Source organism: Gordonia spumicola, assembly GCF_009932475.1.
Taxonomy (GTDB): domain Bacteria; phylum Actinomycetota; class Actinomycetes; order Mycobacteriales; family Mycobacteriaceae; genus Gordonia; species Gordonia spumicola.
Map to the genome: position 1 here is coordinate 974,512 of NZ_BJOV01000003.1, position 90,800 is coordinate 1,065,311.

The following is a 90,800-nucleotide window of genomic DNA, read 5'->3' on the forward strand; positions in this document are numbered from 1 at the left end:
CGGCGTCGCCGAGGTAGCCGAGCGGAATCGCGCCCCACCGACCGAGCCACCCCGAGCGGGGGTCCCCCGGTTCGAGGATCTGCTCGTGATCGTCGTCGACCACGCAGCTGCCGGGCGCGGCCGCGAACACGCCGGAGGTGGCAGGCGCCGTGCTCATGCTGATGTTCGACAGCTGCGAGCCCGTCTCCGACGAGCCCGCGACGTCGGCGATCGCCAGGTGCGGCAGCGCGTCGAGGATCCGCTGTTTCACCGGGGCGCTGAGGATCGCGCCGCCGGTGCCCATCATCTGGACGGTCTTCCCGCTGCGGCCGCCGCGGTCGAACTCGTCCATCAACGGGGTGGCGAACGAGTTGCCGACCATGTTCATCAGCATCACGCCCTCGCCGTCGATCACATCCCAGATCGCCTTCGCGTCGAGGCGGTCGACGACGGCCGGGAACACCACCGAGCCGCCGGAGAGGATGCCCGCGAGCGCCACCCACTGGGCCGCGGCGTGCATCAGCGGGGGCGTCGGCAGCACCACGCGCGCCGGCCCCGCCTCGATGAGCTCGACCGCCTCGTCGAGTGTGTCGACCTCGAACAGTCCGGCGGGCATGAACGCTGCGATGGAGCTCAGCAGGATCTCGGCCTGCGTCCACAGCACGCCCTTCGGCATGCCGGTGGTGCCGCCGGTGTAGACGACGTACAGGTCGTCCGGGTCGGGCGACGTGTCTGGTGCGGCGGTGCTCGCGGCGGCGAGCGCGGCCTCGTAGTCGAGCGCGCCGGGCAGCAGTTCGTTGCCCGATTCGTCCGCCACCTGCAGCAACAGCACCGGACGTTGCCGGAGCTCGTCGAGGATCGCGCCGAGCGTCGGTGCGAAGCGAGCGTGGTAGATCACGGCCTTCGCGCCCGCGTCGTCGAGCAGGTAGGCCAGCTCCGCCTCCACGTAGCGGTAGTTGACGTTGAACGACGCGGCGCGCGCGGCCGCCGAGCCGAGCATTCCTTCGAGGTACTCGTTGCCGTTCAGCAGATACAGCGCCACCAGGTCTTGCCCGGTCTCCCACGGCTGCAGATCGGCGCGTTCGGCGTCGATCCCGATCCCGTGCTCCGCCAGAACGTTCGCGAGGGCGTTGACGCGACCCGCGACGTCGCCGTAGCTGAGACGCCGATCGCGGAAGACGATGGCGTCGCGGTCGGGCATCGCGGCGGCGACTGCGGCGAACAGGGTTGCATGATTGAATCTCATCTCGTCACTCCTGGGTATCGGTGATCAGGCGGTTCGGACGTCGACGAGGGCTTGACGCTTCTCCACGCGCACGACGCGCAACGCCTGCTTCAGCGCGTCGGCGAGGTCGCTGCGGTTGCGGACGGTGACGCCGTGACCGCCGGAGGCCGTGCAGTACGACGCGAGGTCCGGCGACGGCGACAGGTCGGAGAACCGTCGTTCCGCGTTCGCGACCGCGGTTCCCGTCGGGTAGGCCAGTTCGGTCGCGCCGTCGACGGCGCCCCAGTTGCTGTTGTTCGCGATGATCGTGAGGACCGGCAGGTCGTGCTTGGCGGCCGCGTGGTGGCAGGCCGCCGGGTTGGCGAACATGTACGCGCCGTCGCCGAGCGTGGCGACGACGGTCCGCTCCGGCGCGGCGAACTTGGCGCCGAGCGCCGCCGGGAGTCCCCAGCCGAGGCCGCCGGACGCCGGCAGGAAGTAGTACGTGCCCGGCTTGGTGCGTCCGAGCAGGTCGGGGTAGGAGACGTACTCGTTGAAGACGATGTCGTCCTCGTCGAGCAGGTCGCCGAGGATCGACGAGATCGCGGCGGGGCTGATCGTCTCGTCGGTGACGGCGGCCTCCTGTGCGCGGAGCGCGTCGACGCCTGCCCGGTAGCCCGCGGCGGTCGCCTGGATCTGCTCGGCCCGCGAGCCGTCGACCGTCCGTTCGTCGAGCGCCTCGATCAGTTCGCTCAGGAACGCCGACGACGACGCACTGACCGTGATGTCGGCGCGGTGCGAGCGGATGGGGTACGCCGAGAACAGCGGGTCGATGCCGACCTGCGCGATGTAGGTCCCGTCGGCGGGAGCCTCCCGCTTGGGGATCCACGGGACGTCGCTCTCCAGGAAGACGATCACGTCGGCCTTCTCGAACACGGGCGCGATCTGGCTGCCGACCCGGTTCGGATGGTCGGACGCGATGTTCAGGTAGCGGGCCCACGGGTCGGCGACGCCGACTGCGAAGCGGGTCGCCAGGTCCTCGAGCAACGGCACGGCCGACGGGTCCTGGCCCGCGGCGGTCGCGACGATCACCGGGTACTCCGCGCCCGCGATGCGGTCGGCGATCTCGGCGACGGCCGCCGGATCGGGCTGGACGACGGACGAGACCGGGGTGAACTCGCGGGTCGCGGGAACCGGCGGCTCGTCGGCGGCCTCGGCGAGCACCTCGCGGGGCAGGGACAGGTAGATCGGGCCCTGCGGTTGCGACGTCGCCATCGACAGCGCGCGGTCGACGACGGCGTCGACCTGGCGGGGATCGCGGAGTTCGTAGTCCCACTTCACGAACTCGCGGACGATGCTGGCCTGGTCGAACATCTCCTGCGACCAGTGGATCGGCAGGTCTCGGTCGCCGACGGCCCCGGCCTCGATGATCGGTGAGCGGCCCGCGGTGATGAGCAGCGGGATCCGGTCGCGAGACGCGTTGGCGACGGCGCAGGCGACGTTCGCCGTGCCCACGTTCACGTGCACCATCAGGACCTGCGGTTTCCCGGTGATGAGGGCGGCTCCGTGCGCCATGCCGCCCGCCAGGTTCTCGTGCGCGCAGATCACCGGTTCGGGCAGTGCGGGCCCGCCGTTCTGCAGGTTGTCGGCGTACGCCTCGACGATGGGAGCGAAGTCGGTTCCCGCGTTGACGAAGAACGATTCGATCCCGTATTCGGCGAGGGCCGCGAGGTACCGGGCGGCGGCGGTGTCAGTCATGAGGTGACCTTCGTTAGATGTCGGATGGAACGGGGAGTCAGGGAGTCGGTGATGGTCGCGAGGTCGCGCCACTGGGCGAGCGGGAGGCCCGGCGCGTCCTCGCAGAGCACCTGGACGGCGACGTGGTCGGCGCCCGCGTCGAGGTGCTGCTGCACGCGGGTCGCGATGTCCGCGACGTCGCCGTGCGCGACGATCGCGTCGACGAGACGGTCGCTTCCGCCGTGTGCGAGGTCGTCGTCGGTGTAGCCGAGTCGGCGCAGGTTGTTCGTGTAGTTGGGGAGCGCGAGGTAGCGGGCCATGAAGCCGCGGGCGACGGCCCTGGCGCGTGTCGAGTCGGTCTCGAACAGGACCGTCTGCGCGGGCGCGAGGAACGCGTCCGCGCCGATGCAGTCGCGGGCCGCCGCGGTGTGCTCGACGGGCACGAAGTAGGTGTGCGCGCCCGATGCCCGCCGCGCGGCCAGGCCGAGCATCCGCGGGCCGAGTGCCGCGAGAAGGCGCCGCGGCGCGACGGTCGGCTGTGCGCCCGCGAACACGCTCGCATCCATCTGATCGAGGTACTCGACCATGCCGCTGTAGGGTTTCGCGCTGTACGGCGACCGGTGCGTGCCCTCCACGAGCGGCTGATGGCTCACCCCGATGCCGAGGAGGAAACGCTCCCCGAACGCCTCGGTGAGCGTGCGCCAGCCTGCGTTCATGGTCATCGCGGTCCGCGCGTGCAGACTCGCGATGCCGGTGGCGACCGTCATCGACCTCGTGGCCTCCAGGAGCAGGGCGGCGCTGGCGAACGGCTCCCGAGCGAACGCCTCGGGCACCCACAGCGCGCCGAAACCGAGGTCGTCGAGTTCGGCGGCCACGTCACGGGACTGCGCCATCGGCAGGACGTCCAACTGGTACGACCAGACGCCGAGCGGCCCGAGGTCGGTGACGGTCGACGTGCTCATGCCGGCAGGAGCCATTCTGCGTTGGTGCGGAAGAACTTGGTGGTGATCTCGTCGCCGAGCGGCTCCACCTTGGCGCGCATCTTGGTCAGGGAGTCCTTGATGCCCTCGACGTGCGGGTAGTCGGTGGAGTAACAGAACACGTCGGCGAGATCGGGGAAGTCGCGGATGTACTGGTCGACGGGCTCGAAGTTGAACGGTGAGATGCGGATGTTGCGACGCACGTACTCCGACGGGCGCATCGAGAACTTCGCGGCCGACGATCCGGGGAACACGTCGACGTACATGTCCATGCGCCTGCTGGCCGGTCCGAGCCAGTGCGCCCCGACCTCCAGGAGTCCCACACGCAGGTTCGGGAAGCGCTCGAAGACGCCGCCGAGGACCATCGCCGACACGTAGTTGTCGACGGCCATGTGGATGGTCGAGAACATCTGGATGGTGTTGTTGGGCAGCTCGGGCGACTGGAACAGGTCGGCGAAGGTCTCGGCGAACGCCCACCGCGAGTCGAGGAAGCCGTACTCGGTGCCGATGTGCAGGGTGACCGGCACATTCGCCTCCTCGAAGAGCCGCCAGAACGGGTCGAGCGCCGAGTGCGCGGGCGAGAAGCCGCCGGGCGGGGTGTCGGCCTGCACGTACACGGCGCGGACTCCGGAGGTGACGAGCTTGGTGGCGGTCGCCATCATCTCGTCGAGGTTCTCGCTGGTGGGGACGATGCCGACCATGCGGATGCGGTCGGGATCCGGCGTCGGACCGCTGAGCACCCAGTCGTTGTACGCCGACAGGAAGCTGGACGTGAACTCCGGCTTCGACATGCCCTCGAGGGTGTCGTTGTCGCCGCCGAACCTCATCTTGAAGCCGAGGTCGTCCATGCCGCCGACCATCATCGCGGCGATCGCGGTGGTCGGGAAGACGAGCTGCCGGTCGATGCCCATCGTGTCGAGGACGTCGGCGCGGCGTCCGAGGTCGATGGCGCTCGGGGCCTTGGGACCCTTGACGATCCAGACGTCGTCGGCGTCGACGGCCGAGACGTCGCCGACGATGTCGGGTTGGTGCATGCACGTGTCAGTCGGATCGGGTCGGAGCTCGTCGGATCGCCGGAGGATCTCCCCCATGATGCGACCCGGCTTGCCGAAGACGTCTTCGAGCAGATGGCCCGGGATCATCTCGTGACTGTCGACGTCGTGCGCACGTACCTGCATCGTTGCCTCCTGCAGCAATTCCTCGTCGGAGCGAGGATCCTGTCGTGATGGGAATCACTAGATAGATTGATCTAGCGGTTCTATTAACCACGACTTCCGATCCGAGGTCAACCCCCTCGTCTGGGCGCGTAGCATCCGCCAGTGACAGCTCCGCGCCGCCGGAGGACGCCCCACGCAGCACCTTTCGGAGCACACATGGACCGCAGCGAGCAGCCCCGACCGACAGCAGACGACGTTCTCGAGGTGGTCAAGCGCTTCGACGCGCTGATCTCGGCGGGCACCAGCGTCCACGGCCACCTGCGGGCCGCGGCGATCATGGCCGACACCGTCGCCGGGGCCGAACGCGCGGGCCGCATGGCCCGGTTCCGTCCGGACGGCTCGATCGCGCCCACGGGCGACGCCGCCGACACTCCCCGCACCGAACAGGCCGTCGAGGCCGGACGCGTCTGGCTCGAACGCGCCACGCCCGGCCCGCTGGACGCCGTGATCGTCGACCGGCTCGCTTTCGCCGTCGGACTCCTCGACGCGCGCAACGACCCGGCGACCGGACTGTCGCTGCTGATCGACGGCGACAAGACGATGGACGAGCGGGCCGCGGGCCTGTCCCGCCTCAACCTGCAACCGGACACACCCGTCAGGCTCGTCGCCACCGACCTCGGCCGGGCCGCATCGGGAATCTCCGCCGCCGTCCCCACCCGCTACGGCATCTTGCAGGCCAGCCTCGACGTGAGCGGCGGCATCGCCCCGACCGGCCGCGTCGGCCTCGGCGAATGGGTGAGGGCCGATCGGGCGCCGGAGTCGTGGATCGGCGCGGTGATCGCGCACCGTCTGACCTCCAGCGACATGATCACCGTCGACGTGGCCGACATCGGCGCCATGCTCGTGCTCGCGCGTGCATACGATCCCGACCAGCCGCATCCCGACGTCGAGACCCTGCGGCATCTCGACGCCAGGTCGGCCGACGTCCTGCGCGCACTCGTCAACGCCCCGAGCATCCGCAACGCGGCCGTCGAGCTGGCGATGCACCACTCGACCCTGCAGGCCAAACACGACAGCCTCACCCGCGTGCTCGGATACGACCCCAGGACCATTCCCGGACGCCTCCGCTACATGACCGCCGAACTCCTCCGCCGCCTCAGCGACGGTTAGGCGTGACCCTTCGACAGGCCCGACAACTGGCGGGCACACCACACCCGATCAGACCCGTTCGGCGGGACTCCGGACGCCGCTGCACGAGTCACGATGGAGTGCGACCTGATGCGAGAACCGACGAAGGAAGCAGACATGAAGGCAGCGGTGCTGTACGGCCAGGAAGACCTCCGAGTAGAAGAAGCTCCGGAGCCGTCGCCCGGACCGGGCCAGATCAAGATCGCGAACGCGTACGCCGGAATCTGCGGGTCGGACCTGCACTATTACTTCGCCCTCGACAGCATCCCGTTCGACGTCCACACACCGCATCCACTGACCGGTGCGACCCTGCCGCAGATCCTCGGTCACGAGTTCTCGGGCACGGTCGTCGAGGTCGGCGAGGGCGTCACCGACGTCGCCGTCGGCGACCGCGGCGCGGTCCACCCGATGGTCACCGCCTGCGGCCAGTGCCCCGGCTGCAGGCGCGGCGCGCCGATGACCTGCCCGCTCATCGGCGCGCTCGGCGCGACGGCCGTCGGTGGCGGACTGTCGGAGTTCGTCGTCGCCAACGCGTCCCAGTTCCACAAGATCCCCGATTCGGTGAGCCTGCGCAACGCGGCCCTCGTCGAGCCGATGTCTGTCGCCTGGCACGGCGTCGCACGCAGCGGCGTCCCCGTCGGTGGAACCGCACTCATCGCGGGAGCAGGCCCGATCGGCATCGGCGCGTGGTTCGCCCTCCGCGCGCACGGCGTCGACAAGATCCTCGTCTCGGAGCCGAGCGCGGAGCGCCGCGCGATGGTCGAGGCGCTCGGCGCGACGGTCGTCGATCCCGTCGAGCGCGATCTCGCCGCCGCGGTCGCCGACCTCACCGGGGGCGACGGCGTCGACGTGGTGATTGAAGCCGCGGGCGCCGGACCGGCGTTCGAGTCCGGGGTCGCGGCACTCGCACCGACCGGCCGCGTGGTGGTCCTGTCGCTGCACGAGCACCCGACGTCGTTGAATCCGACGCACCTGATGATCGCGCAGAGGGAGATCGTCGGGGCCGTCGGCTACGAGGACGGCGAGTTCGACGCGGTGATCGCCGCGATGGCCGACGAGGTCTACGACACCACCGGCTGGGTCGAGGAGCGCACGCTCGACGACATCGTCGACGCCCTCCATCTCCTTCGCTCCGGCGGAGGCTCGAAGATCCTCCTGCGCATCGGCTGATCCCGACCGGCGCCGGACACCCCCACACCGGCGCCGGGACGGTGGACAAACGATGTAGTGTCCACCACTTGCTTCCGCTAAATAGATCGATCTAGTAATGTGGTCGGCACCACACCCGCATCCCGCCCAAGAGAGGTTCCCGAAATGATCAAGATCGAACGAGTCGCCCACGTGGTGATCAAGGTCCGCGACCTGGAGAAGTCGCTCGACTTCTACACCCGCGTCCTCGGACTCAAGGAGATGGGCCGCATCGACCCGGCCGTCATCTTCCTGTCCACCGGGCGCGACCATCACGAACTCGGCATCGCACAGGTCGGCGGCGAGGCGCCCGGCAGCACCTTCTTCCAGGTCGGCATGGAGCACTTCGCCTTCAAACTGCGCAACGACGACGACCTCCGCGAGGCGTACGACACCCTGGTCGGCGAGGGCGTCGAGATCGCCTACACCGTCAATCACGGCGTCACCAAGAGCGTCTACTTCCTTGACCCCGACGGCAACGAGCTGGAGGTGTACTCGGACAACTCCCCCGAGGAGGTCGCGACGTTCGAGAACCCGTACGGCGGCATAGAGAAGCTCGACTTCGCCACCGACCAGCCGTCGCTCATGGACTCCATCATCAAGGCGCAGCAGGAGATGGCTGCCGCCCAAGCTCCCGCCTGACCGACTCCCGCCGCGGCTGCGACCTTCTCGGGTCGCACCCGCGGCGACGTCTGAACTACCCTGGCCGTCAGGGACACCGGGAGGGGACACAGAGCATGCTCGTCGTCGCGCAGATCAGCGACCTCCACTTCCGACACACCGATCCGGACCAGCTCGCTCGGATCGACGCCGTGATGACCTATCTCAACGATCGCTGCGGCGGGGCGTCGGCCATCGACGCCCTGCTCGTCACCGGCGATCTCACCGACGAGGGCCTGCCCGGGCAGTACGACGAAGCCGCCGAGCACGTCGTCACCGACATCCCCACCCTCACTCTCCTCGGCAACCACGACGACCGCGTCGCCTATCACGGTTCCACCGCCCCCGTGAACACGTCGCTGCTGCTCGACGGCCTGCTTCTGCTCGGCCTCGACTCGTCGATCCCCGGCAGTCCGTCCGGTGAGCTGACCGAGACGACCCTCGCCTGGGCCTCCGAGCAGATCGCGGCCGCGGGCGACGTTCCGGTCGTCGTCGCGTTCCACCACCCGCCGGTCGACGTCGGCATGAGATTCATGGACACCATCCGGCAGCTCGAGCCGTCCGGCTTCGAGACGTTCGTGCGCAGGCACCCGACGATCACCGGCCTCGTCTGCGGGCACATCCATTCACCCGGGGTCACGACCTTCGCAGGCGTGCCGCTCGTCACCGCGCCCGGCGTGTCGTCGACGCTCAACCTCGACTTCGAGGGCGACGACGTCCTCAACGACACCCAGCCGCCCGGCATCGCGTTCCACCTCGTCGACGCAACGGGCCGTCTCACCACGCATTTCCGCAGCGTGGTGGTGTGACCTTTCGACTCGCAAGGTCACTACCCCGGAAACTCCAGCTCGCTGAGGAGGTCGAGGAGAGCGGGATGGTCGGGGGCGTGGCGGAGGGCCTCCTGGACGAGGTCGAGGGCGTCGGCGTCGCGGCCGTCGTCGGCGGCGACCGTCGCCGACAGGTGCAGCACCGGGACGAGCAGCCCGATCCAGTTCGCGGCGCGGGCGCGGGCCGCGACGTCGGCCAGCAGCTCCGACGATCGCTTCGGGTCGGACGAGCGGACGATGTCGGCGCGCGCGAAGTCGAGACGGGCCCGCTCGTAGTCCACCGGGGCCGACGTCGCCAGTTCCTCGTACGCCCGGTCCGCGCGCGAGAGATAGGTGTTGGCCGCGGCCCTGTCGCCCGCGAAGTACGCGGTCAGCGCCGCGGTGCGCAGGCAGTCGGCCGCGTCGAAACCGGCTCCTGCCTCCGTGTAGCCCGCGACGGCGGCGTCGAGGTCGGCGAGCGCCTCGGAGAACTGCTGTTGGTCCGCGAACTCGACGGCCCGCGCGGCGCGCAACTGCGCCTGGACCGCGACCGGGACCTGGTCGCCGTAGGCCTCGATGACCTGTGTGAACGAATCCGCCGAAGCCCCCGACCGGCCCGCGGCCGACTGCGCCCGCGCCAACACCTGAGTGCCGTGCATCTGGGCTCCGACATCACCGCGCTCGGCGGTGGCGTCGATCGCCGGTTGGACGAGTTCGATCACCGCGAGAGGGTCCTCGCCGCGCATCAGCATGATGTGCCCGAGGTCGAAGCGGGCCGAGTCGGCCGACGCGGCCTCTCCCTCCACCGTCCACACCGCCAACGCTCGTTCGGCGTCGTCGCGCGCGGAGTCGACGTCGTCGAGGTCGAGCCGAAGCGCCGATCGCGACGCCAGGACGTCGCCGAGGAGCGAGTAGCGCGCGGCGGTCTCCGCCTCGCCGAGCAGGAGCAGCGCGGCGTTCGGATCGGTGCGCGCCGCGACGGCCGCAGCCAACTGCAGGACACCGACCAACTCGGCACGGTACGACATCGCCTGGTCGGCGTCGGTCGCGAGCTCGACCGCACGACGGGCCGCGACGAGTGCGGCGTCGGCGTCCGGAACCGGGTCGAACCCGTCGACGCCCTCGGCCAACTCGGTGAGGACATCCACGCGCAGGCGGATCAGCGCCGACCGCGCGGCGGCCGCGTCGGCGTCGACAGATCCGCTCGCCGCGAGAGCCTCCGGATCGTCGAGCAGCGGGATCTCCCCCGCGTCGACGCGATCGAGGACCGCGAGACCGTCGTCGACGGCCTCCAGGGCTCGCCGCGGATCGAACGGAGCCAACGCCATGCCGAGCAGTCGGGCGAAGTTGGCGCGGGCACCCGCGCTCCACTCCGGATCGGAGTCGGGCCAATCGAGGAGCACGTCGGGCGACGCGCCGCCGCTGTGCACGTCGAGGAGCGCCGCGAGCAGATCGGACTGCGCCGACCACGCCGGGTACTCGCCTCGCCCGCTGTCGGCCACGGCGCGGAGTTCGGCGACGGCCCGCTGCGGATCGGTGCGCCGCAGGTCCCAGGCGAGCATGTGTCGCGCCCGCATCAGGGTCCGGCCCGACAGTTCGTCGAGGCGGCCGGCGAGCGCGTCGGCGCATCGCTGCGACCGGCTCGGTGACGACGACGCGAACGCCGACAGTCCCGAGACGAGTTCTTCGGCCGTCCGCTCCGAGACCGCCTTCACCCTGGCGTCCGCCTTCACGCCCGACGCGGTGGACGCGCGGACGGCGAGGGTCTCCTCGAGCGACGACGACACCGCCGTCGAACCGTTGCGGACGTCGAAGCGCTGCGCCGTCACTCGGGTGCGGTCGGCGAGTTCGGCCGCGACCTCGGACGCCGCGACCGGGCCCGGCATACCGTCGGCGCCGCGGCGGACGACAGTCGTGTCGCCGTCGGTGTCGGCCGCCGACGCGAGAGTCGCGGCCAATGCCGCGGCGAGCCTCGCCTCGGCGAGCGGATTGGGGCAGAGATCGACGGCGTCGAGATTGCGCAGCGCCATCGGCAACGCCTCAGCGAGGGCGTCGACCCGCAGCAGTGCGACCATCGCGTCGGCGATGTGCCCGTAGAGCCGGACCGGACCGTACGTCTCCTCCAACGATGCCGCGGCACGCAGGACATCGTCGCGACGTCCGGCCCGACCCCACGCCTCGATGAGCGCCCCGTAGGTCTCCGCGGGGTAGAAGCCGCAGCGCTCGGCGGGATCGCCGTCGAGGTCGGGCGTCGACAAGGCCTCGGCCCTGTCGTATGCGCCCGCGGCGGCGTACACGGCCCCGACCGTCGCACGCGTGCCGGGGCCGCACGTTCCCGCGGGCGGACGGAAGTCGACGCAGCCGTCGAGGATGCGCACGGCCTCCTCCGGGTCGCCGCGGTGGACGGCGATGTCGGCGTGCAGCGCCGCCTCGACCGCTGGTGCGTGGAATGCGGTGCCACGGACCCGACGGGACCAGTCGTCGCCGATCCCGCGGATCTGGTCCAGCGACAGTTCGGGAACCCCGGTCAGCGAGTCGAGGAGGTCGACGACCGTCGTCTGGAACTGCTCGGACTGCCAGTCGTCCATCACGAACTCGTCCGACTTCGTGTCCTGGATGCGGTACAGCCAGGCGACGAGGGTGAGCACGTCGGTGGTCCGCCCGGCCCAGAGCGCCGAGTACGCGCCTTCGAGGCGGGTGAGGAATCGGAGGTCGAGGTCGCCCGTCTCGTCGGCTCGCGCGATGAGCGACGGGAACGGGCCGAAGTCCTCGTGCCCGAAGCGCGGGTCCCCGTGCCGTGCCATCCACAGGTCGTCGAGGATCTCCGCGACCGCCGGATCCATCTCGGGGTTCGTCATTCGTCGGTTCCCTTCAGTCGGTCGCGGGTCGCCAGATCGGCGAGCAGGGTGATCGCCGAGTCGAGCTCGGATGCCGCGGCCACCCGCACCGACCGCCGCGCCCTGAGCATCGCCTGGCTGTAGACCACGCGGACCAGCGCGCCGGCGACGACGTCGTCTCCCAACTCGGGCAGTCGTTTGACGAGCGGATTCGTCGCGTTCAGGACGAGGACCGGTCGGGTCGGCGGGGTGTCGCCGTCGTCGATGGACGCCAGCGCAGCCAGCCAGGCATCCGGTTCGCCCGACGCCTCGGACAGCAGTTCCGTGCGGTCCTGCGCGATCCGCGCCGAATCGTCCGTGAGCAGCAGCGCGGAGACGGCGTCCGGTTCGAAGGCGCGCAGGCTCACCTCGCAGTCGAACGGCGACACGGCCCGCCGCGCGAGGTGGACGGCCGCGTCGAACTCGGCGCGGAGCTCGGCGTCCGGCGTCGCCAACGCCGAGAGCAGGAACTGCTGACCGATCGGCTCGCAGCTCATCTGCGGATCGGACGAGACGAGCGCCCGGATCACGGCGGTCTCGAACGCGTGACCGGCGTTGACGAGCCCCACCCCGCGTCCGGCGAGGATGTCCGCGAGGATCCGGTAGTCGTCCACGCTGCCCGCGTACCGGATGGTGTCGAATCGGGCGCGGAAGGTCGCGAGCGGCATCGGTCCGACGTTGGTGTCGAACACACAGTGCTTGTCGACGAAGCCCAGCAGCTCGCGGCGATGCGCGGCCAGCGCCTTCACACCCTGCTCGTGGACGTTGAGGAACCGCTCGCGCACCACCGGTCGCGAACCGAGACCGGTCAGCCAGTCCGACACCTGCTCGCCGAGGGACACGGCGACCGCGTCGAACAGGTCGTCGTGAACGAGACCCTCGCGAGACGCGGTCGGTTTGAGCCCGGTCGCGTCGACGACCAGTCGCACGAAGTACGCCCATTCCGGGACCAGACCGGGCACGTCCCCGACCAGCAGCCCCTTCACGTAGACGCGGTGCGTCGCGCGCGCGACGAGGTCCCCGCCGCTGGGACGGACGAACGCCACACCGCGCAGGCCCGCCTCGGGGACGTCGACGTCGAACATCTCGAGCGGGGTGAATCCGAGTTCGTCCTGGCAGAACGCGACGCGCGCGGCGTCGCGACCGCCCGACGGGTCGCCGAACAGCCCCGGCCGCCCGTTGACCTGCTCCCCGTTGACGCGGACCGGTGTCGGGTGCATCGCCGTGTAGTCGGCGGCCAGTGCGCGGACCCGCTCCGGCGCCAGCCACGGCGCGGCGTCGGGCCGGGCGGCGATGCTGACGGTGGTTCCCGTCCGGTCCCGGTCGCCGGAGCGCACCGACACCTGCCCGGTCGACGATCCCGTCCACACGACGGGCACGGCGTCGTCGGCCCGGGAGGACACCTCGATGCGGTCGCCGACGAGGAAACCGCTGAGCAGGCCGACGCCGAACTGGCCGATCTGCGACGTGGAGCCGAAACCGAACGGGTCGCGTTTGCTGCTGGCGCCGATGGTGCCGAGCAGACCCGAGATCGTCTCCCCCGTCATACCTGTGCCATGGTCGGCGAGCGTGAACGTCGAACCGTCCGTGGTGATCTCGATCGGCTCGTCCGCCCGACCCGCCTGCGACTGCGCGTCGATCGCGTTCTGCAACAGCTCGCGGACGTACACGCCGGGGCCGGTGTAGAGATTGGTGCCGAGCACGTCGATCAACGCGCTCAGATCGACGTCGAACACACTGGCGTCATCCATGCGTCGATCGTACGGGGACGCACGTCTGCCGTCGTCTGCCCGACCGGTCGACGTGGAATGTTCCCCGAATCGGCGGTGAAACGTCCCTCCGACCTGAAATCGCCCCGAATCGGGGAACTCTGCGCATCAACTCCGCTCGACGAGCAGGAGAACACTCGCTCGGCCGCCAACAAGTCGCCCCGCGAACCGGCGGGTTCGCGGGGCGATCGTGGTGAAGCGACTCTTACAGCGCGGAGATGATGTCCTCCACGCGGTCCTTCGCGTCACCGAACAGCATCTGCGTGTTGTCGCGGAAGAACAGCGGGTTCTGGACACCGGCGTAACCGGCGGCCATCGAACGCTTGAACACGATGACGTCCTTGGCGTTCCAGACCTCGAGGACCGGCATGCCTGCGATCGGCGAGCTGGGATCCTCCGACGCCGCCGGGTTGACGGTGTCGTTGGCTCCGATGACGAGCACGACGTCCGTCTCCGGGAAGTCGTCGTTGATCTCGTCCATCTCCAGGACCACGTCGTACGGCACCTTCGCCTCGGCGAGCAGCACGTTCATGTGGCCGGGCAGGCGACCGGCGACGGGGTGGATGCCGAAGCGGACGTCGACGCCCTTGGCACGGAGCTTGGCGGTCAGATCGGCGACCGGGTACTGCGCCTGCGCCACGGCCATGCCGTAGCCCGGCGTGATCACGACGGACGACGCGCCCGACAGCAGCTCCGCTGCCGCCTCTGCCTGGATCTCGCGGTGCTCGCCGTAGTCCTTGTCCTCGGCCGGACCGGCTTCGATGCCGAAGCCGCCCGCGATGACGGAGATGAACGAGCGGTTCATCGCCTTGCACATGATGTACGACAGGTACGCACCCGAGGAGCCGACGAGCGCACCGGTGACGATCAGCAGGTCGTTGCTGAGCAGGAAGCCCGAGGCGGCCGCGGCCCAACCGGAGTACGAGTTGAGCATCGACACGACGACGGGCATGTCGCCGCCGCCGATGGAGGCCACCAGGTGCCAGCCGAGGAACAGCGCCAGCGCGGTGATGACGGCCAGCAGGACGTAGCCGGTGGTGTCGTCCTTGGCGTCACGCGCCACATAGACGCCGGTCAGCACGGCGAATACGACGATCGAGCCGACGTTGATGAAGTTCTTGCCGGGCAGCATCAGCGGAGCCGACTTGATCTTGGCCGACAGCTTGAGGTTGGCGACGATCGAACCGGTGAAGGTCACGGCGCCGATGAAGATGCCGATCGCGACCTCGGCGGCGTGGATGCCGGTGAGGGCGCCCGCATCGTCGGGGTTGACACCGTCGAGGTGAGCACCGGTGATGGCGCCGTTCCAGCCGATGAGGACTGCGGCGAGACCGACGAACGAGTGCAGCAGAGCGATCAGCTCGGGCATGCCTGTCATCTCGACGATCTTGGCGCGCCACAGGCCGATCAGGCCGCCGATGACGACGGCGCCGCCCATCAGGCCGATGGAGATCCACTTGCCGTCCAGATCGGTCATGTTGTCGACGGCGAGGGCGATGGTCGCGATGATCGCGACGGCCATGCCGACCATGCCATAGGTGAGGCCGCTCTTGGCGGACTCGTGCTTGCTCAGTCCGGCCAGCGACAGGATGAACAGGAGCGAGGCGACGATGTACGCCGCAACAGTGATCGAGGTGATGTCCATGAGACGTCAGGCCCCCTTGCTGAACATGGCGAGCATGCGTCGGGTCACTGCGAAGCCGCCGAAGATGTTGATGGAGGCGAGCAGGATCGCGATCGCGGAGAGCACGCGGATCGTGGTGTTGTCGGTGGCGATCTGCAGCAGCGCGCCGACCACCACGACACCGGAGATGGCGTTGGTGACCGACATCAGCGGGGTGTGCAGGGCGTGCGCCACCTTGCCGATGACGTAGTAGCCGATGACGATCGCCAGCATGAGCACGGTGAAGTGCTGCGGGATCGGGTCGGGCGCGACGGCGACGACCAGTCCGTACAGGACGATGCCCGCGAGGACGAGGGCGACCTTCTTGCCTGCCGACATCGGAGCCTTGGGCTCGGCGGCGGGCGCGGGCTCGGCCGCGGCGGCCTTCGGAGCCGCGGACACCTGGACGGGAGGCGGCGGCCACATGCCTTCGCCGTCGCGCGTCACCGTGATGCCGCGCTGGACCACATCGTCCATGTCGAGCGTCAGCTCACCGTCCTTGCCGGGGGTGAGGAGCTTGAGCAGGTTGACGATGTTGGTGCCGTACAGCTGCGACGTCTGCGCGGCCAGACGGCCCGCGAGGTCGGTGTAGCCGAGGATCGTGACGCCGCCCTCGGTGACGACCTTCTCGTCGGTGACGGTGCCCGCGGCGTTGCCGCCGTTGGCAGCAGCCATGTCGACGATCACCGAACCGTGCTTCATCCCGGCGACGGTCTCCGGCGACAGCAGCTTCGGCGCGGGGCGACCCGGGATCAGCGCGGTCGTGATGACGATGTCGGCGGCGCGAGCCTCCTCGTCGTACATCGACGCGGTCGCGGCCTCCTGCTCGGCGGTCATCTCCTTGGCGTAGCCGTCGGACGACTTCTCCGCCTCGAAGTCGACGTGCACGAACTCGGCGCCCATCGACTCGACCTGCTCGGCCACCTCGGGACGCACGTCGAACGCGCGGACCACCGCGCCCATCGCGGATGCGGCGCCGATCGCGGCCAGACCGGCCACACCGGCGCCGACGACGAACACGCGGGCGGGCGGGATCTTGCCCGCGGCGGTCACCTGACCGGTGAACATGCGCCCGAACTCGTGAGCCGCCTCGACGACGGCGCGGTATCCCGCGACGTTCGCCATCGACGACAGCACGTCCATCGACTGCGCGCGCGAGATACGCGGGACCGCGTCCATCGCGAGCGCGGTGATGCCCGCGTTCGTCAGCTTCTCGACGAGCTCCGGGTTGCGCGCCGGCGCCATCATCGAGATCAGCACTGCGCCGCGGCGCATACGTGCGATCTCGTCGTCGGTCGGAGCGTTCACCTTGACGACGACGTCGGACGCCCACACGTCGGCCGCGGAGCCGACGCGCGCGCCCGCCTCCGTGAACGCCGCATCGGGCTGTTCGGAACGGGAACCCGCTCCGGTCTCGACGAGGATCTCGTAGCCGAGTTGCTGCAGCTGCCCGACCGTCTTGGCCGTGGCCGCGACGAGCGTCTCGCCCGACTTGGACTCCTGGGGGATGCCGATCAGCATGTCACTGCCTCTCCCGCATTCATTCTGTAGTTCACCTTGATCTGATCGCCGCACCGACGAGACCGGCTGGCACAAGATAGGGGTCGACCACGGGAGCTCCCGCTCCGGAGAACGGTTCCACAGTGACCGGCAAGTGCTTCGTCGAACTCGCGCGATGCGTGCGGGAAACGTGATGTGACCCGCATGATGGAAAACGTGGGACGAACTTAGCACGGGGTAAGAAACACTCGACCGTGCCTGTAAGTCAGATCACAGCACTGAGGCGAGATGCGTGCTGTGAGAAATTCGCCGGGATTACCGAAGCGACCTCGTGCAGCGGATCACCGAGGGACGAGGACCACTGCGCGGCGTGGGTTCGGGCTCTTTGTGGAAGCCGAAACCCCGCCTGAGAGCAGCATAAGGGGACACGCTCCGAGAAGTCGAAACGAGAGCTACCGCGCCCGCGCGGCCGCGTGACGGCCCGCCCGTCGACCGAAGTACGAGCCCTCCCCCAGCTGGGTACCGCTGGCGTAGCCCTTGCCGTCCTGCGCGAGGTTGGCCGCGCAGGCTCCGGCCGCGTAGAGCCCGGCGATCGGCGAGCCGTCGTCGGCGAGGACCTGACCGTCGACCGACGTCGCCATGCCTCCGATCGTGAAGCCCGCGTAGAGGGCCTTGCCGAGCGTCATGTCGAACGCCGCCCACGGCCCCGTGTCCTGGGGTGCGAGGAACTCGGACGCCTTGTGGAAGTCCGGGTCGTCACCCTTCGCGGCGTGCTCGTTGTACCGGTCGAGGGTGGCCTGCAGGGCGTCGCGGTCGAGGCCGAGGCCGTCGGCCATCTCGGAGACCGTCTCCCATCCGTCGATGAACGGGCACAGCGGGAAGTCGGGGCGCTGCATGTGCGCCTCGTCGACGATCAGATAGGCGGCGTGATCGGTCTGGTCCATCACGAATCCCGAGGTCCGCGAATGGTAGGAGTCCTCGGCGACGAACCGCTTCGCCTCCTTGTTCACCGCGAGCCCGGTCAGCAGTTGCGACGGCGGGTAGACGGGCGCGGTGATGAACGCCTGATCCATGTGCTTGAGCTTCGCGCCCACCGAGACGCCCATCCGGATGCCGAGGCCGTCGTCGTAGGTGCTGCCGAGGGTGAACGGCTTCTCGGCGAGCTGCGGCACGTGCTCGGCGACCATGTCGGGGTTCATGACGAACCCGCCCGCCGCGATGATCACCGACGTCGCCTTGATGAAGCCTTCGACGGCTCCGTCCTTGAAGCGCGCTCCGACCACGGCGCCGTCGTCGTCGACGATGAGCGCTCGACCGCCGACCTCGTAGCGGATCGGGACGCCCAGTTCGCCGAGCCTGTCGACGAGCAGCCCGATGACCATGCCCGCACCGCCGGTGTCGCCCGGGACCGGGACCTTGTGCCCGCGCGGGGCGGGGACCGCCTGGTCCTTGTACGGCCACACCTTCTCGTTGCCGGTGAACATCAGGCCCTGGGTTTGCGGCTGGATGACCGCCTTCTCCGGGTAGAACGACCGCTCGAACTGGAAGCCGAGGCCCTCCAGCCAGTCGAAGTGCTCGACGCTGTCGTCGCAGTAGGCCCGGATCTTGTCCGGCTCGGGGTCGCGGGAGACCGCGGTCAGATATTTCGCCATCTCCTCGGCGCTGTCCGCGTGGCCCGTCGCCCGCTGGACGGCTGTGCCGCCGCCGAGATAGAAGTGCCCGCCGGCCATGCAGCTCGTGCCGCCGGCCGCCGCCGACCGTTCGAGGACGATGACGCTCGCCCCCGCCGCCGCGGCCTCCACCGCCGCGCAGCACCCGCCGATTCCCGCGCCGAGGACGAGCACGTCCACGCTGTCCGTGTACTCGACGACGTCGCTCGCCTTGACTGTCTCCGGAATGTCCACGCCACTCATGGACGACAGCCTAGACGAAGTTCTAGAACATGTTCTAGAACTTCGTTCCAGCAAGGACTGTTGCCACAGTGGAAACGAATCAATATCGTTTCCACCATGGCAACGAATGAGACGGGCGGCTCCCTCGACGACATCGCGAACGCGCGGGCGGCACTGCAACGAACGGTCACCCCGTTGTGGATGACCGCGCTGATCACGGTGTTCGGCGCGGCCGTCTTCGGCTTCTTCACCGGAAGTCCCGCCTCCGGCTACTACGGCCTCGCATCGTTCGTGCTGTTGGCGCTGTTCGTGGGGGGAGTGAACGCCGTCCAACGCGGACGCTCGCGCCCTACACCGACTCCCGCGAAGTCGCCCGCCTGGATCACCGTCGTCGCAACGGGTGCCACGGCAGGCTTCATCGGCGTGTCTCTTCGGGACGACCAGACCCACGCGGGCGAACTGTCGCGTTACGCGACGACGTTCACGATAGGCCTCGCCGCGATGATCGGCGGGGTCGTACTCCACCACATCCTCATGCGAAACGACAGCCGGTGACCGACGCGAGATTCGACGAGCTCATCCACGCACGGCCTCGACTCATGATCTGCGCATCGCTGGCCGAGGTGGCGCATGTCCGGTTCGACCTGCTCGCGAAGGCGCTCGATATGAGCGCGCCGACATTGAGCAAACACCTGAGCAGACTGCAGGAGGTCGGCTACGTTCACACGGTCCCCGACACCAGGGATTCGCGCCGTCAGTGGTTGTCGCTGAGTCCGGCGGGTCGGGCGGCCTACGAAGGACATTTCGCCGCTCTCCGGGAGTTGATGCCGTGATCACCCACCGCACGGTGACCGTCGACGACATCGATATGCGCGTCGTCGACCACGGCGAGGGACAGCCGATCGTGCTGTGCCACGGGTTCCCCGGCCTCGGGTACAGCTGGCGACATCAGATCGGCGCGCTCGCCGACGCCGGCTATCGAGTGATCGCCCCCGACATGCGCGGCTACGGCGGGAGCTCCGCCCCGACCGACTTCCGCGCCTACGATCGCCTGCACACGGTCGCCGACATCGTCGGCCTGCTCGACGCCCTCGACATCGACCGAGCCGTGTTCGGCGGCCACGACTTCGGTGCCCACCTGGTGTGGGACCTGCCCGCACGCGTGCCGGACCGCGTCGTCGCGCTGGCACAGTTCAGCGTTCCGCGCGTCGCCCGGACGCCGGTGCGGCCCAGCGTCGCGTTCGAGTACATGGCGAAGCAGCACTTTCTGCACCTGCACTACTTCCAGCGGCCGGGCGTCGCCGAGGCCGAACTCGACGCCCGACCCCGCGAGTTCCTGGCGAAACTGTTCCACGCTCTCAGCGGCGACGGCCGCTATCTCGACTGCTGGGGTTTCCCGTCGGACGGCAACGGCTACCTCGACGTGCTGCCGCAGCCGCCCGCCCTGCCGTGGTCGTGGCTGCCGGAAGCGGAGTTCGACGTCTACGTCGACGAGTTCACGCGCACCGGTTTCACCGGCGGGCTCAACTGGTACCGCGCCGAGGACCTGGTGTGGGAGCAGAACGCGGAGTTCCACAACGTCCCGATCACGGTGCCGACCACGTTCATCGTCGGCGCGCAGGACCCCGTGCTGTCGATGATGGGCGACGACCCACTCGGACAGACCGCGGACCGCGTCCCTGGACTGCGGTCGACTCATGTGATCCCCGGCGCGGGGCACTTCGTTCAGATGGAGGCCGCCGACCAGGTCAATCGGATACTCGTCGACTTCCTCGACGGTCTCGCGCTCAGCGCCACACCCAGAACGTGACGATGCGCCGCGGACCGTCGAAGCCGTATCCGAGGTACACACCGTTGCCGAGCCTGCGGATCTCGTCGTGCAGGCCGCCGAGGCCGCTGCGCGCGTAGTCGATGCGGATCACGCGCCTCCCGTCGATCGCCGAACGCCCGTAGTAGACGTTCGCCGGAAGCGCCTCGCCGCCGAACACCCGGTTGGTGAGCCATCCGCGGTAGAAGTGCTTACCCGCCCATACGCTGCCGATGGCGGACGACGCTCCGGTGTTCGGCCCGCCCATCGGCCGTGCCTGACCGCGATAGACGCCCATCGGGATCGGGCCCGCGTCGGTCGTCCGGAACAGCCGGTCGATGGACGCCTGACTGCAGGTGGTCCGCAGTGCGGACACGCTTCCGCTGCACCCCGGCGCGGCCGCGGCCGTTCCCGGAATCACGACCAGCACCGCCGCGCATCCGGCGACGAGAATCGGCAGGAGTCTCCGAACGGTCATCATGAGCCCTCCAGGCTTCGGCGTACCCGTTCAGTCTGCGCTCCCGTCGCCGATAGGGCCAGACTGTGATCCACCGCCGACCCGCGTATCGAACTGACATACGTAACTATTGTGATCTTAGACATATCAGGGTAGAGTGGATAGCGAAAGAAACAGACACCCGGCAGAGGAGGTGAACACCATGGCGAACATCGAACTCCCCGACAACCCTCTGGACCTCGTGCGGCTACAGGACGAGGTCGCACAGAAGCTCGCGACGGTGTCCCTGTCCGGGCTGTCCGACCGGGAACTGCTCGCCGCCACCGAGGTCAACGAGCGGTCCAATCGTCGTGGAGTCGGCGTGGATGCCCGCCTGTTCGCCGAGGTCTCTCAGCGGGGTGCGTACCGCCTGGCCGGGTCGCAGATGCCCGGCAAGTACCTCGAAGGTCAACTCCGGCTGTCGGCGCGGGCCCGCAAACAGCGCACCGACGCCGCATTGAGCCTGAGCTCGCTGGTCGCCTTCTCCGGCGAACCACTCGACCCCACACTCCCGGCCACCGCGGTCGCCGTCGCCGACGGCGACCTATCCCTCGACCATGTTGCGGAAATCGTCGACGTGATCGACGCGATCCCGGCTGCTATTCCTGCCGACGTGAAGGCCCGCGCCGAAGCCGAATTGGCCGGGGTGGCGCGGACGCTGACCCCCGAACAGACCCGCACCGCGGGCAAACGGATTCTCGCTCACCTCGACCCCGACGGGCAGTTGACCGACGACACCGACCGAGCCCGGAGTCGCGGTGTGACCCTCGCTCCGCAGGATCGGCGACTCATGTCGGCGATCAGCGCCAAACTGACCCCGGCGGCCCGCGCCAAACTTGAGGCACTGCTCGTATTGTGGGCGGCGCCGGGGATGAACAGTCCCGACGACGAGCAGTCGCCGTCCGGATCATCGGCCAATGTCGACCCCGACGCCCTCGCCGCGGCGGCCGAACGCGACACCCGGTCCCAGTCCCAGCGCAATCACGATGCACTGGAGGCGATGTGGACGTTCCTGATCGCCAATGGCGGTCTGGGCGAGGGTGCCTCCCTGTCGTCGCAGCTGGTGGTGACCGCGTCGCTGGATGATCTCGAATCCCGCTCGGGTGTCGCGACCACCGCGACCGGGACTCGTCTGCCGGTCAAGGACCTCGTCGAGATCGCCGGCGACGCGACCCCGTGGCTGGAAGTGTTCGCCACCGCCTCAGCACAGATCCTGTACCTCGGGCGCGGCAAACGCCTGGCGTCCCGGGCTCAGCGGCTGGCGTTGTTCGGCCGCGATCGCGGCTGCACCGCGCCCGGATGCACCGTCCCGTGGTCGCGGACCCAGGCCCATCACATGCCGGACTGGCAAGACGGCGGTCCGACCGATGTGGATCATCTCGGTGGGGCGTGCGGCGGCCACAACAGGTCGGTCTCGACCACACCCGGCGGATGGGAGACCACCATCCTGCAGACCGGGCCCTTCACAGGCCGGGTCGGATGGCGGCCCACCGGCTCGAACGAGCCGTGGAAGGTCAACCACGCGTTGCAGCCGGAGAAGATCCTCCCCACGTACGGCGATCGGGTCACCGAGTCCGGATCGGCCGTCGAAAAGTGGCTGTCCTGCCGGATTCCGGCCCCGCCACCGGGTCCGCCCGTCCCGCCGGGGACGGACGTGGTGCGGCACCCCGCCTGAGACAGGTCAGGCGGGGACACCGTCATGCACTCACACCGAACCGAGACGACCGTCTCACCGAGGGCTCGGCGCACTCATCGCCCGATCGTACGACAGATCCCGGCGAACTCCGGAAACCACCGCGGGAGCGAGGCGATGCCGCGCTATTTCGCGGTATCGATTCGCTCCCGCGGTGGTCTTCCCCGGATCAGGTCCGGCGCGAGCGGAAGCCCCGGAGTCGGAGGCTGTTCGCAACCACGAACACCGAGGAGAGGGCCATCGCGAGACCGGCCATCATCGGGTTCAGCAGCGCCGCGGCCGCGAGCGGCAACGCCGCGATGTTGTAGGCGAAAGCCCAGAACAGGTTGCCCTTGATCGTGGCGAGCGTCTTGCGCGACAACGCGATCGCGTCGACGACCGCCCACAGATCACCGCTGACCAGTGTGAGGTCACCCGCCTCGATGGCTACGTCGGTGCCGGTGCCCATCGCGAGGCCGAGATCGGCCGACGCGAGGGCCGCGGCGTCGTTCACACCGTCGCCGACCATCGCGACCACGCGGCCGTCGGCCTGCAGGGCGGCGATCGCGTCCACTTTGCCCTCCGGCCGGACGTCGGCGATCACGTCGTCGATCCCCACCTGCGCGGCGACGTGACGGGCGGCGCCCGCGTTGTCGCCGGTCAGCAGCACCGGTCGCAATCCCATCCGCTTGAGTTCGGCGATCGCCGCGGCCGACGTCGGCTTCACCGTGTCGGCGACGACGATCACCCCGGCCACCGCGTCGAGGTAGCAGACGACGACGGGCGTCGCTCCACGCGCTGCGGCCTCGTCGACGACGGACTGCAAGCGTGCGTCGAGTTCGCCGAGCGCGTCACTCGGACGCGTCACCGACACGCGAATCCCGTCGATGTATCCCGCGACTCCGGCGCCCGCGAGGTTGGTGAACCTTTCGACCCTTCGACTCCGCTCAGGACGACGCTCGTCCGCTCGCTCAAGGAACGGGAGAGTTACGCCGTCGCCGGAGAACGGGAGAGACACGTCCGCGCCGGAAAGCGCTGAGTGGGCGACGATGGCCCGGCCGATCGGATGTTCCGATCCCGATTCGACGGCGGCTGCGCGCGCCAGCAGATCGTCGACGTCCACTCCGTCGGCCGCGACCACGTCCGTCACGGCCATCTCGCCGGTGGTGACGGTGCCCGTCTTGTCGAGGGCGACGGTGTCGACTCGGCGCGTCGACTCGAGCACCTCGGGCCCCTTGAGCAGGATGCCGAGCTGTGCGCCACGACCGGTTCCGACCATGAGCGCGGTCGGCGTCGCGAGGCCGAGCGCACACGGGCAGGCGATGACCAGCACCGACACCGCCGCCGTGAACGCGAGCGCAGGTCCGCCGCCGACCCCGAGCCAGAAGCCGAGCACGCCGACGGCGATCGCGATGACCGTCGGCACGAAGTACGCGGAGATCCGATCCGCGAGCCGCTGAACCTGCGCCTTTCCGGCCTGCGCGTCGGCGACCATCTTCGCCATGTGCGCGAGGGCCGTGTCGGATCCGACGGCCGACGCCTCCACTTCGAGTCGCCCGTGCGCGTTGACCGTGCCGCCGACCACCCGATCGCCCTCGGCGACCTCGACCGGAACGGACTCTCCGGTCAACATCGACTGGTCCACGGCGGATGCTCCCGCGACGACGAGTCCGTCCGTCGCGACCTTCTCCCCCGGCCGGACGACAAAACGTTCCCCGACCGCAAGGTCGGCGATCGGCACCGTGACCTCGTGCCCGTCGCGGACGACGGTCACATCCTTGGCGCCGACTTCGGCGAGCGCGCGCAACGCGTCCCCGGCACGGAGTTTGGACCGCTTCTCGAAGTAGCGGCCCGCCAGCAGGAACGTCGTGACGCCCGCCGCGGCTTCGAGGTAGATGTTGGACGACCCGTCACCGCGCGACGCGATCAGGTCGAACCCGTGCGTCATGCCGGGCGTCCCCGCGTCGCCCCAGAACAGGGCGTACACCGACCAGCCGAACGCGGCGATCGTGCCGACCGAGATCAGCGTGTCCATCGTGGTGGTGCCGTGGCGCAGGCCGGCGAACGCCGCCCGGTGGAACGGCAACGCACCCCACACGACGACCGGCGCGGCCAAGGTCAACGACAGCCACTGCCAGTTGGTGAACTGCCACGCCGGGACCATCGCGAGCGCGATCACCGGCACCGTGAGGAGTGCACTGACGATCAGTCGCTGGCGCAGGGCGGCCACCTCGACTTCCGCGCGCGACGGCGCCGCGTCGGCCGTGGTGTCGGCGACGACCGGCGTGACCGGCATCGCGTCGTAACCCGCGGCGCGCACGGCGTCGATCAGTTGGCCCGTCGAGACCGACTCGTCATGTTCGACATGCGCCTGCTCGGTCGCGTAGTTGACGGTGGCCGTGACCCCGTCGAGTTTGTTGAGCTTCCGTTCGATGCGGTTGGCGCAGGATGCGCACGTCATCCCGACCAGTTCCAGATCGATTTCCCGATCGGCGGTGAGCTGCGTGTTCATCAGTGACTCCCGTCGTGCATCTGTGTGGTGTGGCCGTCGGTCGGCTCGTCGGACCAGGGCCCGACGGCCGTTCCGACTCCGAATGCGATCCCGAACACCGTCGCGAGCCCGGCGACGAATGCGGCGATCCGCACGCCGGGTCGCGACAGGGCGGTCATCGGACCGAGTAGCCGGCTTCGGCGACTGCTGCGCCGACGGCGGCCGGGTCGAGCGGGGCGTCGCTGGTGATGTCGACTCGGCCACTGGGCACGTCGACGTCGACCTTCCGGACACCCGCGATCTCACTGATCTCCTCGCGCACCGACGTCGCGCAGTGTCCGCAGGTCATGCCGTCGACGGTGATGGTTGCGATCTCGCTCATGATGTTCTCCTTCGAATGGTTGTCCGCGCAGGTCAGGACTTGACCAGGCGGGTGATGGCCTTCATGGCCTCGGCGATCTTCTCGTCGGCGGCCTCGTCGCCCTCGCGGGCCGCGGCGACCACGCAGTGGTTCATGTGATCGGACAGGAGCCCGAGGCTCACCGCCTCGAGGGCCTTCGTCATCGCGGACACCTGCGTGAGGATGTCGATGCAATACGCCTCTTCTTCGACCATTCGCTGCAGTCCGCGCGCCTGGCCCTCGATCAGCTTCAGACGCCGGACGTAGCCCGCCTGATTGCCGATGTAGCCGTGATGACTGTGGTCGCCGCCGTCGTGGTTCTCATGTACCGCACACATCGGCATCTCCTTTCAATACCCCCTACTGGTATCTATTTCTACGCTCCGCGACCGCGTTTGTCTACCCCCTAGAGGTATCCGATCCACGGACGTGGACCCTCGATGCGATTCACTCAGCGGGGGCGGTGGAGAGTCAGGGGAGGCGAGACGCGATGTCGGCCACGGCGGCGGCGACGTCGCGGAGGGCTTCGCGGAGTTCGCGGGTGTCGTCGGCGATCGCCTCGTCGCGCAGGCGATCGGCAGCGCTGCGGACGGCGACCGTCATCGCCTTGAGCTGGTCGCCGGACAGTTCCGGAGCGTCGGGCACGGCGCGGCGCAGAGTCGTCGGCACACCCATGCGAAGGGGATCGTCGTTCGACGAGATCACCTGCAGGATCGACGTCGTCAGCACCGCGTCCGACGACGGCCGGACCTCCATCAGGGACGCGTCCGGGTCGCCGGAGAAGACGACGGTCGTGGCGCCGCCGGGAGCGTCGTCGCCGAGCGACGGCTCGTACGAGTTGTCGACCTTCTTCGGCTTGTGCTTCTGCCGTTTGCCCGACCGGTCGTCCGCGGGCACGAACGACGACGGCCCGGACGTCACGGGCGCGTCGACGACCAGGACCGGTTCCGGGTGCACGGCGACCACGTCGTCGTCCGGGACGGGCACTTCGACGGGCTCCACGTCCAGCACTTCCACCGGGGTGGGAGCGACGGGCTCGGGTTCGGGCAGGGTGACCCACGTGCCGTCGGCGGACGCCGGAACGAACGGTGCGTCTTCGGGCCGGAGCGACGGGAGGTCGTCGAAGAGCCTGTCCATCGCGGTCCGCGAGTCGACGTTGTGCGGCCATCCCGCGGGCTTGGGCAGCGGGGCGAACGTCTCGGTCGGCGGGTCGGGGTCGACGTCGAACGCCGACATCTCCGGATAGGCGGGCGGCGTGTACGCCGACGCCGCGGCCGGCCGACGGTCCATCGGCGAGGCGGGTGTCGGCGCCGGTGGACGCGACTGCGCGAACGCGTGCGCGCCGCTGTGCCCTCGGTAGAACCGACACGGCGTTCCGTCTGGCGCAGCTATCGGGCACGGCTCCTCGTCGCGCAGCATCTGCGACCCCGGAGCGAAGTCGCCCCAGACCAGCCATCGGCGTCGTCCGTGATGAGCCTGTCCGCCGTCGGAGGCGTGCGCACCGGGATGCCCTTCGGACAAGACGCACGACACCAGCCACTGCGCATCCGGGCCGAGCCGGAGGGCGGCGCGTTCGTCAGATGTGGCGACGATCGACGACCAGCACCGTCCACCACTCATGAACACGCCCCTTTCCGGCTGATTCACGCAAGTGTACGGAGGTTGCCGGACGGTATCTAGGAACTCGGCACGGCGCGTTCGCCCGCGGCGACCAACTCGTCGCCACGGAGCACGAACCGACGCGACACCGCGACGTCCGCCGTTGCCGGGTGGTCGTCTCGCTGGTGGCATCCGCGCGACTCCTCGCGGGCTCGCGCCGCCGCGACGATCGCGCGCGCCGTCAGGAGCAGCGCCGCGTCCTCCGCGGTGCGCAGGTCGGTGCGCGGGACACACGGCGCGGCGTCGAGGAGCGCGGCCACCGCGTCGAGCCCAGCCGCGTCGCGGTCGAGCGCGACGTGGTGCGACATGGCGTCCTGCAGAGCCGTCCGATCGCACACCCGGGTCGACCCGAGGTCGGGGACGTCGACCTCGCGAATGTCGCGGTCGGCGCGCGCGGCCGCCTGCACCGCCGCTCGACGGCCCATCACGAGCCCCTCGAGCAGGCTGTTCGAGGCGAGCCGGTTGGCGCCGTGCAGACCGGTGCGGGCGGTCTCCCCCGCGGCGAGAAGTCCGGGCACATCGGTCCGACCGTCGACATCGGTCTCGACGCCGCCGCACAGGTAGTGGGCCCCGGGGACCACCGGAAGGAAACCGTCGACGATGTCGAGTCCGGACGCGCGGACGCCCGCGGTGACGGTGGGGAACCGTTCGGCGAAGCGCTCGACGCCGCGGATGTCCAGGTGAACGCACTCCGCGCCCGTCCGCTCCATCGCGGCGGCGACGGCGCGGGCCACCACGTCGCGGGGCGCGAGATCGCCGAGCGGATGGACGCCTGCCGTCACCGACTCCCCGTTCGCGTCGACGAGCCTGCCGCCCTCGCCGCGGACCGCCTCGCTGACCAGCGTCCGCCGTCCTCGCGCGCCGGGGACGTACAGCATCGTCGGATGGAACTGGACAAACTCGAGGTCGGCGACGGCGGCGCCCGCACGCAGCGCCAGGGCGATCCCGTCTCCGGTGGCTCCCGCGGGATTCGTGGTGGCCGCGTAGACGTGGCCGACACCGCCGGTCGCGAGCAGGACCGTCGGCGCCCAGACCACACCTGCGATGCCGTCGGTCACATACGACGCGCCGACCACCTCGCCTCGGTCGACGAGGACGTCGGAGGCCCAGGTGTCGTCGAGCACCACCAGTCCGGCGGCTCCGGCCGCCTCCCCGAGGGCCTGCTGCACGCGGGCCCCGGTCGCGTCGCCGCCGGCGTGGATGATCCGCCGCACGCTGTGTCCGCCCTCGCGGGTGCGGAGGAACCGTCCGTCCGCTCCGGTGTCGAAGTGGGCGCCCCGGTCGACGAGCTGCCCGACGGCGGGCCAGCCGTCAGCGAGGATCGGGCGGGTCGACACCGGGTCGGTGAGACCGGCTCCCGCGTTCAGCGTGTCCGTGACATGCAGGTTTATCGAATCGTCCGCGATCCGCGGGTCGACGACGGCGATGCCGCCCTGCGCGTAGAACGTGGACGTCGGGTGTTCCGCGTCGTCGGGATTCCAGCGCGGCCCCTTGTTGAGGACGACGACGCGAAGGCCCTGCTCGGCGGCCGACAGTGCGGCGGTGAGACCGGCGATGCCTGCGCCTACGACGATGAGATCGGCGCGTCGCTCGCTGCGTCCGCTCATGGGAATCCTCCTCAACCGGAAGTTATCGACTCGGAATCGAAAACTCCGGTTCACGCTAGCCGCGCCGGGCCCGCCCCGCAACGACGAATCGGACGGGACCCGCGGAACCAACTAGACTCCTCAGGCGTGATGACCGTCGAACCCGACCCGAAGCCGACCCGCGGCGCGCTGCCGACCGTGTCCGCGGTCAGCGAAGTCGGCCGATTCGCGTCGACCTCACTGCACACCGCAGCCGGCGTCGGCCGCCTCGCCGCCGGCACGGTCCGCGGACTCCTGCGCGGCCGGACCCCCGGAGCCACCGACGTCGCCCACGAGGTGCGGCGCACCTTCGAGCACCTCGGACCGACGTACGTGAAGCTCGGCCAACTCATCGCGTCCAGCCCCGGCGTCTTCGGCCCCACCCTGTCCAACGAGTTCGAGAGCCTCCTCGACCGGGTGCGCCCCACCGACTTCGCCGAGATCAAGGCGCTCTTCGTCGAAGATCTCGGCGCCGCGCCCGACGAGGTGTTCGCCACCTTCGACGAGACTCCGATCGCCTCCGCTTCGATCGCCCAGGTCCACACCGCGACACTGCACAGCGGCGAGGAGGTGGTCGTCAAGATCCAGCGGCCGGGCATCGCGGACCGTCTGGCCCCCGACGTCGCGATCCTCGAACGCCTCGCCGGGCTTGTCGAGATCTCCGAGTACGGCCGCATGCTGTCGGCCCGCCACGTGGTGGAGGACTTCGCCGACGGCCTCGGAGCCGAACTCGACTTCCGCAACGAGGCCGCCACGATGGCCGAGTGGTTCGAGTGCCTGCAGCCGGGCCCGTTCGGCGACCGCGTCCGCGTCCCCCGCGTCTACCCCGAGTTCACCACGAAGCGCGTCATGACGATGGAACGCGTCTACGCCACCCGCATCGACGACGTCCGCGCCGTGCGCGCGGCGGGCCACGACGGCGAGGCCCTCGTCCGCAATCTCCTGCTGTCGCTGCTCGACTCGGCGTTCCACGGCGGCCTGTTCCACGGCGACCTGCACGCGGGCAACGTCCTCGTCGACGACGACGGCCTGCTCGTCCTCCTCGACTTCGGCATCGTCGGCCGCTTCGACGCCCGCACCCGCCGCATCCTCCGACAGCTCGTCGTCGACCTGATCGTGAAGCAGGACTACGACTCCGCGGGCCGGGCGATCTTCCTGCTCGGGGCCGTCCACAATCCGGGCTCGACGACCAAGGGCGGCGACGACCTGCGGAAGGTCACGTCGCCGCTGTCGACGACCGAGCTCGGTTCGATGAGCTACACCGACCTCGGCAGGCAGTTGGCCGCGGTCGCGAAGGCCCACGACGCGCGGTTGCCGCGCGAGCTGGTGCTCGTGGGCAAGCAACTGCTCTACGTTGAGAAGTACATGAAGCTGCTCGCGCCCCGCTGGAAGGCGATCAGCGACCGGGAGATCTACGGCTACATGGCCGGGATCATGAAAGAAGCCGAACGTGATCGAAGGAGCCGTCTGAAGTGAAGCGCGTCCTACTCGCACTGCTGGCGTTCTTCGGCGTCGCGTTCATCGCGGCCGGTGTCGTCATCCCGACGTATCTGGTGCCCAAGCTGAAGGTGGTCCCGCTCGACCTCGACATCACGTCGGTCGCGACCACCGTCGCCCCGCAGGGCGAGACCGGCAACCGCTTCCCCGCCGTCATCTTCGACCGCTGTTCGGTCACGAAGAAGAAGGCAGCCGTCTTCGACGCGCATCTCACCCAGCAGCGACGGTCGGTGATCGTCGACCCGTCGGACGAGAATCAGGCCACGCTGCAGTCGGCGCAGACCGTCCGCATCGACCGGGTCCGCGATGCCGCGGGCAAGGAACGCGATCTGACGATGGCGACCGAGGGCGACCGCCCGTGCGACGACGCCCTGCTGACCGCAACCGTCGACCGCGTGTCGGTGGACCGCAAGACGTCGGTTCCGAACGGCAAGGTCAGCTCCCTGCAGTTGGAGGCGGTCCCCGAGGGCGGCAAGGTCGACGACGCCTCGGTGCACATCGACGACCGCAAGGGCTTCCAGTACAAGTTCGGCTTCGGCGTCCAGAAGCGCGAGTACTACTACTACGACCTGCTGACCCGCCAGGACACGGCGGCGAAGTTCGTCGACGAGAAGGTCATCGACGGCGTCACGACCTACCACTTCCAGACCGAGGTCCCCGAGACCGACCTCTCGAACCTGCCCGATCCGGCGGGCGAAGCTCCGCTGGGGACCATCCTGAACATGCCCGCATCGTGGTGGGGCATCACCGGCAAGGGCGTCAAGGCCAAGGACATGGTCGAGATGCACCGGTACGGCGCGTCGGTCCGCAACGTCTACGTCGAACCGACGACCGGCACGATCGTCTACGGCTACGAGGAGCAGCACCAGTACTTCAAGTCGCCCGACGACAGCACCGACAACCCCCGCGCGATCCGCGACTTCCGGATGGACGCCCTGAAAGCGACGTTCGCGTGGTCGGACGAGACGGCGTCGCAGCAGGCCGACCGCGCCAAGCACTACCTGAACCTGCTGAAGTGGGGCGGAACGTACGCACCGATCGTCCTGATCGCCGTCGGAGCCGTGCTCCTGCTGCTCTGGCTGTTCCTCGTCTGGCGTGGCCGCAAGCGCCCGACCGGCGGCGACGTCCCCGACGCACCGGTCGACGATCCGGACCAGACGAGCGTCCTCCCCGCACCGGCCGTCGGGACGGACATCGCCGAGTCTCCGGGTCGACAGGCCGAGGAGCCGTACGTTCACGCACAGCCGTACGCGCCGTACGGACCTGCCGACGAGACTCCGACGACGGCGTACGCCGCGCCGGGCGCGTACACGTTCGATCCCGCGTCGTACGGCGATCCGGACCACCAGCGTCCGACGTTCGCCGACCCGTACGCGCCGCCCGCCGACACGACGGTGATCCCGGCGCAGCCGCAGTGGCAGCCCGGCCCGGACTCGGAGTGGGCTCCGCAGAGCCACGTCGCGCCGAGCCCGTTGGACGACACCACGACCGGGGCCTTCCCGCTGCCGGAGCACGACCCGACCCGACCGATGCCCGGACCTGAGCAGTACCCGAACTCATGACCGATGAGGGCGTTCGTCGCTTTGGACACATCATCACGATTCGATTACGCTGAACGACCGACGCGGGGCAGGCCTCTGTGCAGGCCCGCGAGGAACGCTCTTCCGACCGTCACGTGCGGTCGCAGACGAAAAGGAAACCGCATGCTCTCCAGCGCCCGTAAGCGCTTGACGGCCGGTGTGCTCGCGCTGGCCACGGCCGCGACAGCAGCCGTCGTCGTGTCCCCCGCGCCGCAGGCCCACGCCGCAGGCACCGTCGAGCAGGTCTGGTCGGCCGCCATGCACCGCAACGTGCCCGTCAAGATCGTCGACGGCGGCAGCGGACCGGCGAAGCCCACCCTGTACCTGCTGGACGGCCTCCGCGCGCCGAAGAACAACAGCGGCTGGCTCCTGGAGACCAACGTCGACGACTTCATGGCGGGCAAGGGCACGAACGTCGCCATCCCGTTCGGCGGCGGCGGCAGCTTCTACACCGACTGGGAGCGTCGCGACCCGGTGCTCGGCCTCAACAAGTGGGAGACCTTCCTGACGCGTGAGCTTCCCGCGTACATGCAGGAGCACCACAACAGCGACAACCGCCGCAACGGCGTCGCCGGCCTGTCGATGTCGGGCACGGCCGCGCTGAACCTCGCGTCGCGCCACCCCGGCTTCTACCAGGCAGTCGCCTCGTACTCGGGCTACCCGACCGTCACGATGCCCGGCTTCGGCCAGGGCATCCAGGCTGCCGTCGCCGAGATGGGCGGCAACGCGACCAACATGTGGGGCACCTGGCCCGCAGGCGAGTGGGCCGCCAACGACCCGTTCCTGACCGCGGGCAACCTCGCAGGGCACCGCGTGTTCGTCTCGTCGGGCACGGGCGTCGGCTCCAAGTACGACTCGTCGCTGACCCCGGGCAACGCCAACTTCAACCCGGTCAAGTTCGCGCAGATGGTCCCGCTCGAGGTCGCGGCGTCGACGAGCTCGCAGCTGTACATCGCTCGCATCGCGACGGTCCCCGGCGTCAAGTTGACCACCGCCATCACCCCAGACGGCGCACACTGGTGGGACTACTGGCAGGAGCACTTCAAGCAGTCGTGGGCCACCACGTTCCGCCCCTCGTTCTTCTGACACCGCTCGTCGAGCGGAGTCCGATTCCCCGGCCGGTGACCTCTCGGAGGTCACCGGCCGCGGTGCGTTTCGGGCTAGGGTGGTCAGGTGGGTACCGGACAGCACATCCTGACGAACAAGACGCCGTCCGCACTGTTCCTGGTCGTGACCGTCGACGACGGCGGTGAGGGCGCGGTGCGCGATGCGATCTCCGGTCTCGCGGGCCTGGTGACGACGGTGTCGTCGCGGGCGCCGGAGTCGACGCTGTCGGCGATCGTCGGCATCGGATCGGACGCGTGGGACCGACTCTTCACCGGCCCGAGGCCCGCGGAGCTGCACCCGTTCGTCGAACTCGCCGGAGCCGTCCACACCGCGCCGTCGACGCCCGGCGACATCCTCCTGCACATCAAATCCGATCGTGCCGATCTCGCCTTCGAGCTCGGCCGCCTCTGGACCGGCGCCCTCGGCGACGCGGTGACGACCGTCGACGAGACCCACGGGTTCCGGTACTTCGACCTGCGCGACCTCATCGGCTTCGTCGACGGCACCGAGAACCCGACGGGAGCCGACGCCGTCGCCGCGATTCTGGTCGACGAGGCGGACGACCCCGACTTCGCGGGCGGCAGCTACGTCGCCGTCCAGCGCTACGTGACCGAGTTCGCCGAGTGGAACGCGCTGCCCGTCCCCGATCAGGAGGACGCGATCGGCCGCTCGAAACTGGAGAACATCGAGATGGACGACGCGACGAAACCCGCGAACTCGCACACCGCGCTCACCAATCTCCCCGACGTGGACGGCAGGCCGCAGGAGATCGTCCGCGACAACATGCCGTACGGGGCCGTCTCCGACGACGGAGACAAGGGCACGTACTTCATCGCCTACTCGCGGACTCCCGAGATCACCGAGGTGATGCTGCGCAACATGTTCATCGGCGACCCCGAGGGCACACACGACCGGTTGCTCGACTTCACGACCGCGGTCACCGGCGTCCAGTTCTTCGCTCCGACGGCCGAATTCCTGGCCGACCCGCCCCCTCTTCCCGACACGCCGCCTGCCGAACCCGCGGACGCACCCCGCTCCGACGGTTCGCTCGGCATCGGCTCACTCCGCTGAATCTCACCCGCTCGAAAGGAACGAACAAGATGACCAATCTGCACCGTGAACTCGCGCCGATCTCCGCCGCGGCCTGGGCCGAGATCGAAGCCGAGGCCACCCGATCGTTCAAGCGGAACGTCGCCGGCCGACGACTCGTCGATGTGAAGGGGCCCCTAGGTCTGGACACCGACTCGGTGACGATCGGGCATCGCACCAAGATCGACGCACCCGCCGACGGCATCCAGGCGTATCTGCGGAACGCGCAGCCCCTCGTCGAGCTGAAGGTGCCGTTCACGGTCACCCGGGAGGCCATCGACGACGTGGAGCGCGGCGCCGCCGACTCCGACTGGGACCCGGTCGTCAACGCGGCCCGCGACCTCGCACTCGCCGAGGACCGCGCGATCTTCTCCGGCTACCAGGCTGCCCAGATCTCGGGCATCGACGCGGGCGCCACCAAGGTCTCGCTGCCCGAGGACGTCCGCGACTACCCCGAAGCGATCAGTCAGTCGATCAACGCGTTGCGTCTCGCATCGGTCGACGGCCCGTACTCGCTCGCCCTGTCGGCCGACCTGTACGCACAGGTCAACGAGACGTCGAATCACGGCTACCCGATCCGCGAACACCTGCGCCGCATCCTCGTCGACGGCGAGATCGTGTGGGCCCCGGCCATCACCGGCGGTTACCTGGTGTCCACGCGCGGCGGCGACTTCGAACTCACCATCGGCCAAGACGTGTCGATCGGCTACGACTCGCACGACGCGGACGTCGTCCACCTGTACTTCACCGAGTCGTTCACCTATCTCACCTACACCGGCGAGGCCGCCGTGGCACTGCGCTGATTTAACAGCTCGCGCCCGGCGCGAAACTGCGTACGATCGATCGAGTGCTGATCCGCCTCCTTCGCCTGTACTTGTCGAAGTACCGCAACCTGATCATCGCCGTGATCGCCCTCCAACTGGTGGCGACCGCGGCGATGCTCTATCTCCCCACCCTGAACGCCGACATCATCGACCGGGGCGTCGCGACCGGCGACACCGGCTACATCCTGTCGACCGGCGGCCTCATGCTGCTCGTCTCGTTCGTCCAGATCATCTGCTCGGTCGCCGCCATGTACTTCGGCGCCAAAGCCGCCCTCGGCGCGGGCCGCGACATGCGCCACGACCTGCTGCACCGCGTCAACGACTTCTCGGCCCGCGAGGTCGGACGCTTCGGTGCGCCGTCGCTGATCACCCGGACGACGAACGACGTCCAGCAGGTGCAGCTGCTCGCCGTCATGTCGATCTCGATCCTGGTGACCGCCCCGATCATGGGCGTCGGCGGCATCGCGATGGGCGCCCACGTCGCGCTGTCGATCTCGTGGGTGCTGGTGGTCGCGGTGCCCGTCCTCGGCATCACGATGGGCCTGATCATCAGCCGCATGATCCCGGCGTTCCGGTCGATGCAGGAGCGCATCGACGACGTCAACCGGGTGATGCGCGAACAGATCACGGGCATCCGCGTGGTCCGCGCGTTCGTCCGCGAACGCTACGAGACGGAGCGTTTCGGCGCCGCGAACGACAGTCTCGCCGACGCGTCGTTGAAGGTCGGCCGCATGATGGCGCTGATGTTCCCCGCGGTCATGCTGATCACCAACCTCACACTCATCGCCGTGCTGTGGTTCGGCGGGCACGCCGTCGACGACGGGTCGGTCGAGATCGGCGCGCTGACCGCGATGATCAGCTACGTCATGCAAATCATGATGTCGGTGATGATGGCCTCGTTCCTGGCGATGATGGCGCCCCGCGCCGGCGTCTGCGCCGAACGCATCTGCGAGGTCCTCGACACCGAGTCGTCCGTGCACGCACCGGAGTCGGCCACCGTCCAGACCGCCGACCCGGCGATCGTGGCGTTCGACGACGTCGAGTTCCGCTATCCGGGCGCCGCCGAACCGGTCCTGTCCGGCATCACCTTCACCACGGCTCCCGGCACGACGACCGCGATCGTCGGCTCCACCGGCTCCGGCAAGACCACGCTGGTCAACCTGATCGCACGCCTTCTCGACGTGACCGGCGGAAGCCTCCGCGTCGGCGGCGTCGACGTCCGCGAACAGAACCCCGACCTGCTGCGATCCGACATCGGGATGGTCCCGCAACGCCCCTACCTGTTCTCCGGGACCGTCGCCACCAACCTGCGGCACGGCAACCCCGACGCCTCCGACGACGACCTGTGGGAGGCGTTGACGATCGCGCAGGCCGCCGACTTCGTCCGGGCGATGCCCGACGGCCTCGACACCGCGATCGCCCAGGGCGGCACCACCGTGTCCGGCGGGCAACGTCAACGTCTCGCCATCGCGCGCGCCCTCGTCCGCAAGCCCGCCGTCTACGTGTTCGACGACTCGTTCTCGGCGCTCGACCTCCAGACCGACGCCCGACTGCGCGCGGCCCTGCGACCGGCGACCGGAGAATCCGCGGTGATCGTCGTCGCGCAACGCATCTCCACGATCACCGAGGCCGACCAGATCGTCGTCCTCGACGCAGGCGCCGTCGCGGGCGTCGGAACGCACGACGAACTCCTCGACTCGTGCCCGACCTACGCGGAGATAGCCGAGTCCCAGCTGGCGATAGGAGCCGCACAGTGAGCCGCCCAGGAGCCGCGGGTCCGCCCGGAACCGCCCCGTCGATGGAGAAGGCCGACTCCTTCGGCCCGTCGCTGAAACGCCTCGTCCGCCTGCTCGGCGCGTACCGCACGACGATGGCCGTCGTCATCGCCTCCATCGTCGGGTCCGTCGCCCTGTCGGCCTACACCCCGCGCGTGCTCGGCGACGCCACCGACAAGCTGTTCGCCGGTGTCATCGGATCGAAGCTCCCCGACGGGCTGACGAAGGACGAGGCCGTCGAAGGCCTCCGCCAGCGCGGTCAGGGCACCTTCGCCGACATGGTGTCGGCGATGGACGTGACACCGGGCCACGGCGTCGACTTCACCGCCGTCGGACGCATCCTCGCCCTGGTCCTCGGCCTGTACGTGGCGTCGGCGATCCTCGGCTGGCTCGGAGCGTTCCTGCTGAACAAGGTGGTCGTCGGGACCATCACCGATCTGCGCGGCCGCATCGAGGCCAAGATCCACCGCCTGCCGCTGTCGTACTACGACGAGGCCAAGCGCGGCGATCTCCTCAGCCGCGTCACCAACGACCTCGACAACCTGTCTCAGTCGCTGCAGCAGACGATCAGCCAGCTGCTGAACTCCGTGCTCATGGTGATCGCGATCCTGATCATGATGCTGTCGATCTCGCCGCTGCTCTCCCTGATCGCCCTCGCCACCGTTCCGATCGCGGCCATCGCCACCGGGCTTATCGCGAAACGGTCCAAACCGCACTTCGTCGGCCAGTGGTCGTCCACCGGGGCCCTCAACGCCCAGATCGAGGAGGCGTTCACCGGCCACGAACTCGTCAAGGCGTTCGGTCGTCGTGAAGCGGTTGAAGCGGACTTCGACGACCGCAACTCCAAGCTCTACGAATCGTCGTGGCGCGCGCAGTTCATCTCCGGCATCATCATGCCGACGATCATGTTCCTGGGGAACCTGAACTATGTGGCCGTCGCCGTCGTCGGCGGCCTCCGCGTCGCGTCCGGCCAGCTCAGCCTCGGCGAAGTCCAGGCGTTCATCCAGTACTCGCGGCAGTTCACGCAGCCCCTCACTCAGATCGGGTCGATGTTCAACCTGATGCAGAGCGGCGTCGCCTCCGCCGAACGGATCTTCTCCGTCCTCGACGAACCCGAAGAGAAGCCCGACCCCGCCGACGCCGAGACCCCGGCCGCCAATCGCGGGCGCATCGTGTTCGACGACGTCTCGTTCCGCTACCTCGACGACCGACCGCTCATCGAGAACTTGTCGCTGACCGCCGAGGCGGGCGACACCGTCGCCATCGTCGGCCCCACCGGCGCAGGCAAGACCACCCTGGTCAACCTCATCATGCGGTTCTACGAGGTCGACGACGGCACGATCTCGATCGACGGGGTGGACACCTCCCGCATGTCGCGCGACGACCTGCGCGAACGCACGGGCATGGTGCTGCAGGACTCGTGGCTCTTCGGCGGCACCATCTACGACAACATCGCCTACGGCGACCCCACGGCCAGTCGCGACGAGGTGCTCGAAGCGGCACGGATCAGCCACGTCGACCACTTCGTGAAGACTTTGCCCGACGGCTACGACACCGTCCTCGACGACGAGGGCGGCGGCGTCTCCGCGGGCGAACGACAGCTCATCACCATCGCCCGCGCATTCCTCGCGAAACCGACGGTGCTCATCCTCGACGAAGCGACGAGCTCCGTCGACACCCGCACCGAGCTCCTCATCGGCAAGGCGATGGCGAATCTGCGCGCCGACCGCACCAGCTTCGTCATCGCACACCGCCTCTCCACCATCCGCGACGCCGACGTCATCGTCGTCATGGAAGACGGCCACATAGTCGAACAGGGATCCCACGAGGCGCTCCTGGAAGCGAAGGGGGCGTATCACCGCCTCTACTCGGCTCAGTTCTCCGCGGCGGTTTCGTAGCGTCTGTACGACCGGTCGGCGGGTGGAGTCTCCACCCGCCGACCTCGTTTCGCTGCCCCAGTGACGGTGGATTGTGTGGTGGTGCCGATGCTCGCGGCGATCACGGCGGCGATGGCCGCGGCGGGCAGAATGCCGACGGGCTGATGGAGGAGGACGAAGCCGACGGCTGCGGCGATCGCCGGTTCGAGGCTGAGCAAGACACCGAAGACGTTCTTCGGGATACGACGCAGTGCGCTCAACTCCAGCGTGTACGGGATCAGGGACGCGAGGACCGCGGTCGCCGCCGCATAGGCGAGGATCCGCCAGTCGGCGAATGCGGGAGCCGCGGCGACGCCGCCCAACGGGAGCATCACGATCGTCGAGACGACTAGAGCCGCGGCCAGACCGCCCGTCCCCGGCACGGCCACGCCGACCCTCGCGCTCGCGACGATGTAGCCGGCCCAGAACAGGGCGGCCGACAGCGCGAACCCGACACCGACGAGGTCGAGCGTGCTCGTCCCGACGATGCTGTCCACACCGAGCAGCACCATGCCGACGAACGCGAGCCCCACCCACAGCAGGTCCGCGCGACGACGGGACAGCGTCGCCGACAGGATCAGCGGTCCGAGGAACTCGATCGCGACGGCCGTGCCGAGCGGAATCCGCTCGATGGCCGCATAGAAGCAGCCGTTCATCGCCGCGAGGACCACGCCGAACGCCACCACCGATCGCCATTGGTGACGAGTCCAGCCGCGCACGCTGGGTCGGACGATCGCCGTCAGGATCAGCGCGGCGAAGCCGAGCCGCAACTGCGTGGTGCCCCACGAGCCGAGGTCGCCGAAGAGGTGGACGGCCGTCGCCGCCCCGAACTGCAACGACACGCACGAGCCGATGATCATCGCCACCGCCGCACCGGTCTGCGCGGACCCCGTCGTCGTCTTCACGAGTACAACTCTCCGCCAGAGAATACGATCAGACCAGCGAATGTCTCTGCCTGATAACAGTAAGCAGAATTGATGAGTTGAGGTGTCGATGCTGAACGTCACGCGACTGCGGGTGCTCCGCGAACTCCATCTGCGAGGGACGCTCGCGGCCGTCGCCGACGCGATGTCGTACACGCCGTCGGCGGTGTCTCAACAGCTGTCGCAGCTCGAGAGGGAAGCAGGCGTCCCGCTGTTGGAGAAGGTCGGACGCGGCGTCCGCCTGACGCCGCGGGCGATCACGCTGGTGGACCACACCGAGGCGATCCTGGCACGCCTGGAGCTCGCGGAGTCGGAGTTGGCCGCGGCACAGCCCGACGTCCAGGGGACGCTTCGGGTCGCGTCGTTCCAGTCGGTGGTCCTCGAGCTGGCGCCCGCCGCGCTGACTCTGCTCGCCGAACGCCACCCGCGTCTACAGGTGGAGATCACGCAGCGCGACGAGACGTTGGGCAGTCGCGGGCTGTTGGCCCACGAGTTCGACGTCGTCCTCGGCGAGGAGTTCCCCGGCCGCCCGCACGAGATCCGCGCAGGCGTCGACCGCGAGAACCTCCTGCGCGACCCGCTGCTGCTCGCCATGCCGTCGCACGGCCCGCTCGCCGAACTGCCCGCCGACGTGGCGCGTCTCGCCGACGCTCCGTGGGCGCTCGACCCGGCAGGCCTGGCGATGGGCGCGTGGTCCCGCGACGTGTGCCGGGCCGCGGGATTCGAGCCCGACGTCCGGTTCGACACGCCCGACCCGCTGCTGCAGGCCCATCTCGTGCGCAGCGGGCACGCCGTCGCCATGCTGCCGTCGTTGATCGCCGACGCCCACCTGCACGGCACCCGCCTGTCCCGGCTGCCCGGCGATCCGCACCGCCACCTGTACACGGTCGCGCGGGCCGGGCGCTCCGGTCATCCGGCGATCCGCGCGTTCCGATCCGCGCTGGCGCACGTGGCGCGTTAACGTCGACGCATGCCAGCTTCCCGCATCGTCCTGCTCCGCGCCGTCAACGTCGGGGGCGCGAAGCTCCCGATGGCCCGCCTCCGGGAGATCGCCGCCGACCTCGGCGCATCGGACGTCTCGACGTACATCGCGTCCGGGAACCTCCTGTGCACGCCTCCCGGCGACGCCGCCGACTTCGACAGGGCGCTCGAGAAGGCGTTGTCGGACGAGTTCGGCTGGTTTCGCGAGGCGATCAGCCGGACGCCCGCCGAGGTGGCCGCGACCCTGGCCGCCTCACCGTTCGACGGGCAGCACACGCACATCTACTTCCTGACCGACGAGCCGACGTCCGACGCGGCCGACGCCTTCTGCGCCACCGACTTCGGCGGCGGCGAACGCTTCGCGGTGATCGGCCGCGATCTGTACATCGACTATCCGGAGGGCGCGGGGACCACGAAGCTGACACCCGCGAAGATCGCCAAGGCGCTCGGCGTCACCGGGACCGCGCGCAATCTGCGCACCTGCGCGACGCTCGTCGAACGGGCGCGGGCATGACGGACGAGTCGCCTGCGGGCGCGGTCGACGCGCGGTTCACCCTCGCGGCCGAACGCACCCTGCTCGCGTGGCTGCGGACGGCGCTGGGACTGCTGGCCGCCGGAGTCGCCGTCCTGCACGTCGTCGGACAGTTCTCGTCGCCCGCCCTGCAGACCACGTTGGGCGTGGTCCTCGTCCTGCTCGGCGGACTCACCGCGGCACTCGGCGCATGGCGATGGCAGCGGGTGACACGAGCGCTCGCCGACGGCGGTCCGATGCCGGGACCCGCCGCGATCTGGGCCGTCGTCGGGGTGTTCATCGTGTTGGCGGTCGCGTTCGCGGTGAGCGGCTGACGGCCCGGTAGCCTGGTCCATCATGAGCGCACCTGACTCCACCGCGAAGACCGTCGAGATCTCCACCGACGGTGCGTGCCTCGGCAATCCCGGCCCCGGCGGGTGGGGTGCGGTCCTCCGCTACGGCGACGTGGAGAAGGAGATCTCCGGCTCCGAACCCGACACCACGAACAACCGGATGGAACTGATGGCGGCGATCAAGGCGCTCAACGCGCTCACCCGCCCGTCCACCGTCATCCTGTACACCGACTCCAGCTACGTCCGGAACGGCATCACCAAGTGGGTCGCGGGCTGGGTCCGCAACGGCTGGAAGACCGCGTCCAAGCAGCCGGTCAAGAACGCCGATCTCTGGCAGGACCTGATCGACGCCGAAGATGAGCACACCGTCGAATGGCGCTGGGTCAAGGGCCATGCGGGCGACAAGTACAACGAGATCGCCGACACCCTCGCCACCTCCGCCGCCCGAGCACTGAAGAACGCTTAGGGTGCGAATCGGTGTCACCTGGTGCCACCGATTCACCCCTTAGGCCGGTGACGACTCCCCTGTGGACAGTCGCGTTTACAGATTCGGACTTTACGGCCACCCTTGCGGCATGAACCTCAGGCTCGCGGACGTCCTGTCTGCACAGGACGGGATCATCGCACGTCGTCAGGCCCTCGAATGCGGATGCACACCGAACGACATCCGACGATTCATCCGTCGACGGGAGTGGGCAGTCGTGTTTCCCGGCGTCTACATCAACCACACCGGCCCCCTCACGTGGCGGCAGCGCGCATGGGCAGCCGTCGTCGACGCGTTCCCGGCCGCACTCGGCCACACCTCGGCGCTGCCGGGGTCGACAGGCCCGATCCACATCGTCATCGCGCTGCACAGGACCGTCGCCAAACGGCCAGGCGTGATCGTGCATCAACGATCGGGGCTCGACGACGCAGTCGCATGGAACCTCAGCCCACCACGATTGCGGATCGAAGAGGCCGCGCTCGACGTCGCGGCCGCCGCGCGGACCGAGACCGACGCGATCGCCGTGCTCGCCGACATCGTGAACGCTCGCGTCACAACGGCGCAGCGACTCATCGCCACCCTGGACCAACGCGCCCGCGTCACGCGACGCCGATTGATCCGCGACGTTCTCGTCGACATCGACGAAGGAACGTGCTCGGTCCTCGAGCACCGGTACCTGACCGACGTCGAACGGCCCCACGGCCTCCCGACACCGATCCGGCAGGCACCGACCACCGTCGGCAGAAAGGGCTATCGGGACCTCGACTATCCCGACGCAGGTGTCGTCGTCGAACTCGACGGGTGGCGCTTTCACGACAGCGCCCGTGATCGAGACGCCAACCTCGAACGCGACCTGGACGCCGCGGTCGGCGCACAACGGTTGACGTTGCGGCTGGGATCAGGGCAGGTCATCGGCCGCTCCTGCAGCACGGCGGCCAAAGTCGGCAGGGCATTGTCGGACCGCGGATGGTCCGGGCCGCTCCTTCGCTGCCCCAAGTGCGGCTAAGGGGTGAATCGGTGTCGCCTGGTGACACCGATTCACCCCTTAAGACTCAAATCGCCGTCACACCTGGATCGGCGGGTAGAGCTGTTCCATCGTGTACTGGCGGTTGCGTCTGGCGGCCCAGGAGCTGATCGCGAGGGCTCCGACCATGACTCCGGCGAGCACGGCGACGCTGATCCCGAGGCGGTGGTCCACGCCTCCGGAGATCAGTTGCCGCATGCCGGTGACGGCATAGCCCATCGGGTCGAACGGGTGCAGGACCTGTGCCGGTTTCGCCGTCGTCTCGACCGGGTATATGCCGCCGGACGCGACTATCTGCACCATCAGGAACGCGAGCGACACGACTCGTCCGACGGCGACGCCGAGCACCGAGTTGAACATCTGTATCAACGCCAGGAAGGCGCCGGACACCAGCAGCATGAACCCGATCATCCCGATCGGGTGCGCCGGGTCGAGGCCGACCGCGAAGTGCGCGACGACGAACATCACGATCACCTGCGCGACCGCGATCAGCACGGCGGGCCAGTACGACGCCAGGACGGTCCGCAGTCCGCCGAGACCGCCGACGATGGGCCGCACCTGCAGCGGCTTGATCATCATCCAGATGATGATGGTGCCGATGAACATGGCGAGCGGCAGGAAGAACGGGGCGAAACCCGCGCCGAACGTCGGAGCCTTGTTGTGGGTGTACTGGGTCAGCGCGACCGGCTGAGACAAGTTGGACGCCGTCTTCTGGCGTTGCGTCTGATCGCCGAAGTCGGGGATCTGCTTGACGCCGTCGCCGAGGCCCGCCGCGAGCTGGTCGGCGCCCGCGACCAGTTTCGGCGTGCCGTCCGCCAACTGCCGCGCACCCGCCGCGAGACGCTGACTGCCGTCGGTGAGCTGGATCAGGCCGGAGTTCAGGGCGGCGGAACCGTCGGCGAGCTGATTCGCGCCGTCGGTGAGCTGCCCCAGCTTGCCCGCGAGCTGACCGTTCTCCAGCATCGCCAGCATCCCGACGAGGCCCGAGTCCTTGTCACCGAGCTGCTGGGACAGGGCCCGCGACTGCTCCGACAGATCGTTGACGCGCTGCGTCGTCGCCCGGTCGACGCCCTGCGTCCGCAGGAACGTCTGCACCGGCTTCAGCGAGTTCGCCAGCGCACGGGCAGCCGGATCCCGACTGCTCCGCAACTGGGTCATCACACCCGACAGGGCCTGCTCGGCCTGCGACTGGCCGGCCCCGACCTGCCCGACGGCGTCGAGCACCGTCGATGCGTCCCGCGTCAGACGTGCCGCGTCCGCGACGTACCTGGTGGGTTTGATCCCCGAGTCGGCCACTTGGCGCAGGGTGGAGGTGAGCGGTCCCGCGGCCGAATTGATCCCGGCCGCCAGCTGCGACGCGCCGTCGGCCAGGCGAGCCGACCCGTCGCGCGCGGTGACCATGTTGGTCGCGAGTTCGGTCGCGCCGTCGGACAACTGCTGCGCGCCGTCGTCGGCCGTCGCCAGCCCCGCGGCCAGCTGATCGGCGCCGTCGGCGGCCTTCGTCAGCCCGGCGCCCGCCGACGTGAGTCCGACGAGCACCTGGTCGACTGCCTGCTGCCCGATCTTGTCGTTGAGCGTCGCGGTGACCTGCGCGGCGGCGTTCTGGCCGATGACGCCCGCGAGGTAGCTGTTGGCGTCGTTGAACTGGAAGTCGACCTTCGCCTTGTGCGGGTCCTTCGTCGTCGCCGACGCGATGGACGCGCTGAAGTCCTTCGGGATGGTGATCGTGAAGTAGTAGCGGCCGTGCGCGAGGCCGTCCGCGGCGTCGGCCGCGTCCGTCACGTGGACACCGAGCTTCCCGGACGCGACGAGTTCGGTCTCCACCTGCTCGCCCGCGTTCAAGGACTCACCCTGTGCCGACGCGCCGACGTCTTCGTTGACGAGCGCGACGGGCACCTTCGCGACCTCGTCGAACGGGTTCCAGAACACCCACAGGTACATGGCGCCGTACAGCAGCGGCATCAGGATCACGGTGACGATCGCGATGCGTGGCATCGCACCCTTCGAGTACCGTTTGAGCTCGGTTCCGAGCGACATTCCCGCCAGCATCAGCGTCTCCCTTCCACCGCGGTGAGTTCGTCGTGCGTCAGATTCGGCACGTCGACGACAAGCCGGTGACCGAGGTCGGCGGGCAGCGGGTTGACGGTCGACGTGACGACCGTCCGATCGCGACCGAGGTCGACGAGTCGTCGCACGAGGGTCTTCTGGTTGTCATCGCTGGTGACCTGGTCGATGCTGCCGATCACCAGCAGCGGGGGCCGCTTCGTGTCGGCGAGTGCGATCCTCAGGAGCATGCGGTCGAGCTCGGACAGGTCGTCGACGTAGTCGTCGAGTCCGGGCAGTGGGAGGTCGCCGAACGCGGGCCGGCAGACGCGTTCGAGGTCGCCCGCGTCCGCCTTGCCGATGAGCCGGTACCAGGGGGCGTCCCACCGGACCTGTTCGGTGATGAGGTCGACAACACGCACGGCGTTGTAGACGGCGTCGAGTTCGTCGATGGCCGCGAGCCCCGCGACGGCGAAGATCTGTTTCGCCGAGGTGCGGCCGAACACCGACAGGTGGCCGGTCTTCGGCTTCATTCGGCCCGCGAGCGTCATCTGCAGCGCGGTCCGGCCCGATCCGGCCGGTCCGCGCAGAACGGTGAGGCCGCCCGCGGGGACGTCGAGGTCGATGGGGCCGTAGACCGGCCCCCAGGGTCCTCGTTGTGTGATCCCCCGTGCGACGATTGCCGATTCTTCAGCACTGGTCATGCCTACGAACAGTAGGCTACGTACGCCCTGGTCACGACCCTGACAGGCCGCCACGTGTGCGAACAGACGTTGTCAGAAAGCCGGTGTCTCAGGTCACGACGCTCGACGGGCGGCGTACACCGCCTCGTATCTGCGCTTTGCGGCGTCCGCCTCGTCGCGCTGCCGCTGGGTGAGTGGCGAGTTGCCGAGTCCGTGTTGCTGGAGACGTCGGACGCGGTTCTGATCCTTGTACGAGACGGAGAAGACGAACGCGAGGGTCGCCGCGAGCAGGACCATCAGCGCCCGGATCCACCACTCTCCGTCGAAGCCGAAGTAGAACGCGAGATAGATCGGCGAGAAGCAGAACTGCGTGCGGATCAGGTGCCGCGGGGTGGCGAAGCGGCCGGTGAGATCGTTGCGGACCCAGTCGTGCTGTGCCTCGGGGAGCTTCGCGCCATAGGCGTAGGCGATCCACTGCAGCGGGTTCGGGCGAGCGCTCATCTCCGGGTCCTCACAGACGTCGATTCAAGTAGTGCGCTATTGAATATTGCACGAATCAATGCGCGATTCAATAGTGCACGATCGATTGGAGCTAGACTGTGTCCATGAGCACTGTGATCGACGGCAATCCCCTCGAACTGCACCGGCAGGTCTGCTTCGCGCTCGCCGTCGCCAACCGGTCGGTGCTCAAGATCTACCGCCGAGTCCTCGATCCCCTCGGGCTCACACACCCGCAATACCTGGTGATGCTGGCGCTCTGGGAGGACTCCCCCCTGCCGGTGAAGGACATCGGACGCCTCCTGCAGCTCGACTCGGCGACGCTGTCACCCCTGCTCAAGCGGCTCGAGGCCGGCGGTCTGATCACCCGTCGACGCAACGCCGACGACGAGCGGATCGTCGAGATCCTGCTCACCGACGCGGGCGCGGCCCTGCGCGAACAGGCACTGAGCATCCCCGGGCAGGTAGTCGACGCACTCGGCGTCGATCTGTCCGACCTCGAGGAACTCCACGCCGTACTGACCAAGGTCAACGCCGCGGCCCTCCGCGCAGATGGAACATGAGCGCCGGCAGCGCAAACCAGAAACCTTGCAATCAAGTATTTGAGTACTAAACTAAAGAGAGGATCCCCGAACGAATCGAGAGCGACATGACCGCCACCACCTCCGCCAACCATCCGTACAGCCCGGCATACCGGGCGGGCGACCACGTCTACGTCTCAGGGGCGCTATCGGTCGACGTCGACTACCAGCCCGTTCCCGGCAGGGACGAGGCGCTCGACGCCGCGGTAGCCCGAATGAGCGACCGCCTGTCCACCGCCGGAGCAACACTCTCCGACGTGGTAAAACTGACCTACTTCGTGACCGACCTCTCGTTGCGGGAAGAAGCGAACCGGCAGTTCGAGCGTCTCTTCGCCGTTCCGAGACCTGCCCGCACCTTCCTCGAAGTGAGTGCGCTCCCGTACGGTGCGACCGTGGAGATCGACGCCATAGCCGTCACCACCGACCACTCGTGATCGAAGCGTCGGCCGACATCACGACCCGAAGGGATGAGCGAGTGCCCGAGCACGACCTACCACCGGACGCCGTCGACCACGCGATCGCGCAGTGGGCGCAGGAACGGCCGACGCTGGACGTGTCGGCACTCGAGGTCTTCGGCCGACTCCATCGCACCTACCTGCGGTATCAATCGTCCATGTCGACGCTGTTCGCCCAGTACGACCTGAACACGGCGTCGTTCGACGTGCTCGCCGCCCTCCGCCGGTCGGGGCCGCCGTTCCGCATGACCTCGACGGAACTGGCCCGCACCATGCTCGTCACGACGGGCGGGGTCACGCTCCGTGTCGATCGTCTCGAGAAGTCCGGCCTGGTGGAACGTCAACGCGACGCCGACGACCGGCGGGTGGTGTACGTCTGCCTGACCACCACCGGACTCCGGCTGATCGACGACGCGGCCACCGCGCACTTCCAGAACGAACTCGTCCTGCTCGACGGGTTGACCGACACCGATCAGCGGCAGCTCGCTCGTCTGCTCCGCGCCCTGGAGTCGTCCATCCACGACGCCGAGAACCGGCTCGACGAGCCCGACTCCGCCTGACCGCGAGACTGCAGGCGACAACGATGCGGCCGCCGGGATCACTCCCGGCGGCCGCATCGTACGTCATGCGTTCGCGAGACGTTTCGCCTGTTCTTCGGCCTGATTCCGGTACATGCGCCGCAGCCGGATCACACCGAGGTCGTGCTGATACAGGTTCTCGGCCTGATCGGCGTCGGCCGCCATGTGTTCGAGCATGACGCGGTCCTGCTCCAGCACCGCCCAATGGCGGGCCTCGAGCGTCGTCTTGTAGAGGAACCGCCACACGTCGCGCTCCCAGCCGCTCACTCTGCGGTAGCGCCAGAAGAACGTCGCCGTCTTGGTCGCGTCGATCGGCGTCGCCATTCCCACGATGCCGAACGATCCGCCGGGACCCGCCGTGGCCGGGTACGGGATCTCCAGGTCCACCCAGTCGACACCGGTCCGACAGAACTCGACCCAGTCGAAGTTCACACCGCGCTGATCGGTCTTCTCGAAGAAGAAGCCGCGGTCGGTCTCACGGATGCGGAACCGTGCCGAGGTGGCGCCGCCCGCCATCGAGTGCGACTCGTGGTGGAGGAAGGCTCCATGCATCGGGTCGAGGAGATTCTCCAGGGCGAAGCGCCACGGCGTGTCCCACTCGACGTAGCAGAGGAATGCGGAGATGTCGTCGTCGGCGAGCCGCTCGGGGACGTCGAGAGGCCCCGGCTCGGCCTCGGGATCGGTGCCGAACCACGCCAGGATCGCTCCGCCGACTTCGCGAATCGGCAAGCTCCTGACCAGCTTCTTCCCTTCGAGGTTGCATCCCGGCATGCCGGGTACGGCGAGCACGGTTCCGTCGCCGCCCACCTGAACGCCGTGGTACTGGCAGGCGATGCGGTCACCGAGATGCATGCCCTGCGACAGCGGCGCACCGCGGTGGGGGCATCGGTCGGCGAGCATCCGCACCTGTCCGTCGGACTGACGGAACAGCACCCACTGCTCACCGAGCCGTTCAAGCTTCCGAATGGCGCCGCGTTCGATCCAGTCGGACGGGCAGACGGCGTGCCATTGGTCGCGCATACCGGTGGCGAAGATGTCATCGGCGGACAATGCACCTGGACTGTAGACGCGGGCCATCATCGGCCTCCGTTTCCTGAGTTCGCGAGCCGAGCGATCTCGACCTGGAACGACTCCTGCGACCACGGTGTGCCGTCAGGACCGACGATGCCGATGTCGTTGAGGCCTTCGACGAGGGCTTCGAGGGTGTGCCCCCCGTCGCCGAAGACCTCTTCGATCGCCTTGGCGAGTCGGGACTCGTACGGCGTCGGATCGGTTATACGTGCCTGATCAGGCACCAGATACAGACTCATCGAACTCCTCCTAGAGATCGAGTACCAATTCTTCGGACTGTGCGCGCGAGACGCAGATCATCATGGTTGCGCCGCTCTCCTGCTCGGAGGTCGACAAGACGAAGTCGCGGTGGTCGGGTACACCGCGCAGGACGCGGGTCTCACAACTTCCGCACATGCCTTCACGGCACGAGTTGGGGACGTCGACGCCCGCCCCTTCGAGTGCGTCGAGGATGGCGACGTCGGGACCCACTTCGACGGTGACGTCGGACGCGTCGCACCGGACGGTGAAGCCGGTGTCGGCGCCCGGCTCATCCTCTTCGGCGCGCGCCTTGGGCTTGAATCGCTCGAGTCGGATCGCCTCCGCGTCCCACGCCTGGCCGCGCTGTTCGACGGCCGACAGGAGCCCTTCCGGACCACAGGTGTAGACGAGGGTGTCGACTCGCGGCTCGCCGATCAGCGCGTCCAGATCGAGGACGCCTTCCCGATCCTCACTGACTATCGAGACATTCTCGCCGTAGGCCTGCAACTCTCCGACGAACGCCATCGTCTCGCGGCTCCGACCTCCGTAGTGGAGTTCCCACTCGGCTCCGGAGCGGTGGGCTTGCGCGATCATCGGGAGCATCGGGGTGATGCCGATACCGCCCGCGACGAACACGTACTTGGGCGCGGCGAGCAGTTCGAAGTTGTTCCGGGGCGCACTGACCGACACGAGGTGGCCGGGACGCAGGTCGTCGTGCACGTAGCGAGATCCGCCGCGGGTGGCCGGGTCGCGGAGCACGCCGATCCGGTACCTCGTCTTGTCGGACGGGTCACCGCACAGCGAGTACTGGCGGACCAGGCCCTTCCCCAGGTGGATGTCGATGTGGGCGCCGGGAGTCCACTCGGGCAGCGAGCCGCCCGCGACGTCCTCCAGGTGCACCGACATGACTCCGTCGGCCTCCCACCGCATCGAGCGGACGAGGAGTTCCATCGTTCCGGTGTCCAGGTTCATTGCTCGACCTTTCCGAGCCGGCCCACAGTCGGGCATTTAACTGAGTAGTTAATAGTTTAGCATTTAACTATGATGGGTGTCACAGCTTTTGCCGGACGAGTTCTCGGCGAAAGCTGTAGGCCAGTCAGCGAGGAACGGAGACGGGCGGCGTGAACGGAGTCGGCATCGGCCCGAACTCGGCGAGATCCACTTCGACGAGAACCGGGCCCCGTAGTGCGACGGCCTCGGGAAGCACCGACTCCGCGTCGTCCGCGGACCCGATTCGCCGATAGTCGAGGCCGAGGGCGCCGGACAGCGCGGAGAAGTCGGGAGTGGCGAGGTCGACGGCGTACGTCGGACCGGTCGCGGCCTGCATGTTCCGCAGCACGCCGTACCCGCCGTCGTTGAAGACCAGCATCACCAGCCACGGCTTCTCCTGTGCGACGGTCAGCAGTTCGCCGAGATGCACGGCGAGTCCGCCGTCGCCAGCGATGGCCAGCGTCGGGCGGGTCTCGTCGGCGAGCGCCGACCCGATCGCCATGCCGAGCCCTTGGCCGATGCCGCCGCCACGCGGAAAGACGTTGGCGCGGGGATCGCTCATCGACAACAGGCGATTGCCCCAGGAGCTCGACGCGATGGTGACGTCGCGGGCGACCACCGAGTCGGCGGGGAACGCCGCCCGGACGGCGTCGCACAACCGCGCGTGATCGCCGAGCCCCGCACGTTGACGGGTGCGGGCGTCGACACGGGCGCGCTTGCCACGCTCGGTCCACTCCGCGTCGACCTGTCCGTCGACGTCCGTCGAGGCCAGGACCGCGTCGAGGACGGACCGGACGTCGCCGACGATGCCGGCCGTCACCGGGAACACCCGGCCCGGGGCCGCCGCGTCGAGGTCCACCTGGACGTGGTGCGCCGGCACCGGAATCGAGTAGTCGCCGGTCTCGTTGCTGCGGAAATGGGTGCCCAACGACACCAGCAGATCGGCCTCGGCGAGCAGTTCGCGTCCGGCAGGCGTCGCACCGTAGTTGCCGACGCACAGCTCGTGCTCTTCGTCGACCGCGCCGCGTCCGGAGTTGCTCGTCAGCAGCGGGACGCCCCACCGCTCGACGAGTTCGGTGAGCTGGGCACCCGCGTCGCGGACGCCGCCGCCCGCCCAGATCACCGGGCGCTCGGCGGCGTCGATCGCCGCGAGGAGCGGCGCGATCTGCTCCGCAGAGATCCCGGCCGGGGGCTCCGCGGAGATCGGCGGCCCCGGGATCACATCGTGCTCGGCGTACTGCAGGTCGATCGGCCATTCGACGGACACCGGTCCGCCGGGTGCGGCCAGTGCGCGTCGGACGCCGTCGCGCAGGATCTTTCCCGCGTCGCCGGGATCGGTGACGGTCACGGCGTAGGACGACACCGCCGTCAGCATGCCGAGCTGGTCCTTGGTCTCGTGGATGAATCCCCGGCCGGAGCCGAGGTAGTCGGACTGCACTTGACCGGTGACATGCAGCACCGACGTGCCCGCGCTCAACGACTCGATCAGGGAGCCCGCCGCGTTGCCCGCACCGGTTCCCGTGCTGGTCAGGGCGCAACCGAGCCCTCCCGTCGCGCGGGCATACCCGTCCGCGGCATTGACCGCTCCGGCCTCGTGGCGCACGGGCACGAACCGCAGCTGCGCGGCGACGGCCTCGACGAGCGGCAGGTTGTGCACGCTGACGATGCCGAAGACGGTGTCGACGCCTGCCTCGCGCAGCACCTGCACGAGCAGGTCTCCGCCGTTCTTGCTGTTCTTGTCGGTCATGGGGTTCTCCCGGGAGAGTCGACGATCGCGAGACGATCGAGAGGGCTGGAGGGATGGGTCAGACGTACCGTGCGACGCCGCCGCACACGTCGAGGCAGGAGCCGGTCACATAGGACGATCGCGGCGAGAGCAGGGTCAGGATCATCGCGGCGACCTCGTCGGCGTGCCCGAAGCGACCGAGGGCGACGCCCCGATCATCGGCGATCCGGGCCTCCCACTCGGCGAACGACTGCGGGTCGCCGGACTGGTCGTAGCGTCTGCGCCACTGCCCGGTGTCGATCAAGCCGAGCGCGACGGAGTTCACCCGCACCGTGGGCGCGAGTTCCTGGGACAGCGACTTGCTGAGATTGAGCAGGCCCGCACGCGCCGCACTCGTCGCGACCAGCCTCGACTCGGGCTGGCGGGCGAGGACGGCGTTGACGTTGACGATGGCGGCAGCGTCCGAGCACCGCAGGTGCGGCAGGGCCGCGTCGACGGTGTTGAGCACGCTGGAGAACTTGAGGTCGAGTTCGTCGCGCCAGTCGTCGAGTGTGGTCTCGGCGCGCGGCGCCATTCTGGATCCGCCCGCATTGTTGACCACACCGTCCAGCCGCCCGAACCTCTCGACGCCCGCGGTCACGACGGCGTCGACGTCGGCACGACTGCGGACGTCCGCCGCGACCGTCACGACCCGGTCCTGCGCGTCCGGCGACGCCTCGGCGAGTGCGGTCGCGAGCTTGTCGCCGTCGCGGGCACAGGTGATCACGTTCGCCCCTTCGTCGAGGAGGAGACGGGCGGTCGCCAGGCCGACTCCTGAGCTGCCCCCGGTGACCATGTACGCGCGGTCGCGCAGCAGGAGATCCATGTCTGAAGTCCTTCTAGTGGAAGACGAACCCGCCGTCGACGACGAGTTCCTGTCCGGTGATGTACGACGCCTCGTCGCCGAGCAGGAATGTGACTGCTCCGACGAGGTCGGCGGGGCGCTGCGGCCGGGTCAGTGCCCGGTTGCGCCGATACAGGTCGTGTCGGTGCTCGGGGACGTGTGCCGCCGACTCCGACTCGGTCAGCCCCGGCGACACCGTGTTGACGGTGATGCCGTGGGGTCCGAGGTCGCGGGCCATCGCGCGGGTCAGTGCCGCCACGCCGCCCTTGGACGAGATGTAGTGGCACAGGTTCTGCGAGCCGTAGAGCGCCGCGTCCGACCCGATGTTGACGATCCGTCCACCACCCGCGGCGATGAGGTGCGGCGCCACCGCCCGGCTGACCAGGAACGTGCCCCGCAGGTTCACGTCGAGCACGCGGTCCCACTCCTCGACGGCGAGCTCGTGGACGGCCTTGCCGCCGACACCGTCGGCGAGGGCCGCGTTGTTGACGAGCCCGTGAATCGGTCCGTCGGCGGTGACCGCCTCGACCATCGCGTCGACCGAGTCGACCGAGCGGACGTCGAGCGGGCGGAACCTCGCCCGCACGCCCGCGTCGGCCAACGTCTCGACCGCGGCGGCGCCCCAGTCCTCCCGGATGTCGGCGACCCACACCTGCGCACCGGCGAGACCCGCGTGCTCGGCGATCGCCAGTCCGAGGCCGCGCCCGGAACCGGTGACGAGCACGGTCTTCCCGCGCAGGTCCGTCACCGCGATCAGTCCCGGGTGACGCCGTGCATGACCGACGTCTCGGGGTAGGTCGGGACCTGCGGCTTCTGGGCGCCGATGATCACGCAGAACAGCGCGGGTTCGTCGGTGACGTTCTTCAGGCTGCGCGGCACGCCCGCGGGCACGACGATCATGTCGCGGTATCCGAGGGTGCGCTTCTCCTCCTTGCCGTCGCGGTGCACGCCGACCTCGATCTGTCCCTCGATGACGAAGAACGCCTCTTCCGCGTCGTGGTGAGTGTGCTCGGGGCCTTCGGCGCCCGCCGGGAGCAGCATGTTCGAGAACGTGAACCCGCGCGACGGGATGATCCGCTTGTCGTCGCCGTGGTCGCCGGTCGCACCCGATCCGACGTACCGGATCTGGGCGCGCTTGAACTGGTCGCCCGCCTTGGCCTGGAAGCCGAGCGCGTCCCAGTCCTCCTTGCGGCTCTCGCAGGTGAGGATGAGCGAGTCGGTGAATTCGGCGAGGTCGGAAGTCTGGTAGTCCATTGCTTTCTCCTTCTAGTGATGGGTTGTGGAACTGATGGGCGTCACTGGGCGCGGAGGCGCTCGGTGATCTGGATGAACGATTCGGCCCAGGCGTTGAACGCCTCGGGTCGGTCGCGGTTGGCGAGATGACCCGCCCCGCGGAGGGTCACGTACACGGCACCGGGGACGCCGCCCGCGAGCACCTGGGACGCGGCGTGGCCGGTCACCTCGTCGCAGTCGCCCGCGACGACGAGCGTCGGCACGTTCACCTCCGGCAGCCGGTCGGTGTGATCGGTGGCCGCCATCGCCTCGGCGGCACTGCGGTATCCGGCCGGCCGGATGGCTGCCGCCATCTCCTCGGCGACCGCGGCGACGGTGGCGTCGTCGGTGTCGGGCGCGAGCAGCCGACGCGCGCGATCCGCCGTGAACGCGGCCAGATCCGTTTCGACGTCGGCGGCCCGCGCCAGCATCGAGCGGGCCGACTCCGGCGTCGCCCCGGAGCCGACTGTCGAACTGCCGAGGATCAGGCTTCGCACCAGGTCGGGGCGCCGGAGGGCGAGACGAGTGGCGATCACTCCGCCCCACGACATGCCGAGGACGTGAGCGCCCTGCTCACCGCAGCGCTCCTCGATGAGCGATGCCACGCGGTCCGCGTAGTCGTCCATGGTGAGCGGGGCCTCGACGTCGGCCGATCGGCCGTAGCCGGGTGCGTCCCACGCGAGGAGTCGATGGTTCTCGGCGAGCTCGGCGACCTGGGGGTCGAACGATCGCGAACTTCCCCCGATGCCGTGCAGGAGAACGACGGCGGGGCCGGAGCCCTCGTCGAGAACGTGCAGGTCGGTCATGGTTCCTCCGGTCATCGGTCGGCGCTCACGCGCAGGTCGGCCCGGTGCGCGAACGGGCCGTCGTCGGGCACGCCCGCCATGTGGGAACGCACCTCGGCGGACGGCGGGCCAGCGGTCCCCCACGTGTCGGACAGTTCCGGAACGCGTCGCCACACACGGCAGAGCCAGCGGTCCTCCTCCACCTGAGCGATTCCGGACGTGTACTCGCAGACCAGACCCGCCGGGTCGGCGAAGTAGGAGAACGTGTTGTCGCCCGGTCCGTGCCGTCCGGGTCCCCACATCGGAACGACACCGTGGTGCCGCAGCCGACCGATGCCCCGCATGAAGTGGTCGACCGACGGCATCTCGTAGGCGACGTGATTGATCGCCGTCCACTCCGCCTGGTTGAACGCGATGCTGTGGTGGTCGGAGTTGCAGCGCAGGAACGCCATCTGATGCTCGGACCAGTCGGACACCCGCATCCCGAGGACGTCGGTGTAGAACGCGACGGCCGCGTCGATGTCGACGGTGTTCAGAACGACGTGGGTGACGCCGACCGGTACCGCGTCGGACCGGTGCATCGTGGTGACCGCGTAGGCGTCGGCGAGGAGTTGGATCACCCGGCCCTCCGGGTCGACGAAGCTGACGCCGTATCCGGCTGCGATCTCGCCCGTGGGTCCGGGACCCGCGACGATCGGGACTCCGCGGGCCCCGAGCCGGCGGGCGGCCTCATCGACCTCGGCGGGCGTCCGGACGGCGAACGTGATCCGGCCGAGGCCGTTCTGCTCGGCCGACGTCAGCTGGAGCACGTGATGCTCGTCGCCGGTGCCGCGGAGCCACGCGCCCTCGCTGCCGCGTTCCACGACGGACAGGCCCCAGACGTTCTCGTAGAAGTCCGCCGACTCCGATGCCGCGGATGTCCGCAGCTCGACGGATCGAAGCCTGGACAGGGTCGCTACCGGCTGATTCATCGTGACCTCCTCAAGTATCTTTACGATTAGTAGTTCAGCGCTCAAGTATTACGGTGTGAAGTGTTTCACGAATATTTTCGACAGTGACGGGCGGCGCTATGCGTCGCCGAGGCCCGCCCACGGGTTCGGTTCCGGATCGAGCCCCAGGTAGACGCTCTTCACCCGGGAGTACGCCGCGATGCCCTCCCGACCCTTCTCGGTGCCGAGTCCGCTCTCCTTGATGCCGCCGAACGGCGTGGAGATGGAGAACGCCTTGTACGTGTTGATCCAGACGTTGCCTGCCTCCAGTCGGTCGGCCAGCCGCAGTGCCCGTCGGTAGTCTCTCGTCCAGATGCCCGCGGCGAGGCCGTACACGCTGTCGTTCGCCTTCCGGACCAGGTCGTCCTCGTCGGAGAATCCGAACGCGACCAGCACCGGACCGAAGATCTCCTCGCGCGACACCTTCGCGTCGGCATCGAGCCCGTCGACGACGGTCGGCAGGTAGTACGCACCGTCCGCGAGCGCGGGATCATCGGGGGCGCGACCGCCGCATCTGATCCGGCCGCCGTCGACACGTGCGGAGTCGACGTACGCCGCGACGCTGTCGCGATGCCTGCGATGGACCAGCGGCCCCACTCGTGTCGCCGGGTCGAAACCGTCGCCCACCGGCAGCGCCTCCGTGCACGCGACGAGCTTGTCCATGAACGTCTCGTAGAGGGAGTCGTGCACGAACAGCCGGGAGCCCGCGACACAGCTCTGACCGGACGACGAGAAGATCCCGTACATCACACCCGCGACCGCCTGGTCGACGTCCGCGTCGTCGAGGACCACGGTCGGCGACTTCCCGCCGAGCTCCAACGAGACCGGCATGAGCTTCTCGGCCGCCTGATGGGCCAGTCCCCTGCCGGTGGACGTCCCGCCGGTGAAGCTCACTTTGCCGACTCCGGGATGCCTGACGATCGCGTCTCCGACGACGGACCCCCGCCCCGGCAGCACGGACACCAGACCGGCGGGGATCCCCGCCTCCTCGATCAGTCGAGCGAGGGCCAGCGACACCAGCGGCGTCCACTCGGCCGGTTTGAGCACCACGGCGTTGCCCGCAGCGAGGGCGGGCGCGAGCTTCTGCGCGTCCGACGCGATCGGCGAGTTCCAGGGCGCGATCGCTCCGACGACGCCGACGGGCTCGTGTTGCACCCACGTCCGGTAGTCGCCGCGCGGCGCCGTCATCGACTCGTCGTACGTCTCGAGGACGGACGCGAAGTACCGGAACGTCCCCGCCGCACTCGCGGCCAGTGCACGCGTCTCCGCGATCGACTTGCCGGTGTTGAACGTCTGAAGCGTGGCGAGCCGGTCCGCATCGCGTTCGACGAGGTCGCCGAGGCGCCGCAGGAATGCCGCGCGGCGGTGCGGAGCCATCCGTCGCCAGTCGGGATCGGCCGCTGCCGCGGCACCCGCGGCGACCGCGGCGTCGACATCGTCGGCGGTGGACTGCGAGATGGTCTGCAACACACGCCCCGTCGCCGGGTCGACGATCTCCGACGCGGGTCCGGACACCTGGACCCACTTGCCTCCGACGAACGCCTCGTCGGGGATCGGGGTGAAGTCGGGCCTCATTTGGAGATCTCCTCGAGGGTGAGTTCCTTGGTCTCGACGGCGAACAGGGCGACGACGATCGCACCGATCCCCGCGACGACCGCGAACGCGCCGAACACCCAGCTCAGCGACCCGCCGTGGTCGAGGATCCAGCCGACGAGCAGCGGTCCGACGACGATGCCGAGCCGACCTGCGGCTCCGCCGAACGCCGCACCCATGGCACGCATGCGGGTCGGGTAGAGCTCGGCGGTGTAGACGTACAGCGCCATGTTGACGGCGAACACGAGCAGCGCCGCGGAGGCGGACCAGGCCAGGACGGCCGTCTCGGTGTTGGTTCCGAAGCCGGCGAGCAGTCCCAGCGTCAAAGCGCACAGGGCCATCGCGGTGGCGATGCACAGGCGTCGGCCGAGTCCGTCGATCAGGAAGGCGATCAGGAGGCAGCCGATCAGACCGGCGACGGTGGTGAAGACGCTGTAGTGGAGCGCGGTCTCGGTGCTGACCCCGAAGTGCTTGCGGTACAGGGTCGGCAGCCAGGAGGCGATACCGTAGTTGACGAAGTACGCGCAGAGCCAGATCGAGGCGAGCATCAGCGTGCGGCGCAGGTAGATGCCTTCGAAGAGCTCGCGGAAGCGAGCCTTGCGGACCACCGCCGGGTCGTCGACCGTCGGTCGAGGCTCCGTCAGTTCGATCCCGCGCGAGCGCACATCGGCTTCGATGATGGATACGGACGCTTCGGCCTCATCGAACCGGCCACGCGCGGCGAGCCACCGCGGCGACTCGGGAAGTCGGTGGAGGAGCGGGACGAGCAGAACGGGCAGCGCGCCGAGTGCAAAGAGGATCTGGTAGCCGTAGTTCGGCACGATCCACGCCGAGACCACCGCCGACACCACGAGGCCGACCGGGAAGATCGTCTCGTACAGCAGGACGAATCGCCCGCGACCGTGCGCCTTGGCGATCTCGCCGATGTAGGCCGCGGCTACCGGCACCTCGGCCCCGAGGCCGAGACCTTGGATGAATCGCAGGATCATGAAGACGACGAGCGAATGGGTGAACGCCATGCCGAGGCTGGCGACCGCGTAGACGACGAGCGAGATCTCGATGACGCGCAGTCGGCCGACCCGGTCGGCCAGCCAGCCGCCGCCGAGCGCACCGAACAACATGCCGAGTCCGCCGACCGCGATGACCCAGGCGATCATCGTCGACGTGAGGTTCCAGGCCGTCGGGAGATCGGGCAGCGAGTAGGCGATCATGAGCTGGTCGAAGCCGTCGAAGAAGGTGACGGCTCCGACGATGACACGCGCTTTGACGTGCCATCGACTCATCGGCAGACGCTCCATGCGCGCGTTGATCGCATCTGCCGCGCGGCCGGCGTCGAGGGTGGAAGTCTCCATGTGAGTGCTCCTAGGCTGTTGGGACTCTGAGGGAGGAAGGAAGGCTAGTGCCTTAGGTCTCAATTATTTATAGCTCAAGTGTTGAGTGGATCACAAGGATTCGCAGAAAGAGCTCCGCTCACACCTCTGATGCGTCGAGTGACGTCGACCAGGCGTCGTAGCCGTACACCCAGTCGCCCCCACCCGCGGTGCGAAGCCAGTTGTTGTCGCGGGACGATGCTTGAATCCTCGAGGCACGCGGCTTCCGCGTCGCCTCGTACCGAGAGAACGCCGTCGACGGATCGTCGAATTCGGCGAGACATCGGGCCAACACCACGGCGTCCTCGCACGCCTGTCCCGCGCCCTGAGCCATGAACGGCGTCATCGGGTGGCACGCGTCACCGAGGAGCACCGCACGATCCCCACTCCAGGCAGGCAACGGAGGTCGGACGTAGAGCGCCGACTTGAGCACACCGTCACATCGGTCGAGAAGCGTCCGCGCCTCGGGATGGAAGTCCACGTAAAGGGACCGGAGTTCGTCGATGCTTCCGGGCGTGGTCCACGACTCCTCCGTCCACGCGGTCTGGCCGACCGTCGCGAAGACGAACACCTCGTCGAGGCCGAGCGGAAAGGTCACGATCTGCGTGGCGGGGTCCGGTCCCCACCACTTGGTGAAGCAGTCGGCGTTGGGCACGCCGGCGACCGCATCGCTCGGGATCACCGCGCGGAACGCGACGATGCCGGTGAACTCGGGTTCATCGGGCCCGAACAGCGCATGGCGCACACGCGAGTGAATGCCGTCCGCACCGATGACGACGTCGGCGCGAGAATCGGAGCCGTCGGCGAACCGGAGCCGGACGCCTTCCGCGCCGTCCTCGATCGAGTCGAGTCGTCTGCCGAGTTCGATGACGCCGGCGGGGAGCTCCCGCTCGAGGGCCGACATGAGGTCTCCGCGATGGACCGTGAGCTGCGGCGCACCGTATCGCTCTCGGGCGTCGTCGCCGAGCGCGACCCTCGAGGTCTCCTCGCCGGTGTCCCACATTCGGCTCAGCCGGAACTGCGGGTGGCCGCCGTGAGCGCGCAGCCAGTCCCCGACCCCGCCGCCGAGACCGTCGAGGGCCTTGACCGCATTGGGCGTGAGATTGACGTCCGCACCGACGCGTGAGAAGCCGGACGACTGTTCGTACACGGTCACGTCGACACCCGACCGGAGGAGCGCGGCCGCGGCGGTCAGACCGCCCACGCCTCCGCCGACGACAGCTGCCTGCAGTTTTTTCATGTGATGGACTCCCAAGCGCTCGATCCGATTTAGCTTGATGCTTAACTATCTAGCAATAAGCTATAATCTGGATCACACTCAAGGTCAAGCAATGCGAGTCGTCATTCCTCCGGATCGGGATCAGAAGTGCGTTCCCCCGTCGACGCGGACCTCGGTGCCCGTGATGAACGCACCGTCGGAACTGGCGAGCATGGCGACGACACCCGCGACCGTCTCGGGGCCCGCGAAGCCCTGGCCGAGTGCGGGCAGCAGCTTGGCGAACAGGCCGAAGTCGGCGTCCTCCGGGAGTCCCGGTCCCCGGCTCTGTCCGCTCTCTCCGCTGCCGTCGGTCATGCCCGACGAGATGGAGCTCGGCTGCACGGCGGTGAACCGGATCCCCTGCTTGGCGTATTCGGCGGCGAGCGCGTGCGTCATCGACTGGATGCCGCCCTTCGACGCCGCGTACGCGGCCATGTACGGATGCGCGAACATCGCCGACGTGGAGCTGAAGTTGACGACGGCCGCGTCGTCGGACTCGATGAGCGCGGGCAACGACTCGCGGATCATCAGGAACGTGCCGACCAGGTTCACCCGGATCACGAGCTCGAAATCGGCGAGCGACGTCGTCTCGGTGCGCGACGACCGCAGGATCCCCGCCGCGTTGACCAGCACGTCGATGCCGCCGAGCGCCTTCCGCGCGGCCGCGACGCCCGCCGTCACCGACGCCTCGTCGGCGACGTCGACGACGACTGTCGTCAGTCGGTCGTGGCCGCCCGACTTCCCGACGGTGTCGGCGAGGCCTGCCTCGCTGACGTCCGCGGCGACGACGGTGCCGCCCTCGGCGAGTATCCGCAGGACAGTCGCCTGGCCGATGCCGGATCCGGCCCCGGTGATCAGGGCGCGGCGGCCTTCGTAGCGGGCGGGGACGACTGCAGACATGGGCGGGCTCCTTCTCCGACGGCGGAGTCCCCATCGTGTCATCCGAACGGGCCGGCCACCGGCGGATGTCCCATCCGGCGGGACATCCGGCTCAGTCCAGTCCGACGAGCGTCGCCGACTCCTCCCACAGGCCGTCGATCAGCCGTTGATCGCGCGCCTGCCTCGACTGCGGACCGTCGGCTCGATGCCGGTTGAAGTAGACGCCGCCGATCGCCGGATCGGCCCCGCGCCTGGCGAGTTCGATCAACGGCTCGGCGCCCTTCTCCGGGCTGATCGTGCCGAGATGCCGCAGCGGCGTCCGGTACGCGAGCCCCACCCAGAACGAGTCGCGGCCGAAACTCGACGCCACGACTCCGGGATGCACCGCCGCGGCGATCACGCCGTCCGACGCCCACCGTTGGGTGATCCCCTTCGCGAACAGGATGTTCATCAACTTGCTGCTGCCGTACGCGCGCGGCTGGCCGACGGCGCGGCGTCGCCCGTCGAGGTCGGTCAGATCCACGCGCCCCAACAGGTTGCCCATGCTCGACGTGTTCACGACCAGCGCGCCGTCGCCCGCCGTCAGTCGCTCACGCAGCAGATTGGTCAGCAGGAATCCGGCCAGATGATTGATCTGGAAGTTCGGCTCGAACCCGTCGACGGTGCGGTCGACGGGGTCGAACGTGCCGCCCGCGTTGTTGAGCAGGACGTCGATCGACGTGGTGTGTTCCGCGATCCGCGCCGCGAGCGCGCGGACGTCGTCGAGCACCCCGAAGTCGGCGCTGAAGGTGGTCGCGCCGGTGTCGGCTGCGACGGCCGCCAGTTTGGTCTCCGACCGCCCGACGACGATCAGGTCGACGCCGTCGGCGGCGAGGGCACGGGAGGTGACCGCACCGATGCCGTCGCTGCCGCCGGTCACGACGACGGTCCGCCGATCACTCATCGGTCAGCGCCACCAGCAGATCGCCCGCCTCCACCTGCGCCACCTTCGTGATCGCGGCACGACTCACCACGCCCGCACGCGGGGACGTGATCGCGGCCTCCATCTTCATCGCCTCGATGGTGCCGATCTGCCCGCCGGCCTCGACGGTGTCGCCCTCGGCGACCGCCAACGTGACGACGCCCGCGAACGGAGCCGCGACGTGGCCGGGATCGTTCTTGTCCGCCTTCTCGGCCGCCGGGATCTCCGCCGCCACCGACCGGTCGCGCGCGGCGACGGGCCGGAGCTGGCCGTTCAGGATGCACATGACGGTCCGCATGCCGTGCTCGTCCGGCTCCGAGATCGCCTCGAGCCCGATCAGCAGGTTGACTCCCTTGGACAGTTCGACGCGGCTCTCCTGGCCGCTGCGCAGGCCGTAGAAGAACTGGCCCGCCGACAGCCGCGACGTGTCGCCGTACTTCTCGACATGGTCCAGGTACTCCCTGGTGGGGCCGGGGAACAGGAGACGGTTGAGCGTCGCTCGGCGCGTCGCCGAGTCGCCCGCCAGGCCGGCTTCGTCGTCGGCTGTCAGCACGGTCTCCGGCTTCGGCTCGGCGCGGCCGGCCAGCGCCTTGGTCCGGAACGGTTCGGGCCAGCCGCCGACGGGCGTGCCGAGCTCGCCTCGCAGGAATCCGATCACCGAGTCCGGGATGTCGTAGCGGGCCGGGTCGGCGGCGAAGTCGTCGACGTCGACGCCGGTGCCGACGAGCGCGAGGGCGAGGTCGCCGACGACCTTCGACGACGGCGTCACCTTCACCAGGCGTCCGAGGAGACGGTCGGCCGCGGCGTATTTGGCCTCGACCTCCTCGAACCTGTCGGCGAGGCCTAGTGCGGTCGCCTGTGCGCGGAGGTTCGACAGCTGCCCGCCGGGGATCTCGTGCGTGTAGACGCGGCCGGTCGGCGACGGGACGCCCGACTCGAACGGCACGTACACCTTGCGCAGGGCCTCCCAGTACGGCTCCAGATCGCAGACGTTGTCCAGGTTCAGCCCGGTGTCGCGGTCGCTGTGGGCGGCCGCGGCGACGATCGCCGACAGCGACGGCTGGCTGGTGGTCCCCGACATCGGCGCGCTGGCGCCGTCGACGGCGTCGGCCCCGGCCTGCCATGCGGCGAGGTAGGTGGCGAGCTGGCCGCCCGGCGTGTCGTGGGTGTGGACGTGAATCGGCAGATCGAACTCCGACCGCAACGCCGTGACCAGCTTGGTCGCCGCCGTCGGGCGCAGCAGTCCCGCCATGTCCTTGATCGCGAGGACGTGCGCGCCCGCGTCGACGATCTGCTCGGCGAGCCGCAGGTAGTAGTCGAGCGTGTACAGCTTCTCGTCGGGGTTCGCGAGGTCGCCGGTGTAGCTCATCGCGACCTCGGCGAGCGTCGTGCCGGTCTCGCGGACCGCGTCGATCGCCGGACGCATCTGGTCGACGTTGTTGAGGGCGTCGAAGATGCGGAAGATGTCGATGCCGGTCGACGCCGCCTCGGCGACGAACGCCCTGGTCACCGACTCCGGGTACGGGGTGTAGCCCACGGTGTTGCGTCCGCGCAGCAGCATCTGGAGGCAGATGTTGGGGACTGCCTCACGCAGCTGGGCGAGCCGGTCCCACGGGTCCTCCTTGAGGAAGCGGAGCGCGACGTCGTACGTCGCACCGCCCCACGCCTCGATCGACAGCAGTTCCGGCGTCAACCGTGCGACGTGTGGCGCAACCGCGGTCAGGCTCGACGTCCGTACGCGCGTGGCGAGCAACGACTGGTGGGCGTCGCGGAAGGTGGTGTCGGTGACGGCCAGCGCCGACTGCTCGCGGAGTGCTTTCGCGAAGCCGTCGGGACCGAGGTCGAGCAGCCGCTGGCGGGAGCCTGCGGGCGGCGGGACCGACAGGTCGACGGCGGGCAGCTTCTCGGTGGACCGTCCGGTCTTCGGCCGCGGACCGTCGGGCAGGTTGACGGTCACGTCGGCCAGGTACGACAGGATCTTCGACGCGCGGTCGGCCGACGCGTTCAACGTGAGCAGATGCGGACGTTCCTCGATGAACGACGTCGTGACGTGACCGGCGCGGAAATCGGGGTCGTCGAGCAGGCCCTGCAGGAACGGGATGTTGGTGGAGACGCCGCGAATCCGGAACTCGGTGACGGCGCGGCGGGCGTGGGCGACGGCCGATTCGAAGTCGCGGCCGCGGCAGGTGAGCTTCACCAGCATCGAGTCGAAGTAGGCTCCGACCTCGGCACCGAGCGCGGACCCGCCGTCCAGGCGGATGCCGCCGCCGCCGGGGCTGCGGTAGGCGGTGATGCGGCCGGTGTCGGGGCGGAAGCCGTTCGCCGGGTCTTCGGTGGTGATGCGGCACTGCAGCGCCGCGCCGCGGATCACGATCGACTCCTGGCTCAGTCCCAGCTCAGCGAGGGTGGCTCCGGCCGCGACGCGCAGCTGCGACTGCACGAGGTCGACGTCGGTGATCTCCTCGGTGACCGTGTGCTCCACCTGGATGCGCGGGTTCATCTCGATGAACATGTGGTGACCGCGCTCGTCGACGAGGAATTCGACGGTGCCCGCACAGCTGTAGCCGATCTGCCTGGCGAAGGCGACGGCGTCGGCGCAGATCTTCTCGCGCAGTGCCGGGTCGAGGTTGGGGGCGGGCGCGAGTTCGACGACCTTCTGGTGACGTCGCTGCACCGAGCAGTCGCGTTCGAAGAGGTGGATGACGTCGCCTTGGGTGTCGGCGAGGATCTGCACCTCGATGTGGCGGGGATTGATGACGGCCTGTTCGAGGAACACCGTCGCGTCGCCGAACGCCGACTCCGCTTCGCGCGACGCGGCTTCGATCGCTTCGCGGAGAGTCGAGATGTCTTCGACGCGGCGCATCCCGCGTCCGCCGCCGCCCGCGACGGCCTTCACGAAGATCGGGAACGTCATCGATTCGGCGACGCGGAGCAGGTCGTCGACGTCGGTCGACGGCTCCGACGACGGCAGCACGGGCAGTCCGGCGGCTTTGGCCGCGGCGATGGCGCGGGCCTTGTTGCCCGTCAGTTCGAGCACGTCGCGCGGCGGGCCGACGAACGTGATGCCGTTCTCTTCGCATGCGGCGGCCAGGTCCGGGTTCTCCGAGAGGAAGCCGTAGCCGGGGTAGATCGCGTCGGCGCCCGCCTGCTTCGCCGCGTCGATGATCAGATCGATGTCCAGGTAGTTCCGGACGGGGTGACCGGGTTCGCCGATCTGGTACGACTCGTCGGCCTTGGTGCGGTGCCCGGAGTTGCGGTCCTCGTACGGGAACACCGCGACGGTCCCGATGCCGAGTTCGTAGGCGGCACGGAAGGCGCGGATCGCGATCTCGCCGCGGTTGGCGACGAGGACTTTGGCGAAGTTCTTGCTGGTCATCGGATCGGATTTCCTTTGATCATCGTTGTGCGGCGGGGATGTCCCGCATCACACTCAAAGGTAATTGGGGCGACCGATCACCATGTTCCGATTCGCCGACCATGACGATCTGTTTTCGTCATCGAACGCTTCAGGACCGTTCTATCTCCAGACACAGCGACGACATCACGTTCAGCAGGACGTTGAGTCCGTACGTGGTGAGGAAACCGCCGACGTGCGGGAGCAGTTCGATGCCGAGGGCCGACGAGAACAGCGGCGACACCGTCGCGGCGTCGACCGTCGTGAGCACGAAGGTGATGATCTTGGCCGCGATGTCGGCGGCGAGCTTCGCGCCCGCGACGGTCACGTCGGCGAGGGTGATGGTCTGCGCGAGGCCGACGCCCTTTCCGAGGACCTTCGCGACGCCGAGGATCTTCGCCAGTTCGGGACTGTCCGACGACCCGTTCTCGAGCCCGAAGTCGATGATCTTCTCGAATTCGGACGGCCCGGGGTCGGTCCCCTCCGGCACCCGAGTGGAGCCGAGGAACCGTTCGAGCACCGAGGTGACGCTGACGATCCGCTGCTTGGTCTTCTCGTCGGGCGCGTCCTTCTGCAACTGCTTCGACGTGATGGTGACGATGCGGCCGAGCGAGAGGTCGGCGACGGACGGGCAGGTCGACGGTTCGGCGATGGCGACCTGGTCGGCGATGTCCTGGATGATCGCCGGGACCTCGGTGCTGAACTGCAGGTCGGGGTCGGGCTTGCCCGCGCGGTCCATCTCTTCCGGGGTCATCTTCACCAGGCACCGGCCGATGATGGCGTCGCTGATCTTGCCGTACAGCAGCGCCATGCCCTGCGTACCGAGCGACAGCGGCATCGTGATCAGCGTGATACTGGCGAACGGTCCGGACGTGAAGAGGATCGGCGCGATGTCGTTGATCACGGACGTCGGGACCAGGACGGTGAGGTAGAAGTACAGCCACGCCGTCTCGACCGCCTGGCTGACGGTCAGATTGTCGAGGTGGATCGGCTGGTCGAAGCGGCCGTTCTTGACGTTCATCAACTGGGTGACGATCCACTGCGAGATCGGGTCCCGATGCGTGTTCATCGGGGCGCTCTCCGACGCCCCGAGGCCGCGCGGATGCGTCGACACCGCGAGGGAGGAGATCTCCAGCTTGTGCATGTCGGCCAGCACCGAGGCCTTCGTCGACTCGGCCTCGGCGCGCTGCGCGGCGGGCAGATACGGCGTGAACGAGTCGAAGACGGCCCGGACGACGGCCCCGAACGTCGCGTTCTCGGCTCCGGCGCACGTCGAGTCGGCCGGCTTCGGCGTGATCGTCGGCGTCGTCTCGGCCGGCTTGTCCGAATCCGAGTCGGGCTTCTTCTCGTCCGTCGGCGACTCGACGGTGGCCGAGTCCTCGAGAGCGGGGTGTGTGGCAGCGGCCGGGCTCTCCTCCAGGGCGGCCGCTGCCGTCTCCACGGACGCCGTCAGGTCGCGTGCGGGCGTCGGGCTGCTCTGCCCGACGCTCATGATGATGACGGAACTCGCGAGGAGGGCGCCGCCGACGCGGAACGCCCGCGACGACAGAAGACGACTGATTGCCACTGGAACCTGAGAACCCTCTACTCACGACGTCACGCACGGCCTGCGACGTCCAACGGGTTCATTCACTCACGAGTTGCTTGCCCCACAGCAACCGTGGCACAGTGCCGCACCTCACACGGCCCTCTTTGGTCGACGAACGTCAAAATCGTGCCGCCGACGGCCGAGTCGCGTCCCAGTCCGTCACCTCAGTGGGACTGCGACGTCCGACCCGCCCTCCCGCGTGAGACGCGCCGCCACCTGCACGATCTGCGCGTTCGGCGTGAACCCGCCCGCGAACAGGACCTGCCCCTGAGCGAACGACGGCGACCGGTCGAGCAGGGCCTGCGGCGCATACCCGAAGACCTGCGCGAGTTCGGCGAGATCACGGGCGGAGCTCATCTTCATGAGTCCGAGGTTGTCGCACTGCGATAGCGCATTGGGATGGACCTTCGACGGTCGTTGTGTCGACAGCAGCAGCCAGATCCCGTACTTGCGGCCTTCGGCGGCGATCTGCACGATCCGGTCGGTGAGCAGCTTCTCCAGCGGCGTCGACGGATTCGGCATGCACAGGTTGTGCGCCTCGTCGATCACCACGAGGCGGCCGATCCGCTCGTCGCGTCGCGCCCACAGGTCGTCGAGCACGGCGAGCGCCGCCGCCTGCAGCTCTTCGGGAGTGCCGAACGATCCGAGGTCGACGACGGTGGCGTCGGCCCGCTCGGCGACGACGTCGGTCACGTCACGTCCGCCCCACGCCCACAGGTTCCAGTCGGCGACACCGAGGTTCTCCAGGCGGACCGCGATCCGCTGGAACCGCTCGTCGTCGCTCTTGCGCAGCCAGTCGACGAGCGCCTCCCCGACCTCCGGGATGCCCGCGGCGGCCGACCTGATCATGGTGTTGAACTCGTCGGCGTCGCGGACCGGATCGAGTTGCAGGATCGCCGCCCGCGACCGGATGTCCATGTCGACGAACCGCACCGTGAGCGGATCGTCGGAGGCGCCGGGTCGCAGGACGCGAACCGTCCGATCCCCGAGTTCGGCGGCCTCCGCCGCCGGAGCGTCGTCGCGCACCGCGCCGAGCTTCGTGAAGTCGGAGTTCGGATCGAGGACGACGATCGGGAGTTCGGTGTGCAGCAGCACCTGCTCGAGGAGCACCCCGAGCGCGTACGTCTTGCCCGACCCGCTCTGCCCGCACCAAAAGGTGTGACGGTTGAGGCGATGAGCGAGCAGTGCTGCGGGATCGGCGGAGTCGAGGTGGTGCCCGACGGGAAGATTCGACGACATGAGGGCCGATCGTAGCCGCAGACCACTCGATTCGGACGATGGTCTGATCGGTCAGTTTTGAAGAAGCGTCACCCTCCGCACCGCCAGTAGCGTCGCTCTCATGACGAACATCGATGCACTGACAATCGCCGCGTCCGACGCCGACGCGGCCCGCACCTTCTACGACGCGGCGTTCGGCCTCGGCGACCGACTGCGCGTCGAGCAGTCCGCCGAGGCGACGTCCGGCTTCCGCGGTTTCGCCGTCTCGCTCGTGGTCGCCGACTCGGCCGTCGTCGACTCGTTCTTCGACTCCGCGGTCGCCGCGGGGGCCCGGGTGGTGAAGCCCGCGTCGAAGTCGCTGTGGGGTTACGGAGCCACGGTCGAGGCTCCGGACGGCACGGTGTGGACACTCGCGTCGTCGAAGAAGAAGCCGACCGGAGCGCCGCCGCGGGTGGCCGATTCGATCGTGCTGCTCCTCGGCGTCGACGATGTTGCCGCCACCAAGGAGTTCTACGTCGGCAAGGGCCTGACGGTCGCGAAGAGTTTCGGCCGCAAGTACGTGGAGTTCGAGGCGGGCGGCGCGATCACGCTTGCCGTGCAGAGCCGGAAGGCGACTGCGAAGAACGCCGGGGTCGGAGCCGAGGGCAGCGGCTCCCATCGCCTCACGGTGGTGTCCGACGTGGACGGTTTCGTCGACCCGGACGGCTACGTCTGGGCGTGAGCGGCCTCGAACGGCGACGACCCGAGCCCCCCACGGACTCGGGTCGTCGGCCGGTCGCCCCTCGTCGAGACGCACAGCCAATCGATCAATCGATCAACTGCTGGGTAAATGTAGGCCGTCCGACCAGGGCTGTCTACGCTCTTGCACGAATTCACCCGTTCAACCGTCCAGCCATACTCCGATCGGACGACATCGCTCGGTAGTGTTCGATGAAGAACGACGAGTGGAAGGTGCGGCATGAGCAAATGGTTGGCACTCCAGATCGCGGGGATGGTGATCCTGACCGTCGGAGTCCACGGTCTGATCCGCGTGCTGATCGACCACGCCAACCGTGGTCTCGTCTCCTGGATGCCGGGCGGCTTCGCGGGTGCCCTCACCGCCGACGTCGTCCTGATCGTGCTCGGTGGCGCCCTCGCCTGGTTGGGAGAGGCCCGCCGCGGCTGAGACCGGCCGTCTCACCCGTTGAACGTCCCCGCGCACCCCGTCGGACTCTCGACACGGTCGAGCACCGTCGCGCGCGCCGGACTCCCACTCACGGGTTCGGAGCACAGTCGGTCGCGTCCCTGAGACTTGGCACGGTACAGCTGCCGATCGGCACGGGCGACGATGTCCTCACCCGGAGCGAACGCGACACCGGCCGACGCGGTGAACGGCTGGCCGACGCACGCCGCGACACGCGCGGATTCGGCGCACGCCACGACCTCGTCGGCCGTTTCTCGCCGGACGAGCATGCCGAACTCCTCGCCGCCGAGGCGTGCGGCGAACACGTCGGGCCCGGCGAGTGCGGCCAGCCGACCGGCGACACCGCGTAGGAAGTCGTCACCCGCGAGGTGACCGTGCTCGTCGTTGAGCGCTTTGAAGCAGTCGACGTCGATGAGCACGAGCGCGGCGAGATCGTTCCACTCGGCGAGCGTGTCGTCGAACGCGCGCCGGTTGGGCAGACCGGTCAGCGCATCGGTGCGTCCGAGTTCGTCGAGCTTGCGGGCCGACAGCCAGCCGCGCCGTGCGGACGCTTCGATTCGGTAGGCGAGGCGGACCGTGGTGGCGACCATGAGGACACAGGTCCCGTAGGTGACCAGTCGCGAGGTGGTGAGGGGGAGGACGGCGACGTCGACCATGATCACGGCGGTCAGGTAGGCGATGGACACCGGCAGCAGCACCGCGTAGCGGATGCCGACGATCGCCATGCTCAAGATCATCGTCAGCGGCCACAGCATCGGCACCATGTCGATGCCCTGCGGCAGCTGCACCGACCGCTGGATCATCTGGGCGACGAGGATGCTTCCGACCGCCACGACGTACAACGCCGTGGAGTGCCTGCGAAGTGCGGGAACGACCGTGCTCATGAATCCGACGGCGGCCGCCGGGAACATGCCGCCGCCGAGCACGGCCCGCGACAGTCCGGACGAATCCGCCGAGGTGAGGAAGTCGCCGAATTGTCCCAGGAAGATCAGGGCCACGACCAGCCCGGACGCGCCCATGACGAGGCGTCGGAGTCTCAGGTTCACGGCGTCGTACTCGTGCACGAAGCAGGCTTCGTCGGTCGCGGAGCGGAATCGGAGACGCGCCCACGTGGCTCGATGTCATCGGCGGGACGCTCGGCGGCGGGCGCGGTCGAGAACGTCCACGGCCGTCGGTCTTCCGACCGCGCGACGCCGGTCTCCGCGATCGCCACCCGATTGCGACCCGACTGTTTCGCGCTGTACAAGGCCGCGTCGGCGAGGGCCACGACGTCCGACAGCTGCCGTCCGACGACGTCGACGGGCAGGACGACACCCGCGGAGACCGTGACCGGCCTGTCCGCGGAACCCATCGGCTCGATGGCTCCGATGGCGGCCTGGAGAGCCTCGGCCCGGGTCACCACCTCGCTCGCCGGGATATCGCGCCACACGACGACGAACTCCTCACCCGAGAGTCGGGCCGCGAACTCGGCCGGACGGGCTCCGGTGCTCGACGCGAGGACGTCTCCGATCGCGGCCAGACAGTCGTCGCCCGCCGGATGACCGAAGTCGTCGTTGTACCGCTTGAATTCGTCGACGTCGTACACGGCGACGGCGATCGTGTCGGCCGTGGACATCTCGGACAGGTGCTCGTCGAGGGCGAGCCTGTTCCCCACTCCGGTCAACGCGTCGGTACGCGCCGCGGCGTACAGCGCCTGCTCGACCAGCCACGTCGTGCGCTGGGTCCGCTCATGCGAGTACACGGTCCCGATCGGGATGATCGTGACGACGGCGGCCGCGAACAGTTCGATCTGGCTGCTCGGTGTCCACGCCGAACGCGACGACTCGGTGACGGCGATGCCTGCGAAACCCACGAGAAGGAGCGGTACCAGCACTTCGAACCGGATCTGCACAAGGAGCAGACTCAGCAGCACGGCCAACGGAGCCAGCATCGGCACGCTCTCGAATGCGCCGTCGGACGTCTGCACTCGGACCGCGAGCAGGACCGCGACGTCGAGGTACACCGATGTCACATACAGCGGCGTCGACCACCGTGCGGCCCGCGTGCTCCGAGAACTCGCCCAGCGCAAGAGCATCGGCAGGACGACTCCGACGACGATGAGTTCGGGCTTGTGCGTCAGCGTGTGGGCCGCGTCGAAGAAGGCCCTGTCGAAGACGACCAACAACGCCATGCCGACCATCAGCGCGATCCACAGTTCGGACCGATACGTCCGGGCGGTCGAGTCGAACGTCGCCCGGAATCGCACCTCGTCGGCGGGGCTCAACATTCGACCGGGCAGCATCGCACGCAGCACTCGCCGTGACGGACCTGACATCGACGACACGCTACTACTCGCGGGGGCCGATACGCCCTGGATCATCGCCGGGCCGGCGAATCTACTGCGGAGCACACCGGAGGAGTCGCTCCTTTCCGGGCATACATGGCACTATCGGACAAGAACGTCTTCTCGTGGAGGGTGTGCGGTGCCATACTTCGGTCTGATCGTGCTGGTGGTCTGGGCGATAGCGCTCATCGACGTCGTCGTGGCCGAGGAGTACCGCGTCCGGCATCTGCCGAAGATCGCGTGGCTCATCATCGTGATCCTGCTACCGCTCGTCGGTTCTCTCGTCTGGTTCCTCGTCGGCCGCCCGGAAGGCGCCCCCGCCCCCGCTCGAACCACAGGCTACCCCGAGTACGAACGCCCGGGCAGGTCGAAGCCGGCCAACCCGGACGACGACGAAGACTTCCTCCGATCGATCCGCGAACGTGCGGAAGAGCAGCGCCGCAGGGGCCGCGAGCTGCGCGACGAGCACGACCCCGACGGCGCGTCGGCGGAGGACTGATCTTCCCTCTCAGCCGACGGCCGACCGCAGTCGAGGCAGTTGCTTCAGCGGATTCCGACGTTCCACCTCGTAGCGCTGGTCGGTGGTGAACACGCTGGACAGGCCGGGGGCCGGGTCGCCGCCCCCTTCGAGGAACGTCGCCTGGCTGAACGGCCAGTCGGAGCCGAAGACGATCTGCGATCGCGGCGCCACCGCGAGCACCGACCTCATGGCGGCTTCCGACGCACTGAGCGCGGTGTCGAAGAAGAACGTGCGGATCAGTTGCTGGACGTCCAAGGCCGACGGCCGGGGTGCGCCGGCGGGCCAACGCGAACCGACCGGCGTCTCGGAGAGGACGCCGATGCGCCACGACAGGAACGGCAGAGTTCCACCCGCGTGCGAGAGCTGGAAACGGATCCCCGGGTAGCGACGCAGAGTGCCGCCCGCGATCATCATCGTCGCGGCGCGAGTCGTGTCGAACGTGAACTCGGCGAGGAAGTCCGGGAGCGGAAGCGACGGCTTGGCGGAGTCGGGGATCGCCGCGGGATGCACGAACACGAATGCCTTGCGTCGATTGAGCGCCGCCATCAGCGGCTCGAAACGCGGATCGCCGAGGTAGACGCCGTCGTACGCGCTGAGCAGGACCACACCGTCGAGCTTGAGCGTGTCGAGCGCGTACTCCATCTCGGCGATCGAGGCCGCGACGTCTGGCATCGGCAAGACTGCGAAGGCGCCGAAGCGCGACGGGTACTTCGTGAACAGCTTCGACACGTACGTGTTGCAGTAGCGCGCCATGTCGCGGGCGTCCTTGCCCTTGAGGTACGACACACCCGGATCGGAGACGGAGAGCGCCTGAGCTTGGATTCCCCACCGATCCATGAAGTCGATCGCCGACTCCGGCGACCACTGCGGCGTCGGGTACCCGCCGATCGTGTAGTGCCCGTGCTCCAGGAGCGATTCGCGGTACTCCGGCGGCAGGCAGTGCGCATGGAGGTCGATGCGGTACCGCCCCTTGGGTGCGGGCGCCGCACCGGCGGGACCTGCGGCCGTCGCCGCTGCTGCGGCCCCGCCCGCGGCCAGTGCTCCCGCACCGATGAGCAGGGACCGGCGGCTCACCGCACTCCGGGTCGGACCGCTGTCGATGGTGTTCTCGCCGGGGGTGGACGAATTGTGAGATGTCACGAAATCTACTTCTCTCTATGGATCGGAAGGGGTAGCACGGCGTCGTCTGCCGAGCGTTGGTTCAGATGGGTGCGTCTGTCGCTGCGGCGTCGCCGGTCATGAGGCCTGAACAGGCGGGTCGCCGTCGAGTGTCTCGGCATCATCAGCACTGGTCGGGTGTCGCGGCGCCTTGATCGCACAGCCGATCGCCGCGATCAGAAGCACCACCGCGACGGTGATCAGCGCCGCGGACATGCCGTCGATGAACGCCTCGCGCACTCCGGCGCCGAGTTGCGCACCGGCCGGTCCACCGATCCGTTCGGCCGCGACCAGACCTGCCGCGGCCGAATCGCGAACGGCCTCGGCCGCCTGGGCGGGAAGCCTCGCGAGGTCCGGAAGATGACTCGCGTACTGACTGGAGAACACCCCGCCCATGACTGCGATGCCCACGGCCGACCCGACCTCGCGAGTGGTGTCGTTCATCGCCGAGGCGACACCCTGCTGGTTCCGCGACAACGAACCGACGATCGCACTGGTGCCGGTCGACCCGGTCAGACCGATTCCGATGCCCGCGAGGATCAGTCCCACCAGGAACGGAACGTAGCCAGAGTCCGCGTGCAGACGCGAGATCCACACCAGGCCGCCCGCGATGAGCAGGAGGCCGACGACCATCACATACTTCAGCCCGACCACGGACACGAGCCGCGGCGTGAGCGATGACGTGGGCATCACGACCGCCGCCACCGGGATCAACGCGACGGCGGCGATCAGTGGGCTGTAGTCGAGGATCAGCTGCAAGTACTGCAACCCGACGAAGAAGAACCCGAACACCGCCATGAACTGGGTGAACACCACGATGGCACCTGCGCGGAAACCTGCCCTGCCGAACAGTTTCGGATCCAATAGCGGATGCTCGGTGCGCAGACCTTTCAGCGCGTAGACGACGAGCGCGAGCACGCAGACCGCCGCGCAGATCAGCACCGGGGTCGTCGTCCAGCCGCGCTCATTGCCCTCGATGATCGCGAAGACGAGAGTTCCCACGGCGACGGTCGTCGACGCCGCTCCGACGAGGTCGAAGCGGTGGCGAGTGTCTTCCCGAGTGTTGGGTGCCAGCAGGATCGCCGCGAGTGCGGCGACGCCGCCGAACGCCGCACTGACGATAAAGATCGACTGCCATCCCCAGCGTTCGAGGAGGGCGCCTGCCGCCAACATGCCGATGATCGCGCCCGCGGCGGCGAAACCGGACCAGATCGCCACTCCCTTGCTGCGTTGCGCGGGCGGGAAGGTCGCGGTGATCGTCGACAGTGTGCCCGGCATGATCATCGCGGCGCCGATGCCCATCACCACTCGCCACACGATCAGCATCTCGGTGGACTCGGCGAACGCTGCCGCGAGGGAGGCCAGCCCGAACACCACGGCGCCGCATATCAGGACCGTCCGTCGACCGATCCGGTCGCCGACGGCCCCGATCGGCAGCACCAACGCGGCCAGAGCCACGGTGTAGCCGTCTGCGATCCAGGTCAGCGCGGTGTTGTTCGCTCCGAGATCGATCGCCAGATCCGGGAGGGCCAGGTTCAGCGCGGCTACCGAGGCGACCACCAGGATGAGCGCGAGGCACATCGCGAACAAGACGCCCGAATGCCCCAGCCGCCCTTCTCCGTTCGTCGAGCGCAGTCGAGACGCGTCGTTGAGCTCGTCATCAGACATCGGTCACCTCTCCATTCTTGTCAGTTGTCGGCGATCCCGGCACCCGCGAGTGCGGGAACCACGTCTTCGTCGCCGCGCAACGACAGCGCCGCACGCCTGAAGTGGTCGAGCAACCCGATGACGGACTCCCCTTCGGGTGTGTGTCCCCAGATGCTGATTCCCTGGTGGGTGCTCGGTTCCCACGTCCGTTCGTCGACGGTGATCGGATTCCAGCCGACCTCCCATTCGAAGCCCGACGGGGTGAGCGCGTAGAACGACAGTTCTTTGTCGTTGGTGTGCTGCCCCACGGACAGCGCCATGCCGAAGCCCAACTGCTTGACGCGCTGGTAGGCCTGCGTCATGTCGTCGAGTGTCGCCACCTCGATGTTGAGATGCTGGACGCGGGTGCGGATCGGATTGACCGGGAGTCCGCGCACGTTGGCGATGGCGATGGAGTGATGCCGCTCGTTGACGCGCAGGAACCGGATCTTGAGCTTGGCGCCGCTGATCGTCTCGTCGATGTAGTCGGTGAGACGCGCGTCGAACACCGTGTTGTAGTAACCGCGCATCTGATGGGGCTTGGTGGAGGTGATCGCGACATGTCCCATGCCGGAGGCTCCGGTGACGAAGCCGCCGCGGTTGGTCATCGCCAGGGGCTCGTCGGTGACCGTCGCACGTGTGAATATCTCCTGCGCCATACCGTTCGGCCCAGGGAATCGGATCAGCCGCTCCACGCCGCGAACGGCCGCATCGTCGTCGGTGCCGTCGATGATGGGCACCCCACGATCGACCACGCGGCCCACGATCTCGTCGAACGACTCGTGGTCGTCGAGTTCCCACCCCAGTGCGACGACGTCCTCGGCGGGGCCGCGCACGATGATGAACCTGGCCTGATGGTCGTCGAGCCGGAACCTGATGACATCCGGCGACACCTCGTCGAGGTGCATTCCTATCGCGTCTTTCCCGAAGCGACGCCATTCGGCGAACTTCTGGCTCTCGATGACGATATAGCCAAGGTGCACGTTTCCGAACACCGATGGCGCGCTTGGCATTGCAGATCTCATCGCGACCCCGCTACTCGTAGGTGCCGTCGAGGAAGTCGGTGACCAGCCGGTTGAACAGATCGGCCCGCTCCCACTGCATCCAATGCCCGGTCCGCGCGGCAAGGAACAGGTCGGCGTTCGGCATGCGGTCGATCAGCATCTGTCCGCCGGCGGGTCGGTTCACCTTGTCGTTCTCACCCCACAGGACCAGGGTGCGAGTCTGCAGCGTCTGCAGCCGATCGTCGCGAGTGAAGTCCATGCTCCACAGCGTCTTCAGCGCACCGAGGCCGGACGGTCGACGCAGCGGCGGGTTGGCGATCACCTCGGGGTCGATCGACGCCTGGTACCGCTCGTCGATCGCGGACGCGGGAACGGACTCGGCGTCGTAGACGAGGTAGTTGCGGATGAATCCTTCGAGCTTCTCGCGGCTCGGGCCGGAGTCGCCGTAGTAGCTCAGGAGCGTGTTGAGTCCCTTCGTCGGGGCGCCGCGCGTGGTGCCGACGCCGCCGGGGCCCATCAGGACCAACTTGCCGACGCGGTGCGGCGTGTCGAGCGCCAGACGCAGTGCACACGCACCGCCGTACGAGTTGCCGACGAGATGAGCCGAGGTAATGTCGAGGTGATCGAGCAGCGCGCGGATGGCGTCGGCCAGTGCGCCGAACGGGTCGCCCTGAGCGAGGTTCTTGCTGCTCCCGCCGTATCCGGGCATGTCCGGGACGATGACCCGGAAGTGCTCGGCGAGAGCATCGATGTTGCGGGAGTAGTTCGACAGTCCCGACGCGCCGGGGCCGCCGCCGTGCAGCAGGATCACGGGGTCGCCGACGCCGACGTCGGTGTAGAAGATCTCGGTGTCGCCGTTGACCGTGACGGTCTGCGAGGTCTGATCGGTGGGGGTCATGTGTGGCTCCTTGAAGGGTTCTCGTCAGTCGGCCGGTGTCAGAGGGCCGGGGCGGCGACGCGCAGTGAGGCGGGAGGGTTCGGCAGGGATCGGCTGGAATCGGACGCGGTGTACACGAACCCGTCCGGACGCAGGGCGACGACCGAGGCCGCGTGCTTGTCCATCCACTCGGTCAACACCCCGTCGACGTCGACGACTGCGTCGGGGCCGGGAGTCGTGCCGGGCGGCAGGATCTGCAGGCGACCGACCCCCGCCGAACGCCACTGCGGGGCGTCTCGGTCGTCGAGTCCGAGGACCAGCCAGCGTCCGCGCACGACGTCGTCCAACCGCACGCGCTCGCCCTTCTCGTCCAGCACCCAGGGCTGCGGGATCTGCCACCCGCGGGCACGATTGCCTCGGTCGCCGAGGAATCCGTCGCTGTAGTGCGCGTCGGGGATCCACTTGTTCTCCACCAGCCAGCGGGCGAACGCCGGGGCCTTCGCCAGCGTTCCGAGGATGCGGTTGCGGAGGGTCGCGACCCACGGTCGCCGTTCCGTGATCGTCTTCCCCGCGAACACCGCGTGGTCGGTGGTCTCACGCACGTGTGGTTCGCGCTCGGTCTGGTAGCTGTCCAGGACCGACTCGGACAGACTGCCGTCGAGGACGCCGGCGAGTTTCCAGCACAGGTTGGCCGCATCACGAACACCGGAGGCCATACCCTGGCCGATCCACGGCGGCATCGCATGGGCGGCGTCACCCGCGAGGAACACTCGACCCACTCGCCACCGTTCCGCGACACGCACGTGATGGCTGTAGACCACCGCGCGCAGAATCTCCACGTTCTGGTCGGAGATGCCCTGGCTGCGGAGGACCTCCCAGATCGCTTCGTCGGTGACCAGGCGGTTCTCGTCTTCGCCGTCCCGGACAGGGAACTCCCACCGATGATGTCCGAGCGGCGTCGGGCAATCGACGGTGGGCCGCTCCGGGTCGCAGTGGAAGCGCAGTCGCGAGCTGCCCTCCCAGTCGCGGAGGACCTTGGTGTCGATGACCACCCAGCGTTCGCTGTAGGTCTTCCCTTCGTAGCCGATGCCGAGTTGTCCGCGAATGGCCGACGACCCGCCGTCGGCCGCGATCACGAACGACGCGCGCAGTCGCACGAACTCGTCGGTGGCGAGGTCGGCGGCCAGGACCTCGACGTCCGACCCGGCGTTGTTGACTTTGAGGCACTCGTGGCGGGTGAGCACCGTGACGTTGGGGAATCGATCGACGCCGTCGCGAAGCGTCTGGTCGACGGCCGGCTGGTAGATGAACTGCTGCGGCGGATGCCCCGCTCCGCGCGATGTCGGCTGTGCCTGAACGAACGGCTTGCCGTGCGAATCGACGAAGGCCACCGTGCCGCCGGGAAGCATGTCTTCCTGCAGACGGTCGGCGAGGCCGACCGTCTGCCAGATGCGCATCACCTCTTCGTCGGTGGAGATGGCACGGGCGCGTCCGTAGATGTCCGGGTCCCGCTCGAGGACGACGACGTTCAGGCCTCGCTGGCCGAGAAGGTTGGCCGCCGTGACGCCCGTCGGGCCGTAGCCGATGATCGCCACGTCGTAGTTCTGGATGTCAGTCACAGTTCCTCCGCAAGTTGAAGCAGCCCCGCAGTGCCGAAGCAGTCCCGCAGTGTGTTGAAGCAGTCCCCGCAGCGTTGAAGCAGTCCCCGCCCGTCGAGCGCAGTCGAGACGTGTGAACTGCGGAAACACTCTGTAGTGATCACTACATTAACGACGCGGCAACGGCCGGTCAAGGGTTACTGGAATATTCGCTACAGTAAGATCGACGTAGGCTTGGGCATCTTCCGAAAGGCGGGACTGGTGGCAGAGAAGGCACGCCGACCACGCGCCAACGGCGCGGCGTCGAAGGCCAAGATCCTCGACGCGGCCACCGAGATCGCGAGCGAACGCGGATACGAGGGGACCAGCATCGGACTGGTGAGCAAGCGCTGCGGTCTGCCCGCGAGCTCCATCTACTGGCACTTCGCCGACAAGGACGACCTCATCGCCGCGGTGATCGAGCGAAGCTTCGAGCGCTGGCTGTCGGCGTGGAGCCTGTCCGACGAGGGCACGACCCAGCAGCGCGTGGCCGACATGAGCATGCAGGTCGCCAAGGCGCTGCTCGACTCCCCCGATTTCCTCCGCCTCGGACTCATGCTCGCCCTCGAACGCCGACCCGAGGAGCCGCGCGCGCGGACAATGTACCTGCAGGTCCGCGACCAGGCGATGGGCCAGTTGCGCGAGGCGGCGAGAACACTGGCCCCCAGACTCGACGATGCAAGTGTCGACCAGCTCGCCACATACGCCATCGCGGGGGCCGACGGACTGTTCATCGCCAAGGAGATCGGTGGCGACTCGGTCGATCTGCCCGCACTGTTCGGCATCCACGGACGCGCCGTCGTCGACGCCGCGCTTCGCCTCACAGAGATACAAGACGCTTGACGTCAGCCAATTATTGATGTTTTCATCAGAAACATGACGACGGAGAGTTCATGGACTGACACGTTCGCGCGTGCGGTCGAGGCCGCCGTCGCGGCGTACAACCGGCACGAGACCACCATCGCCGCGCCGGTCCCGGACGAACCGGTCTTGTTCGTCGCCAACCACGGGTTCGGCGGCGTGTTCGACCTCAACGTCATCGCGTTCGCCATCGCGCGTCGGGCCAGCGGCGACGAGCGTCCCGTCACCGTCCTGACTCACCAGATCGCCTGGCAGCTCGGAGTCGGCGGGCTCATCGAGCCGTTCGGTGCGCGGAAGGCCAGCCACGAGGCGGCGACCACCGCTTTCGCCGAAGGTCGCCATCTGCTCGTGTTCCCCGGCGGCGACGTCGACGCCTTCAAATCGTGGGGCGATCGGAACACCGTGGTGTTCGCCGGCCGCTCCGGCTTCGCGCGTCTCGCCATCGACAACGGCGTGCCGATCGTCCCGGTCGTGACAAGCGGGGCGGGCGAGTCGGTCCTCGTGCTCGACGACGGCGCCGCACTCGCCCGCGCCACCGGTGTCCGCGATCGCTTCCGCCTCAACCGACTCCCGACCACCCTGTCGATTCCGTGGGGCGTCAACATCGGGGCGGTCGGACTGCTCCCGTACGTGCCGCTGCCGACGAAACTCCGCACGGCGATGCTGCCGGCCATGCGCGCCGAGGCCGACGAACGGCCCGAGGACTACGCGGAACGAGTCCGCACCGTCATGCAGGTCGAACTGGATCGTCAGACCCGCGGCCGGCGTCCCATCATCGGCTGAATCGAGGAACCTCCATGCAGCGTATCGACGTCCACCAGCACCTCATCCCGCCCAGCTATCGGGCGCGGCTCGACGACCACGGCATCGCGGAGGCCGGTGGCCGGGCGTTGCCCGACTGGTCGCCCGAGGCAGCGCTCGGTGTCATGGACCGTGCCGGTACGGCCGCCGCGATCCTGTCGGTGTCGACGCCGGGGACGTCGTTCCTCGCCGACGCGCAGGACGCCGCCGCACTCGCCCGCGAACTCAACGAGTTCTCGGCCGGGCTGACGACCGAGCATCCGAATCGCTTCGGGTACTTCGCCACCCTTCCGCTGCCCGACGTCGCGGCGGCCGCACGGGAGGCGCGACACGCTCTCGATCATCTGCACGCCGACGGTGTCGTCCTGTTGGCGAACTCGCGCGGCACCTATCTCGGCGAGCCCGGGCAGGACGAGTTGTTCCAGGTCCTCGACGAACGTTCCGCCGTCGTCTTCATTCACCCGGCCGATCTGCCGGCTCCGGCCGTGGACGGCATCCCGCCGTTCGCGGCCGACTTCCTCCTCGACACGACTCGTGCCGCGTATCTGCTGGTCAGCAGCGGAATCCGTCGGCGCTATCCCCACATCCGATTCATCCTCAGTCATGCGGGCGGTTTTGTCCCCTACGCGTCGCACCGAATGGCCGTCGCGATCGCGGGCGAGTCCGGACGCAGTCCGCTCGACGTGCTCGACGATTTCTCCGGCTTCTACTTCGATACCGCATTGTCGGCCAGCCGGGCGGCGCTGCCCAGCCTCCTCGCCTTCGCCGATCCGGGACACGTGCTGTTCGGCAGCGACTGGCCGTTCGCGCCCGAGCCCGCAGTGCAGTACTTCTGCGGTGGCCTCGACTCCTACCCGTTCGAGTCAGACGACCTGATTCGACGAATCAACCGGGACAACGCCCTCGCGCTCTTCCCCCGATTCGGCACCGCCGCACCCATTCCGGGACCTTCGCTCGTCGACCGAGTCCGCGGAACCGTGGTGCGCTCCGCCATGCGCAGCGTGACGCGCCTGATCGGGGCGAGCTGAGTTGTCGATCTCATCCACTGCGATCGCCTTCGCCGACGACCTCCAAGTGGGGAGCACCCACGACCTGGGCACGTACGCCTTCACCGAGGCGGAGATCATCGAGTACGCCACGAAATACGATCCGCTCCCCTTCCACATCGATCCCGTGCGCGCACTGGACTGGCCCTTCGGCGGGCTCATCTCGAGTGGCATCCACACGATGTCCGCCGTGCAGCGCATGCAGGCGGACAACTTCTATTCAACCGTCGCATTGATCGCGGGCAAGTCAATCCGCGACGTGAGTCTTCGCCGCCCGGTACACCCAGGCGACGTCCTGCACGGAACGTTGACGATCGCCGACGTGACGCTCCGTGACGGTCGTGCAGATCTCACGACCGAGGTCGTCGCACGGAATCAATCCGACGACGTCGTCATCTCGATGACGATGGTCTCGGTGATCCGCCGCCGTCCGACGGCCTCGGGCTGGACGTAAGTTCCAAGCGGTCCATTCAACCAGTGATAGAGACACTCCCTAGCCGTCACAACGCCTGCGAGACGTCCGGACGACTTCTCGTCAGACTCCAGAGTCAGGAAGCTGCAATGACCACCCCTCCACGACGCATTCTGTCCTCAGCAGTCGTCGCCATGCTGCTCGGCGGCCTGGCGATGTTGGCGACACCCCCGAGCGACGCCCGAGTGAATGCGCCGCTGCCCGACGACTTCCTGTGGGGCGTATCGGCGTCCGGGTTCCAGACCGAGGGGTCCTCACCCGACAGCAACTGGTCCCGATACGCCGCGTCGACCAAGGTCGAGGACCCGATCGGCACGGCGGTCGACTTCCGCCACCACTATCGCGAGGATGTCGAGCGAGCCCGCTCGATGGGCATGAAGGTGTACCGCGTCAGCATCGAATGGTCGCGGATCGAGCCCTCTCCCGGTCGGATCGACACACGCGAACTGGCCTACTACGACGATCTGCTCGCCGCGATCACCGGTGCGGGCATGCGTCCCATGCTGACCCTCGACCATTGGGTTCTCCCCGGCTGGATCGCCGACCGCGGTGGTTGGGCAGATGCGCGCACCGCAGGATCGTGGTTGCGACATCAGCGCATGGTCGTCGATCGATATGCGCACCTGTCCCCGCTGTGGATCACCGTCAACGAGCCGACCCTCTACATCATGAACGAGGTCAAGTTCGGCGGCATCAGCGTGAAGGACGCCCCGACGATGGCGTCCCGACTGGTCGCCGTGCACCGCGGAATCTACGACTACATCCACCACCGCTCACCGGGCGCGATGGTCTCGTCGACCTCCGCGTACATCCCGGCGGTGCAGACGGCCCTGGACGTGATCTTCCAGGACGGCGTCCGCGACAAGCTCGACTACATAGCGTTCAACTCGTACTACTCCCTGTCCCCCGCCGAACCGGCGATCTGGACCATCACCTCGGACAAGTGGAAGGCCTCGGTCGCCGCGGACGGCATCTACTACGCGTTCCGCGACTACTCCGAACGCTTCCCCGGCAAGCCCCTGTACGTCGTGGAGACCGGCATGCCGACCGAGGGCGGGAAGGTGCGCCCGGACGGCTACAAGCGCGAGGATCACCTCCGTGACCTCGTCTACTGGACGCAGCGCGCCCGCAACGACGGCATCAACGTCATGGGCTTCAACTACTGGAGCCTCACCGACAACTACGAATGGGGCAGCTACACACCGCGATTCGGCCTGTACACCGTGAATGTGAAGACCGATCCATCGCTGACACGACACGCGACCCCCGCCGTCTCGGCCTACCGCGACATCGCCCGCGCGAACGGCGTCGGCCCGACCTACCGGCCCAGCCGGCCGGCTTCCTGGTGTTCCCTCGTCCAAGGCGTCCGCAGCTGTGTCGACCCGGTGCGCTGACACCGGCGCACTGCTACGTCACCACTGGCTCAGCAGGTTAGTTATGCTCCGCAGCGCCTCAACGGACCTAACCATAATTAATACGCCGAGTTAATTATGGCCCAATGCCGACGTGACGCTCCGTGACGGTCGTGCAGATCTCACGACCGAGGTCCTCCCGCGGAATCAATCCGACGAGGTCGTCATCTCGATGACGATGGTCTGGGTGATCCGCCGCCGCCCGAGTGCCGATTAGGGCGTGCTGCGCAACTCTTCCCCCGCCGACTCGCCGCCCCAGCCTCTTGACTTGTGATGTACGGCACTTTTACTGTAGCGATCATTCCAGAAATTGGTTGGGGGATGTGCGATGACTTACATGATTCGCATACTGGTGACGACCGTGATTGTTGCGGTGACGAGTGTGCTGGCAGTGCCATCTCCCAACGCATTGCCCGCCCTCCCACATCCCGCCGATGGCTTTGCGACCGCACTGCCCACCGGGCCACATCAAGTGGGCGTCGACGTCCGACGACACTCAGTCGCTGGCGGCGACATCAAGGTGACAACCTGGTATCCCGCTGTGCACGCGAAGGGCGCGAAACCCTACCGGACCGAAGGTGGAGTTCGCGGTGTGGCGGTACAGAACGCCGCGCCGGAGCGTGGCGACGGTCCGTATCCTCTGATCGTCTTCTCAGCTGAGTTTGGGCGCACCGGGGGACGGATACTACTTCTACACCCAGAATCTCGCCAGTCACGGCTACGTGGCCATCGGCATCGACCATCTTGATTCGAAGCCGACGACCACCCTCGGATTCTGGAAACGCAACAACCCCGTCGAGACTACAGTCCGGGCGCTCGGGGATCTGTCGGCCATGAATCCGAGCGACTCCGTCTTCGCCATCATGGGGGACTGGTTCAAGAAGACGCAGTTCGGCATGACATACCGTCCAGCGGAGATAACTCGTGGGCTCGACGTCACCCTCGCGCGCAACCACGCTTCGGGAGACCGTCTGCAGGGCATGATCGACCCTGAGCGGATCGGGATGAGCGGCCACTCGCTCGGTGCCGCATACACGCTGTTGTACGGCGGGCAGGCGATGAATTGCGACTATCCGATGACCGCCGCCGACCGAAACCTCAACGGGTACATCACCGACATCGATCCGTGCGCGATGCCGTCCAGGTCACGCTCGACTGATCCCCATCTGTTCCGCGACAAGCGGATCAAGGCGATCCTCCCACTTGCCTCCCCGATTTTCATCAACGACCGCCAGATCGTCAGGGCAGCGCACGACATAGATGTTCCGCTGATGTTCCTCACCGGAGAGGACCCGTACCTGGAGTCGTCGAGGAAGCAGCAGTGGCAGACGTTTGAGGGCGCCTCGGGACCGAAGTACTTTGTGGAGATCACGAACACCAACCACTTCATGGTGACCGACATGCTGACCGCGAACCCGACCGCAGCCGCGGCGATGAACCTCGTGGGTTACACCGCATTCGCGCCGATGGCGAACGTCTACATGCGCTACTCGTCGGCATTCTTCGACCGCTACCTTAAGGACGACGTCGCCAAAGGCCCTGTCCTGCACCGAGCAGGCCCTGGCCCGGTGTCGGCTCTTCACTACGACGACTGAGCGTCTCCGGGGGATACCCGATACGGGCCGCCTACCCCGCGACGTCCAGCGCCCTCGGTCAGTCCGGCGTCGCGGTCGGCTCGCCCGCGTCCTGTCGGATCATCACGTCCCGGAGAGTTCGGATGTCTGGGCTGCCGCAGTCGATCCGCGTGGTGCTGAACGACGCGATGCACAGATTGCAGTAGCCACAGACCGGCCGGTGCTCGTTGGGCGTCGACACCACGTTGCGATATAGGAACGGGTCGGCGATGAACGCCCTCGCTGCTGAGACTGCATCGACCATTCCACTGCCGACGGCGTGCCCGATGCCCTCCTTGCTGTGGAATCCACCGACGCAGATCACCGGAATCGTCAGGGCCTCAGCCACTTCGGCCGCATGGCCCAGATTGAACCCCTCCACGGGCGGTCGGAGGCGCCCGGCAACTCTTTCGACGACCGGCGACGCGGCGAAGATCATCGACTTGCGGAGCCGCGAACTCGAAGCCAGCGGCCCACGGGTCACAGAGTTGACCAGGAACCCGCGGTAGTTGCCCTGGACCATGCCGGGCCAGGACTCGTAGTGGCCACGCGAGATCTCGATAGCGTCGGCACCGTCGTCCTGCAGCCAGCGCGCGACCTGGAGGAGTTCGCCAGTGTCCGCGGCTCGTCGCAGCGGCAGATCGTCGGTGCCGTTGAGCTTCACCAGAATCGGGTACGAGTCGCCCACGCTGGCCCGCACCGCGCCGAGCACCTCGAGAAGCAGGCGTGCCCGATTGTCCAGGGGCCCGCCGTAGTCGTCATTCCGCCTGTTGGTGTGCGGGGTCAGGAACTGGCTGAGGAGATAACCGTGTGCGGCGTGGATCTGAACGCCGTCCATGCCGGCTTCGACCGCTCGCCGCGCCGCCTCAGCGAACGACTGCACCACCGCTGGGATCTCGTCGCGGCGAAGCGGGACTGGTTTGCTGCCGTACAGCGGTTCGCGAATGTTCGAGGCGGAGACGATCCGCTCCCCGGGCAGCGCCTTGGCGATCTGTCTTCCGCCGTGATTGAGCTGGGCGATCAGTTTTGTTCGGCCCGAGTGGGCGAGTTCGGCCCACTGTGCGAGACCCGCGATCTTGTCATCGTCGTCGATTCCGGCCTGCCGCCCCGCTGACTTCCCCTGCCGAGAGACGAAGAGACTACCGGTGACGATGAGCGGAGTGCCTGCGGTAATCATCGGGCGGTAGAAATCAAGCAGGTCGTTGGTGACGAAGCCGTCGTCACTTGCGCGGGTCTCACTGGTCGCGGACTTGTAAAGCCGCCCGTCTACGACCATCTGGCCGATCTGGAGAGGAGTTGCCGGAGTGATCATCGAATATCCAGCCCCGCCGCCTCGCGTCGCTGGAGGACGGTGGGGTCGTAACACGCGACTGGCAGTCCTCCCGCTACACCGATGCACTTGTTGCACAGCGTGCAGGTGATGTTGGCGGCCGGATCGTCCAGTTCGCGGTAGAGGTAGGGGTTGGCGATGAGGCCGCGTGCACTCGACACCGCACTCGTCTTGCCCGAACTGATCGCTTCGTTCATCGCCACGGGGTCGCGGAAGCCGCCGACGGTGATCACCGGAATGTCGAGGGCACGGCTGAACTCCTGGGCCTGCGGCAGGTTGTACCCCTCGGCCGGCCGGAACGCCCGCTCGTAGCCGAACTCGGCGAGTGGACCCAGCGCTCGAAGCACCGCCCGACGCTTGGGCGAGGCCTCCCGCATCGCGCCGTCGTCCAGTTGAGCCTTGACGTACCCTTTGAAGTGGCCCGATGTGGTGCTCGGAAACGACGAGAAATGGCCGCGTGTCACTTCGACGGCGTCGATCCCTTCATCCTGCAGTCGCAACGCCAACTCGATCTGATCGGCGAGTTTCACCCCTCCCCACGGGATGGTGTCGGTTCCGTTGATCTTGATGATGACCGGGAAGTCGGGGCCGACGCGATCACGGACGGCGCGGTACACCTCAAGCGGCAACTGCATGCGAGCTCGTGCGGAGCCGCCGTAGGCGTCGTGTCGACGGTTCGATTCGGGGCTGAGGAACTGGCTGAGGAAATACCCGTGCGCCATCTGGATCTGGACGCCGTCCAGTCCGGCCTCCTGCGCGCGGCCGGCCGCAGCAGCGTACGTCTCCAGGAGGGCCGGAACCTCGTCCAGGCGCAGTGGGCGGGGCTTGGTGCCTTGCGCCTTCTCACGGCGATTAGAAGCCGAAATCGCCTCAGGAACGCCCTCGGCCGGCTTGGTCATCTGACGGCCGCCGTGATTGAGCTGCGCGAACAATGCGCTCCCGCCGGAATGCGCGAGATCGGCCCACTCACGCAGTCCTGGGATCATCTCATCGGAATGGATTCCGCCCTGCCGATATGCCGACTTGCCTTGCCACGACACGAAGAGGTTGCCGGTGACGATCAGTGGCGTCCCCGCTTCGACCATCGGGCGGTAGAAGTCGAGCAGTTCGTCGGTAACGGCACCGTCGACGGTCGCACGGGTCTCGTGAGTCGCCGACTTGAAGAGGCGTCCCGGTACTTCGAGGCCGCCGATGCGCAAAGGGGTGCGCAATGCGTCATGCATGTTCGTTTCCTGACTACTGGCTGTGGACTGTCGGTCCGATACAACCAGCGAGAAGCCAGCAAAGCTTGACATTAGGCGACAAGTTGGGGAGCGTCGGAGGCCGTGGAGACAAGCGTGCGGCCGGGCAGCCTGCGAGGCTGGACTGAGCTGGTGACGCAGTTGGGCGGCGAACCGTCTGCGCTGCTCGAGGACGCCGGGCTGCCACCTGACGCCTTGGTCGACGAGGACGCGCTGATCTCAGCACGTGCCGCGATGCATCTCCTTGAGCGCGCAGCCGGAGACCTCGAGTGCCCGGACTTCGCACTGCAACTCTCGCACTACCAAGACATCGATGCCTTCGGCCCGCTCACCGCCGCACTGCGCAATGCACCGACTGTCCGAAGCATTTTGGATCTGGCGAGTCAGTGGCTGTTCATTCACAGTCCTGCCGTCACTTTGTCGGTCGAGGAGGCCGACGGCAGCGCCGCGATCCTCTTCGATCTCGTGCTCGATCCCCTGCCGCCTGTGAGACAGACGATCGATCTGGTTCTGGCCACCTGTCACAGACTGTTCGCGATCGTGCTCGGCGGAGTCTATCGGCCCGTGTCAGTGTGGGTTCCGCACACTCCGTCGGCACCGTTGACCAGGTATATCCAGTTCTTCGCTGCCACCGTCCACCCAGAAAGTCGGCGGGCTCAGATCGTAGTCCCGGCATGGTTTCTCGATGCACGCATTCCTGACGCAGACGACGACATCCGCGCCAATGCGCTCACCTACATCGAGTCGAGGTTTCCACTTCCCGACGCGACCCTTACCGAGCGCGTGCGCCACCGGGTCTTCCGGACGCTTGGCACGGAGGACGCCGACTACGGTGCTGTCGCGAAGTCGCTGTCACTACACCCCAGAACCATGCAGCGTCACCTCGGCCGAGAAGGAACATCCTTCGCAGGAATCAAAGACGACGTCATGCGAAACACCGCGCACCGATACCTGATCGAGTCGACGATGCCCGCCAGTCAGCTCGCGCAGACTCTCGGATTCTCTGAGCTGTCGGCGTTCACTAGGGCGTGCACGAGGTGGTTCGGAGCCTCACCGACCGCCGTGCGCAACAGGTACTGAGCGCCTACGGGCGACACGGCAACACGCGCCCAGACGGATACAAGTGGGAAGATCACCTCCGCGAGACCTCGTCTACCGGGCGCAGCGTGCCCGCAACGACGGAATCAACGTCATGGGATTCAACTACTGGAGCCTCACCGACAACTACGAATGGGGCAGTTACACGCCGCGATTCGGTCTCTACACAGTGAACGTGCAGACCGATCCGTCGCTGACACGCCACGCGACCCCCGCCGTCGCGGCCTACCGCGACATCGCCCGCGCGAACGGCGTCGGCCCCAGGTACAGACCAAGCCGACCGGCTTCCTGGTGCTCCCTCGTGCAAGGCGCCCGCAGCTCTGTCGACCCGGTGCGCTGACACCGGATCGACGTCACGCCTTCGCGGCAGTCCGTTCGCTCCGGGGCCCCACGGCGCACCACGGCACTGTGCTCGATTTCGCGGAGATCTCCCCGATTCGACACCATTCGTCGATCTCAAGTGAGACCCACCTCGATGCATTTCCCTGCGTCAAGTCGAGGTGAATGAGCGCACTGCCGATCAGTCGTCGACACCGACCGAATCTGCACCGGTTTGGTTCCCGTCCGCAACTTTCGAGAACGGACCGCACGTAGTGAACACTTCACGGATCTGAGTCTTCGCCGAGATCAACACAGTCTGTCCCGGGACGAAATGAGCGATGTCTCCCCCGCCGATGTCGGTCGTGACACCGTCGACGGTGAGGCTGAGTTCTCCCGAGAGAATGTGCATCGAGGAATAGTTGCGGACCTCTTCGGTGACATCACATGGGCCGTACATCAGGAGTCCGCTACGCATTCCGGAATTCTCGACGAACAACTGCATCCGAGGCTCCGTAGGGTCTCCGTCCTCCTCGGATGCAATCGGACGCGACTCGAGCTCGGCGAAGCTGACCTCACCGACGATGACGGGGCTAGACATGTTTCTGGATCCTTTCATTGATTACAAGTTTCGATTCAGGTCAACCGACGAGGAGGGCTCCGCCGTCGAGAACGAAGGTCTGGCCGTGGAACATCTGCGCTTCCGGTGAAGCGAGAAACTCGACGACCCCCGACGACATCGTCGAGATCGACCGCACGTCCAGAGGGACTGAGTCGATTCGCAGCTTCCAGTCGTGCGTCTGCCTCTCGCCCGAATATCTCGCGGAATCCCTCCGTGTCGAGCGCGGTCGGCGACAGCGCGTTCACGCGAACTCCGATCGGCGCGAGATCGACAGCGAGGTAGCGTACGAGCGCTTCAGCCATCGCCTTGGTCGCCCCCACTGTGAAGTAGTCACGCAGTGCAACTCGGGCTCCGCGACTGGAGAGGTACACGATCGAGCTGCCTCGCCCCAGCAGGGTCGGGCGCGGCCTGGACAACGTAGACGAGCGACAACGCATTGACCTCGACTGCATGCCGAAGCTGATCCGGCGTCGAGGTCAAGGAATCAACCGGATACCCCGGCCACAGCACAATGGACCACGAGGTCGATGCGGTCGGAAACGTTCTCGCACCGCGTCGGCGACGTTGTTCGCGCCCTCGGTGACGCGATGTCGCCTGGCAACGAGCACGACCGTCGCGCCCAGTTCCTCCGCCGTTGCACGAGACCTCCGACACTGCACTGTCGACCTCGCGATTGTTCAAGAAGATGACGTTCCCCGGACGCGACATCCCGAGGACTACAGCCTTTCCAACACCGCGGCTTCCGCCGATCACGAGAATGTTTCATCGCACGTCCGCGCTTCGCTCCCGCATCGGTGAACGACCGACATTGATCTTATCGAACGAACGCCCGAGGTGGAATGGGAGATACTCGTCCCCTTCCCAGGAATCGTCTCGCGGAGAACGGTCTCAAGGGTCGACTTCCCCGTGTAGTGCCTCGCGAGACCCGTCGACAGCACCGGAATCTCGTCCAGCGGATCGAACGGCGTACCGGTCAGTACGAGTTCGCCTTCGCCCTCGCGGTATGCACCCAGTTCACGTTCGATTCCGGTCGATCGAGAGTCCACGGATCGCCGGCCGCACCCGCGTTGTGAGTGAGCGGGAGCCCCACCTCGATTGAGTTGGACACAACAGCGCGGGGGGCCGAGTTCCTCTCCGAAACGCGCCTCGATCTGGATGCCCCGAACGCCGTTTCGTGCGCCGTACCCGTACATGTCGTCCGCGTCCCGGTAGAGGCGGCATTCACCCGTCTTCTTCGGTCGCACCAGAGGTCCCGGCCGATCGTCACAGGCATGTCCCCCGAAATGAACAAGGTGAGGTAATACGAACCGACGAACTCTCTCCATCGGACGTTGAGCATCACCGCCGCCGACTCGAACTCACCTGAAAGCCCGCATTGCCACTGCGCGACCGAAGCGATACCGCTCGACCCCACCGGCTCCAGGTCCGGCGGAAGCACCGAGCGTACGAATTCCGGCGTCGTTTCGAACTCGACCGAGAACACCCTCGACCGTGAACGCTGCTTTCTGGAAACTCGATTGGAACTCCTGCACCTCCCTCGAGGACATCACATAACTCATAGCCGCTCCGTTCGTATTCGATTGATTCTTCCCGCCGCCCCGTCTAGACCCGGCGACGAGATGTGCGTCGCACACTGCGTCGGTGCGGTGCTGTGGAACCAGTCTGAAACGCCGTTCCGATATTCGGCTTCCGAGATCGGACAGATCCATGACGAATCCCGTCGCCTCCGC

At 68.1% G+C, this 90,800-nt stretch carries 82 protein-coding genes and 1 pseudogene (1 of these 83 running past the window's edge); 34 read left to right on the forward strand and 49 right to left on the reverse strand.

The genetic code is table 11. The annotated features are described in order from the left end of the window. The 4 genes in view from GYB83_RS10655 to GYB83_RS10670 are tightly spaced (at most 24 nt apart) and all read right to left on the reverse strand, a layout consistent with a single transcriptional unit that may run on beyond the window. Positions 1–1,225, reverse strand: partial view of an AMP-binding protein gene (locus GYB83_RS10655; RefSeq protein ID WP_161895456.1) — the 5' portion only. The gene continues 464 nt to the left of window position 1, outside the view; only the first 1,225 of its 1,689 coding nucleotides appear in the window; its start codon is at positions 1,223–1,225; its stop codon lies beyond the left edge, outside the window. A 24-nt stretch (positions 1,226–1,249) separates the two neighbouring features. Further along, positions 1,250–2,941 carry a thiamine pyrophosphate-requiring protein gene (locus tag GYB83_RS10660; RefSeq protein ID WP_161895457.1) on the reverse strand — a complete coding sequence of 564 codons (1,692 nt, stop codon included), beginning with the start codon at positions 2,939–2,941 and terminating at the stop codon, positions 1,250–1,252. Next, positions 2,938–3,882: an LLM class F420-dependent oxidoreductase gene (locus GYB83_RS10665; protein ID WP_161895458.1), complete on the reverse strand. Its 945-nt coding sequence runs from the start codon at positions 3,880–3,882 to the stop codon at positions 2,938–2,940. The genes GYB83_RS10660 and GYB83_RS10665 overlap by 4 nt, the downstream gene beginning before the upstream one ends. Continuing rightward, positions 3,879–5,078, reverse strand: a complete 1,200-nt coding sequence (locus GYB83_RS10670) for an amidohydrolase family protein (RefSeq protein ID WP_161895459.1) — start codon at positions 5,076–5,078, stop codon at positions 3,879–3,881. Before GYB83_RS10670 ends, GYB83_RS10665 begins: the two co-directional genes overlap by 4 nt. A gap of 195 nt (positions 5,079–5,273) precedes the next feature. Here GYB83_RS10670 and GYB83_RS10675 point away from each other — a divergent pair, with 195 nt between their 5' ends. The 4 genes from GYB83_RS10675 (at position 5,274) to GYB83_RS10690 (ending at position 8,902) form a co-directional block, all read left to right on the forward strand. Continuing rightward, positions 5,274–6,227, forward strand: coding sequence for a hypothetical protein (locus GYB83_RS10675; RefSeq protein WP_161895460.1), 954 nt, complete (start codon positions 5,274–5,276; stop codon positions 6,225–6,227). Positions 6,228–6,335: 108 nt separating this feature from the next. Further along, positions 6,336–7,415: a 2,3-butanediol dehydrogenase gene (locus GYB83_RS10680; RefSeq protein WP_228461382.1), complete on the forward strand. Its 1,080-nt coding sequence runs from the start codon at positions 6,336–6,338 to the stop codon at positions 7,413–7,415. A gap of 144 nt (positions 7,416–7,559) precedes the next feature. Then, positions 7,560–8,075 carry a VOC family protein gene (locus tag GYB83_RS10685; protein WP_161895461.1) on the forward strand — a complete coding sequence of 172 codons (516 nt, stop codon included), beginning with the start codon at positions 7,560–7,562 and terminating at the stop codon, positions 8,073–8,075. 95 nt (positions 8,076–8,170) lie between these two features. Continuing rightward, positions 8,171–8,902, forward strand: coding sequence for a metallophosphoesterase (locus tag GYB83_RS10690; protein ID WP_161895462.1), 732 nt, complete (start codon positions 8,171–8,173; stop codon positions 8,900–8,902). A gap of 20 nt (positions 8,903–8,922) precedes the next feature. On the opposite strand, the gene GYB83_RS10695 is transcribed toward GYB83_RS10690, so the two are convergent. The 5 genes from GYB83_RS10695 to GYB83_RS10715 form a co-directional block, all read right to left on the reverse strand. Next, positions 8,923–11,757 carry a hypothetical protein gene (locus GYB83_RS10695; RefSeq protein WP_161895463.1) on the reverse strand — a complete coding sequence of 945 codons (2,835 nt, stop codon included), beginning with the start codon at positions 11,755–11,757 and terminating at the stop codon, positions 8,923–8,925. Beyond that, positions 11,754–13,526, reverse strand: a complete 1,773-nt coding sequence (locus GYB83_RS10700) for an HSP90 family protein (protein WP_161895464.1) — start codon at positions 13,524–13,526, stop codon at positions 11,754–11,756. Before GYB83_RS10700 ends, GYB83_RS10695 begins: the two co-directional genes overlap by 4 nt. Positions 13,527–13,749: 223 nt before the next feature. Next, entirely contained in the window at positions 13,750–15,189 is a 1,440-nt protein-coding gene (gene pntB / locus GYB83_RS10705) for a Re/Si-specific NAD(P)(+) transhydrogenase subunit beta (protein WP_161895465.1), read from the reverse strand. Positions 15,190–15,195: 6 nt separating this feature from the next. After that, entirely contained in the window at positions 15,196–16,728 is a 1,533-nt protein-coding gene (locus tag GYB83_RS10710; protein WP_161895466.1) for a Re/Si-specific NAD(P)(+) transhydrogenase subunit alpha, read from the reverse strand. A gap of 431 nt (positions 16,729–17,159) precedes the next feature. After that, positions 17,160–18,620 (reverse strand): FAD-binding protein, encoded by a 1,461-nt coding sequence (locus GYB83_RS10715; RefSeq protein ID WP_161895467.1) that lies wholly within the window; start codon positions 18,618–18,620, stop codon positions 17,160–17,162. Positions 18,621–18,716: 96 nt separating this feature from the next. Here GYB83_RS10715 and GYB83_RS10720 point away from each other — a divergent pair, with 96 nt between their 5' ends. Genes GYB83_RS10720 through GYB83_RS10730 form a run of 3 tightly spaced genes read left to right on the forward strand, consistent with a single transcriptional unit; the run spans position 18,717 to position 20,409 of the window. After that, on the forward strand, positions 18,717–19,154 hold the full coding sequence (locus tag GYB83_RS10720) for a hypothetical protein (protein WP_161895468.1): 438 nt from the start codon (positions 18,717–18,719) through the stop codon (positions 19,152–19,154). After that, entirely contained in the window at positions 19,151–19,432 is a 282-nt protein-coding gene (locus GYB83_RS10725; protein WP_228461384.1) for a transcriptional regulator, read from the forward strand. Before GYB83_RS10720 ends, GYB83_RS10725 begins: the two co-directional genes overlap by 4 nt. A 35-nt stretch (positions 19,433–19,467) precedes the next feature. Continuing rightward, positions 19,468–20,409 carry an alpha/beta fold hydrolase gene (locus GYB83_RS10730; RefSeq protein WP_161895601.1) on the forward strand — a complete coding sequence of 314 codons (942 nt, stop codon included), beginning with the start codon at positions 19,468–19,470 and terminating at the stop codon, positions 20,407–20,409. Here GYB83_RS10730 and GYB83_RS10735 read toward each other — a convergent pair. Next, complete coding sequence (locus tag GYB83_RS10735) at positions 20,387–20,887, reverse strand: hypothetical protein (protein ID WP_161895469.1); 501 nt, start codon at positions 20,885–20,887, stop codon at positions 20,387–20,389. The genes GYB83_RS10730 and GYB83_RS10735 overlap by 23 nt on opposite strands. Before the next feature lie 178 nt (positions 20,888–21,065). On the opposite strand from GYB83_RS10735, the gene GYB83_RS10740 reads away from it, so the two are divergent. Then, positions 21,066–22,577: an HNH endonuclease signature motif containing protein gene (locus GYB83_RS10740; RefSeq protein ID WP_161895470.1), complete on the forward strand. Its 1,512-nt coding sequence runs from the start codon at positions 21,066–21,068 to the stop codon at positions 22,575–22,577. Positions 22,578–22,764: 187 nt separating this feature from the next. Here the strand turns inward: GYB83_RS10740 and GYB83_RS10745 are convergent, their stop codons facing one another. From GYB83_RS10745 to nadB, 6 genes are all read right to left on the reverse strand, one after another. Then, the gene (locus GYB83_RS10745) at positions 22,765–25,086 is read right to left on the reverse strand and encodes a heavy metal translocating P-type ATPase (RefSeq protein WP_161895471.1); all 2,322 of its coding nucleotides are present in this window, start codon (positions 25,084–25,086) and stop codon (positions 22,765–22,767) included. Further along, positions 25,086–25,244: a hypothetical protein gene (locus GYB83_RS23395; protein ID WP_186349759.1), complete on the reverse strand. Its 159-nt coding sequence runs from the start codon at positions 25,242–25,244 to the stop codon at positions 25,086–25,088. Before GYB83_RS23395 ends, GYB83_RS10745 begins: the two co-directional genes overlap by 1 nt. Beyond that, the gene (locus GYB83_RS10750; protein WP_161895472.1) at positions 25,241–25,447 is read right to left on the reverse strand and encodes a heavy-metal-associated domain-containing protein; all 207 of its coding nucleotides are present in this window, start codon (positions 25,445–25,447) and stop codon (positions 25,241–25,243) included. The genes GYB83_RS23395 and GYB83_RS10750 overlap by 4 nt, the downstream gene beginning before the upstream one ends. Positions 25,448–25,479: 32 nt before the next feature. Next, entirely contained in the window at positions 25,480–25,803 is a 324-nt protein-coding gene (locus GYB83_RS10755; RefSeq protein ID WP_161895473.1) for a metal-sensitive transcriptional regulator, read from the reverse strand. A gap of 133 nt (positions 25,804–25,936) precedes the next feature. Then, entirely contained in the window at positions 25,937–27,085 is a 1,149-nt protein-coding gene (locus GYB83_RS10760; protein WP_161895474.1) for a hypothetical protein, read from the reverse strand. 56 nt (positions 27,086–27,141) lie between these two features. Further along, complete coding sequence (gene nadB, locus GYB83_RS10765; protein ID WP_161895475.1) at positions 27,142–28,731, reverse strand: L-aspartate oxidase; 1,590 nt, start codon at positions 28,729–28,731, stop codon at positions 27,142–27,144. Positions 28,732–28,860: 129 nt separating this feature from the next. On the opposite strand from nadB, the gene GYB83_RS10770 reads away from it, so the two are divergent. The 7 genes from GYB83_RS10770 to GYB83_RS10800 all read left to right on the forward strand — a co-directional run bounded on the left by GYB83_RS10770 (position 28,861) and on the right by GYB83_RS10800 (position 38,519). After that, positions 28,861–30,225 carry an ABC1 kinase family protein gene (locus tag GYB83_RS10770; protein WP_161895602.1) on the forward strand — a complete coding sequence of 455 codons (1,365 nt, stop codon included), beginning with the start codon at positions 28,861–28,863 and terminating at the stop codon, positions 30,223–30,225. Next, positions 30,222–31,808: a cell envelope lipid trafficking protein PgfA gene (pgfA, locus tag GYB83_RS10775; RefSeq protein WP_161895476.1), complete on the forward strand. Its 1,587-nt coding sequence runs from the start codon at positions 30,222–30,224 to the stop codon at positions 31,806–31,808. Before GYB83_RS10770 ends, pgfA begins: the two co-directional genes overlap by 4 nt. Before the next feature lie 141 nt (positions 31,809–31,949). Further along, the gene (locus GYB83_RS10780) at positions 31,950–32,912 is read left to right on the forward strand and encodes an alpha/beta hydrolase (RefSeq protein ID WP_161895477.1); all 963 of its coding nucleotides are present in this window, start codon (positions 31,950–31,952) and stop codon (positions 32,910–32,912) included. An 87-nt stretch (positions 32,913–32,999) separates the two neighbouring features. Next, the gene (locus GYB83_RS10785; protein WP_161895478.1) at positions 33,000–34,004 is read left to right on the forward strand and encodes a Dyp-type peroxidase; all 1,005 of its coding nucleotides are present in this window, start codon (positions 33,000–33,002) and stop codon (positions 34,002–34,004) included. A gap of 29 nt (positions 34,005–34,033) precedes the next feature. Next, a complete protein-coding gene (locus GYB83_RS10790; protein ID WP_161895479.1) occupies positions 34,034–34,825 on the forward strand; it encodes a family 1 encapsulin nanocompartment shell protein in 792 nt (263 codons plus the stop codon). 44 nt (positions 34,826–34,869) lie between these two features. After that, positions 34,870–36,603, forward strand: a complete 1,734-nt coding sequence (locus GYB83_RS10795) for an ABC transporter ATP-binding protein (protein WP_161895480.1) — start codon at positions 34,870–34,872, stop codon at positions 36,601–36,603. Further along, the gene (locus tag GYB83_RS10800) at positions 36,600–38,519 is read left to right on the forward strand and encodes an ABC transporter ATP-binding protein (RefSeq protein WP_308469488.1); all 1,920 of its coding nucleotides are present in this window, start codon (positions 36,600–36,602) and stop codon (positions 38,517–38,519) included. The genes GYB83_RS10795 and GYB83_RS10800 overlap by 4 nt, the downstream gene beginning before the upstream one ends. On the opposite strand, the gene GYB83_RS10805 is transcribed toward GYB83_RS10800, so the two are convergent. After that, the gene (locus GYB83_RS10805) at positions 38,495–39,442 is read right to left on the reverse strand and encodes an EamA family transporter (RefSeq protein WP_228461386.1); all 948 of its coding nucleotides are present in this window, start codon (positions 39,440–39,442) and stop codon (positions 38,495–38,497) included. The two genes, GYB83_RS10800 and GYB83_RS10805, sit on opposite strands and share 25 nt — an antisense overlap. 88 nt (positions 39,443–39,530) lie before the next feature. Here GYB83_RS10805 and GYB83_RS10810 point away from each other — a divergent pair, with 88 nt between their 5' ends. From GYB83_RS10810 to GYB83_RS10830, 5 genes are all read left to right on the forward strand, one after another. Then, entirely contained in the window at positions 39,531–40,421 is an 891-nt protein-coding gene (locus GYB83_RS10810) for a LysR family transcriptional regulator (protein ID WP_161895481.1), read from the forward strand. 9 nt (positions 40,422–40,430) lie between these two features. Next, complete coding sequence (locus GYB83_RS10815; protein WP_161895482.1) at positions 40,431–40,955, forward strand: DUF1697 domain-containing protein; 525 nt, start codon at positions 40,431–40,433, stop codon at positions 40,953–40,955. Further along, positions 40,952–41,287, forward strand: a complete 336-nt coding sequence (locus GYB83_RS10820; protein WP_161895483.1) for a YidH family protein — start codon at positions 40,952–40,954, stop codon at positions 41,285–41,287. The genes GYB83_RS10815 and GYB83_RS10820 overlap by 4 nt, the downstream gene beginning before the upstream one ends. Positions 41,288–41,309: 22 nt before the next feature. Next, positions 41,310–41,771 (forward strand): ribonuclease HI, encoded by a 462-nt coding sequence (rnhA, locus tag GYB83_RS10825; RefSeq protein ID WP_161895484.1) that lies wholly within the window; start codon positions 41,310–41,312, stop codon positions 41,769–41,771. A 109-nt stretch (positions 41,772–41,880) separates the two neighbouring features. Next, positions 41,881–42,795: a type IV toxin-antitoxin system AbiEi family antitoxin domain-containing protein gene (locus tag GYB83_RS10830; protein WP_161895485.1), complete on the forward strand. Its 915-nt coding sequence runs from the start codon at positions 41,881–41,883 to the stop codon at positions 42,793–42,795. Between the two features lie 57 nt (positions 42,796–42,852). On the opposite strand, the gene GYB83_RS10835 is transcribed toward GYB83_RS10830, so the two are convergent. The 3 genes from GYB83_RS10835 to GYB83_RS10845 form a co-directional block, all read right to left on the reverse strand. Further along, positions 42,853–44,862, reverse strand: a complete 2,010-nt coding sequence (locus GYB83_RS10835) for a YhgE/Pip domain-containing protein (RefSeq protein WP_161895486.1) — start codon at positions 44,860–44,862, stop codon at positions 42,853–42,855. Beyond that, positions 44,862–45,560, reverse strand: a complete 699-nt coding sequence (locus GYB83_RS10840; protein WP_161895487.1) for an ATP-binding cassette domain-containing protein — start codon at positions 45,558–45,560, stop codon at positions 44,862–44,864. The genes GYB83_RS10835 and GYB83_RS10840 overlap by 1 nt, the downstream gene beginning before the upstream one ends. A gap of 93 nt (positions 45,561–45,653) precedes the next feature. Beyond that, on the reverse strand, positions 45,654–46,040 hold the full coding sequence (locus GYB83_RS10845; RefSeq protein ID WP_161895488.1) for a DUF5313 family protein: 387 nt from the start codon (positions 46,038–46,040) through the stop codon (positions 45,654–45,656). A gap of 104 nt (positions 46,041–46,144) precedes the next feature. On the opposite strand from GYB83_RS10845, the gene GYB83_RS10850 reads away from it, so the two are divergent. From GYB83_RS10850 to GYB83_RS10860, 3 genes are all read left to right on the forward strand, one after another. Continuing rightward, positions 46,145–46,600, forward strand: a complete 456-nt coding sequence (locus GYB83_RS10850; RefSeq protein WP_161895489.1) for a MarR family winged helix-turn-helix transcriptional regulator — start codon at positions 46,145–46,147, stop codon at positions 46,598–46,600. Between the two features lie 86 nt (positions 46,601–46,686). Then, a complete protein-coding gene (locus GYB83_RS10855; RefSeq protein ID WP_161895490.1) occupies positions 46,687–47,052 on the forward strand; it encodes a RidA family protein in 366 nt (121 codons plus the stop codon). A 41-nt stretch (positions 47,053–47,093) separates the two neighbouring features. After that, positions 47,094–47,633 (forward strand): MarR family winged helix-turn-helix transcriptional regulator, encoded by a 540-nt coding sequence (locus tag GYB83_RS10860; RefSeq protein ID WP_161895491.1) that lies wholly within the window; start codon positions 47,094–47,096, stop codon positions 47,631–47,633. A gap of 63 nt (positions 47,634–47,696) precedes the next feature. Here GYB83_RS10860 and GYB83_RS10865 read toward each other — a convergent pair whose 3' ends face one another. The 17 genes from GYB83_RS10865 to GYB83_RS10945 all read right to left on the reverse strand — a co-directional run bounded on the left by GYB83_RS10865 (position 47,697) and on the right by GYB83_RS10945 (position 67,889). Continuing rightward, positions 47,697–48,728, reverse strand: a complete 1,032-nt coding sequence (locus GYB83_RS10865; protein WP_371865041.1) for a Rieske 2Fe-2S domain-containing protein — start codon at positions 48,726–48,728, stop codon at positions 47,697–47,699. Next, positions 48,728–48,961 (reverse strand): recombinase-like helix-turn-helix domain-containing protein, encoded by a 234-nt coding sequence (locus GYB83_RS10870; protein ID WP_161895493.1) that lies wholly within the window; start codon positions 48,959–48,961, stop codon positions 48,728–48,730. The genes GYB83_RS10865 and GYB83_RS10870 overlap by 1 nt, the downstream gene beginning before the upstream one ends. Before the next feature lie 10 nt (positions 48,962–48,971). Next, a complete protein-coding gene (locus GYB83_RS10875) occupies positions 48,972–49,934 on the reverse strand; it encodes a PDR/VanB family oxidoreductase (protein ID WP_228461388.1) in 963 nt (320 codons plus the stop codon). Positions 49,935–50,058: 124 nt separating this feature from the next. Next, a complete protein-coding gene (locus GYB83_RS10880; RefSeq protein WP_161895494.1) occupies positions 50,059–51,699 on the reverse strand; it encodes a thiamine pyrophosphate-binding protein in 1,641 nt (546 codons plus the stop codon). Positions 51,700–51,757: 58 nt separating this feature from the next. Continuing rightward, positions 51,758–52,543, reverse strand: a complete 786-nt coding sequence (locus GYB83_RS10885) for an SDR family oxidoreductase (RefSeq protein ID WP_161895495.1) — start codon at positions 52,541–52,543, stop codon at positions 51,758–51,760. A gap of 13 nt (positions 52,544–52,556) precedes the next feature. Continuing rightward, entirely contained in the window at positions 52,557–53,309 is a 753-nt protein-coding gene (locus tag GYB83_RS10890) for a 3-oxoacyl-ACP reductase family protein (protein ID WP_228461390.1), read from the reverse strand. A 5-nt stretch (positions 53,310–53,314) separates the two neighbouring features. After that, positions 53,315–53,815 carry a cupin domain-containing protein gene (locus GYB83_RS10895; RefSeq protein ID WP_161895496.1) on the reverse strand — a complete coding sequence of 167 codons (501 nt, stop codon included), beginning with the start codon at positions 53,813–53,815 and terminating at the stop codon, positions 53,315–53,317. 41 nt (positions 53,816–53,856) lie between these two features. Further along, positions 53,857–54,639, reverse strand: a complete 783-nt coding sequence (locus tag GYB83_RS10900; RefSeq protein WP_161895497.1) for an alpha/beta fold hydrolase — start codon at positions 54,637–54,639, stop codon at positions 53,857–53,859. An 11-nt stretch (positions 54,640–54,650) separates the two neighbouring features. Further along, positions 54,651–55,589: a VOC family protein gene (locus GYB83_RS10905; protein WP_161895498.1), complete on the reverse strand. Its 939-nt coding sequence runs from the start codon at positions 55,587–55,589 to the stop codon at positions 54,651–54,653. A gap of 96 nt (positions 55,590–55,685) precedes the next feature. Beyond that, a complete protein-coding gene (locus GYB83_RS10910; RefSeq protein WP_161895499.1) occupies positions 55,686–57,182 on the reverse strand; it encodes an aldehyde dehydrogenase in 1,497 nt (498 codons plus the stop codon). After that, positions 57,179–58,552 carry an MFS transporter gene (locus GYB83_RS10915; RefSeq protein ID WP_161895500.1) on the reverse strand — a complete coding sequence of 458 codons (1,374 nt, stop codon included), beginning with the start codon at positions 58,550–58,552 and terminating at the stop codon, positions 57,179–57,181. Before GYB83_RS10915 ends, GYB83_RS10910 begins: the two co-directional genes overlap by 4 nt. Positions 58,553–58,670: 118 nt before the next feature. Next, complete coding sequence (locus GYB83_RS10920) at positions 58,671–59,810, reverse strand: FAD-dependent monooxygenase (protein ID WP_161895501.1); 1,140 nt, start codon at positions 59,808–59,810, stop codon at positions 58,671–58,673. A gap of 120 nt (positions 59,811–59,930) precedes the next feature. Beyond that, positions 59,931–60,728 (reverse strand): SDR family NAD(P)-dependent oxidoreductase, encoded by a 798-nt coding sequence (locus tag GYB83_RS10925; protein ID WP_161895502.1) that lies wholly within the window; start codon positions 60,726–60,728, stop codon positions 59,931–59,933. 91 nt (positions 60,729–60,819) lie between these two features. Then, positions 60,820–61,650 (reverse strand): SDR family NAD(P)-dependent oxidoreductase, encoded by an 831-nt coding sequence (locus GYB83_RS10930; protein WP_161895503.1) that lies wholly within the window; start codon positions 61,648–61,650, stop codon positions 60,820–60,822. Continuing rightward, a complete protein-coding gene (locus GYB83_RS10935) occupies positions 61,643–65,044 on the reverse strand; it encodes a pyruvate carboxylase (RefSeq protein ID WP_161895504.1) in 3,402 nt (1,133 codons plus the stop codon). Before GYB83_RS10935 ends, GYB83_RS10930 begins: the two co-directional genes overlap by 8 nt. Before the next feature lie 130 nt (positions 65,045–65,174). Beyond that, complete coding sequence (locus GYB83_RS10940) at positions 65,175–66,629, reverse strand: hypothetical protein (RefSeq protein WP_161895505.1); 1,455 nt, start codon at positions 66,627–66,629, stop codon at positions 65,175–65,177. Positions 66,630–66,809: 180 nt separating this feature from the next. Continuing rightward, positions 66,810–67,889 (reverse strand): ATP-binding protein, encoded by a 1,080-nt coding sequence (locus GYB83_RS10945; RefSeq protein WP_161895506.1) that lies wholly within the window; start codon positions 67,887–67,889, stop codon positions 66,810–66,812. Positions 67,890–67,989: 100 nt separating this feature from the next. On the opposite strand from GYB83_RS10945, the gene GYB83_RS10950 reads away from it, so the two are divergent. Together GYB83_RS10950 and GYB83_RS10955 are read left to right on the forward strand one after the other, a co-directional pair. Next, the gene (locus GYB83_RS10950; RefSeq protein ID WP_161895507.1) at positions 67,990–68,589 is read left to right on the forward strand and encodes a VOC family protein; all 600 of its coding nucleotides are present in this window, start codon (positions 67,990–67,992) and stop codon (positions 68,587–68,589) included. Positions 68,590–68,826: 237 nt separating this feature from the next. Next, on the forward strand, positions 68,827–69,033 hold the full coding sequence (locus tag GYB83_RS10955; RefSeq protein WP_161895508.1) for a hypothetical protein: 207 nt from the start codon (positions 68,827–68,829) through the stop codon (positions 69,031–69,033). An 11-nt stretch (positions 69,034–69,044) separates the two neighbouring features. On the opposite strand, the gene GYB83_RS10960 is transcribed toward GYB83_RS10955, so the two are convergent. After that, positions 69,045–70,115, reverse strand: coding sequence for a GGDEF domain-containing protein (locus GYB83_RS10960; RefSeq protein ID WP_161895509.1), 1,071 nt, complete (start codon positions 70,113–70,115; stop codon positions 69,045–69,047). Further along, on the reverse strand, positions 70,094–71,365 hold the full coding sequence (locus GYB83_RS10965) for a GGDEF domain-containing protein (protein WP_161895510.1): 1,272 nt from the start codon (positions 71,363–71,365) through the stop codon (positions 70,094–70,096). The genes GYB83_RS10960 and GYB83_RS10965 overlap by 22 nt, the downstream gene beginning before the upstream one ends. Before the next feature lie 148 nt (positions 71,366–71,513). On the opposite strand from GYB83_RS10965, the gene GYB83_RS10970 reads away from it, so the two are divergent. Next, positions 71,514–71,873 carry a PLD nuclease N-terminal domain-containing protein gene (locus GYB83_RS10970; protein WP_161895511.1) on the forward strand — a complete coding sequence of 120 codons (360 nt, stop codon included), beginning with the start codon at positions 71,514–71,516 and terminating at the stop codon, positions 71,871–71,873. Between the two features lie 9 nt (positions 71,874–71,882). On the opposite strand, the gene GYB83_RS10975 is transcribed toward GYB83_RS10970, so the two are convergent. The 5 genes from GYB83_RS10975 to GYB83_RS10995 all read right to left on the reverse strand — a co-directional run bounded on the left by GYB83_RS10975 (position 71,883) and on the right by GYB83_RS10995 (position 78,238). Next, positions 71,883–73,034: an amidohydrolase family protein gene (locus GYB83_RS10975; RefSeq protein ID WP_228461392.1), complete on the reverse strand. Its 1,152-nt coding sequence runs from the start codon at positions 73,032–73,034 to the stop codon at positions 71,883–71,885. A 96-nt stretch (positions 73,035–73,130) separates the two neighbouring features. Then, on the reverse strand, positions 73,131–74,720 hold the full coding sequence (locus tag GYB83_RS10980; RefSeq protein ID WP_161895512.1) for an MFS transporter: 1,590 nt from the start codon (positions 74,718–74,720) through the stop codon (positions 73,131–73,133). 20 nt (positions 74,721–74,740) lie between these two features. Further along, a complete protein-coding gene (locus GYB83_RS10985; protein WP_161895513.1) occupies positions 74,741–75,751 on the reverse strand; it encodes a VOC family protein in 1,011 nt (336 codons plus the stop codon). A gap of 22 nt (positions 75,752–75,773) precedes the next feature. Then, positions 75,774–76,640, reverse strand: a complete 867-nt coding sequence (locus GYB83_RS10990; protein ID WP_161895514.1) for an alpha/beta fold hydrolase — start codon at positions 76,638–76,640, stop codon at positions 75,774–75,776. 38 nt (positions 76,641–76,678) lie between these two features. Continuing rightward, positions 76,679–78,238 carry a bifunctional 3-(3-hydroxy-phenyl)propionate/3-hydroxycinnamic acid hydroxylase gene (locus GYB83_RS10995; protein ID WP_161895515.1) on the reverse strand — a complete coding sequence of 520 codons (1,560 nt, stop codon included), beginning with the start codon at positions 78,236–78,238 and terminating at the stop codon, positions 76,679–76,681. Positions 78,239–78,478: 240 nt separating this feature from the next. On the opposite strand from GYB83_RS10995, the gene GYB83_RS11000 reads away from it, so the two are divergent. From GYB83_RS11000 to GYB83_RS11025, 6 genes are all read left to right on the forward strand, one after another. After that, positions 78,479–79,099: a TetR family transcriptional regulator gene (locus GYB83_RS11000; protein WP_161895516.1), complete on the forward strand. Its 621-nt coding sequence runs from the start codon at positions 78,479–78,481 to the stop codon at positions 79,097–79,099. 33 nt (positions 79,100–79,132) lie between these two features. Then, the gene (locus GYB83_RS11005; protein WP_161894604.1) at positions 79,133–79,900 is read left to right on the forward strand and encodes a 1-acyl-sn-glycerol-3-phosphate acyltransferase; all 768 of its coding nucleotides are present in this window, start codon (positions 79,133–79,135) and stop codon (positions 79,898–79,900) included. Positions 79,901–79,914: 14 nt separating this feature from the next. Further along, on the forward strand, positions 79,915–80,946 hold the full coding sequence (locus tag GYB83_RS11010) for an amidohydrolase family protein (protein ID WP_161894603.1): 1,032 nt from the start codon (positions 79,915–79,917) through the stop codon (positions 80,944–80,946). A 1-nt stretch (position 80,947) separates the two neighbouring features. After that, positions 80,948–81,418, forward strand: a complete 471-nt coding sequence (locus GYB83_RS11015; protein WP_161894602.1) for a MaoC/PaaZ C-terminal domain-containing protein — start codon at positions 80,948–80,950, stop codon at positions 81,416–81,418. 107 nt (positions 81,419–81,525) lie between these two features. Continuing rightward, positions 81,526–82,830, forward strand: coding sequence for a family 1 glycosylhydrolase (locus GYB83_RS11020; protein ID WP_161894601.1), 1,305 nt, complete (start codon positions 81,526–81,528; stop codon positions 82,828–82,830). Between the two features lie 680 nt (positions 82,831–83,510). Further along, complete coding sequence (locus tag GYB83_RS11025; RefSeq protein WP_161894600.1) at positions 83,511–84,443, forward strand: alpha/beta hydrolase family protein; 933 nt, start codon at positions 83,511–83,513, stop codon at positions 84,441–84,443. Positions 84,444–84,501: 58 nt separating this feature from the next. Here the strand turns inward: GYB83_RS11025 and GYB83_RS11030 are convergent, their stop codons facing one another. Together GYB83_RS11030 and GYB83_RS11035 are read right to left on the reverse strand one after the other, a co-directional pair. Next, the gene (locus tag GYB83_RS11030) at positions 84,502–85,773 is read right to left on the reverse strand and encodes an NADH:flavin oxidoreductase (protein WP_161894599.1); all 1,272 of its coding nucleotides are present in this window, start codon (positions 85,771–85,773) and stop codon (positions 84,502–84,504) included. Beyond that, positions 85,770–87,014, reverse strand: a complete 1,245-nt coding sequence (locus GYB83_RS11035; protein WP_161894598.1) for an NADH:flavin oxidoreductase — start codon at positions 87,012–87,014, stop codon at positions 85,770–85,772. Before GYB83_RS11035 ends, GYB83_RS11030 begins: the two co-directional genes overlap by 4 nt. A gap of 102 nt (positions 87,015–87,116) precedes the next feature. Here GYB83_RS11035 and GYB83_RS11040 point away from each other — a divergent pair, with 102 nt between their 5' ends. Together GYB83_RS11040 and GYB83_RS11045 are read left to right on the forward strand one after the other, a co-directional pair. Then, the gene (locus tag GYB83_RS11040; RefSeq protein WP_161894597.1) at positions 87,117–88,112 is read left to right on the forward strand and encodes an AraC family transcriptional regulator; all 996 of its coding nucleotides are present in this window, start codon (positions 87,117–87,119) and stop codon (positions 88,110–88,112) included. Positions 88,113–88,155: 43 nt separating this feature from the next. After that, positions 88,156–88,470 (forward strand): family 1 glycosylhydrolase, encoded by a 315-nt coding sequence (locus GYB83_RS11045; RefSeq protein WP_371865004.1) that lies wholly within the window; start codon positions 88,156–88,158, stop codon positions 88,468–88,470. A gap of 180 nt (positions 88,471–88,650) precedes the next feature. On the opposite strand, the gene GYB83_RS11050 is transcribed toward GYB83_RS11045, so the two are convergent. The 3 genes and pseudogenes from GYB83_RS11050 to GYB83_RS24110 all read right to left on the reverse strand — a co-directional run bounded on the left by GYB83_RS11050 (position 88,651) and on the right by GYB83_RS24110 (position 90,553). Continuing rightward, entirely contained in the window at positions 88,651–89,049 is a 399-nt protein-coding gene (locus tag GYB83_RS11050; protein ID WP_161894596.1) for a cupin domain-containing protein, read from the reverse strand. Between the two features lie 194 nt (positions 89,050–89,243). Then, positions 89,244–89,522, reverse strand: a pseudogene (locus GYB83_RS24105) (SDR family oxidoreductase); the annotation flags it as partial. Between the two features lie 521 nt (positions 89,523–90,043). Further along, positions 90,044–90,553: an acetoacetate decarboxylase family protein gene (locus tag GYB83_RS24110; RefSeq protein ID WP_371865044.1), complete on the reverse strand. Its 510-nt coding sequence runs from the start codon at positions 90,551–90,553 to the stop codon at positions 90,044–90,046. Positions 90,554–90,800 lie beyond the last annotated feature (247 nt).

Coding starts and splice junctions, on each gene's coding strand:
- GYB83_RS10990 (WP_161895514.1), bottom strand. CDS start 76,640: ATGACCCCCACCGATCAGACCTCGCAGACCGTCACGGTCAACGGCGAC.
- GYB83_RS10850 (WP_161895489.1), top strand. CDS start 46,145: ATGAGCACTGTGATCGACGGCAATCCCCTCGAACTGCACCGGCAGGTC.
- GYB83_RS10855 (WP_161895490.1), top strand. CDS start 46,687: ATGACCGCCACCACCTCCGCCAACCATCCGTACAGCCCGGCATACCGG.
- GYB83_RS10770 (WP_161895602.1), top strand. CDS start 28,861: ATGACCGTCGAACCCGACCCGAAGCCGACCCGCGGCGCGCTGCCGACC.
- GYB83_RS10730 (WP_161895601.1), top strand. CDS start 19,468: ATGCGCGTCGTCGACCACGGCGAGGGACAGCCGATCGTGCTGTGCCAC.
- GYB83_RS10660 (WP_161895457.1), bottom strand. CDS start 2,941: ATGACTGACACCGCCGCCGCCCGGTACCTCGCGGCCCTCGCCGAATAC.
- GYB83_RS10750 (WP_161895472.1), bottom strand. CDS start 25,447: ATGAGCGAGATCGCAACCATCACCGTCGACGGCATGACCTGCGGACAC.
- GYB83_RS10810 (WP_161895481.1), top strand. CDS start 39,531: ATGCTGAACGTCACGCGACTGCGGGTGCTCCGCGAACTCCATCTGCGA.
- GYB83_RS10945 (WP_161895506.1), bottom strand. CDS start 67,889: ATGTCGTCGAATCTTCCCGTCGGGCACCACCTCGACTCCGCCGATCCC.
- GYB83_RS10920 (WP_161895501.1), bottom strand. CDS start 59,810: ATGAAAAAACTGCAGGCAGCTGTCGTCGGCGGAGGCGTGGGCGGTCTG.
- nadB (WP_161895475.1), bottom strand. CDS start 28,731: ATGAGCGGACGCAGCGAGCGACGCGCCGATCTCATCGTCGTAGGCGCA.
- GYB83_RS10875 (WP_228461388.1), bottom strand. CDS start 49,934: ATGAACCTGGACACCGGAACGATGGAACTCCTCGTCCGCTCGATGCGG.
- GYB83_RS10755 (WP_161895473.1), bottom strand. CDS start 25,803: ATGTGTGCGGTACATGAGAACCACGACGGCGGCGACCACAGTCATCAC.
- GYB83_RS10665 (WP_161895458.1), bottom strand. CDS start 3,882: ATGAGCACGTCGACCGTCACCGACCTCGGGCCGCTCGGCGTCTGGTCG.
- GYB83_RS10870 (WP_161895493.1), bottom strand. CDS start 48,961: ATGAGTCTGTATCTGGTGCCTGATCAGGCACGTATAACCGATCCGACG.
- GYB83_RS10700 (WP_161895464.1), bottom strand. CDS start 13,526: ATGGATGACGCCAGTGTGTTCGACGTCGATCTGAGCGCGTTGATCGAC.
- pntB (WP_161895465.1), bottom strand. CDS start 15,189: ATGGACATCACCTCGATCACTGTTGCGGCGTACATCGTCGCCTCGCTC.
- GYB83_RS10745 (WP_161895471.1), bottom strand. CDS start 25,086: ATGAACACGCAGCTCACCGCCGATCGGGAAATCGATCTGGAACTGGTC.
- GYB83_RS10905 (WP_161895498.1), bottom strand. CDS start 55,589: ATGAATCAGCCGGTAGCGACCCTGTCCAGGCTTCGATCCGTCGAGCTG.
- GYB83_RS10815 (WP_161895482.1), top strand. CDS start 40,431: ATGCCAGCTTCCCGCATCGTCCTGCTCCGCGCCGTCAACGTCGGGGGC.
- GYB83_RS23395 (WP_186349759.1), bottom strand. CDS start 25,244: ATGACCGCCCTGTCGCGACCCGGCGTGCGGATCGCCGCATTCGTCGCC.
- GYB83_RS10840 (WP_161895487.1), bottom strand. CDS start 45,560: ATGACCAGTGCTGAAGAATCGGCAATCGTCGCACGGGGGATCACACAA.
- GYB83_RS11005 (WP_161894604.1), top strand. CDS start 79,133: ATGACGACGGAGAGTTCATGGACTGACACGTTCGCGCGTGCGGTCGAG.
- GYB83_RS10985 (WP_161895513.1), bottom strand. CDS start 75,751: ATGCCAAGCGCGCCATCGGTGTTCGGAAACGTGCACCTTGGCTATATC.
- GYB83_RS10680 (WP_228461382.1), top strand. CDS start 6,336: ATGCGAGAACCGACGAAGGAAGCAGACATGAAGGCAGCGGTGCTGTAC.
- GYB83_RS10865 (WP_371865041.1), bottom strand. CDS start 48,728: ATGGCCCGCGTCTACAGTCCAGGTGCATTGTCCGCCGATGACATCTTC.
- GYB83_RS10760 (WP_161895474.1), bottom strand. CDS start 27,085: ATGAGTGGTGGACGGTGCTGGTCGTCGATCGTCGCCACATCTGACGAA.
- GYB83_RS10925 (WP_161895502.1), bottom strand. CDS start 60,728: ATGTCTGCAGTCGTCCCCGCCCGCTACGAAGGCCGCCGCGCCCTGATC.
- GYB83_RS10965 (WP_161895510.1), bottom strand. CDS start 71,365: ATGTCAGGTCCGTCACGGCGAGTGCTGCGTGCGATGCTGCCCGGTCGA.
- GYB83_RS10675 (WP_161895460.1), top strand. CDS start 5,274: ATGGACCGCAGCGAGCAGCCCCGACCGACAGCAGACGACGTTCTCGAG.
- GYB83_RS10715 (WP_161895467.1), bottom strand. CDS start 18,620: ATGAGTGGCGTGGACATTCCGGAGACAGTCAAGGCGAGCGACGTCGTC.
- GYB83_RS10735 (WP_161895469.1), bottom strand. CDS start 20,887: ATGATGACCGTTCGGAGACTCCTGCCGATTCTCGTCGCCGGATGCGCG.
- GYB83_RS11020 (WP_161894601.1), top strand. CDS start 81,526: ATGACCACCCCTCCACGACGCATTCTGTCCTCAGCAGTCGTCGCCATG.
- GYB83_RS10695 (WP_161895463.1), bottom strand. CDS start 11,757: ATGACGAACCCCGAGATGGATCCGGCGGTCGCGGAGATCCTCGACGAC.
- GYB83_RS10935 (WP_161895504.1), bottom strand. CDS start 65,044: ATGACCAGCAAGAACTTCGCCAAAGTCCTCGTCGCCAACCGCGGCGAG.
- GYB83_RS10915 (WP_161895500.1), bottom strand. CDS start 58,552: ATGGAGACTTCCACCCTCGACGCCGGCCGCGCGGCAGATGCGATCAAC.
- GYB83_RS10690 (WP_161895462.1), top strand. CDS start 8,171: ATGCTCGTCGTCGCGCAGATCAGCGACCTCCACTTCCGACACACCGAT.
- GYB83_RS10880 (WP_161895494.1), bottom strand. CDS start 51,699: ATGACCGACAAGAACAGCAAGAACGGCGGAGACCTGCTCGTGCAGGTG.
- GYB83_RS10950 (WP_161895507.1), top strand. CDS start 67,990: ATGACGAACATCGATGCACTGACAATCGCCGCGTCCGACGCCGACGCG.
- GYB83_RS10895 (WP_161895496.1), bottom strand. CDS start 53,815: ATGGACTACCAGACTTCCGACCTCGCCGAATTCACCGACTCGCTCATC.
- GYB83_RS10845 (WP_161895488.1), bottom strand. CDS start 46,040: ATGAGCGCTCGCCCGAACCCGCTGCAGTGGATCGCCTACGCCTATGGC.
- GYB83_RS10900 (WP_161895497.1), bottom strand. CDS start 54,639: ATGACCGACCTGCACGTTCTCGACGAGGGCTCCGGCCCCGCCGTCGTT.
- GYB83_RS10720 (WP_161895468.1), top strand. CDS start 18,717: ATGGCAACGAATGAGACGGGCGGCTCCCTCGACGACATCGCGAACGCG.
- GYB83_RS10790 (WP_161895479.1), top strand. CDS start 34,034: ATGACCAATCTGCACCGTGAACTCGCGCCGATCTCCGCCGCGGCCTGG.
- GYB83_RS10780 (WP_161895477.1), top strand. CDS start 31,950: ATGCTCTCCAGCGCCCGTAAGCGCTTGACGGCCGGTGTGCTCGCGCTG.
- GYB83_RS10910 (WP_161895499.1), bottom strand. CDS start 57,182: ATGAGGCCCGACTTCACCCCGATCCCCGACGAGGCGTTCGTCGGAGGC.
- GYB83_RS11050 (WP_161894596.1), bottom strand. CDS start 89,049: ATGTCTAGCCCCGTCATCGTCGGTGAGGTCAGCTTCGCCGAGCTCGAG.
- GYB83_RS11030 (WP_161894599.1), bottom strand. CDS start 85,773: ATGATCACTCCGGCAACTCCTCTCCAGATCGGCCAGATGGTCGTAGAC.
- GYB83_RS10835 (WP_161895486.1), bottom strand. CDS start 44,862: ATGCTGGCGGGAATGTCGCTCGGAACCGAGCTCAAACGGTACTCGAAG.
- GYB83_RS11035 (WP_161894598.1), bottom strand. CDS start 87,014: ATGCATGACGCATTGCGCACCCCTTTGCGCATCGGCGGCCTCGAAGTA.
- GYB83_RS11010 (WP_161894603.1), top strand. CDS start 79,915: ATGCAGCGTATCGACGTCCACCAGCACCTCATCCCGCCCAGCTATCGG.
- GYB83_RS10830 (WP_161895485.1), top strand. CDS start 41,881: ATGAACCTCAGGCTCGCGGACGTCCTGTCTGCACAGGACGGGATCATC.
- GYB83_RS10955 (WP_161895508.1), top strand. CDS start 68,827: ATGAGCAAATGGTTGGCACTCCAGATCGCGGGGATGGTGATCCTGACC.
- GYB83_RS10930 (WP_161895503.1), bottom strand. CDS start 61,650: ATGAGTGATCGGCGGACCGTCGTCGTGACCGGCGGCAGCGACGGCATC.
- rnhA (WP_161895484.1), top strand. CDS start 41,310: ATGAGCGCACCTGACTCCACCGCGAAGACCGTCGAGATCTCCACCGAC.
- GYB83_RS10685 (WP_161895461.1), top strand. CDS start 7,560: ATGATCAAGATCGAACGAGTCGCCCACGTGGTGATCAAGGTCCGCGAC.
- GYB83_RS10820 (WP_161895483.1), top strand. CDS start 40,952: ATGACGGACGAGTCGCCTGCGGGCGCGGTCGACGCGCGGTTCACCCTC.
- GYB83_RS10670 (WP_161895459.1), bottom strand. CDS start 5,078: ATGCAGGTACGTGCGCACGACGTCGACAGTCACGAGATGATCCCGGGC.
- GYB83_RS10980 (WP_161895512.1), bottom strand. CDS start 74,720: ATGTCTGATGACGAGCTCAACGACGCGTCTCGACTGCGCTCGACGAAC.
- GYB83_RS10885 (WP_161895495.1), bottom strand. CDS start 52,543: ATGGATCTCCTGCTGCGCGACCGCGCGTACATGGTCACCGGGGGCAGC.
- GYB83_RS10740 (WP_161895470.1), top strand. CDS start 21,066: ATGGCGAACATCGAACTCCCCGACAACCCTCTGGACCTCGTGCGGCTA.
- GYB83_RS10710 (WP_161895466.1), bottom strand. CDS start 16,728: ATGCTGATCGGCATCCCCCAGGAGTCCAAGTCGGGCGAGACGCTCGTC.